This window comes from Stenotrophomonas sp. Steno-Z10-HUANG, from assembly GCF_056393075.1.
The window spans coordinates 57,672-170,306 of the sequence record NZ_JBWJPA010000003.1; the positions used below are offsets into that span (position 1 = coordinate 57,672).

A 112,635-nucleotide genomic window follows, 5' to 3' on the forward strand; every position below is an offset into this window, starting at 1 on the left:
AACGGCGAGACCATCCGCCTGGATGGCGCCGTGCGCCTGGCACCCAAGTGATCCACCCCGCGGGCGCCCACAAGGCGCCCGCTTCGATTTCCCCCTTACCCCAACCGACTTTCCAAGCATGAAAGCCAGCGATATCAAGAAAGGCAACGTCGTCGAATACAACAACGGCGTCTACCAGATCCGCGACATCGAGCGCAGCTCGCCGCAGGGCCGCGGCGGCAATGTCCGCTTCCGTTTCATCATGTACAGCGTGCCGGGCGGCAACAAGCTCGACGCCAGCTTCGACGCCGACGACAACCTGCCGGAAGTCGAACTGCTGCGCCGCCAGTCGACCTTCTCCTACATGGACGGCGACGCCTTCGTGTTCCTCGACGACGAGGACTACACCCCGTACACGCTGGACGCGGACGTGATCGGCGACGACGCCGGTTACATCACCGAGGGCCTGGCCGGCATCTACGTGCAGGTGATCGACGAGCAGCCGGTGGCGATCCAGCTGCCGCAGCACGTGACCCTGGAAGTGGTCGAGACCCCACCGGAACTCAAGGGCGGCACCGCCACCAAGCGCCCGAAGCCGGCCAAGCTCAACACCGGCATCGAGATCATGGTCCCGGAGTACATCGCCAACGGCGAGCGCATCCTGGTCAACACCAGCACAGGCGAGTTCGGCGGCCGCGCCGACTGATCCACCGCTGGCCACCCCATGCGACGGCGCCCGCGGGCGCCGTCGTCGTTCATGGTCATCGGCGGCGGTACGTGGCCCGGCGCTGTCAGCGGGCGCGACCGATGCCGGTGCCGGAAGCCGCGGCACGCCGGTGGCGGCCGCGCTCCCTGCTGCAGATCACCCTTCGGGCAGGCTCCGGACGCCGAAATCGATCACCACCGCATCCGGTCCGCGCTGCAGGCAGCTGATCGACAGGTGCGCGCCGAAGCGCTGGCCGAGCTGGTCCAGCAGCGGGATCGGGTCGTGGTCGTTGATGAAACGCATGGTCTCGCCGTTGCGCAACGCGCCCGGCGCGCCGAAGATCGCCGCGTGGCGGAACCGCCGCGCCACGCCGCGCGCATCGAAGACGTGCACGTGCGGGGCCGGATCGAGGGAAACAGGCATTGCGGGAACTCCATCGTGGGAAACCCGGCCCATGCCAGGCCGCGCCACCGGCACCGCCCTGACCGGGGTCAAGGCCCGCGCCGATGCCCCGCTTCAGTCCGGCACGGCGGCCAACGCGCGCATGCGCTCGGCCAGCCAGCGCACCCGCTCCCTGCTGCGCCCGAGTTCCTCGCGCTGCGCCGGCGGCAACGCCTGCTCGGCGCTTTCGTGCAGCGCCTGCCAGCGTGCCTGCCCGTCCTCGCCGAGCCGTGCCAGTGCCTGCACCAGCGCGTCCAGTTCATCGGGCTGGGCGATGCCGTAGCCAGCGGCTGGCAGCAGTAATGCCGGCGCATCCAGCAGGCTGCTGAACCGCTGCCAGTCGGCCACCCGCGCCTGCAGTTGCGGCGTGGTGCCCTCCAGGTGCCGCTTGAGCTGGGCAAGCGCGCGCAGTTCGGCGCGGCGCAGCGCCGCCGTTTCCAGCACCCACCAGGCCGCGGTGGCCTGCAGTGGCAAGTCCGGAGTGGGCTCGCCGCGCTGCCGTGCCGGGCTGTCCAGCCAGCGTTCGAGCGGCAGCGGCGGCACCCGGCCCGCCTGCTGCAGGCCATGCAGCAAGTGCGCGTAATCGGCGCGGGCCGAGGCGAAGTACAGGCCGTCGTCCGCGCCTGGCGGCGGCGCCTGCCGCGCGGCCAGGCCGGCATCCTGCAGCCGCCGCAGCACGCCGCGCGGCGTGGTGGCCTGCAGCCGCCGGCGCGGCGGGGTCAACGCCAGGTCGAGCAGGCGCCCGCTCTCCACCGCGCAGTTGTTGCCGATGAAGCGATAGCGCCCGTCGTAGCTCCAGTGCGCGCGGGCGGCCAGCTGCAGCAGCGCGTCGATCTGCGCCGGCGACAGCGCCAGCGGCCAGGCCTGCAGGTCGCGCAGCTCGACGCGGGTGTATTCGTCGATCACCTGGTCCAGCGGCAGCACGAACAGCCGTGCCGGGTAGGCACCGGTCAGCCCGCGCCAATTGGAGATCTGCACGTCGTTGACGAAAGCGCGGAAGGACAGCACCCGGTGGTAGGCCAGGTCCATCCGGCAGCGCGGGCCCGGTTCGCGGCCGGGCGCGCAGACCACCAGGCGCAGCATGGAGTGGCCGAACCGGCTCATCGCCGCGTCGCCGGCGCCGGCCAGCAGGTAGTCCACCGCGTAGATCCGGGCCGGGTCCAGTGTTTCCAGCTCCAGCTGCGCCGGCGCGGCGCCGGCCACCAGCAGCGGCAGCGCGGCGGCGCAGGCCACCGGCGCAAGCGGCGCCGGCCCCAGCTGCTGCCGGAACCACGCCGCCAGCGCCGGCCGCCGGCACGGATACCGCGGGTCGAGCAGGTACCACTCCAGGTTGACCGCGAATGCCTCGGCCGGGCTGTGCCGCTCATAGCCGTCGGGGCTGCGCAGCGTGTACGGGTTGGCACCGCGCCGGTCCCATCCGGCGAGCCGACGGAACGCCGGTTGTCGCGACCAGCCGCCGCCTTCGCCCCGGTCGAAGGCGTGGGCGATCTCGTGCAACACGGTGGCCCGGGCCAGGTCGTGTGCGGTGGCGGTGGCCGTCGCCGCCGCCTCCAGCAGTTCCGGCGACAACCGCAGTTGGCCACGCCGGTGGCGGCCGGCAATGTCGGCGGGCAGGCCAGGGTCGAAGCGCAGCGTCAGCCGCCGCGGGTCGGCCTGCCAGCGTCCGGGCAGGCGTTCGTGGGCACGGGCAAGCAGGTCGCGGGCGCGCTGCTGCGCCGGCGGGTCCAGCCCGGCCGGATCCAGTGCCAGTTCCAGCGCCGGGGCGCCGCCGCTGGCCAGCAGCAGCGCGGCGGCCAGCACAGCCGCCAGGCGCATCAGCGGGCGAGGATGGTCCGCGCCAGTTGCATGTCGCTGGCCTGGGCGGCGCCGGCGTCGTGCTGGCGCAGGTACAGCAGCGCGGCCTGCAGCCGCGCGCCGCGCAGGCGGCCGTCGCTGGCGACGAAGCCGGCGGCCTCCTCGCGCGCGGCCTGGATCACCTTGTCATCGCCGGACGAGCTGCTCGACCCCTTGGACGAGGCGCCGGCGGAAGTACCGGCGGTGCTGCCGGCAAAGCTGGAGGCCAGCAGCGGCGCGGAGGCGAGGAGCAGGACGCAGGTCAGGAACGGACGGATCATCGGCGGAGACAACGCTGGGGACAGGCGTCGAGCGTAACCGGCCGCCGCCTACAGGTCGAACACCTTGCCCGGATTCATCAAACCCAATGGGTCGAATGCCTGCTTCACCCCGCGCATCAGCGCGATTTCCGCCGCATCGCGGGTGCTGGACAGGTAGGGCTTCTTGACCAGGCCGATGCCATGCTCGGCCGAGATGCTGCCGTGGAAACGGTGCAGCACCTGCGCCAGCAGCTTGGTCACGTGCTCGCACTGGCCCAGGAACTCGGCGTCGCTGGTGTCGTCGGGCTTGAGCACGTTGATGTGCAGGTTGCCGTCGCCGATATGGCCGAACCAGACCACGTCGAAATGCGGGTAGGCGCCGCCGATCAGCGACTGCGCCTCGGCCAGGAAGTCCGGCATCGCCGAGATCCGCACCGACACGTCGTTCTTGTACGGCCGGTAGCGCGCCAGCGCCTCGGTGATGCCCTCGCGCAGGCGCCACAGCTGCTGCGCCTGCGCCTCGCTGGCGCTGATCACCCCGTCCAGCACCCAGCCCTGCTCCATGCAGTGCTCGAACGCGGCCAGTGCCGCGGCCTCGCCCGCTTCGTCGGCCGCGGCGTACTCGGTGACCACGTAGTACGGGTAGGTTTCGGCGAACGGGTACGGTGCGCCATGCGCGGTGACGTGCTGCACCGCGCGGTCGGTGAAGAACTCGAACGCCTCCAGCTGCAGGCGTTCGCGGAACGCGGAGAACACCCGCATCAGCACCTCGAACGAGGGCAGCGCCAGCAGCATGACGTTGGTCGCCAGCGGCGGATCGACCAGCTTCAGCGTCGCCTCGACCACGATGCCGAGGGTGCCCTCCGAGCCGATCATCAGCTGGCGGAAGTCGTAGCCGCTGGAGTTCTTGATCAGGCCCTTGTTGAACTCGAGCAGCTCACCGTTGCCGGCCACCACCTTGAGGCCGGCCACCCACTCGCGGGTATTGCCATAGCGGATCACGCGGATGCCGCCGGCGTTGGTGGCGATGTTGCCGCCGATCGAGCAGGACCCGCGCGCGGCGAAGTCCACCGGGTACTGCAGGCCGTGCTCGCGGGCGGCGTTGTGCACGGCCTCCAGCGGCATGCCGGCCTGCACGGTGAGGGTGCGGTCCACCGCGTTGAAATCCAGCGCCTTGTTCAGCCGCTCCAGGCTAAGCACCAGCTCACCGTTGGCCGCCACCGCACCGCCGGACAGGCCGGTCCTGCCGCCGGAGGGCACCACCGCCACGGTGTTCTGGTTGGCCCAGCGCACCACCGCCTGCACTTCCTCGACGCTGCCCGGCAGCGCGATGGCCAGCGGTGCCGGCGCCCAGCGCCGGGTCCAGTCGCGCCCGTAGTGCTCCAGGTCGGCCGGATCGGTCTTCAGGCGCAGCCCCGGGCAGGCAAGCAGCAGGGTGTCCAGGCGCGGGTCGGTCATGGCGTTGTTTCGAAGGCGTGAAAGCCGGCAAGCGTGCCAGCCCCGCCGCGGCGCGTCCAGTCACCCGCGCAGCGCCGAAGACGGCCGCGGTAAATTCAGATGAAACCTTTTGTGTTCAAGGTGTTGCCGCATGGCGCAGCGCACCAAAAGCCGGGCCGGTTCTGGCATAGTGAACGGCCCATCCCCTCCACCCGCCGTGGCCGCCATGTCGCCCAAGAAGACCTCGTTCCCGAAGCAGGACATCCGCGTTTTGTTGCTGGAGGGGGTCAGCCAGACCGCCGTGGATACCTTCAAGGCGGCCGGCTATTCGCAGATCGAGTACCACACCAAATCGCTGCCCGACGACGAGCTGAAGGCGCGCATCGCCGAGGCCCACATCATCGGCATCCGCTCGCGCACGCAGCTGGACGCCGAGGTGCTGGCGCATGCCAAGCGCCTGATCGCGGTGGGCTGCTTCTGCATCGGCACCAACCAGGTGGACCTGGAGGCGGCCGAACTGGCCGGCATCCCGGTGTTCAACGCGCCCTACTCCAACACCCGCTCGGTGGCCGAACTGGTGATCGCCGAGGCGATCATGCTGACCCGCGGAGTGCCGCAGAAGAACGCCGAGTGCCACCGCGGCGGCTGGTCCAAGTCGGCCGACGGCAGCCACGAGGTGCGCGGCAAGACCCTGGGCATCATCGGCTACGGCCACATCGGCACCCAGGTCGGGGTGCTGGCCGAAGCGCTGGGCATGCAGGTGATCTTCCACGACATCGAGACCAAGCTGTCGCTGGGCAACGCACAGCCGGCCGCCAGCCTGGACGACCTGCTCGCCCGCGCCGACGTCGTCACCCTGCACGTGCCGGAAACCGCCGCCACGCAGTGGATGATCGGTTCACCGCAGCTGGCGAAGATGAAGCGTGGCGCGCACCTGATCAACGCCGCGCGCGGCACCGTGGTGGTGATCGAGGCGCTCGACGCGGCCCTGCGCTCGGGGCACATCGGCGGCGCCGCGGTGGACGTGTTCCCGGTCGAGCCCAAGGGCAACGGCGACCGTTTCGAGTCGCCGCTGGCCGCGCACGACAACGTGATCCTGACCCCGCACGTGGGCGGCAGCACGCTGGAGGCGCAGGACAACATCGGCGTCGAGGTGGCGGCCAAGCTGGTGCGCTACAGCGACAACGGCAGCACCCTGTCGGCGGTCAACTTCCCCGAAGTGACCCTGCCCGAGCACGAACAGAGCCTGCGCCTGCTGCACATCCACCGCAACGTGCCCGGCGTGCTGTCGCGGCTCAACGAGGTGTTCTCGCGCCACAACCTCAACATCGACGGCCAGTTCCTGCGCACCAACCCGAAACTGGGCTACGTGGTGGTGGACATCAGCGCCACCGTGGAACAGGCCAACGCGATCCGCGACGAACTGGCCGCGATCGACGGCACGCTGCGTACCCGCATCCTGTACTGAGCGCGGCGCCGACCCGCGGGCGCGATCCCGCCGCGCGCCCCGGCAAGCACCGCCGGGACCGCGGCGCGCGGCCTCAGTGCGCGTGCGCCAGCCAGCGCAGCGCCATGCGCCGCAGCGAGGCGTCGGCCTGCGCATCGGCGGCGATGGCATCGATCGCGCGCCATGCCAGGTCCAGCGACTCCGCGCTGACCAGGAAGCGCTCGTCGGTGCCGGCGCGCACCACGTAGCGCACGTCGTAGTGCCAGTGGCCGGGCACGTCGCCGCGCCCGGGAATCCAGTGCCGGTCAAGATCGAACGGCACCGGCGCCTGCAGCGACAACCCGGGCAGGCCCGATTCCTCCTGCGCCTCGCGCAGCGCCACCGCGGCCAGGTCGCGGTCGCCGTCGGCATGCCCGCCCAGCTGCAGCCAGCGCCCCAGCTTGCGGTGATGGGTCAGCAGCACCCGCTGGCCATCGGCGCTGACCAGCCAGGCGCTGCCGGTGAAGTGGCCGGCAAGGCGCGAGCGCTGGAACGGGTCGGCGCCCTGCGCGTCGAGCAGGTCCAGGAATTCCGCCGCCACCTGCGCATGCTCCGGCACCCGCCGCGCGTAGTCCTGCAACGTGTCGCGCAGGCGTCCCTCGTGTTCGTACATGACTGCAGGCACATCCCATCGATCCGACCAGGCGGCCATTATCACCGGCCATGCTGCACCTGCGCTTGTCGGTTTGGCCGGGCTTTGGCAAGGTAGGCCGTTGCCGGCGGTTCAGCTTGCCACACCCCATGCGCATTGCCGGTGGATGCGCGGAAACACCACCAGGTCTGGAAAAACAGCGAATGCTCAAAACACTGTTGAGGGTCAAACCGGTCGAGCCGGCCGCACACGTGGACGCCGGCGAACCGGTCGAAGGCAGCCTGCAGGGCGAAGCCACGCTCAAGCGCACCCTCACAGCCAGGCACCTGATTCTGTTGGGCATGGGCGCGGTGATCGGCGCCGGCATCTTCGTCATCACCGGCCAGGCCGCGGCCCACCACGCCGGCCCCGCGATCATGCTGTCGTTCGTGCTCGCCGGCCTGGCCTGCGCCTTCGCCGGCCTGTGCTACGCCGAGTTCGCGGCGATGATGCCGGTTTCCGGCAGCGCCTATTCGTATTCCTACGCCACCCTGGGCGAAGGCATGGCCTGGTTCATCGGCTGGTGCCTGGTACTGGAGTACCTGTTCGCCTCCTCCTCGGTGGCGGTGGGCTGGTCGGCCTACCTGCTCAGTTTCCTCACCAGCACCCTGCACCTGCCCTTCCCCGACGCGCTGACCGCCGCGCCGATCGCCTGGGAGAACGGCCAGTTCGTCGCCTCCGGCAAACTGCTCAACCTGCCGGCGGTGCTGATCATCGCGGTGATCTCCGGGCTGCTGTATGTCGGCGTCACCCAGTCCACCTTCGTCAACGCGGTGATCGTCGCGATCAAGGTCGCGGTGATCTGCCTGTTCGTCGGCTTCGGCGCGATGTACGTCAACCCGGAGAACTGGACGCCCTTCATCCCGGACAACACCACCGGCGTGTTCGGCGAGTTCGGCTGGAGCGGCGTGTTCCGCGCCGCGTCCATTGTGTTCTTCGCCTACATCGGTTTCGACGCGGTCTCCACCGCCGCCGGCGAAACCAAGGACCCGCAGCGGAACATGCCGATCGGCCTGCTCGGCTCGCTGGCCGTGTGCACCATCATCTACATCGTGGTCTGCGCGGTGATGACCGGCCTCATGCACTACACCCAGCTCGGCACCGACAAGCCGGTGGCCACCGCGCTGGAGGCCTATGCCAACCTGGCGTGGCTCAAGACCTGGGTGGAGATCGGCGCCATCGCCGGCCTGTCCTCGGTGGTGCTGGTGATGATGATGGGCCAGACCCGCATCGCCTACACCATTTCCCGCGACGGCCTGCTGCCGCAGGTGTTCGGCCGGGTGCACCCGAAGTTCCGCACGCCGCACCTGAGCACCGTGATCGTCGGCGCGCTGGCCGCCACCCTGGCCGGACTGGTGCCGCTCAACGTGCTGGGCGAACTGGTAGCCATGGGCACCCTGCTGGCATTCGCCACGGTCTGCATTGGCGTGCTGATCCTGCGCCGCACCCGCCCGGAGATGCCGCGCGCGTTCCGGGTGCCGGCGGTATGGCTGGTCGCGCCGCTGGGCGCGCTGATCTGCCTGGGCCTGTTCGCGATGGCCTTCGCCGCCCATTGGCTGGTGTTCGTGCTGTGGAACGTATTGGGCGTGGCCATCTACCTGGGCTACGGCATGCGCCACAGCAAACTGAACCGGAACGCCTGATTCCCTTCCTTCCGGCCGGCCACGCGCCGGCCGTTCCCGTACGCACGACGAGCGAACACGCACCATGTTCAAGCAACTGTGGGCCACCAAACATCCGCACGCCGCCCATGAAGAGGCCAACGGCCTGAGCCTGCGCCGCACCCTGGGCCCCTGGGGGCTGACCGCGCTGGGCATCGGCGCGGTCATCGGCGGCGGCATCTTCGTCATCACCGGCCAGGCCGCGGCCAATCACGCCGGCCCGGCAATCATGCTGTCGTTCGTGCTGGCGGCGGTGTGCTGCGCGTTCTGCGCGATGGCCTACGCCGAGTTCGCCTCGATGGTGCCGGTGTCCGGCAGCGCCTACACCTACACCTACGCCACTTTCGGCGAACTGTCGGCGTGGTTCATCGGCTGGATGCTGGTACTCGAGTACGGCGTCTCCGCCTCGGCGGTGGCGGTGAGCTGGACCGGTTACTTCCTCAGCCTGCTCAGCCATTTCGACATCTACCTGCCGGCGGCGCTGGTCAATGCGCCGCTGGACGCCCAGCTGCGCCCGACCGGGGCCATCGCCAACATTCCGGCCGCGGTGCTGGTGCTGCTGCTGACCTGGCTGTGTTACGTGGGCATCAGCAAGTCCTCGGCGATGAACATGGCCATGGTGATCCTCAAGACCGGCCTGATCCTGCTGGTCATCGTCGCCGGCTGGAAGTACGTGGACCCGGCCAACTGGACCCCGTTCATCCCGGCCAACGAAGGCCCGGGCAAGTACGGCTTCGACGGCGTGCTGCGCGGCGCGGCGATGGTGTTCTTCGCCTACATCGGCTTCGAGGCGGTCTCGGTGGCCGCGCAGGAATCGCACCGCCCGCAGCGCGACCTGCCGATCGGCATGCTGCTGTCGCTGGTGATCTGCACCGTGCTGTACATCGCCATGGCCGCGGTGATGACCGGCCTGGTCCCGTACAAGCTGCTCGGCACCGCCGAACCGGTGGTGACCGCGGTGGCCGCGCATCCGCAGCTGGACTGGCTGCGCATCATCGTCGAGGTCGGGGCCCTGATCGGCCTGTCCTCGGTGGTGCTGGTGATGGTGATCGGCCAGCCGCGCATCTTCATGATCATGGGCCGCGACGGCCTGCTGCCGCCGGTGTTCACCAAGATCCACCCCAAGTACCGCACCCCGCACATCAACACGGTGATCACCGGCATCGGCATCGCCCTGCTCGCCGCGCTGTTCCCGCTGGACATCCTCGGCGAACTGACCTCGATGGGCACCCTGATCGCCTTCGCCGCGGTCTGCGCCGGCGTGCTGGTCCTGCGCCGCACCCAGCCGGACCTGCCGCGCCCGTTCCGCATCCCGATGGCCTGGCTGATCTGCAGCGCCGGCGTGCTCAGCTGCATCGCCCTGCTGACCGCGATGACCCTGCACAACTGGATGCTGATGGGGCTGTGGACCGCCACCGGCTTCATCGTCTACTTCGCCTACGGCATGCGCCACAGCAAGCTGCGCGACCGCCGCGGCTGACCGCGCGGCCATGCGCCAGCCTTCCGGGCCCGGGTGGAAACACCCGGGCCTTTTTTCCGCCGCTCGGCACGCGCCGTGCGCAATGGCGCCCGCGATGTGGCCGATCCGGCACGGATGACGCCGCCCGGCCACGGGCCGGGTATCCGGCGGCCCCTACGCGTGCCGCCGGCTGAGTAGAATGCGGGCCATGAACGCCCCCACTGTCCCCTACGACGCCCAGCGGCTGAGCGAACTGGCGCAGCTGCTGATCGACAACATCCGCGAACTGGCCCGGGCCGGCTGGACACCCGCCACCAGCAGCAACTTCTCGCACCGGCTGGACGACCGCCATGCAGCCATCACCGTGTCCGGCAAGGACAAGGGACGGCTGGTCGAAGCCGACATCATGGTCGTGGACTTCGACGGCAAGGCCGTGGGCCGGCCGCTGCGCCCGTCGGCCGAAACCCTGCTGCATACCCAGCTCTACGCGCGCTTCCCGGAAGTGAACTGCGTGCTGCACACGCATTCGCCGGTGCAGACCATCGCCTCGCGCCTGTACGGCGGCGACGGCCACGTGCGCCTGGAAGGCTACGAGCTGCTCAAGGCGCTGCACGGCAATTCCACCCACGAGACCGCGGTGGACCTGAAGGTGTTCGCCAACACCCAGGACATGGACGTGCTCGCCGCGCAGGTGGAGGCCGAACTCGACAAGGGCCCGATGTGGGGCTACCTGATCGACGGCCACGGCCTGTATGCCTGGGGCCGCGACATGGCCGAAGCGCGCCGCCACCTGGAAGCGTTCGAGTTCCTGCTCCACTGCGAACTGGAACTGCGCCGGCTGCGCGCCGGCGGCTGAATCCACGCACCGCGGGCCACGCGGGCGCCGATGGCGCCGGGTGCCCTGCTACCCTTCCCGTCCCCCACGCCTCGAGCCGCCGCCATGAGCCGACTGCGCATCTTCAACGACACCGATCCCGCCACCGTGCTGCTGGACAGCCGCGACGGCGGGGTCATCCGCGCCGAACTGGAGAAGATCGGCGTCACCTTCGAGCGCTGGCAGGCGAAACACCCGGTCGCGCCGGGCGCCAGCCAGGAAGAAGTGTTCGCCGCCTACCGCGAGGACATCGACCGCCTGGTCGCCACCCACGGCTTCAAGAGCGTGGACGTGGCCTCGATCGCGCCGGACAACCCGGACCGCGAGCAGATCCGGCTCAAGTTCCTCGACGAGCACTACCACAAGGAGGACGAAGTGCGTTTCTTCGTCGCCGGCTCGGGCCTGTTCACCCTGCACGTGGGCGACAAGGTCTACGAAGTGGAATGCGTCAAGGACGACCTGATCTCGGTGCCCGACGGCACCACCCACTGGTTCGACATGGGGCCCGAGCCGAGCTTCGTGGCGATCCGCTTCTTCACCGCGCCCGATGGCTGGGTCGGCCACTTCACCGGCACCGACATCGCCCGGCAGTTCCCGCGCTACCAGCCCGACGCGGGGTGATGCTTAGAGCCCCGCTCCCTTCGGGGTGGCAGGGGCCGTGGCACATGCAGCAAACCCGTGCGCCGTTCCCGCGGCGCCTGCCTGCCAGCCCCACTGCGCCGTACCCCTCCCGCCCTTCGGGCACCTGCACCCGGCACCTCCCCGTGCCCCACCCACCCGGCGGCTTCAGCGCACAGCGTGGCGGTCCTGCCAAACTGTCGCCCGCAAGCAAAGGAACTGGACTCCCCGCATGACCACCCGCGCCATCCTCACCGACATCGAAGGCACCACCTCGAGCATCTCCTTCGTCAAGGACGTGCTGTTCCCCTATGCCCGTGCCGCCCTGCCCGGCTTCGTCCGCGCGCACGGGCAGCAACCCGAGGTTCGCCGCTGGCTCGACGCGGTCGCCACCGAGATCGCCGCCAGCGCCTGCCAGGACGAGGTCATCGTCGAGGCCCTGCAGGGCTGGATCGACCAGGACCGCAAACACACCGCGCTCAAGGCGCTGCAGGGCATGATCTGGGAGGCCGGCTACCGCAACGGCGACTACACCGCGCACCTGTACCCGGAGGTGGCCGCGGTGCTGCGCGGCTGGCATGCCGCCGGCATCCCGCTGTACGTGTACTCCTCCGGTTCGGTGCCGGCGCAGAAGCTGTTCTTCGGTTACAGCGACGCCGGCGACCTCAGCGGCCTGTTCTCGGGCCACTTCGACACCCAGACCGGTGGCAAGCGCGAGGCCGGCAGCTATGCGCGCATCGCCGCGGCCATCGGCGTGGCGGCGCATGACATCCTGTTCCTGTCGGACATCGTCGAGGAACTGGACGCGGCACGCGAGGCCGGGCTGCGCACGGTGCTGCTGGACCGCCGCGACGACTACCCGATGCCACGCACCGGCGACGCCACGCACGGCCATGCCCGGGTGGAGACGTTCGAACAGATCGTGCCCTGAGCGCCCCGCGCATCCGGCATGCATGACCCCGGCGGCCCCCTGCGGGCCGTCTTCATTGGCGCGCCGCGGCGACCGGCTGGCCCGGCCCGCCCGCATCGACGCGGCCATCACCCCGGCTGCATTGGCGCGATGCTAGCGTGCGCCGGCATCGCGTGCATCGACACGCACCCCCCCGTGCCGGAACCCTACGATGAGCATCACCACACAGGTCGGCCAGGCGCTGGCCGCCGAATTCGCCATACCCGACGTCGCTACCCTGACCGTCGTCGCCACCCGCCTGCTCACCGCCATCGTGCTCGGCGGGGCGCTGGGACTGGAGCGCGAAAGCAAGGGCCGTGCGGCCGGGCTGAAGACCCACATCCTGGTGTCGGTGGGCTCGGCGCTGTTCGTGCTGGCGCCGCTGCAGATGGGCATCAGCGGCGCCGACGTCACCCGGGTCATGCAGGGCATCGTCTCGGGCATCGGCTTCCTGGGTGCCGGCGCCATCCTCAAGCAGGACCGCGAGGAACGGGTGCAGGGCCTGACCACCGCGGCTGGCATCTGGATGACGGCCGCGATCGGCATGGCCGCGGGCATGGGCATGCAGATGGTGGCGCTGGCCACCACCGTGGCCGCGCTGGCGGTGGTCAGCGCGCTGCCGCGGCTGATGCCCGAACGGCGGAGCATGGCCGCCGACGACTGAGCCTGCGGACGCCCTCAACGGGCGCGGGCGGGCGCAGCCTTCAGTACCAGCAGGTCGATGCTGGAGGGAACGCCCAGGCGCACGCCGAAGCCGTCCCATTGCCCGGCACCACTGCTGACGAACAGGGTCATCGGCCCGACCCGGTAGTCGCCGCGGACGAAGCCGTGGTTGGCCGGCGCCACCACCCAGCGGTCGAACCCCAGCATGTGGCCGCCGTGGGTATGGCCGGATACCTGCAGGTCGAACGCGCCGGTGGCCGCGGCCGCACGCGCCTGCTTCGGCTGGTGGGCGAGCAGGATGTGCGCGTCGGCCCCCTTGCCGGCGGCGATCACCGCCGGCAGGTCGGGCGCGAGCCCGCCACGCATGTAGGCACTGGGACGCAGCGCGGCCAGGTCGCCCACGCCGGACACCGCCAGCGTGCGGCCGTGGATGTAGAGCCGCGCGGTCTGGTTCTCCAGCACGCCCAGGCCCATGCCGCGGAAGTGCGCCATCCAGCGCCGGTAGCCGTGGTAGTACTCGTGGTTGCCCGGCGCCACCCATACGCCGTATGGCGCGGCCAGTCCGGCCAGCGGGGCGACGAACGCCGCCGTGTCCCCGACCTCGCCGTCGACCATGTCGCCGGGCAGCACGATCAGGTCGGGGCGCGCGGCCATTACCGCATCGACCACCTTCCGCGTGCGCCAGGCGCGCTTGACCGGGCTGGCGTGCAGGTCGGCGATCACCGCCATGCGCAGGCCATCGAGTTCCTGTGGCAGGCCCGGCACAACCAGCGCACGCTCATGCACCGCTGGTGGCTTCAGGCCATTGACGATGCCGAGCGTGGCCAGCAGCACGATCACCGCGGCGGCCAGCTGGTTGCCGCGCACGCCGTGCCATGCGGTGGCCAGCGTCGAAGTGCGCGGCGCCCGTCGCGACAGCAGCCAGCCCAGCTCGCGCAACGGCAGGAACACCAGCAGCATCACGAACATCGCCAGCACCCAGCCGAACACCAGCTGGATCCAGGCTTCGGCCGCGTACGCCAGGACATCCATGCGCCACAGCGCGGCCAGGGCCACGCCCAGCAGGGCAAGCGCCACGCTGGTGCCAAGGTGCCAGCGGCGCTGCCGCCGGTCCGGGAACGGCACGGGCCACCACAACCACAGGGCAAGCAGCGGCAGGAGCAACGATACGATCAGGGTCATCGGCGGGGGAGCAGCCGGGCCGGCGCGGACGCGGCCGTCCGGCAGCCGGAAAGACGTTCAAGGGAGGGGAGGAATGATGCGGCAGGCGCCCGCCGTGCGGCGAGTGCGCCGGTTGCACCAGTGCGTTCCCGCGGCGCAGCGGCAGCGGGGTGGCGCCGGCCGGTGCCGGCACGGCAGCAAGCTCCGGTACCGGGCGACGACGGCGGCCACGTGGCCGCCGCGTCGGTGCCCGGCGCCGCTCAGCCGCCCTGGGCGGCGATCCAGCCGTCGACCTTCTCTTCCAGCACGTCCAGCGGCACCGAACCGTCCTTCAGCACCTCGGCATGGAACTGGCGGATGTCGAACTTGCCGCCGAGCTTCTGTTCGGCACGCCGCCGCAGCTCCTGGATCTTCAGCTCGCCGGTCTTGTAGGCCAGCGCCTGGCCCGGCCATGCGATGTAGCGCTCGGCCTCGGCCACCGCATCGGGCTCGCTCACCGAGGAATTGGCGAACATGTAATCCAGCACCTGCTGGCGGCTCCAGCCCTTGGCGTGCAGGCCGGTGTCCACCACCAGCCGCACCGCGCGCCACAGCTCGCCCTGCAGGCGGCCGAAATAGCTGTACGGGTCGGTGTACACGCCCAGGTCCTTGCCCAGGCTCTCGGCGTACAGGCCCCAGCCTTCGATGAAGGCGGTTTCGCCGCCGAAGCGGCGGAACGCCGGCACGCCCTGCAGTTCCTGCTGCAGCGCCAGCTGGAAGTGGTGGCCCGGAATCGCCTCGTGCAGGAACAGGTCCTCCGCGTCCCAGGTCTTGCGGGTCGGCAGGTCGTAGGTGTTGACGTAGAAGATGCCCGGGCGGCTGCCGTCCTCGCTGGGCTGCATATACTCGCCGCCGGCCGCCGACTTGGCGCGGAACGCCTCGATCGGGCGGATCTCGAAACCGGCCTTCGGCGTCAGCGAGAACAGCTTGGGCACGTTGCCGTTGATCTTGGCTTCCAGCCCGCGGTAATGCTCCAGCAGCGCCGCTTCGGAGCCGAACTCGAACTGCTTGTCGTGCTGCATGAACTTGAAGAAGTCCTGCAGCGAGCCCTTGAAGCCGACCTGCTGCATCACCGTGCGGATCTCGCCGTGGATGCGCTCCACTTCCTTCAGGCCGATCTCGTGGATCTGCTCCGGGGTCTGCGTGGTGGTGGTGCTCTCCCTGGCGTTGAAGGCATACCACGCCTTGCCGTCGGGCAGCGCGTCCAGGCCCACCGTGTCGCGGGTCGCCGGCAGGTACTCGTTGGCGATGAAGTCACGCTGCTTCCTGATCGCCGGCAGCAGCTGCTGCTCGATCAGCGTGCGGTAGGCCGCGGTCAGGCGCTCCTTGTCGGCCTGCGCGAAATCGGCCGGCATCGCCTTGATCGGCCCCCAGAACTGGCTGTCCTCGGCGCCCTTGGCCGCCAGGATCTCGTCGAACTGCGGCACCACCTTTTCCATCAGCACGCGCGGCTGCACCACCCCGGCCTTCATGCCTTCGCGCATGTTGGCGATCTCGGTGTCCAGCAGCACCGGGATGCGCGCGGCGCGCGCCAGCCAGTTGTCGTAGTCCTTCACCGTCTTGAACGGCTGCGCGACCTGGCCCGAACCCAGCATCACCGCGTAGCTCACGGTCGAGCCCATCTGGTTGACCGGCATCATCCAGCCGGGGAACTTCTCCCCTTCCAGCGACTGCTTCTGCTCCTGGACGAAGATGCGGTAGCTGAGCAGGTCCTGCCCGGCCAGCCCGGCATCGCCGATCTTCTCCGCCTTGGCCAGCCATTCGGCGGTGAAGTCGTGGCTCTGCCTGCGGAACTGCGCCGAGCCGAAATCCGGCAGCTGGTCGTTGTAGCGGTTGTCGCCCTGGAAGGTGGCCTGCAGCGGGTTCAGCTTGAGCACGCCCTCCCAGTAATCGGCATAGAGCTGGTTGAGCCGGGCGGCCTTGTCGGCCTGCGCCGCCTCGCCGGCGGCGTCGCCCGCGGCCGGTTGCGTGGAGGGGGAACAGGCAGCCAGCACGGTGGCCAGGGACAGCGAAACGGACAGGGCCAGGGGACGCAGCTTCATGCGGGAATCCATCGGATGCAGGAAGCCACCAGCGTCCACGCAGCACTCCCGCCGGGGAAAGGGCCAAAGGTCATTGCCGCGGCGACCATCGCCGCCGCGCCGGCAACGCGTCATAATCCGCGCCCGTTCCCGCGCCCGTTGCCGCAGGCGCCTCCCCCTTCCGCCCGACCCGGTGCCCCGGTACCCGTGGCCGCGCCCCGTTCCCTGGCTCCTGATGACTACCCCCCACCGCCCGCTGGGCTTCTGGTCCGCCACCGCCTTGGTCGTGGGCAGCATGATCGGCTCCGGCACCTTCCTGCTGCCGGCCACGCTGGCCCCCTACGGCGCCGCCACCCTGGTCGGCTGGGCCATCACCCTGTGCGGTGCGCTGCTGTTGGCGGTCACTTTCGCCCGCCTGGCGCGGCGCTGGCCGCAGACCGGTGGGCCGTATGTGTTCGCGCGCAACGCCTTCGGCGAACTGCCCGGTTTCGTGGTGGCATGGAGCTACTGGATCTCGATGTGGTGTGCCATCGCCGCCATCGCGGTGGCCTTCGCCGGCAGCATCGGTGCCATCTTCCCGTCCCTGACCGCCACCCCGGTGCGCGCGGCCGGCTGCGGCCTGGCCGCGTTGTGGCTGTGCGCCGGCGTCAACCTGGCGGGGCTGCGCGAGGCCGGCCGCCTGCAACTGCTGACCACCGTACTGAAAGTGGTGCCGCTGCTGCTGTTCGGGCTGGTGGCGCTGTGGTTCGTCGATGCGCGCCACTACGTGCCGTTCAATCCCAGCGGTGAATCGCTGGGCAGCGTGGCCGCCGCCACCGTGGCGCTGACGCTGTGGGCGATGATCGGGCTGGAAGCGGCCACCGTGCCGGCCGGATCGGTCGACGATGCGCCGCGGACCGTGGCCCGCGCCACCGTGGCCGGCACCGCGATCGCCGGCATCGCCACGGTGCTGGCCTGCACCACCGTGCTCGGCCTGCTGCCGGCCGACGTGCTGGCCCGCTCCAGCGCACCGATGGCCGACGCCGCGGCGGCATTGTGGGGGCCGGCGGCCGGCGTGCTGCTGGCGGTGGTCATGGCGGTGTCCTGCGTCGGCGCGCTCAACGGCTGGACCCTGCTGGCGGCGCAGTTGCCGTTGGCCGCGGCCCGCGATGGCGTGCTGCCGCGCGCCTTCGCCCGCGAGAACGCGCGCGGCGCCCCGGCGTTCGGCGTCATCGTCAGCTGCGTGCTGGCCAGCGTGCTGGTGATCAGCAACTACAACCGCTCGCTGGTGGACCTGTTCAAATTCTCGGTGCTGCTGTCCACCGCCGCCACCCTGCTGCCCTACCTCGCCGGTGCCGCCGCGTGGCTGTGGCGCGGCGACGGCAGGGGCTCGCGGCTGGCCGCCGCCGGCGCGCTGGCCTTCAGCCTCTACGCGCTTGGCGGCATCGGCACCGAAGCCCTGTTGTGGGGCGCGGGCCTGGTCGTGGCCGGGCTGCCGATCTATTTCGGGTTGCGCCACCGACGCTGAGCCATCGCCGCCGCATCCGCAGCGGCGGCCCTGGCGGCGCTCCTGCTTGCGTCCGGCGCGGCCCCCTGCAACGCTGCCGGCGTCCCACCAGAGCCGATTGCCGATGCCGGAAACACCGCGACCGCCGCGTTCCCGTTCCCTTGCGCTGCGCCGGCTGTGGCTGGCCGGGGTGATGCTGGCCGGCAGCTGGCCGGTGCTGGCGGGTAGCGCCGACCAGCCGCCGTGGGTGCCGACCACGCCGGCACTGGATGCCCCGCAACGCGCCCTGCTCGACGGCCTGCTCGCGCGGCTGCCGCCGCAACGGCCCGGCGTGACTGACCTGTATGTGCTGGGGGTGGCCGGCGACGCCGACGAGGACGTGTTCCGCAACGAAGTGCTTTACCTGCGACAGCTGTCGGCGCGGCGCTGGGACGCCGACGGCCGCATGGTCGCGCTGGTCAACCAGCCGGACACGCTGCCCGGCGAGGCGCCACTGCCGCCGGCGACCTACGAGAGCATCGGCCGCGCACTGGACGGGCTGGGGCAGGTGCTGGACCCACGCGAGGACATGTTGTTCGTGTACCTGAGCAGCCATGGCCTGGACGACAGCAGCTTCTACCTGCACACCGGCCCGGACCAGGAGGACTACCTGACGCCGGAGGACCTGGCGCAGCTGCTGGAAGACGCGGGCATCGGCAATGCGGTGATCGTGGTCTCGGCCTGCTATTCGGGGGGCTTCGTGCCGGTGCTGAAGGCTGCCAACCGCATGCTCGTCACCGCCGCGCGCAGCGACCGCCCGTCCTTCGGCTGCGGCAACACCGACAGCGCCACCTGGTTCGGTCGCGCGTTCCTGGTCGAGGCGCTGAACGCCACCGACGACTTCGCCGCCGCCTTCGGCATGGCCCGCGACAGCGTTCGCCGGCGCGAGAAGCAGGAAGGCGAGCTGCCATCGCATCCCCAGTTCGCCGCCGGCAGGGCGATCGCGCCGGTGCTCGCGCGCTGGCGCGCCGGGCTGCCGGCAAGTGCGCCGGTACCCTACCCGTTCGTGCACGCGCCGTCGGCCGGCGGTGATACGGCGTCGGCCGGCAACAGGTCGCGCTAGACAGCCGGCAAGTGACGCCGGATCAGTGCGGCTGCGCCGGGCCCGGCGCCTGTAGGCGCATGCCCTCCACCGCTTCCTCTTGCGCCCGCGCGGGGGCTACGGCTTCCGGCGCGATGGCGCGCGCGCGATCGCGCGGCTCCAGCAGGGTGATGGCGTGGGCCAGGACGGCGGTCATGCTGCCGGCGGGGTCGCCACGCGCCACGCGGTGGCCGCTGCTGCGCGGCTGCTCGGCGGCGGTTTGCAGGGGCAGCTCCGCCACCGTGCCGCGCACCGTGACGCGGTCGCCGGTGCGCACCAGCGAACCGAGCCGCAGCGTGTATTCGGCTTCCGCCGGCAGGTTGATGCTGGTGTCGTAGCCCTGGTCCATCACGAACAGCGCGTCGGAGGTCGTCGGATCGCCGTCGCCTTCGTCCTGCACGAACCAGCCCACCACCCGGCCGCGGTTGCCCTCGCCCAGCGTCTCGCCCATGGCCTGGGCGACGTCGTCGCCGTCGCCCATCAGGCTGCGCACGACCACGGCCTCGATGACCACATCCTGCCCGGAAAGCGGGCTGGCGGGCCCTCCCCCCTGCACCCGGCCGATCAGCACGCGGTCGGCATCCATCGGTTCGGCCGTTCCCTGCGCGCCTTCCAGCGCGGGCAGGCGGCAGGCACCGAGCGCCAGGACAAGCAGGACGGGCGCGAGGGTACGGAGCGTGGGCATGCAAGGGATCGCCGTTCGGGGGAGCCGCAGTGTAGCGGCCGCCCTGCGCTACGATGCCGGCACATGCTCCCGGGGAAAACGCCATGACCGTCCTGCGCGCCGGCCTGCTCGCCGCCCTGCTTCTGTCCGCCCTGCCGATGGCCGCGCACGCGGTGGAGCCGCCGGCGTACGACGCGGCGCTGGCAGCCCGATTCGGCGCCGACGAGCGCGGCATGCGCGCCTACGTGCTGGTCATCCTCAAGACCGGGCCGAAACGCATGCCGGCCGGACCGGAGCGCGATGCGATGTTCCGTGGCCACTTCGCCAACATGCAGCGGCTGTCCGACGAGGGCAAGCTGGTGCTGGCCGGCCCGCTGGACGGCGTGGACGGCTGGCGCGGACTGTTCGTCTTCGCCGTGGCCGACATCGAGGAAGCGCGCCGGCTCGCCGCGACCGACCCGGTGCTGGTCAACGGCGAGATGGTGGCCGAATACCACGCCTATTACGGCAGCGCCGCGTTGATCGGCCTGCCCGACGTACACAGGCGGCTGCAGCGCCCGCAGCCCTGAGCCCCGCGCTCAGGGGCTCGCATCCTGCAGATGGTAGGTCGTGCGGCTGCGGTACTCGCGGCCGTTGAGCGTGGTGCGTACCTCGACCGTGTGTTCGCCCACCTCCAGCCGGGTCGGCAACGCCGCGCGCCACAGGTGCGTGGACGGCGTGGCTTCGGGCGAGCGGTCATAGCCGCGCAGGCTGTCGGACTGGTCGTCGGCCACGTTCTCGGCCAGCAGCCGTGGGTCGGGCTGCTCGACGCGTTTCATCGGCTGCCAGTCACCAGCGTCGACGCGGAATTCCACCGGCAGGCCGTCATGGCCCATGTAGACGTTGGCGTACACGCCCCACGCCGGATACGCGCCGCGGCGCAGCACCTTGGGCGCATGCAGCGCGATCTGCTCGTCCTCGGGCGCGCGCGCGACCCGGTACTCCACGCTGTAGCGGCCCTGCGGCTGCACGTTGAGCAGACCGTAGCCATTGGGCGTGCCATCGGACATGGTGGTGTCGGGGATGCCCTGCGCGTCCTTCACTCCCGACCAGAACGCACCGCAGGCGGCGCCCACGTTGTACTCGTGCAGCGGGCGCGTACCCTTCCAGCCCTGCGCCGCGCTCCAGAACACCTGGCGCTGGTTGTGGGTGTGGCCGCTGAGCACCAGCGGGTGCGGCACCTGCTCCAGCAACGCGAACAGGCGCGCGCGGTCCGCGGCGCGGAACGCGTGGTCGAACAGCGGAATATGCAGCCCCAGCACCACCAGCCGGTCCTTGGGCACGGTCGGCAGGTAGCGCTCGAGGAAAGCGAACTGGTCCTCGCGCAGGCCGCCGACATATGCCGGCTTCTGCCCCGGCTGGGCGACCACGTCGTCCAGGCCGATGAACACCATCGACGGCTCTTCCCAGGCATGGGTATCCGGGCCGAGCTGGCGGTGGAAGCTGTCCAGCGACGCGGCATCGCTGCGCGCGCCCAGGTCCATGTCGTGGTTGCCCGGCACGTGCAGCCACGGCACCCCGAGCGACGTAACCGCCTTGACCAGCAACGGGTACAGCGCCGGATCGTCGTTGCTGATGTCGCCCAGGGTCATGCCCAGCCGCGCTGAGTGACGGCCGCGCAGCGGCGCGACGATGTCGCGCTCGAAGTAGTCCACGTCCAGCGCGCTGGAAGTCTGGCTGTCGGCCATCACCAGCGCCTGGAAGCTGGCCGGCGCATCCGGCTGCGGCACCAGCGCGAACGGCCGGCACTGCCCGCCTTCGGTCTCGCCCGCGCGCGGGCGCCAGATGTCCGGCAGCCCGTCGGCGCGCGCCGCGGCGCGGCGGCCGGCAGGTTTGATGACGAACACCGTGGGCTGCGCCGAATCCGGCAGGCGGTAGCGGCCGTCGCGGGCGGTGAGCGCGATGTGCTCGCCGTCGGAAACACGGATGCCCGGCAGCGGCTGTTCGCCGGGGTCGCGCACGCCATTGCCGTTGGCATCGTCGAACACCGCCCCCTCCACGCAGGACGCGGCCGCGGTCAGCGGCGCACAGGCCAGCAGCAGGCCGGCGAACAGGTAATGGCGCATGCAAGCCTCGTCAGGCGAACGGACAGGCCGGCATTATCGCGCCGTCATGCGCCGCGCGCATGGCGGCAGGCCGCCCGGGCGCTCCGCCGCGGCGGCCGCATCACTCAGCGCGCCGCCTTCTCCGCCGCCTTGGCGTGGCGCTGCGCCAGCACCGCCACCGCATCGTCCAGCGACAGCCCACGCGCGCGCAGCAGCACGATCAGGTGGAACAGCAGGTCGGCCGACTCGCCCAACAGCTCGTCGTCGTGCTGGACCACCCCGGCAAGCGCCGTCTCCACGCCTTCCTCGCCCACCTTCTGCGCGATGTGGCGGGTGCCCTTCTCGAACAGCTTGGTGGTATAGCTGTTGAGCGGGCGGTCGTGTTCGCGCTGCCGCACCAGCGCGTCCAGCGCGCCCAGGAACTGCCCCGGCGCATCGCCGAAGCAACTGCTGCTGCCGGTGTGGCAGGTGGGCCCGTGCGGGTGCGCCGTGACCAGCAGGGTATCGCCGTCGCAGTCGGTACGGATGGTCACCAGTTCCAGGTGGTGGCCCGAGGTCTCGCCCTTGGTCCACAGGCGCTGCCTGCTGCGGCTGAAAAAGGTGACCTTGCCGTCGCGCAGGGTCCGGTCCAGCGCGGCGCGGTCCATGTAGCCGAGCATCAGTACGCGCAGTGTGGCCGCGTCCTGCACGATGACCGGCAGCAGCCCGCCGACCTTGTCCCAGTCCAGCGCGGCCGGGTCGAACGGTTTCTCAATAGACATCGCGCACCTCGATCTGTTGTTCGCGCAGGAAGCGCTTGAGTTCCGGGATGCCGATGGCGCCGGAGTGGAACACGCTGGCGGCCAGGGCGCCATCGACGTCGGCCTGCTCGAACACGTCGGCGAAATGGCGCGGTGTCCCGGCGCCGCCGGAGGCGATCAACGGCACGCTGCACAGGGCGCGGGCCTGGCGCAGCTGGGCGATGTCGTAGCCCTTGCGCACACCGTCGCTGTCCATGCAGTTGAGTACGATCTCGCCGGCACCGCGCTGCTGCGCCTCGCGCAGCCAGTCCAGGGTCAGCCGCGCCTCGTCGCGGGTCCGCGCCGGGTCGCCGGTGTACGAGCGCACGCGCCACTGCCCATCGGCTTCGCGGATGGAATCGATGCCGACCACCACGCACTGCTGGCCGAACGCCCCGGCCAGTTCGCCGATCAGCGCCGGCCGCTCCAGCGCCGGGGTATTGATCGATATCTTGTCGGCACCGGCGTTGAGGATGCCGCGCGCGGTTTCCACGTCGCGGATGCCGCCGGCCACGCAGAACGGAATGTCGATCAGGCGCGCGACGCGCTCGATCCAGGCGCGGTCCACCGAGCGTCCCTCGGGGCTGGCGGAGATGTCGTAGAACACCAGTTCATCGGCGCCCTGGTCGCGGTAGCGCAGCGCCAGCTCGGCGATGTCGCCCATGTCGACGTGGTCGCGGAAACGCACGCCCTTGACCACCCGGCCATCGCGCACGTCCAGGCAGGGAATGATGCGGCGGCTCAGCATGCCAGCGCCTCCTGCAGCCGCATCCGGCCCTCGAGCAGCGCCTTGCCCAGCACCGCGCCGGCACAGCCGGCGGCGCGGACGGCGGCGACGTCATCGACATCGCGCACGCCGCCGGATGCCTGCACCGCCACCCCGGGCAACAACCGCGACAGGTGGGCGTACAACGCGAGGTTGGGGCCGGACAGCATGCCGTCGCGGGCGATGTCGGTGCACAGCAGGTGCCGCATGCCGGCCTGCGCATAGCGCACGGCCAGTTCGTCCAGGGTCACGTCGGCGGTCTCGGTCCAGCCATGCACCGGCAGGCGCCAGACGCCGTCATCGCCCTGCCGCGTGTCCAGCGCGATCGTCAGCCGCTCGGCGCCGAATTCCTGCAGCCAGGCCAGTACCCGCGCCGGCTCGCGTACCGCCAGCGAGCCGATCACCACGCGGCTGGCGCCCGCGTCGAGAATCCGCGCCACGTCGTCACGGTCGCGCACGCCACCGCCGGTCTGCACGTGCAAAGCGGTGCTCGTGGCGATGCGTGACAGCAGTGGTGCCAGGGTGTAGCCACCGGCGCGGGCGGCATCCAGGTCGACCAGGTGCATCCATTGCGCGCCGGCGGCGGCGAAGGCCTGCGCGCGCGGCAACGGGTCGTCGCCATAGGTCGTCTGCTGCGCGTAGTCGCCCTGCAGCAGGCGCACCACCTGGCCGTCGCGGATGTCGAGTGCGGGATAGACGGTAAAGCTCATGGAAAATCGGTCTCGATGAAATTGCGCAGGATGCGCGCGCCCGGCCCGGCCGAACGCTCGGGATGGAACTGCGCGCCGCACAGGCGGCCGCGCTGCACCACCGCGGTGAACAGGCCACCGTGGTGGCACGCGGCCACGGTATCGGAGGTGACCGGTGCGGCGTAGCTGTGCACGAAATAGGCGCTGGCGCCGGGTGCCACGCCGTCCAGCAGCGGCGACTCGCGCAGCGCAAGCAGCTTGTTCCAGCCCATGTGCGGTACCCGCACGCCCACCGCCGGGTGCAGGCGCCGCACCACCCCGGGCAACAGCCCCAGGCAGTCCACCCCGCCCTCCTCGGACCCCTCGAACAGCAGCTGCATGCCCAGGCAGATGCCCAGCAGCGGCACCTGCAGGTCGCGCAGCGGCTGCACCAGCCCCTGCGCGTGCAGCCGGCGCATGCCCTCGGCCGCGGCACCGACGCCCGGCAGGATCACCCGCGAGGTGCCTGCAAGGTCGGAAGGCTCGCGCACCATGCGCACCGCCATGCCCAGCCGTTCCAGCGCATAACGCACCGAGCCGAGGTTGGCGCCGCCGGCGTCGATCAGCCCGACCGTGCTCACAACGCCCCCTTGGTCGAGGGCAGCTCGGTGCCTTCGCGGCGGATCGCCTGGCGCAGCGCGCGCGCCAGCGCCTTGAAGCAGGCTTCGACCTTGTGGTGGTCGTTGTCGCCTTCGACCTTGAGGTTGAGGTTCAGGCCGGCCGCATCGCACAGCGAGCGGAAGAAATGCGGCACTAGTTCGGTGGGCATGTCGCCCACCCGTTCGCGCCTGAACGCGCCGTCGAACACGAAGTACGGGCGGCCGCTGAAATCCAGCGCGGCGCTGGCCAGGGTTTCGTCCATCGGCAGGGTGAAGCCGTAACGGCCGATGCCACGCTTGTCGCCCAGCGCCTCGCGCAGCGCCTGGCCCAGGGCCAGGCCGGTGTCCTCGATGGTGTGGTGCTCATCGATATGCAGGTCGCCGCGTGCCTGCACCTCCAGCGCGAAGCCGCCGTGGCGACCGATCTGGTCGAGCATGTGGTCGAAGAACGGCAGGCCGGTGTCGATCTTCGACGCCGCCACCCTGTCCAGATCGACGGCCACGCGGATCCGGGTTTCCTTGGTGTCGCGCTGCACGACGGCGCGGCGCGGCGCATCGGCCAGTTCGTGGGCGATGCCGTCCCAGTCCCAGTCGCCGCCGAACTGCGGGGTGCGCAGCTGGAAACCCCGGATCTTCATGTTGTCCGCGAACTGGATGTCGGTGGGCCGGTCGCCGACCATCGCCGAGCGCGCCCAGTCGATCGAGCGGTCCTGCAGGTACGGCAGCATCATGCCGATGCCCGGCTTGCGGTTGGGGCTGTTGTCGGCCGGCCAGCTCGGGTCCACCAGCACGTCGCGGAATACGATGCCCTGGCTGGCGAAGATCTGCAGCATCAGGTCGTTGGGGCCGTCGAAGCTGGCCTGCGGGTAGCTGTCGCTGCCCAACCCGTCCTGGTTGGAGACGATCACGAACTGGTAGCCGGCATCGCGCAGGCGCAGCATCGCCGGGATCACGTTCCTGACGAAACGGATCTTCTCGTAGGCGTCGATCTGGAAATCGGCCGGCTCCTCGATCAGGGTGCCGTCGCGGTCGACGAACAGGATGGGGGTCATGGTGCGGACTCCAGCGTGGCGAGCACGCCCAGCACGCGCGCGTTCTGTTCAGGGGTACCCAGGGTGATGCGCAGCGCGTCGTGCAGCTGCGGCGCGCCACGCTGGTCGCGCACCACCACCCCGGCGACCAGCAACCGCTGGAACGCGGCTTCGGCATCGACCAGCCGCACCAGCAGGAAATTGGCGTCGGACGGGTACACCCGGCGCACGCCGGGCAGGCGTGCCAGCGCGGCGCCCAGGCGCTCGCGCTCGGCGCGTACCACGGCGATGCGTTCGCGCGTGCGCGCCAGCGCCGCGTCGGACAGCCCATCCAAGGCCAGCGCCGTGCACGGCGCCGGTATCGGATAGGGCGCTTGGCAGCGGCGCAGCACCGCGATCAGGCTGGCGTCGGCGATCACGCAGCCGATCCGTGTCGCCGCCAGCGCATGCGCCTTGGACAGCGTGCGCAGCACGGCGATGTTGTCGTGGCGCGGCAGCAGGCTCACCACCGAGGCTTCGTCGGCGAACTCGGCATAGGCCTCGTCCACCACCACCAGCGCCTGCCCGCGCAGCGCCACGGCCACCTGTTCGACCTGCGCCAGCGCGATGCTCCGCCCGCCCGGGTTGGACGGCGAACACAGGAACACCAGGCGTGCGTTGCCCTGTTTGGCGGTAGCGATGATGGCCTCGATGTCCGCCACCAGCCCGGCCTCGTCGTCGCGCAGCGGTACCTCCAGCGCCGGCGCGTTCTGCAGCCGCGCACTGACCGCGTACATGCCGAACACCGGTGGCGTGTACAGCACGCCATCGCGGCCGGGCACGCACAGCGCCCGCACCAGCAGGTCGATGGCCTCGTCGCTGCCGCGCCCGACCAGCAACTGCTCGGAGGTACAGCCATAGAGCGTGGCCAGGCGCTCGCGCAGCGCCTGCGGCTGCGGCTCCGGATAACGCCGGCACAGCCCACCGGCATCGCCGGGGTTGGGCCACGCCGATTCGTTGGCATTGAGCCAGATCTCGCCCTCCAGCCGGGTGCTGCGCGCGGACGCATACCCGGCGAAGCCGCGCAGGTCCTCGCGCACCAGGTCAAGCACGCCACTCATGGCGCCACCTCCAGCCGCAGCGCGACCGCGTTGGCGTGCGCGTCCAGCCCTTCGGCGCGGGCCATGACCAGCGCACACGGGCCGATGCCGGCAATGCCCTGCGCGCTGGCGGCCTGCACGCTGATCTGGTTCTGGAAGCTGGCCACGCTGACCCCGCTGTAGGCGCGCGCGGCGCCGGCGGTGGGCAGCACGTGGTTGGTACCCGAGCAGTAGTCGCCCAGCGCTTCGGGCGTGTAGTCGCCCAGGAACACCGAACCGGCCGCCTCCACCCGCTCCAGCCAGTCGCGCGGCTGGCGCAGCGCCAGGATCAGGTGCTCGGGCGCGTAGCGGTTGGAAATGGAGAACGCCTGTTCGATCGATGCGACCTGCAGCAGCAGCGAGGCCGCCAGCGCCTGGCGGGCGATGGCCTCGCGCGGCAGCCGCGCCACCTGCCGTTCCACTTCCCCGCGCACCGCGGCGATCAGCGCGGCGTCGTCACTGAGCAGCAGCACCTGCGAATCGGGGCCGTGTTCGGCCTGCGACAGCAGGTCGGCGGCGACGAACGCCGGGTTGGCGCCGGCATCGGCGATCACCAGCACTTCCGAAGGCCCCGCCGGCATGTCGATGGCGGCGGCGCCAGCCTGCGCCACCTGCTGCTTGGCCTCGGTGACGTAGGCGTTGCCGGGGCCGAACAGCTTGTCGCAGGACGGCACGGTCGCGGTACCCCAGGCCATCGCCGCGATCGCCTGCGCGCCGCCGATCTTGTAGACCCGGTGCACGCCGGTCAGGCGCGCGGCCACCAGCACGGCCGGGTCGGCGGAGCCATCCCGGCGCGGCGGCGTGCACAGCACCACCTCGCGGCAGCCGGCCAGTTTCGCCGGCACCCCCAGCATCAGCGCGGTCGATGGCAACGGCGCGCTGCCGGCCGGCACGTACAGGCCGACGCGGGCGATCGGCCGGATGACCTTGCCGCAGACCACGCCCGGTGCGGTTTCCACCGAGTACGGCTGGGCCAGGCCGGCGCGGTGGTAGGTGTCGATGCGCGTGGCCGCCTGCTGCATGGCGATGCGCAATTCCGCCGGCACCGCCAGCTCGGCGGCGGCGAACTCGGCCTCGCTCACCTCGAAGCGCTCCAGCGTCACCCCGTCCAGGCGCGCGGTGATGTCGCGCAGCGCGGCATCGCCGCGCTCGCGGACCTGCTCGATCAAGGCCGCGACGGCGGCGCGGGTCCGGGTGGCCACGGCCTGCGCCGGCCGGGTCAGCGCGCGCGCCTGGGCGTCGGCATCCAGTGCATTCCAGTCGAGGATGTTCATGCCAGCGACTTCTCCACCGCCAGCACCATCAGCCCCTGCGCACCGGCGCGCTCCAGCTCCTCCAGCCGCTGCCAGCTCAGCGCGCCGTTGCACATGGTCTGCAGGCGCACCGCGCCGCCATCGCCGGGCAGCCGCAGCAGCGGTTCGGCATCAGGCAGCAGCCGCGCCAGCGCGTCCACGCGCTCCTCGGCCGCCGAGAACATCAGCAGTTTGCGGTCCTGCACCCTGCTCAGGCCGTCCAGGCGGCGCAGCAGCATCGCCATCAGCCCGGCGCGGGCGTCGTCCAGCTCACGCACCGGGCCGGCCAGCACCGCCTCGCTGTCCAGCAGCGTCTCCACCGGCTTGAGCTGGTTGGCCGCGAGCGTGGCGCCGCTGGACACCAGGTCGCAGATCAGGTCGGCGGTGCCCAGCCTGGGCGCGATCTCCACCGAGCCGGACAGCTCCACCACCTGTGCGTCCACGCCCTTGTCCCGCAACCAGGCGGCCAGGATGGCCGGGTAACTGGTGGCGATGCGCTTGCCGGACAACTGCGCCACGCCCTGCCACTCCCAGTCCTCGGGCACGGCGATCATCAACCGGCACTGGCCGAAGCCCAGGCCGCGCAATGGCTGGTAGGCATCGGCCAGGCCCAGCTGGCGGCGCGCCTTGGCCTGCTCGTCCAGTTCATTCAGGCCGACCACGCCCAGGTCGCAGACGCCATCGGCGATCAGCCCGGGGATATCGTCGTCGCGCACCAGCAGCAGGTCCACCGGCAGCGATTCGCCAAAGCAGAACAGCTTGTCGCGGCTCTGCCGCCAGCTCAGCCCGCAGGCGGCCAGCAGGCTGCGTGCCGGGTCGGCCAGGCGCCCGCTCTTCTGGATGGCGATGCGCAGCCGGTCGCGGGCCGGCGCGGAGGAGGAAGCACTCATGGGTCTTGTCTCAGTTGGATTCGGCTTTGCGCGCGGACAGGCGCTCGATGGCGACGGCATACCCGCCCGCGCCATGCTCGAGCGAGCGCGCGACCCGGCCGATGGTGGTCACGCTCACCCCGGTCAGGTCGTAGATCTCGCGATACGGCACGCCCTTGCGCAGCAACGGCACCACCCGCCAGCGGTCGGCCATCGCCTCCAGCTCGGCTGGCGTGCACAGGTCGCGCAGGAACGCCTGCACGTCCTGCGGCCGCTCCAATGCGGCAAACGCGCGCGCCAGCGCCCTGAGGGAAGCGTCGGAAGCCTTTTCGCGGTCGGGGTCGGGGCGCGGTTTCATACGTACCAATGTAATAGCGTGCTAGTACATTAGTCCAAGACGGGGCGCCGGGTCAAACGTCGGCGCCCCCCGGAAAGCAGAAGGCCCCGCGATGCGGGGCCTTCGGTTCAGCTTGCGCGGCGCTCAGCGCGCCATCGCCCGGGTCTGCTCCAGCTCCACCTGCAGGGTGGACGCCAGCTCGTCGCGGGCGACTTCGAACTGCTGTTCGCGCAACAAATCCTTGACCGCGACCACGCCGCGCGCCAGCTCGTCGTCGCCGGCCAGCACCACGAAGCGGATGCCGGCCTTGGCCGCGTACTGGAACTGCTTGCCGATCTTCTTCGGCTCCATCTGCACTTCGGTATTGATGCCGCCGGCGCGCAGGCGGCGGGCGATGTCCAGCGACTGCGGCATCGCCGCCTCGTCCATCAGCGCCACCATGGCCTGCACGCTGCTCTCGGCGATGCCTTCGATCAAACCGGCCTCGCGCAGCTGCCAGAACAGCCGGGTCAGGCCGATGGAAATGCCCACGCCCGGCAGCCGGCTCTTGGTGTAGTGGCTGGCCAGGTCCTCGTAGCGGCCGCCCGAGCAGATCGAGCCGATCTGCGGGTGCTCCAGCAGCGTGGTCTCGTAGACGGTACCGGTGTAGTAATCCAGCCCGCGGGCGATGGAGAAATTCAGGCAGTAGGCGTCCTCCGGCACGCCCAGCGCCCGCACCAGTTCCAGCACCTCGCGCAGCTCGGCGGCGCCGCTGCGCAGCGATTCGCTGGCGGCGGCACCGGCCTCGGCCAGCACCGCGTGGATCCGGGCCAACGCGTCGGCATGCGACTGCGAGCGCACCTCGACGAAGGCGAGGATGCGTTCCACCGCGGCCGTCGGCAGGCCGAAATCCGGGCCGACCAGGGTGTCGCGCACGTAATCGGCGCCACGCTTGTCGAGCTTGTCGACCTCGCGCAGCACCAGTGCCTGCTGCTGCGGGTCGGACACGCCCTGGGCCTCGAAGAAGCCACGCATCAGCTTGCGGTTGTTCAGCTGTACCGCGAAGCGGCCGATGCGCAGCTCGGAGAACACCGCATGGATCACCGCCAGCACCTCGGCGTCGTAGCGGATGCTCAGCGCGTCCTTGCCGATCACGTCCACGTCGCACTGGTAGAACTCGCGGAACCGGCCGCGCTGGGCGCGCTCGCCGCGATAGACCCGCTGCATCTGGTAGCGGCGGAACGGGAAGGTCAACTCGTGCTCATGCTCGGCCACGTAGCGCGCCAGCGGCACGGTCAGGTCGAAGCGCAGCGCCATCTCCGGCAGGCCCTTGTCGGCCGACCCGGCGGCGTTGGCCAGGGCCCCGGTGGACTGCACGAAATAGACCTGGCGCTCGGTCTCGCCGCCGGACTTGGTCAGCAGCACGTCGGACAGCTCGAACACCGGGGTCTCCACCGGCAGGAACCCGAAGCGCTCGTAGTTGCGGCGGATGACGTCCAGCATGCGCTGGAACGCAATCTGCTCGCGCGGCAGCAATTCCATGATGCCGGGCGGGGTACGGGGCTTGATCACGGGCGAAACTCCTGCAAACAGTGGGGGTGAGCGGACGCCAATTCTAGCGCCACGCCGCCCGCGCCGACCGCATGAAGTATCATGCGCCCACCTCCCCCGCTGCGACGCCATGACCCGGTCCGTCCCCGGTTCCGAGCCAAACTCCGTACCGCCCCCCGTTTCCGATGGAAGCGGCGCGCGCGAGTGCCTGCACTGCTCGGTGCGGCACCTGTCGGTGTGCTCGGCACTGTCCTGCGACGAGGTGCGGGCACTGGAGCAGATCACCACCTCCATGCCGGTGCCGATGGGGGCCACCCTGGCCCGCAGTGGCGAGCCGCGCGCGCATGTGTTCACGGTGACCGAGGGCGCGCTGCGGCTGGTGCGCACGCTGGCCGATGGCCGCCGCCAGGTCAACGGCTTCGTGCTTCCCGGCGACTACGTCGGCCTGAGCGGCAGCGACCACCACCGCTACGACATCGAGGCCATCGCCGACAGCCGGGTATGCCGGGTGCCGACCACGCAGATGCGCGACCTGCGCCAGCGCTACCCGCACCTGGAGCGCAAGCTGCTGCAACGCGCCTGCCAGGAACTGGATGCCGCGCAGGACAATGCCTTGGCGCTGGCGCGGCTGCAGCCGCCGGAACGGCTGGCCGACTTCCTGCTGCGGCTGGCCGCGCGCGAGGCCGCGCTGGGCCAGGTCGGCAACCGCGTGGCGCTGCCGATGGGCCGCGGCGACATCGCCGACCACCTGGGCCTGACCATGGAAACGGTCAGCCGCACCTTCACCAAGCTGCGCCAGCAGGGGCTGATCGCCCTGCCGCAGCTGAACGTGGTCGAGATCCTCGATTTCACCGGCCTGCAGACGCTGGCCAACGACGACCTGGGCTGAGCCCGGACGGCGTTTGACGTCCCCCGCCCCGGCCCTGCAAGCTGGGCGCGACCGCCGCGCCACCGCCGGCGGCTGACCCGGGAGGCCTCATGTCGCGCCCTATCGCCACACTGCTCTCGATCGCCATCGGCATTGGTTTCATGCTGCTGGTCCTCAACGCCTGGCCGGCCATCGCCGCCCATAACACGCTCCCCACCCGGCTGGCACAGGCCGGGCTGTCCGGCAACGCGTGGTACGCCGCATTGACCGTGCAGGACTTCGTGCTCAACGTACTGCTCGCGCTGCCCGCGGCGTGGCTGCTGCGGCGACTGGGCCGCGAGCGGCCGCGCTTTCATTCCGCGCTGGCGACGCTGACGTTCGCCACCGCATTCACGGCGGCGGCCGGGCTGCCGGTGTTCGCGGCCGGGGGCTTCGTCATCGCCGGCTGGCTGCTGATGCTGGCTGCGCTGCCGGTGGCGACCTGGCTGCTGGGCCTGTCGGGGCGCAACCGGCACCGTCCGGCCGGCCGCCTGCCGCGTCCGCGCGCCGCCTGAGGCCACGGGCCAGCCTGGCGCCATTTTCGCCACGCCGGGGCCAACGCCCGCCGCCGCTGGCGCGGCGGGCACTTGTCCACAGGCTTTCCTCGCCACGCTCCACATCCGCTGTGGACAACGCGGCGACCGCACGCATCAGCGCAGCAGCGCGTCGCGCAGCGCGGCGTACTCCGGCGCACAGGGCTCGGCCTGGGCCGGGCGCCGCAGCAGTTCGGCCAGCGCCGGCGGCACCGGCACCTCGCGGCCGATCAGCGGCTCGACCACGGCCTCGAACTTGGCCGGATGCGCCGTCGCCACCACCGCCCAGTGCTCGTGCGCGGCAGCCTCGCCGCTGGCGCGCAGCTGCTCGAGCACCCGCACCGCGGTGGCGGTGTGCGGGCACAGCACCTCGCCATGCCGCTGGTGGCGCGTGGCGATGGTGTCGGCGATGGCGTCGTCATCGACCGCGCGCGCGACGAACTGGGCGCGCAGCACGTTGTCGTCGCCGGCATGCAGCCAGCGCAGCCGCTCGAAGTTGCTGGGCGCGCCGACATCCATGGCGTTGGCCAGCGTGGCCACGCTGGTACGGGCCTGGTAAGCGGCCCCGGCGAAGTAGTCCGGCAGCACGCGGTTGGCGTTGGTGGCCAGCACGATGCGGCCCAACGGCACGCCCAGCGCACGCGCCATGACCGCGGCCATGGCGTTGCCGAGGTTGCCGGTGGGGACGACGACGTTCAGCAGCGTGTCCTGTGCGGCCTGGTGGGCCAGCGCCGCGTGGGCGTAGTACGCCATCTGCGGCAGCAGGCGGCCGAGGCTGATGCTGTTGGCCGAGCTCAATGGCACCCGCGCCTGCAGCTCCGCGTCGTTCAACGCCTGCTTGACCATGGCCTGGCAATCGTCGAACGCGCCGGCCACGCGCAGCGCGCGGATGTTGCCGCCCAGGCAGCCCAACTGGTGCGCCTGGCGCGGCGACACCCGTCCGTCCGGGTACAGCACCACCACCTCCAGCCCGGGCTGCCCATGGAACGCGGCGGCGACGGCCGCGCCGGTGTCGCCGGAGGTCGCGACCACGACGGTCAACGGGCGCTCGTGGCCGGCCCGCAGCCGCGCCAGGCTGGCGGCCAGGAAGCGCGCGCCGAAGTCCTTGAACGCGGCCGTGGGCCCGTGGAACAGCTCGAGCACGTGATCGTTGCGGGTGGCCAGGCGGCGCAATGGCGCGGGGAAATCGAAGGCCTCGGCGCAGATCCGCGGCAGCTCCGCTTCCAGCACATCGCCGGCGAAGAACGGCTGCAGCAGCGTCGATGCGGTATCGGCCAGCGAAGCGCCCGCCTGCAGGGAGCGCGCCGCCGGCATCTGCTGCGGCACGTAAAGCCCGCCATCGGGCGCCAGGCCGGCGGCAATGGCCTGGCTGAGCGTGGCGGCGGGCGCGTTGTTGCGGGTGGAGATGAAGTGCATGGGAAAAGGTTTCCATGAAGGCGCCCCCACGCGGGAGGGCGGGAGTTCAAAGCAGGCGCGCGCCGGGGCTGTGCAGCGGCGTCACCCAACTCTGGCTGTCGAAGCCGGCAGCGGCGAAAGCGGCCTGCACCGCCGGTGCGGCCGCCTGCGCGGCATCGGCGCTCTCGAACCACGCGAATACGCTGGGGCCGGCGCCGGAGATGCTGGCGCCCATGGCGCCGGCCGCCAGTGCCGCCTGCTGGGCGGCGCCGAAGCCGGCGATCAGCGGGGCACGGCGCGGCTCCACCAGCACGTCGCGCAGGCCGGCGCGTACCAGCCCGGCGTCGCCGGCATGGCAACCGGCGAGCACCAGCGCCAGGTTGGTGCTCTGCGCGACGAATTCGCCGAGCGCATAGCTTCCCTGCAGCGCCGCGCGCGCGCGCCGGGTTTCCAGCTGCGCGTCCGGATGCACCAGCAGGCTGTGCCAGTGCGCCGGCACCGGCACCGGCACCAGCCGCTCCAGGGTGGACAGCACCAGTCCGCCGAGGAACATCGGCCCGAGGTTGTCGCCATGGCGGCTGCCACTGGCCACGGCCTCGCCGTCGAGCGCATGCAGGTACAGCTGGTCCCGGCCCAGCGGCGCATCCAGCAGCGCATTGGCCGCGACCAGCGCGGCCACGCACGAGGCCGCCGAGCCGCCCATGCCGGAACTGAGCGGGATGCCCTTGTCGATCTCGATCTCGAACCCGAACGGCAGCGCCAGTACCTGCCGCAGCGCGATCAGCGCCGCGCCGGCGGTGTTGGCCGCCGCCTGTCTGGGCAGGTCCACGGCGGTGCCGCGGATCGCCGCGATGCGGACCTCCGGGGCGTCGATGCGGCGCACCGTCACCGTGTCGCCGACACCGGCCACGGCATAGCCGAGCAGGTCGAACCCGACCGCCACGTTCGCCACCGAGGCCGGGGCGAAGGCGCGCGCCTCGTCCCGGCCGGCGGCGGACTGCATTGCCTGCCTGCTCACAGTCGCGCCCCCTCCCCCGCAGCCACCCGCAGCACGTCGGCGAACACCCCGGCGGCCGTCACTTCCGGGCCAGCGCCCGGCCCCTGCACCACCAGCGGATTGTCGCAGTAGCGGCGGGTGCGGAACTGCACCACGTTGTCGGTCAGGCGCAGATTGGCGAAGGCATGATCGCCGGGCAGCTCGACCAGGCCGACCGTGGGCCGCTGCCCGGGCTCGAAACGCGCGACATAGCGCAGCACATTGCCGCGCCCGCGGGCGTCGGCCAGGCGCTGGTCGAAGCCGGCATCGACCTCGTGCAGGCGCGCCATGAAGGCTTCCACGCCGCCCTGCTGCAGGTCCGCGGGCACCAGGCCCTCCACCACCACGTCCTCCAGGCTGAGCGCATGCCCGGCCTCGCGCGCCAGGATCACCAGCTTGCGCGCCACGTCCACCCCGGACAGGTCGTCGCGCGGGTCCGGCTCGGTGTAGCCCATCGCCCGCGCCTGCGCGACCAGTTGCGAGAACGGCACGCTGCCGTCGTATTTATTGAACAGCCAGGCCAGGGTGCCGGAGAAGATGCCGGCGATCGCCGTCACCTCGTCGCCGGTATCGACCAGGTCGCGCAGGGTGGTGATGACCGGCAACCCGGCCCCCACGGTCGCCTCGTAACGGAAACGCGCGCCGGTGGCGGTGGCCGCCTCGCGGATCGCCTGGTAGCGCGCCAGCGGGCCGGAACCGGCCTGCTTGTTGGGCGTGACCACGTGGATGCCGGCGGCCAGCCAGCCGGCATAGCGGTCGGCCACGTCCGCGCTGCCGCTGCAGTCGATGACCAGGGTGTGCGGCAGGCGCGCGGACAGCAGGTGCTCGGTGAAGCGGTCCAGGTCGGCCGGCTCGGCGCCGGCCTCGAACGCGGCCTTCCAGTCGCCCTGCACGCCGCGTGCGTCCAGCAGCATGCGGTTGCGCGACAGCACCGCGCGCAGGCGCAGGTCCAGCTTCGCCCGCGCCAGCAACTGCGGCTGCGCCAGGTGCAGCTGCTCCAGCAGCGCGGCGCCGACGTTGCCCGGGCCGATCACCCCGACCGAGAAGGTCTGCGGCGACAGCCAGAACCCTGCATGCGCGGCGCGCAGCGCCTTGGTCGCGTCGCCGGCATCGATGGCCACGGAGATATTGCGCTCCGACGAGCCCTGGGCGATGGCCAGGATATTGACCTGCGCCCGTCCCAGCGCCTCGAACAGGCGCGCGGCCACGCCCGGCTGGCCGGCCATGCCGTCGCCCACCGCGGCCAGCACGCTCACGCCCTCGGTCAGCTGCACCCGCTGCACCTGGCCGGCGGCCAGTTCGTGCGAGAACGCCTGCACCAGCGCATCGCGGGCGCGCGCCGCCTCGGCCTGGCGTACCACGCAGCAGATCGAATGCTCGGACGAGCCCTGCGAGATCATCACCACCGACACATGCGCGTTGCGCAGGGCCGCGAACACGCGCTCGGCGGTGCCCGGCACGCCGATCAGGCCGGTGCCCTCGACGTTCAGCACCGCCAGTTCGGGGCTGAGCGTCAGCCCCTTGATCGGTCCCCTGCCGGCGCTGACCGCGGTGATGCGGGTACCCGGATGCTCGGGGTGGAAAGTGTTGCGGATGATGATCGGCAGGCCGCGTTCGATCGCCGGGGACATGGTCTGCGGGTGCACCACCTTGGCGCCGAAATAGGCCAGCTCGCAGGCCTCGTCGTAGCTCAGCGCCTCCAGCTGCACGGCCTCAGGCACCACCCGCGGGTCGGCCGACAGGACACCGTCCACGTCGGTCCAGATGTGCAGCTCGTCGGCGGCGAACAGCGCGGCGAAGATCGCCCCGGAAAAATCGCTGCCGTTGCGGCCGAGCGTGGTGATGTTGCCCCGGCGGTCGCGGGCGACGAAGCCGGTGACCACCAGCCGCCGCGCCGGGTGCGCGTCGCGCCACAGCGCCAGCTTGGCGGCACTGGCCTTCCAGTCCACGTCGACCCCGAGCTCGCCGTGGTCGACCACCAGCACCTCGCGCGCGTCCAGCACGTCGGCGTCTTCGCCCAGCGCCTGCAGGTGATGGCCGAGCAGGTGCGCCGAGAACACCTCGCCCAGGCCCTGCACGCGGTCCAGCACTTCCCGGGGCAGCTCCCCGATCACCGCCAACGCGGCCAGGATCTCGCGCAGGCGGTTGAAGCGCGCATCCAGCCACTCGATGGTCGGCCCGGCGTTCTCGGCCAGCAGCGACACCGCCGCGGCACGGTGGCGGGCGCGCAGCTCATGCCAGCGCTCGTCCCAGCCGGCGTCGGCGGCCGCTGCCGACCGCGCCAGGTCGATCAGTGCGTCGGTCACTCCCTTCATCGCCGACACCACGGCGACCTGCAGGTCCTCGTCGCGCGCCAGCAGCAGCCGCGCGACATGGCGGTAGCGGTCGGCGTCGGCCACCGAGGTGCCGCCGAATTTATGGACCACGCTGCGGGCGACGGCGTCCGTGGCGGGAGCGGGAGCGGGGAGCGGAGCGGCAACTGGCGACATCGGATGGACCTCGGCTGGAGGCCCCGACACGCATCAGGATGGGAGCCCCCGCATCCTGATCCGGGTGCGGGGCCGTGGTTTTCGGAAATTACGCGAAGACGACGGGCCGCACCGGGCGAGTGGTGACGGTAATGGTGGTGGTGGTGATGGACAGGCCGCCGCGATCGCCCGGCAGCGCGCCTGCGGGCGGCGGGTCGATGGCAACGAAGGGCGACGGCATGTGCATGCGACCAAGAGGACACCAGCGATGAATGCGCTGTCAAGTGCTGCGATGCAAAACATCACTTGCAAGGATCGTCGGCGAACACGCATGCATCGGTTGCAAATGTCATCAACGCCGATCATCGGCCATCAGGCCTGCAAGCACCGGCAAAAGCCGGGCCCGGACACCGGAGTGGCCGCAGCGGCCCTGCCCTGCGACGGGTGCACCGCTGCGCCCGGGTGGCGCCCCCGCCGGCACGGCGCCCGCCGGATCTGCGCGGAACGCGCGCCTGCGCCCGGGTCGTGGCGCCGTCAGTGCGGTGCCAGCGCCTCGGCCGCGGGCCGGTGCGCGGCCGCGGCCAGCACCACGCCGGCCAGGAGGCAGCCGGCCGCCAGCAGCTCCAGCGGCAACGGCCAGCGCTGCTGCCAGAGAAAGCCGTAAAGCAGGCCGAACAGCGTCTCGAACACGATCATCTGCCCGCCCAGGCTGAGCGGCAGCGCACGACTGGCGCGGTTCCAGCAGGCATTGCCGAGGATCGAGGCCAGCACCGCCACCGCCGCGGCGACCAGCCAGAACAGGCCCCACTCGGCGGCCGGACGGCCCTGCCCGCCCCCGGCGAATGCCAGCGGCGCCACCAGCAGGGCCAACGCGCCGGTGGCCACCCCGGTCAACAACGACCAGTCATGCCCGGACACCTCCGGGCAGCGTGCCAGCCAGCGCGCATTGCCGACCGAATACACCGTCCACGACAGCAGCGCGCCCACCGCGCACAGCAGGCCGACCAGGCGCCGCCCGGTACTGGCATGCACGTGCGAGGACGCCATCGCCGCCCAGCCCATCAGCACCACCCCGGCCACGCACAGCGCCAGCGCCGGGGCCAGCTTCGACAGCGGCACCGCGCCCGGTTCGCGCACGGCGGTAACCGCCACCAGCACCGGCACCATGCCCACGATCAGCGATGCCGCCGCGCCACCGCTCCACTGCACCGAAACCGACAGCAGCACGTAATACAGCAGGTTGCCCAGCAGGCTGAGCCAGGCCAGCGCGGTCCATTCGGTACGCCCGATGCGCGAACGCAGGGCCGGCCAGCGCGGCACCAGCAACAGCAGCGCCAGGGCGCCGTAGACCAGGTAGCGGGCGGCCGCGAGCTGCAGCGGCGCGAACCCGGACAGCACCGCCGGGGCCAGGAACACCACGCCCCACAGCGCCCCGGAAGCCACGCCGTTGGCGATCCCGACACTCATCGAACGATTCACGCCTGCCGCACCCTTGCCCTGGAGAACGGCGCGCAGTGTAGGCACCGCGGCGGGCGGCGTCTTGACCCGGACTACTGCCGGGCCCGCCATTGCCGTGGCGTGCACCCGCTCTCGCGACGCAGCGCACGGGTGAACGCACTGTGCTCCGAGTAACCGGCACACTGGGCGATGTCGCTGACGCTGGCGTCGCTGCACAGCAGTTGCCGCCTGGCCCAGCGCAGCCGCGCGGCGCTGACCCAGGCCAGTGGCGGCAGCCCGAACTCGCGCACGAACAGCGCGTGCAGGCGACTGCAACCGACCCCGGCCAGGGCCGCCATGCGCGCCACCGACCAGTCCAGCCCCGGCGCGGCCACCACCGCGCCGCACACGCCCTGCAGCCGCGCGCCACTGCCGGCCGGGGCGAAATGCCGCAGCAGGTGCGGCAGCGGGTCGCCCAGGGCGCGGCTGCCAGGCAACCCCTGCAGGCGCTGGCGCATGGCCGCCGGCAGCGCCAGCCAGGGGCGGCGGTACAGGTGTTCGAGCGTGTCGTCGTCGAGCACCCCGGGCGCACAATCGACGACCAGGCAGCAGTTGTCGCCGAGCACGTCCAGGTCGTGGGCCTGCCCGGGCGCGACGAAGGCGCCCAGCAAACGGTCCAGGTGACCACCGGCGCCACCTACTTCAAACGGCAGCTCGCCGCGCACCGGCAACACCCACTGCGCATGGTCGTGGCATTCCAGCCCGGTGGGCCGGAGGTAGCGACGCAGGTGGGGGGGTGCTGGCGCTGGCGGACATGCGGGCGGTCTGCGCAGGGAGCGCCGCGGGCATCGCGCGGCAGGCGGATCAATGGCGGCCCCGACACGATTCGAACGTGCGACCTGTCCCTTAGGAGGGGACCGCTCTATCCAGCTGAGCTACGGGGCCTGCGGACGCGTATTGTGGCATGCCGCCCCCGCATCCGGCATCCACCCGGGCCAAGAAGCGTGCGCGGCTCTGCTAAAATCGCCGTTCTGCACGCCGCACCCCACCGTTGCCAGCGGCTGCGCCCCCCAACGCAAAGCAATCAGGAGATTTCATGTCCTTCGAAATGCTCAAGGCGCTCGGCCTCGAGGCTTCCAACGCTGGCACCTACCTGGGCAATGGCCAGTGGTCAGCGGCCACCGGCGCGGGCGTGCTCTCGCCGCGCAACCCGACCACCGGTGAAGTCATCGCCCAGGTGCAGGCCACCACCGAAGCCGATTACGAGACCGTGATCGCCCGCGCGCAGGAAGCCTTCAAGGCGTGGCGCACCACCCCGGCCCCGCGCCGTGGCGAGGCCGTGCGCCTGTGCGGCGAGGCACTGCGCAGGCACAAGGACGCGCTGGGTTCGCTGGTCGCCCTGGAAATGGGCAAGTCTAAGCCGGAGGGCGACGGCGAAGTGCAGGAGATGATCGACATCGCCGACTTCGCGCTGGGCCAGAGCCGCATGCTGTACGGCTACACCATGCACTCCGAGCGCCCGGGCCACCGCATGTACGAGCAGTACCACCCGCTGGGCCTGGTCGGCATCATCTCGGCGTTCAATTTCCCGGTCGCGGTGTGGGCCTGGAACGCGTTCCTGGCCGCGATCTGCGGCGACGTCTGCATCTGGAAGCCGTCCAACAAGACCCCGCTGACCGCCATCGCCACGATGAGGATCTGCAACGAGGCGCTCAAGGAAGGCGGCTTCCCGGACATCTTCTTCCTGATCAACGATGCCGGCACCGCGCTGTCGGAGAAGCTGGTGGACGACAAGCGCGTGCCGCTGATCTCCTTCACCGGTTCCACCCAGATCGGGCGCATCGTCAACGAGCGCGTCGCCCATCGCCTGGGCCGCTGCCTGCTGGAACTGGGCGGCAACAACGCCATCATCCTGGACGAGACCGCCGACCTGAAGCTGGCCGTGCCGGGCATCGTGTTCGGCGCCGTCGGCACCGCCGGCCAGCGCTGCACCACCACCCGCCGCCTGATCGTGCACGAATCGATCTACGACAACGTGCTGGCCACCCTGGTCAAGGCGTACAAGCAGGTGGAAGGCAAGATCGGCGACCCGACCGACCCGGCCAACCTGATGGGCCCGCTGAACAGCCCCGAGGCCGTGCAGCAGTTCCTGGCCTCGATCGAGAAGGCCAAGGCCGCCGGCGGCACCGTGGAGACCGGCGGCACCGCCATCGACCGCCCGGGCAACTTCGTGCTGCCGGCGATCGTCACCGGCCTGAAGAACAGCGACCAGATCGTCCAGCACGAGACCTTCGCGCCGATCCTGTACGTGATGAAGTACACGACCCTGGACGAAGCCATCGACATGCAGAACGGCGTGCCGCAGGGCCTGTCCTCGTCGATCTTCACCACCAACCTGAAGTCGGCCGAGAAGTTCCTGTCCGCGGCCGGTAGCGACTGCGGCATCGCCAACGTCAACATCGGCACCTCCGGCGCCGAGATCGGTGGCGCGTTCGGTGGCGAGAAGGAAACCGGTGGTGGCCGCGAGTCCGGTTCGGACGCGTGGAAGGTCTACATGCGCCGCCAGACCAACACCATCAACTACTCCGACTCGCTGCCGCTGGCCCAGGGCATCAAGTTCGACCTGTGATGGCGTCGGCCTTCGGCTGCTGACGACGGCGCCGCGGCGGCATGGCCGCGGCGCCTGGTACTGCCGGTAGCCGAACCAGGCTAGTGCCGCGCCGGATCGGGGCGGCAGACGGCAGCACAAAGGCAACGGCGGGCCACCCGCAGCCGCCTCCCTCTCCCACCGGGAGAGCGACCCCACCCCCAGCAACGGAGTCCAACCATGAGCATTCCCGCACCACGACAGACCAGCAGCTATGCCGTGATCGCCCTGGTCGCCGGCATCCTCGGCTGGACCCTGCTGCCGCTCCTGGGCAGCCTCGGCGGCATCATCTTCGGCCACATGGCGCGCGGCGAGATCCGCCGCAGCAACGGCCAGCTCGACGGTGACGGCCTGGCCATCACCGGGCTGGTGCTGGGCTGGGCGTCGGTGGCGCTGTGGGTGATCGCCATCCTCGCCTTCATCCTGTTCTTCGGCGGTCTGGCCTGGCTGGCCACGCTGAACGCCTGAGGCAGGCGTGCAGCCGAACGATCCAACCGCGCGTTTCAGCAGCCGGGTGGCCGACTACGTCTGCTACCGCCCCGGCTACCCGCCGGCGCTGCTGGACTGGTTGCATCGCGACATCGGCGTCCCGGCCACCACGCCGGTCGCCGACATCGGTGCCGGCACCGGCATCTGCACCCGCCTGCTGCTCGACGCCGGCCACCCGGTAGTCGCGGTCGAACCCAATGCCGCGATGCGCGCGGCCGCCGAGCACTGGCTGGCCGCCGATCATCCGCAGCTGACCTTCGTGGCCGGCACCGCCGAAGCAACCACGCTGGCCGACGCCAGCGTCGGCCTGGTCAGCGCCGCCCAGGCGTTCCACTGGTTCGACACCGACGCGCTGCGGCCGGAATGGCGCCGCATCCTGCGCCCGGGCGGCATGGCGCTGGTGTACTGGAACTCGCGCCTGCTCGACGCCTCTCCCTTCCTGTCCGGTTATGAGCAGTTGCTGCTCGACTACGGTACCGACTACGACGCGGTGGCCGAACGCTACCCGGACGACGACGCCATGCGCGCGTGGTTCGGCCGCGGCCTGCGCGGCCAGCTGCAGCTGCCCAACACGCAGCACCTGGACTTCGACGGCCTGCGCGGCCGCCTGCTGTCCTCCTCCTATGCACCGCAGGCCGGCCATCCACGCCACGAGCCGATGCTGCACGCCCTGCGCGCCCTGTTCGACACCCATGCGGTGGACGGACGGGTCGCCTTCGAATACCGAACCCGTGCCTTCGTCGGCACGCTGGACTGAACCCCATGTATCCGCTCGTACGCCCCTTTCTGTTCGCCTTCGACGCCGAGCGCGCCCATGGCCTGGCGCTGTCCGCGCTGGAGCTGGCGTGGCGCACCGGCACCACGCCGCTGCTCGCGGCGCGGCCGGCGCCGATGCCGACCACGGTGTTCGGCCTGGACTTCCCCAACCCGGTGGGGCTGGCCGCCGGCCTGGACAAGAACGGCGAGCATATCGACGCGCTGTTCGGCCTGGGCTTCGGCTTCGTCGAGATCGGCACCGTCACCCCGCGGCCGCAGGCAGGCAACCCCAAGCCGCGGCTGTTCCGGCTGCCGCAGCACGCGGCCATCATCAACCGCATGGGCTTCAACAATGCCGGCGTCGACGCGCTGGTGCGCAACGTCGAGCGCAGCAGCCAGCGCACCGGGCCGCTGGGCATCAACATCGGCAAGAACAAGGACACCCCCAACGAGGACGCGCTGTCCGACTACCTGGTGTGCCTGGAGAAGGTGTACCCGCTGGCCGACTACGTCACCGTCAACATCTCCTCGCCCAACACCGCCGGCCTGCGCGAGCTGCAGGAAGAGCAGGCGCTGCGACGGCTGGTCGGCGGCCTGCGCGACGCGCAGGAACGTCTGGCGTCCCAGCACGGCCGGCGCGTGCCGATGCTGGTCAAGGTGGCGCCGGACCTGAGCGACCGCGACATCGAAGCCGCCGCCCGGGTGCTGAGCGAGCTGGAGGTGGACGGCGTGATCGCCACCAACACCACCATCGGCCGCGAAGGCGTGGAGCATGACCGGCGCGCGGCCGAGACCGGCGGCCTGTCCGGCGCGCCGCTGCTGGGGCAGTCCACCCTGGTGCTGCGCCGGCTGCGCGCGCGCCTGCCCGAGCGCATCCCGCTGATCGGCGTGGGCGGCATCCAGTCCGGCGCCGACGCGGTGGCCAAGATGTCCGCCGGCGCGACCCTGGTGCAGTGCTACAGCGGCCTGATTTTCCGCGGCCCGGCACTGATCGGCGAGTGCGTCGATGCCATCCGCCGCCGCCGCGAGGCACCTTCCCGAGGCGCCGTCGCCCCGCTATGACAACCGCTGCACCCTGGTCGCTGACCACAGACGCCCCGCTGCGATCCCTCAATACCTTCCATGTCGCTGCCCGCGCGCCACGGCTGCTGCGCGTGCACGATACGGCCGCGCTGCCCGAGGCCCTGGCCGCGGTGGCGCCATCGCCGCTGCTGGTGCTGGGCAGCGGCAGCAATGTGCTGCTCGCCGCCGACCCGCAAGGCACCGTGCTGTGCTTCGACAACCGCGACATCGCGATCCTCGAGCACCGCGCCGACCATGCCGTGGTCCGCGCCGGGGCCGGCGTGGTCTGGCACGAACTGGTGATGTGGTCGCTGGCCGAAGGCCTGTCCGGGCTGGAGAACCTGGCGCTGATTCCCGGCACCGTCGGCGCCGCGCCGATCCAGAACATCGGCGCCTACGGCGCCCAGGTCGGGGAGTTCATCCAGTTGGTCGAGGCCTGGGACACCATGCGGCACGAATGGGTGCAGCTGGACCAGGCGGCCTGCCGCTTCGGTTACCGCGACAGCCTGTTCAAGCACGAGGCCGACCGTTACCTGATCACCGCGGTGCAGTTCCGGCTGCCGCTGCTGCACGAACTGCGCCTGGACTACGCTGGCATCCGCGAAGAACTGCGGGCCATGGCCGTGGAACTGCCGGTGGCCGCCGACGTCGCCAACGCGGTCATCGCCATCCGCCGCCGCAAGCTGCCCGACCCGGACGTGCTCGGCAATGCCGGCAGCTTCTTCAAGAACCCGATCCTGCCGCGCGAGCAGGCCGAACTGCTCTCACACCAGCACCCGGCGCTGCCGGTGTTCCCGGGGGAGGACGAAGGCCACCGCAAGCTGTCGGCGGCGTGGATGATCCAGGCCTGCGGCTGGAAGGGACGGCGCGAGGGCGATGCCGGCGTTTCGCCCGACCACGCACTGGTGCTGGTCAACCATGGCAACGCCAGTGGCGCCGAACTGCTGGCCTTCGCCCGCCGCATCTCCGCTTCGGTACTGGAGACTTTCGGCGTGCCGATCGAGCCCGAACCGCGGCTGGTCGGCGCGCGCTGGTGAACGCCGTCGCGGCCGCTCCCGGCCCTGCCCCGCTGCGCGCGGCGCTGCTGATGTTCGGCAGCGCCATGGCCTTCGGCCTGATGGCCATCGCCATCCGCCTGGCGACGGCCCACGTGCCCACCCAGGAAGTGGCGTTCTTCCGCAACGCCTTCGGCCTGCTCGCGCTGCTGCCGGTGCTGCTGCGCCCTGGCCACGCGCCGCTGCGCACCCGGCAACTGCCGCGCTACCTGCTGCGCAGCGCGATCGGCCTGGCGTCGATGCTGTGCGGCTTCTGGGCACTGGGCCACCTGCCGCTGTCGCAGGCGGTCTCGCTGTCCTATTCGACGCCGTTGTTCGTGACCATCGCCGCGGTACTGTGGCTGGGTGAAACCGTGCGCGTGCGCCGCTGGGCGGCGGTGATCGCCGGCTTCATCGGCGTGCTGGTGATCGTGCGGCCCGGCGCGCATGGCTTCCAGGCCGGCAGCCTGGTCGCGGTGTCGGCGGCCATGCTCAGCGCGCTGGTATCGATCCAGATCAAGCAGCTCACCCGCATCGACGGCCCGGATACGGTGGTGTTCTACACCTATGTGTTCTGGGTGCCGCTGTCGCTGCTGCCGGCGCTGTTCGTGTGGACCTGGCCGACCGGCATCGCCTGGCTGTGGCTGCTCGCCACCGGCATCCTCGGCACCATCGGGCAGTTGCTGTGGACGCGCGCGCTGCGGCTGGGCGAAGTCTCGGCACTGACCCCGATCAGCTTCACCCAGCTGCCGCTGGTGGTGCTGCTGGGCTGGCTGCTGTTCGGCGAAACCCTCGACCACTGGACCCTGCTCGGCGCGGCGATCATCCTCGCCGCCAACGCCTACATCGCCCACCGCGAAGCGGTGCTGGCGCGCCAACGGCGCAAGCTGGCGCCCTGAGCGGCCGCCCCGGAGGCGGCCCTGCGCACCAGGTTGGTACGCACTGCCATACAGGGCGGAGGCCAGGGCCTGCCGTTGGCCCCGGCTCACCCGTCCCGCGCACTACCCGGGACAGGCCCTCAACCGCGGATCACTCCCACTCGATCGTCGCCGGTGGCTTGCCGGAGATGTCGTAGACCACGCGCGAGACGCCGCGCAGTTCGTTGATGATGCGGTTGGACACGCGGCCGAGGAAGTCGTACGGCAGGTGCGCCCAGTGCGCGGTCATGAAGTCGATGGTTTCCACCGCGCGCAGCGCAATCACCCATTCGTAGGCGCGTGCATCGCCGACCACGCCGACCGACTTCACCGGCAGGAACACCGCGAACGCCTGCGAGGTCCTGTCGTACAGGTCGGCCGCACGCAGTTCCTCGATGAAGATCGCATCGGCCCTGGCCAGCAGCTCGGCATATTCGCGCTTCACCTCGCCGAGGATGCGCACGCCCAGGCCCGGGCCCGGGAACGGGTGGCGGTAGACCATGGCGCGCGGCAGGCCGAGCTCGACGCCGAGGCGGCGCACTTCGTCCTTGAACAGCTCGCGCAGCGGCTCGACCAGCTTGAGCTTCATGTCTTCCGGCAGGCCGCCCACGTTGTGGTGGCTCTTGATCACGTGCGCCTTGCCGGTCTTGCTGCCGGCCGACTCGATCACGTCGGGGTAGATCGTGCCCTGCGCCAGCCACTTGGCGTTCTTCAGCTTGGCCGACTCCTCGTCGAAGATCTCGACGAACAGGTTGCCGATGATCTTGCGCTTGGCTTCCGGGTCGCTGACCCCTTCGAGCGCCTTGAAATAGCGGTCGGCGGCGTTCACCCGCACCACCTTCACGCCCATGTTCTCGGCCATCATGCGCATGACCTGGTCGCCTTCCTGGAAGCGCAGCAGGCCGGTGTCGACGAACACGCAGGTCAGCTGCGCGCCGATGGCCTTGTGCAGCAGCGCGGCGACCACCGACGAATCGACGCCGCCGGACAGGCCGAGGATCACCTCGTCGCTGCCGACCTGCTCGCGCACGCGGGCGATCTGGTCGTCGATGATGTTGGCCGCGGTCCACAGCGTGGCGCAGCCGCAGATGTCGGTGACGAAACGCTTGAGCAGCGCCGAACCCTGCCTGGTGTGGGTCACTTCCGGGTGGAACTGCACGCCGTACCAGCGCTTTTCCTCGTTGGCCATCGCCGCCACCGGGATGCGGTCGGTCACCGCGGTGATGACGAAGCCCGGCGGCACGTGGGTGACGTGGTCGCCATGGCTCATCCACACGTCCAGGCGCGGTTCGCCGTTATGGTCGGACAGCCCGCCGAGCAGGCCGTCGTGGCCCAGCAGCTTCACTTCGGCATGGCCGAACTCGCGCTGGTCGGCGGCCTCGGTGCCACCGCCCAGCTGCTTGGCCATGGTCTGCAGGCCGTAGCAGATGCCCAGCAGCGGCAGGCCGCTGTCGAACACTTCCCGCGGCGCGGCTGGCGCGCCGTCCTGCGTGGTCGATTCCGGGCCACCGGACAGGATGATGCCCTTGGCGCCGAACGCGGCGATCTCGGCCGGATCGTGGTCCCAGGCCCAGATTTCGCAATACACGCCGAACTCGCGGATGCGACGCGCGATCAGCTGGGTGTACTGCGCGCCGAAATCGAGGATGAGGATCTTGTCGTTGTGGATGTTGGTCATGGGGCCTGGAACGATGAGTCGGAAAACGGGGGCGATGCGGATGCCGGCGGCGTATAGAGAAAGAGGAACGGGACAGCGGTCCTCGTTCCTCTTCGCTCGTTCCGCGTCAGGCGCGGTAGTTCGGCGGTTCCTTGGTGATCTGCACGTCGTGGACGTGGCTCTCGCGCTGGCCGGCGCCGCTGATCTTCACGAACTTCGGCTTGCTGCGCATCTCCTCGATGGTGCCGCAGCCCACGTAGCCCATGGTCGCGCGCAGGCCGCCGACCAGCTGGTGGATGATGCCGCCGACCGGGCCGCGGTACGGCACGCGGCCCTCGATGCCTTCCGGCACCAGCTTGTCGGCGGTGGCCGCATCCTGGAAATAACGGTCCTTGGAGCCTTTTTCCATCGCCGCCAGCGAACCCATGCCGCGGTAGCTCTTGTAGGAGCGGCCCTGGAACAGCTCGGTCTCGCCCGGCGATTCCTCGGTGCCGGCCAGCAGGCCGCCGATCATCACCGTCGACGCGCCGGCGGCCAGCGCCTTGCCGATGTCGCCGGAATAGCGGATGCCGCCGTCGGCGATCAGCGGGATGCGGTCCTGCAGTGCTTCGGCGACCAGATCGATCGCGGTGACCTGCGGCACGCCGACGCCGGCGACCACGCGCGTGGTGCAGATCGAGCCCGGGCCGATGCCGACCTTGACCGCGTCCGCACCGCAGTCCAGCAGCGCCAGCGCCGCCTCGCCGGTGCAGATGTTGCCGCCGACGACCTGTACCTGCGGGAAGTGCTTCTTGACCCAGCGCACGCGGTCCAGCACGCCCTGCGAGTGGCCGTGGGCGGTATCCACCACCAGCACGTCCACCCCGGCGGCGACCAGCGCCTCGACCCGGCGGTCGGTATCGCCACCGACGCCGACCGCGGCACCGACCAGCAGGCGCGTGGCCGCGTCCTTGGCCGCGTTGGGGTTGTCGGTCTTCTTCTGGATGTCCTTGACCGTGATCAGGCCGCGCAGTTCGAACGCGTCATTGACCACCAGCACCTTCTCGATGCGGTTCTTGTGCAGCAGCGACAGCACCTCGTCCGAGGCCGCGCCCTCCTTCACCGTGACCAGCCGGTCCTTCTTGGTCATGATGTGGCGGACCGGATCGTCCAGTTCGGTCTCGAAGCGCATGTCGCGGTGGGTGACGATGCCGGCCAGCAGGCCGTCGCTGCCCACCACCGGCACGCCGGAGATGTTGTGCGCGCGGGTCAGCGCCAGCACTTCGCGGATGCTGGTCTCCGGGCCGACCGTGATCGGGTCGCGGATCACCCCGGATTCGAATTTCTTGACCTTGGCCACTTCGGCCGCCTGCTGCTCCAGCGGCAGGTTCTTGTGGATGATGCCGATGCCGCCGAGCTGGGCCATGGCGATGGCCAGGCGCGCCTCGGTGACCGTATCCATGGCCGCCGAGACGATCGGCAGCCGCAGCCGAAGGTCGCGGGTCAGGCGCGTGCCGAGGTCGACATCCTTGGGCAGGATCGTGGAGTGGGCGGGGACGAGCGAGACGTCGTCGTAGGTCAGTGCTTCAGCCTGGATGCGCAGCATCGGCATACCCGAGATGTGGGGAAGCGCGTCATTTTACCCTTGTTCGGGCGCCGATGGCAGGGGGCCGGTGCGACGCAGTGTCGCGCCGGCACCGATGGTTCAGGGCCGCGGCCACGGCCGGCCTGCGCCCGCGCGGCAGGCACCGGTAAGAACCGGCAGGGCGGTGGCCGCCGCCGGTGGCCGTTCAGCCGGCCGCGTCGGCCGCCTCGATGGTGTTCTGCATGAGCGTGGCCACCGTCATCGGGCCGACGCCGCCCGGCACCGGGGTGATCCAGCTGGCGCGGCGCGACGCCGCTTCGAACCCGACGTCGCCGACCAGGCGGCCATCGTCCATGCGGTTGATGCCGACGTCGATCACCACCGCCCCGGGCTTGACCCACTCGCCCGGCACCAGTTGCGGGATGCCCACCGCCACCACCAGGATGTCGGCGTTGCGCACCGCCCGCTCCAGCTCCTCGCGCGGGGTGAACTTGTGGCAGCTGGTGACGGTGCAGCCGGCAATCAGCAGTTCCAGCCCCATCGGCCGGCCGACGTGGTTGCTGACCCCGACGATGGTGGCGTTGCGTCCGCGCACCGGCTGGTCGGTATGCGCCAGCAGGGTGATGATGCCGCGCGGCGTGCACGGGCGCAGGCCGAACTCGCGCAGCGCCAGGTGCCCCACGTTCTGCGGATGGAAGCCGTCCACGTCCTTGCGCGGGTCGATGCGCTGGATCAGCCGGTTGGCGTCGGCGATGCCCGGCAGCGGCAGCTGGATCAGGATGCCGTGGATCTTGGGGTCGGCGTTGAGCCGGTCGATCAGCTCCAGCAGCTGCGCCTCGGTCGTGCCCTCGGGCAGGTCATGGTCGAATGCCTCGATGCCGACCTTCTGCGCGGCACGACGCTTGTTGCGCACGTACACCGCCGAAGCCGGGTCGCCGCCGACCAGCACCACCGCCAGCCCCGGCCGCGAGCGCCCGGCCGCGATCCGCGCGTCCACGCGCAGCTTCAGGTCGTCGAGCAGTTCTTCGGCGATGCGGCGGCCATCGAGGATGCGGGCAGTGGCCGTGGAGGCGTCGGCAGGCAGGGTCATGGGCGTGGAGGCGGGAACGGGCCGGCTATTGTCCCCGATTCGGCGCGGCGCGACATCCCGCCGCGCGCCCGGCAGCCGCGATCAGCCGCGATGGGCGCAGAACGCGGCGTAGTCGATATAGCCGGGAAACGCGCGGCCCGGCGCGCAGACCGGGCAATCGGGATCCGGATGCACGCGGGTCTCGCGGAAGCGCATGCCCAGCGCATCGAAACGCAGCAGGCGCCCGGCCAGGGGCTGGCCGATCTCCAGCAGCAGCTTGAGCACTTCGGTGGCCTGGATCACCCCGGCCAGCCCCGGCAGCACGCCGAGCACCCCGGCCTGGGCGCAGTTGGGCGCGAATTCGGGCGGCGGCGGCTCCGGAAACAGGCAGCGGTAGCACGGCGCCTGCCCGCGCCGGCGGCCGGCATCGAACACCCCGACCTGGCCGTCGAACCGCTCGATCGCGGCGTACACCAGCGGCCGCGCGTGCTTGATGCAGGCGTCGTTGAGCAGGTAGCGCAGCGGGAAGTTGTCCGAACCGTCCAGCACCACGTCCACGCCCTCCATCAACGCGTCGACATTGGCCGACGTCACCCGCTGCGCGATCGCCTCCACCTCGATGTAAGGATTCAGCGCCAGCAGCCGCGCGCGCGCCGACTCCACCTTGGGGCTGCCGATGGCGGCATCGGCGTGGATGATCTGGCGCTGCAGGTTGCTGCGCTCGACCACGTCGTCGTCGACGATGCGCAGCCGCCCCACCCCGGCCGCGGCCACGTAGAACGCGGCCGGCGCGCCCAGCCCACCGGCACCGACCACCAGCACGCGGGCGCGCTGCAGGCGCCGCTGCCCGGCCTCGCCCACCTGCGGCAGCAGCAGGTGCCGCGAATAGCGGTCGTAGAAGTCGCGTTCGCCCGCGTCGAGCAGCGGCTGCACCAGCGGCAGGCCCGCCGCCCGCCACGCGAGCGTTCCGCCGGCAACCGACGCCAGGTGCGTGTAGCCGGCCGTCTGCAAGGCCACCGCCGCATCCAGCGAACGCCTGCCACTCTGGCAGATCAGGATGATCTCCTGTTGCGGCGACGGCAGGGCGCTGGCGGGCGCGGCCAGCAGGTCGCCAGCGGCAACCCCGCGCGCGCCTTCGGCCATGCCGCCGGCGCGTTCGTGCGCTTCGCGCACGTCGATCATCACCGCGCCGGCCAGCTGCCGGGCACGGGCCTGTTGCGGGGTCAGCTCGCGGATGCTCATGGCGGGATTATCGGCCATGGCTCCGGCGCGCGCCGGGATTCATCCCGCCATCGGCAGGGCACAAACGAAAAGGGCGGTCCTGCGGCCGCCCCTGCGTGATCACTTCCTGCCTTTGACGTGCTTCATCAGCCGCCGCTTGGCCTTGACCTGGCGCTCGGTCAGCACGTTCTTCTTGCCCTCGTAAGGGTTGGCGCCCTCGCGGAACAGGAACGTCACCGGCGTGCCCACCAGCTTGAAACGCTTGCGGAAGAAGTTCTCCAGGTAGCGTTTGTACGAGTCCGGCAGCTCCTTCAGGCGCGTGCCGTGCACGATGAAGGTCGGCGGGTTGGTGCCGCCCGGGTGCACGTAGCGCAGCTTGGAGACATGGCCGCGGATGCTCGGCGGCGGGTTGCTCTCGTAGGCGATTTCCAGCGCCTTGTTCACTTCGCTGGTGCTGAATTCGTGGGTGGCCGAGGCGTGCGCGCGGTGCACCGCGCGGAACAGCTCGCGCAGGCCCGAACCGTGCTTGGCGGAGATCCGCACCACCTCGGCCCAGGGCACGAAGCCGAGCTTGAGCGAGAGCAGGGTTTCGGCCTGTTCGCGCTGGTAGTCGGTCAGCCCGTCCCACTTGTTGATCGCGATCACCAGCGCGCGCCCGGCATCGAGCACCGCGCCCAGCACGCTGGCGTCCTGGTCGGTGACGCCTTCGCTGGCATCGAGCATCAGCACCGCGACCTGGCACTCCTCGATCGAGCGCAGGGTCTTGACCACCGAGAACTTCTCGACCACTTCGTCCACGCGCGATTTGCGGCGCAGGCCGGCGGTATCGATCAGCCGGTACAGGCGGCCGTCGCGCTCGAGATCCACGGAAATCGAATCGCGGGTGGTGCCGGGCACGTCGGAGGCGATCATGCGCTCCTCGCCCAGCAGGCGGTTCACCAACGTCGATTTGCCGACATTGGGACGGCCGACGAAGGCGATGCGGACCCGTGCCGGGTCGTCGTCCAGGGTCTCGGTCGTGCCCTCTTCGGGCAGGCGCCCGACGATCTCCTCGAGCAGGTCGTCCAGGCCCTGGCGGTGCGCGGCCGAGACCGTGAGCATCTCGCCGAAGCCATAGCGGGCGAATTCCGAGCGCACGTCCTGCTCGTCGGTGCCGTCGATCTTGTTGATCAGCAGCAGCGTGGGCCGCGACAGCTTGCGCAGCCACGCCAGGATCTCGTCATCCAGCGCCGAGGTGCCATCGCGGGCATCGACCACGAACAGGATCAGGTCCGCCTCGGCGGCGGCGGCGCGCGCCTGCCGCGCGGTGGCGCCGGCCAGGCCCTCCTCTTCCTCGGCGATGCCGCCGGTGTCGACGATCAGGAACGGGTTGTCTTCGTCGAGCCGGCACACGCCGTAGTTGCGGTCGCGGGTGACGCCGGGCTGGTCGTGGACCAAGGCGTCACGCGTGCGCGTCAGGGCATTGAAGATGGTCGACTTGCCGACATTCGGCCGTCCAACCAGGGCGACCAAAGGCAGCATCGCTTGGACTCCTTAGTTCGCCAACCGCCAGGCGGTCAGCTTGCCGTCCACGTTCTGCACCAGCAGCACGCCTTCGGCGACGATGGGTTGCGCGACCACGGGGTCGCCCCCGCTCTTTTCACGGGCCGCCAGGGCGCCATCGCCCATCTGCAGCCAGTGCAGGTATCCCTTGTAATCGGCGACCACGACGTAATCGCCCTGGATCGCCGGGCCGGTCACCGAGCGCCGCGCCAGCGCCTGCTGCGACCACATCGCCGCGCCCGAGGTCTTGTCCAGGCCGTAGACCGTACCCTTGCCGTCGGTGACCACCACGTGGCCGGAGGAGACGGCCAGGCCGCCACCGCCGCCATGGTCGCGCGACCACAGCGGACGCCCGCTCGGGCCTTCGATCGCCAGGGTCTGGTTCTTGAAGCTGGTCACGTACAGGTTGTTGCCTTCCAGCACCGGGGCGCCATCGACGTCGGCCATGCGCTCCAGTTCGGTACGCCCTTCCGGGGTGCCGATGGTCTGCTCCCACAGCGGGCGACCGTCCTGCATGGCCAGCGCCGCCAGGGTGCCATCGTCGTTGCCGATGAACAGCACGCCCGGGCCCGCCACTACCGGCGCGTTGCCGCGCACGGTCAGCGAGGGCAGCTCCTGCGCATTGAACCAGCGCCGTTCGCCGCTGCCGGCATCCAGCGCGGTGGTGCGGCCGTCGTTGCTGCGCACGAACACCAGCCCCTGCGCGACCGCCGGGGCGGCGATGATCTCGCCGGGGACGCGCGCGCGCCACTTTTCGCTGCCGTCGGCCGCGTCCAGCGCGATCACCTGGCCGTCCAGCGTGCCGATGACCACCAGCCCCTCGCCCACGCCCGGGCCACCGGACAGGCGCAGCTTGGCCTTCTTCTTTTCCTTGGCGGGCGTGTATTCCCACACCTGCTTGCCGGTCTGCAGGTCGAGCGCATGCACGCCGCCTTCGACCGCCGCGGCATAGACACGGCCATCGGCCACGGCCGGTGCCTGGCGCACGCCGATGCGGCCTTCACCCTTGCCGACGTTGGCCGACCAGATGCGGTTGACCTTGAGCGTGGGCTCGAACTTGACCAGTTCGGCCGGCTCCAGCGCCTTCTTGGCCTCGGCATCCTTGCCCGCGAACCAGCCCTTGACCGTCGAGCAACCGCTCAGCGCCACCGCGACCAGCGCGATGCCCGCCACATGCTTGAGTTTCATCAGTTCTTCTCCGCCGCAGGGTCGGCGACGGTACCGCCGGCGTCCATCAGCTTGATTTCGAGCAGGCGACGCTGCGGCGCGGCGACGTCGAGCTTGGCCAGCGACTGCGCGTACAGCTCGCGCGCCTGCTCGCGCTTGTCCTGCGCCACCAGCGCGTCACCGCGGATCTCCAGGCTGGCGCTGTCATCGGCCTTGCCAAGCAGGGCCTGTGCTTCGGCCGCCTTGCCGGTTTCGATCAGCAGGCGGGCAATGCGCTGGTCGATCAGCAGCTTGAACTCGCCTTCGACCTTCAACCCGCGCAGGGTCTTGATCGCATCGTCGTTCTTGCCCGCCTCGACCTGCGCCTTGGCCAGCTCCAGCGCGGCGAGGTCGGCATAGATGCCGGCCTTGCTGCCTTCCAGCGCCGCCACTTCCTTGGCGGCCTCGTCCAGGTTCTTGGACTGCAGGCTGCGGCTGACCGCGTCATAGCGGCTGTTGGCCTGCGCCAGCTTGCCCACCTGGTCGTTCTGCCACCACTTCCAGCCCATGATCAAGGCCAGCGCAAGCACCACCCCGCCAATGATCCCAGCGCCGTTCTGGCGCAGCCAGGTGCGGACACGTTCGCCTTGTTCATGCTCGTCGAGCAGGTCGTCAATCGCCATGCGTAACTCTCGCTCCACTCCTGCCGGGGGAGCCTTGATGTTTTGATCTGCGCTTGTTTCAGTGCGAAACCGGCGCCACGGAGCCGTCAGAGGATACCGTAAAGCGGGCCACATTATTACCGCTTGTAAACGGCGCCAGGTCGACATTGCCACCGCTCTGGCGGAAGTCCACTTCCGAAGCGTTGCCTACTTTCATGCGGCCGACCTGACCGGGACTGTAACTGCGCTTCTCGCCGGCGCGGATCAGCGCCTTCTCGACGATGGAACCATCCGGCGCGGAGACCTCGACCCAGCTGTCGCCGCGGAACTCCAGGCTCATGCCCGCCGACGCCAGCGCCTGCGGCTCCGCCGCCTGCCGCGCGAGGGGCGCCATCGATGCGATGTAGGGCGCCCGCTCCTGCTGCGGGCGTGCCGCCGCTTCGTCGCTGCCGGCGCTACCGGCAGCGGCCACCGACGCCGGGTCCGGTACCACGTCCAGCGACGCGGTACTGGGCGGCGCATCGCCGAACTTGCTCTGGAAGGCGTACCAGACCGGCACCGCCAGCACCGCGGTGATCACCACGTACACCGCCCGGCGACCGAGACTCTCGACAACCCGGCGCACGCGCGGGGTATGCGTATGGCTGACCAGCTTGGGCGGCTCGACCGGCGCGATCCGCGCCTGCTGCAGCAGCCCGTCCAGGTTGACGCCCAGCAGCCGCGCATAGCTGCGCAGCTGGCCACGCACGAACACCGGCGCGCCCAGGCGCTCCCAATGCTCCTGCTCCAGCGCGGCAACCACCTGCACCGGCATGTGCAGCCGCCCCGCCACTTCCTCCAGCGACAGGCCAGCCGCCTGGCGCGCCTGGCGAAGCTGCTCCCCGCAGCCCACCGCCCCCTCAAAAGCGTTCATACCCGGATCATTGCTCACAATGCATCAGCCCTGGGAATTCGGGGTTGCGCCGGCAGGAAATTCCTCACGCAACCGCTGCTGGTATCGGCTGACGGCACTGCTGTCGCCCAGCCGTTCTTCAATCTGAATGGCAAGTTGTAACACGGAAACCGTGGCCGGCGCAGCCGCCAGGCGCCGCTGGTAGAACGCGCGCGCCTCGAAATAGCGCCCCAGCCGGAACTCGTTGCGCGCCATCGCCTCCAGCGCATATGCGTTGTCCGGGTCAAGTTCCAGCGCCTGGCGCAGGTCCTGCCCGGCGCGCTCACCCTGTCCCGCTTCCAGCGCGCAGCCGCCCGCGTTTGCCAGCGCGTCGGCACGTTCCTGGTAGCCGGGATCGGCCACGGCGCGGTCGAACCAGACCAGCGCCTCGGCCGGATGGCCGTTGGCGCACAGCCAGGCGCCATAGTTGTTGAGCACGTCGCCCTGGCGTGGCGCAAGCTCGGCGGCGCGCCGGTACAGCCGGCCGGCCTCCTCCATGTTGCCCCGCCGCCCTTCGATCACCGCCTGCAGGGTGTAGGCCGCCGGATCGTCCGGCGCCAGCCTCTGCGCCGAGCGGGCGTGTTTGAAGGCGCCATCCAGGTCGCCCCGGCCCAGCCGGTCCCCAACCAGCCGCAGCAGTTCCTGGTAGCGCAGGCGCGCGCGCACCTGGCGGTCGTCATGCACCTCTACGGGCTGCGCCATCTCCTGGCCCCAGCGGACCCTGGTCGCCTTGGTGCCATGCCCGCAGCCGGCAAGCAGCAGCAGGACCAGCACCGACGCGAGCAGGCGCTCAACCAAGCGCGTCCCGCTGCGCCGGGGGCGCGTCCTGGGCCTGCAGCAGCCGGTTGAACTCGGCCTGGCGACGGGTGCGATCCATCACCTGGCCCTTGAGCTGGCCGCAGGCGGCATCGATGTCGTCGCCGCGGGTGCGCCGCACCATCGTCAGTACCTGCGCGTCGAGCAGGATCTTCTGGAAGGCGCGGATCTGCTCCTCGTCCGAACGCTCGTAGCGGGTGCCCGGGAACGGGTTGAACGGAATCAGGTTGACCTTGCCCGAGTCCTTGGCCTGCACCGCGTTGTCGAACTGGCGCATCAGCCGCGCCAGCTGGCGGGCGTGCTCGGGCTGGTCGTTGATGCCCTTCATCAGGGTGTATTCGAAGGTCACCGAATCGCGCTTCTTGTTGCCGCGCAGGTAGCGCGCGCAGGACGCCATCAATTCGGCGATGGGGTACTTTTTGTTGAGCGGCACCAGGGTTTCGCGCAGCGCGTCGTTGGGCGCATGCAACGACACCGCCAGCGACACGTCGCTTTCGACCGACAGGCGGTCGATCTGCGGCACCAGCCCGGACGTGGACAGGGTCACGCGCTTGTTGGCCAGGCCGTAGCCCAGGTCGTCGCGCATGATGCTCATGGCACGCACGACATTGTCGAAATTCATCAGCGGCTCGCCCATGCCCATCATCACCACGTTGGTGAGGCGGCGCATCTGGTGCGGCACGTTGCCCAGGTGGCGCGCGGCGACCCACACCTGGCCGATGATCTCGGCGGTGGTCAGGTTGCGGTTGAAGCCCTGGGTGGCGGTCGAACAGAAGGTGCAGTTCAGGCCGCAGCCGACCTGCGAGGACACGCACAGCGTGCCGCGGGTCTTGTCCGGGATGTACACGGTCTCGATGGCATTCCTGCCATCCACGCCCATCGCCAGCAGCCACTTGTGGGTGCCGTCGGCGGACGGCTTGTCGAACACGACATTGGGGACGACGACCTCGGCATGCTGCTGCAGCTTGGCGCGCAGCGACTTGCCGAGGTCGGTCATCTGGTCGAAATCGGTGACGTAGCGGTGGTGGATCCACTTCATCACCTGGTGGGCGCGGAACTTCTGTTCGCCGAGCGTCTCGACGAAGAACGTCTCCAGGCCCGCGCGATCGAGGTCGAGCAGGTTCTGCTTGCCAGCCGCCGGCGTGGTTTTCGGCAGCGGCTGGATGGCGGGGGACTGTACGACCTCGTTCACGGCTTCAACCTTCTACGTACTGCTCAGCGCGAGACCACTTCGGTGGCGGCGAAGAAGTAGGCGATCTCGATCGCGGCGTTCTCGACCGAGTCCGAGCCGTGGGCGGCGTTGGCGTCGATGGATTCGGCGAAGTCGGCGCGGATGGTGCCCGGCGCGGCTTCCTTCGGATTGGTGGCGCCCAGCAGTTCGCGGTGGGCCAGCACGGCATTCTCGCCTTCCAGCGCCTGGATCATCACCGGGCCGGAGATCATGAATTCGACCAGCGCGTTGAAGAACGGACGCTCGCGGTGCACAGCGTAGAAGCCTTCGGCCTCGCGGCGCGACAGCTGCTTGTACTTGGCAGCCACGATCTTCAGGCCGGCCTTTTCGAAGCGGGCGTAAATCTCGCCGATCACGTTCTTGGCGACGGCATCGGGCTTGATGATGGAAAGGGTGCGCTCCAGCGCCATGGGAATTCTCCGGATTTGGGGCCGGTCGGCCCGAGGGTACATGAAAAAAACCCGCGTGCGGACGCGGGCTTAGCCTGAATTGCGGTTGCCAATTCTAACGGGTGCCCGGGGGCTTTGCACAGCGTCAGATAAATGATGCTGCAAAGCAGCATGACCCTGCGCCCCACCGGGCGTAGCATCCAAACAATCGTTTGATTGACTGCATCGGCATGGGCAAACCCGCCAGCTTCTCCACCAAGGACCGCATCCTCTGCGCCGCCGAGGAACTGTTCGCGCAGTACGGCTTCGCCGGCACCTCGCTGCGGCAGGTGACCAGCCACGCCGACGTCAACATCGCCGCGGTCAACTACCACTTCGGCTCCAAGGAAAACCTGGTCAACGAGGTGTTCCGCCGGCGCATGGACGAAATGACCGCCGCCCGCCTGGCCCAGCTGGAGCAGGCCCGCGCCATCCGCCCCGGTGACCTGCGCGCGGTGCTGGCCGCCTTCGTCGAGCCGGCGCTGGCGATGGCGCAGGACCGGCAGAGCGGGGGCGCGTTCGTGCGGGTGATCGCCCGCGCCTATGCCGAGAAGAACGACAACCTGCGCAAGTTCCTGTCCGACCACTACGGCCACGTGCTGCGTGAGTTCGGCAAGGCCATCGGCGCCTGCGTGCCCGGCCTGAGCAAGGAAGAGCTGTACTGGCGGCTGGACTTCCTCGCCGGCGCACTGACCTACGCGATGGCCGATTTCGGCCTGATCAAGCGCCCGCACGGCATCAGCGAGGCCGCCCACCGCAGCAAGGCCGCCAATGAACTGATCCATTTCGCCGAGGCCGGGTTCCGCGCCAGCGCACACGGCGCCGCCACGCCCACCTCCCCCTGATTCCACCCGGTACCAACAAAGGCCCTACACCATGTCCAATTCCCTGCTGATCCGCCGCGCCGCCGTGCTGGGTGCCGGCGTCATGGGTGCCCAGATCGCCGCCCACCTCACCAACGCTGGCGTCGACACCGTGCTGTTCGACCTGCCGGCGAAGGAAGGCCCGGCCGACGGCATCGTGCTCAAGGCGATCGCCAACCTTGGCAAGCTGAGCCCGGCGCCGCTGGCCAGCAAGTCGCTGGCCGAAGCCATCACCCCGGCCAACTACGACTCCGGCCTGGAGCAACTGAAGGACTGCGACCTGATCATCGAGGCCATCGCCGAGCGCATGGACTGGAAGCAGGACCTTTACAGGAAGATCGCCCCGTTCGTGGCCGACCACGCGGTGCTGGCCTCCAACACCTCGGGCCTGGGCATCAACAAGCTGGCCGACGTGCTGCCCGAACAGCTGCGCCACCGCTTCTGCGGCGTGCACTTCTTCAACCCGCCGCGCTACATGCACCTGGCCGAGCTGATCCCGGCCACCACCACCGATGCCGCCGTGCTGGAAGGCCTGGAAGCATTCCTGGTCACCACCCTGGGCAAGGGCGTGGTGTATGCGAAGGACACCCCGAACTTCATCGGCAACCGCATCGGCGTGTTCTCGATCCTGTCCACCATCCACCACACCCAGCAGTTCGGCCTGGGCTTCGATGAAGTGGACGGCCTGACCGGCCCGCTGGTCGGCCGCCCGAAGTCGGCGACCTACCGCACCTCCGACGTGGTCGGCCTGGACACCATGGCCCACGTGATCAAGACCATGGGCGACACCCTGCCGAACGACCCCTGGCATGAGTTCTTCAAGTCGCCGAAGTGGCTGGATGCGCTGATCGCCAAGGGCGCGCTGGGCCAGAAGACCGGTGCCGGCATCTTCCGCAAGGTCGGCAAGGACATCGTGGTACTGGATCTGGAGAAGCAGGACTACCGTCCGGCCGACCGCGCCGCCGCGCCGGAAGTGGTCGAGATCCTGAAGATCAGGAACCCGGCCGAGAAGTTCGCCAGGCTGCGCGAGAGCCAGCACCCGCAGGCGCAGTTCCTGTGGGCGACCTTCCGCGACCTGTTCCACTACAGCGCCTACCACCTGGCCGACATCGCCGAGACCGCGCGGGACGTCGATCTTGCGATCCGCTGGGGCTACGGCTGGTCGCTGGGCCCGTTCGAAACCTGGCAGGCCGCCGGCTGGAAGCAGGTCGCGCAGTGGATCGCCGATGACATCGTCGCCGGCAAGAGCATGAGCAACGCCCCGCTGCCGGACTGGGTGTTCGATGGCCGCGATGGCGTGCACGCCGCCGAGGGCAGCTACAGCCCGTCGCGCAACGCCAAGCTGCCGCGCTCGTCGCTGCCGGTGTACCAGCGCCAGCGCTTCCCGGATCCGCTGCTGGGCGAAACGTTCGCGCCGGGCGAGACCGTGTTCGAGAACGACGGCCTGCGCATGTGGCACGACGGCGATGGCATCGCCGTGGTCAGCTTCAAGACCAAGATGAACACCGTGTCCGACCAGGTGCTGGACGGCCTGCAGGAATGCGTCAGCCGCGCCGAGAAGGATTTCCAGGGCCTGGTGATCTGGCAGCAGAAGGAACCGTTCTCCGCCGGTGCCGACCTGGCCGGTGCCCTCGGCCTGCTGCAGGCCGGCAAGGTCGACCAGTTCGAGGAAATGGTCGCCAACTTCCAGCGCACCAGCCAGCGCATCAAGTACTCGCTGGTGCCGGTGGTGGCCGCGGTGCGTGGCCTGGCGCTGGGTGGCGGCTGCGAGTTCCAGATGCACAGCGCCAAGACCGTGGCGTTCCTGGAAAGCTACATCGGCCTGGTCGAGGCCGGCGTCGGCCTGCTGCCGGCCGGTGGCGGCCTGAAGGAACTGGCCGTGCGCGCCTCGCAGGCCGCGGGCCCGGGTGGCGACGTGTTCGCCGAACTGAAGAAGACCTTCGAGACCGTGGCGATGGCCAAGGTCTCCAACTCGGCGGTCAACGCCAAGGAACTGGGCCTGCTGCGCAGCACCGACAAGGTGGTGTTCAACAGCTACGAGGCGCTGTACATCGCCAAGGCCGAAGCGCGTGCGCTGGCCGAGGCGGGTTACCGCCCGCCGCTGCCGGCACGCCGCATCCAGGTGGCCGGTGACGTCGGCATCGCCACCTTCAAGATGATGCTGGTCAACATGCTGGAGGGCCGCTTCATCAGCGCGTACGACTACGAGATCGCCGAGCGCATCGCCACCGTGCTGTGCGGCGGCAAGGTCGACCGCGGCACCGTGGTGGACGAAGAGTGGCTGCTGACCCTGGAGCGCAAGCACTTCGTCGAACTGGCCCAGCAGGAAAAGACCCAGGCCCGCATCGCGCACATGCTCAAGACCGGCAAGCCGCTGCGCAATTGATCGCCCTTCCCTGCTTTCGGTGGGTGCCGGCCATGGGTCGGCACCCCGGCTAAAAAATTCGAGAGATCACCACAATGACCAAGCAAATCCAGGACGCCTACATCGTCGCCGCCACCCGCACCCCGGTGGGCAAGGCGCCCAAGGGCATGTTCCGCAACACCCGCCCCGACGACATGCTTGCGCACGTGCTGCGCAGCGTCGTCGCCCAGGCCCCGGGCGTGGACGTCAACCGCATCGATGACGCGATCATCGGCTGCGCCATGCCGGAAGCCGAGCAGGGCATGAACGTGGCGCGCATCGGCGTGCTGCTGGCTGGCCTGCCCAACACCATCGCCGCGCAGACCGTGAACCGCTTCTGCTCCTCCGGCCTGCAGGCCGTGGCCCAGGCCGCCGACGCTATCCGCCTGGGCAACGCCGACCTGATGCTGGCCGGCGGCACCGAATCGATGTCGATGGTGCCGATGATGGGCAACAAGATCGCGATGGCGCCGAGCGTGTTCGACAACGATCACGTGGCCATCGCCTACGGCATGGGCATCACCGCCGAGAAGGTCGCCGAAGAGTGGAAGGTCTCGCGCGAAGACCAGGACGCCTTCGCCCTGGCCTCGCACCAGAAGGCCATGGCCGCGATCCAGAACGGCGAATTCAAGGACGAGATCAGCCCGTACGAGATCGTCTCGCACCTGCCGGACCTGGCCGATGGCCAGCGCATCATCACCCGCAACAGGGTCGCTGACACCGACGAAGGCCCGCGCCCGGATTCCTCGGCTGAAGGCCTGGCCAAGCTGCGTCCGGTGTTCCGCAACGGCCAGTTCGGCGGCACCGTCACCGCCGGTAACTCCTCGCAGATGAGCGATGGCGCCGGTGCCGTGCTGCTGGCCTCGGAGCAGGCGATCAAGGATTACTGCCTGACCCCGCTCGCGCGTTTCGTCAGCTTCTCGGTGGCCGGCGTGCGTCCGGAAGTGATGGGCATCGGCCCGATCGCCGCGATCCCGAAGGCCCTGAAGCAGGCCGGTCTGACCCAGGACCAGCTGGACTGGATCGAGCTCAACGAAGCCTTCGCCGCGCAGTCGCTGGCGGTGATCCGCGATTGCGGCCTGGACCCGAGCAAGGTGAACCCGCTGGGCGGCGCGATCGCCCTGGGCCACCCGCTGGGTGCGACCGGCGCGATCCGCACCGCCACCCTGCTGCACGGCCTGCGTCGTCGCCAGCAGAAGTACGGCATGGTGACCATGTGTATCGGCACCGGCATGGGCGCGGCGGGTATTTTCGAGGCGCTGTAAGGTTCAACGCGTTGCCGACTGATTGTTGGCGGTGGGGCGCGGGTGGGTGAGACTGCCCGGGACACGCCGTAACCCCAGCTCCGCGGTCCGGCCCAGCCGCTGGCGGCTGGGCGTTCGGGCGCTTGCGAAGCAGCGCTTCGCAAGCCAAGCGCCCTCACCCTTGGGGGCCCGATGGCGCCTTGCTCGTGTGTTCTGTCCTGCGCACACGGCAAGACCGGGATTGGGCGTTCTGCCCACCCCGCCCGAGGCATGCCTCGGGCCCATGGCGCCAACGGTCCCAGGCAGCTCTGCCAACCCGGCCCTCCCAGCCTCCTCGCGGCGGAGGGATGAGCAAAGGCAAGGTCAGAGTTGGGGTCAGAGCCCTTTGCTACGCAAAGGGGGGCTGACCCCAACAAGCAGAAAAGGCAGCCATGGGCTGCCTTGTTTGCTTTTGCTCTTGCCGTCCGCGCCCGCGGGAAACCTGACAGGCGGGACGGGTGGGCCTTTGCAGGACCGTTCGCCGCATGGATGCGGCGAACGAGCCCCCATGGACGGGTTTACGGCGTGTCCTGCAAAGGCCCACCCGTCCCGCCCATCACGTATCAATCAAAGCGCGAACGGAGCGCTTGATAAAACCCTTATTCCGCCAACATCGCCGCCAGCTTCTCCCGCGCCGGCCCGGCCAGCTTCGGGTTGTCCAGCGCGAAACGGATCGTCGCCTCCACCAGGCCCAGGTGCGTGCCGCAGTCGAAACGGGTGCCCTCGAAACGGTAGGCATCGACCTCTTCAGTCTTCAGCAGCTCGGCGATCGCATCCGTCAGCTGGATCTCGCCGCCGGCACCCGTCCGGGTCTGTTCCAGCAGCTCGAAGATCTTCGGGCTCAGCACGTAGCGGCCGACCACGGCCAGGTCGCTGGGCGCGTCCTCCGGCTTCGGCTTCTCGACGATCTGCGAAATGCGGCCCTTGCGGCCATCGAATGCGTCGGTGGCGACGATGCCGTAGCTGGCGGTCTTGTCATGCGGCACGTCTTCGACCGCGATCACGCTGGCGCCACTGGCTTCGTTCAGATCGGCCATCTGCTTCAGCGCGCCGTCGCCCCGGTTCCAGATCAGGTCATCCGGCAGCAGCACCGCGAACGGCTCGTCGCCGATCACCGCCTTCGCGCACAACACGGCATGCCCCAGGCCTAGGGCTTCGGCCTGGGTCACGAAGATCGCGCGGACGCCTTCGGGCAGCACGTGGCGGATCATCTCCAGTTGTTCCTGCTTGCCGGCGCGCTCGAGCTTCTGTTCCAGTTCGTAGGCCTTGTCGAAATAGTCCGCGACCGCATGCTTGTAGCGGTTGGTGATGAACACCAGCGTGTCGCAACCGGCTTCGATCGCCTCATCGACGGCGTACTGGATCAGCGGACGATCGATGATCGGCAGCATCTCCTTGGGAACGGTCTTGGTGGCGGGCAGGAAGCGCGTGCCCAGACCTGCGACAGGAAAAACCGCCTTGCGAATGCGTCGGGACATCAGTTCCTACCAGCCTCTTTGGGAAACGGGACAATATTGGTCCTGGCGCTTTGCTCCACCGTTTCGCGCAGGGGCGAATACTCGGGGATGACGGCAGACAGGATGGCCTGCATGGCCTCGGTATCATAGCTGGCTACCGCCTCGCGCAGCCGCGGCAGGCTGCCCAGCACGCGCTCGGTGGAGAACTCGCGCACGCCCGCCTCCAGCACCTTGGGATGGGCGGTGGGGCGGCTGTTCTCATCCGAGTAGAACAGGCTTTCGTGCAGCTTCTCGCCCGCACGCAAGCCGGTGTAGACGATGGCGATATCGGCACCCGGCTGCTGTCCTGCAAGGCGGATCATCTGCTCGGCGAGCACCCGGATCAGCACCGGTTCGCCCATGTCCAGCATGTAGATCGCGCCACGCGAGGACGAAGCCGCCGCCTGCAGGATCAGCAGGCAGGCTTCGGGAATCGTCATGAAGTAGCGGCTGACCTCGGGATGGGTCACGGTGACCGGGCCGCCCTTGCGGATCTGTTCGCGGAACAGCGGAACCACGCTGCCCACCGAGCCCAGCACGTTGCCGAAGCGCACGGTGACGAAGCGCGTGCCCTTCTTCTCGTTGAGGCTCTGGCAGATCATCTCGGCGTAGCGCTTGGTCGCGCCGAGCGCATTCGCCGGGTCGACCGCCTTGTCGGTGGAGATGAACACGAAATTGTCCACGCCCTGCTCCTGGCAGGCACGCGCCATGCATTCCGTCGCCAGCGTGTTGTTGCGGACGGCTTCGCGCATCTGCCCTTCCAGCAACGGGACCTGCTTGTAGGCCGCGGCATGGAACACGGTGTCCGGGCGATACAGGCCAAGCGCATGGCGGGCGACCGCAGGGTCGCCACAGTCGCCCAGCACGCACTCGATCTCCAGGTGCGGGAAGTTGCGGCACAGCTCGCTCTGGATGTTCAGCATGAGGATCTCGCTGATTTCCAGCAGCACGATTCTGCGCGCGCCATGACGCGCGCATTGCCGGCAAAGCTCCGAGCCGATCGATCCGCCGGCGCCGGTAACCATCACCGTGCGCCCGCGCAACCACCCCCGGATCAGCGCCCAGTCCGGTTGGATGGGCTTGCGGCCGAGCAGGTCCTCGATCGCCACCTCCTTCAACTGCCCGGGCAGCGAGTTTCCTTCCAGCACATCGCTCAGCTTCGGTACGGTCCGGAACGGCAGCCCGGTGCTCTCGCACAGCGCCACGATCCGCTGCATGCCGGCCGCATCCAGGGTGGGAATGGCGATCACCAGCAGTTTCGCCGCCGTTTCCCTGGCCACCGATGCCACGTCGGAGATGGTTCCCAGGATCGGAATGCCCTGCAGCTTGGCGCCCTTCAGGTGCGGGGAGTCGTCAAGCAGGCCCACGGGCTCGTAATCGCCCGATCGGCGCAGGTCCTTGACCAGGGCTTCGGCAGCGTGACCGGCGCCCAGCACCAGCACCCGGCGCGCGCGTGCATCGGAATGGATCGACTGATGATCCTTCCACGCGCGGTACAGCAGGCGCGGCCCGCCGAGCAGCGCCGCGAGCGCGAACGGATAGATCGCCAGCACCGACATCGGGATGCCGTTCAGGCGCCGGTAGCTGAATACCAGGACGATCGCACCGACGCCGAGGAAGCAGGCCTTGAAGATGTTGACCAGGTCGGTGACGCTGGCAAAGCGCCACAGCCCGCGGTACAGGCCCACGTAATGGAACGCCATGGCCTGCAGCAGCATCACGATGGCGACATCGAAACTGAACAGGGGAATGGCCGGCGCGCCCGCCAGCATCGCATAGCGGGCCACGTGCAGCAGCTGCCAACACGCCCAGACCATGACCAGGTCATGCAGCATCACCGCGATGCGTGGAAAATTTCCTGCCAGCCGTCGCCAGACCGCCATGGTCATCCTTCCCTATTGATCGACTTGTTGCGCAGAACGAACCAGAGACCCGCTGCCGCCGCCGCCCACGCAATGGCCGCCCACTGGCTCCATGGCGAAGGCAGCCGCACGGAAACAACGGTCAGCACGACTCCGGCAGCCCCGAACAATGCGTAGCCCAGTGTGACTGTGACGTGACTGTGGCCGGCTTTCACCCAGCGCTGGTAAAGGTGCTGGGTGTGCGCCTCCATCCAGCGCTCGCCCCTCAAAATGCGGCCCGCCAAGGTGAGCCCGGCATCGACCAGAAATGCGGCAAGCGGGATCAGCAGCACCGCCGGCGGGGCGCTGTGGCTGACCAGCCCGAGGGCCACCAGCGCGGCGAGCAGGTACCCCAGGGCGCCACTGCCGACATCGCCCATGAAAATCCGCGCCCGGGGAAAATTGAATGGGATAAAGCCCCCCACGCCCGCCGCCAGGACCAGCGCCAACGCGGCGACCGGCGCCGGCAGCACCAGGGCGTAGGCCAGCGCCGCCAGCAGCGCCTGCGTGGCGGCCAGGCCATCGATGCCGTCCATGAAGTTCCACACGTTGACCAGCCCGATGGCCAGCAGCGCGCTGAAACCGCCCAGCAGGAGGTCACCGGTCCCGTGCCAGACCAGCCCCCCCAGCAACATGCCGGCCAGCGCATGCACCGCCAGGCGCGGGAGCGCCGGCAGTGGCCGGTGATCGTCCCACCAGCCGATACCCGCCACCAGCAACAGTCCCGCGGAAAACACCGCGAGCGGCGGCGCGGCCGCCGGGGACAGGACGCCGATGCACAGGCAGGCCAGCAGTTGCGAGGCGACGATGGCGATGCCACCGCCACGCGGTGTCGCGACTGCATGGCTCCTGCGCTCCCCGGGCTGGTCCAGCAACTGTCGGCGCAGCGCATAGCCACGCGCCAGCGCCGTCAGCAGCGCCGCAACCACGAAGACCGATAAGAGGCCCGGTATCATCCACACCGGCTGCATGGATCAGAGCACCGCGTAATTCAGCAGCGGCTTGACCGTCCCCCATTCCTTGCAGCTCGGGCACTGCCAATGATGGGTGCGCGCGCCGAAACCGCAGCGGGTGCAGCGATAGGCCGGGTTGCGCACCAGCAACTGGTCGGTGATGTGCTTCAGGTCCTGCAGCGTCGCCACCGGGTCCGCGCCCTCGGCCAGGGTCAGGTCGATGAGCGCCGACTCGCCACGCACGGAGGGGCGGTCCTTCAACTGGCGGCCCAGGTAGGCCCGCGCGGGGCCGGCGCCTTCCTGCTCCTCCATCAACCGCGACAGCGCCAGCACCGGGGCGATGCCGCGGTAGTGCTCGGTCATTTCCGCCAGGAACGCGCGCGCGCCGGCCAGATCACCTACGTTGCGGTAGTTCTTGAGCAGCTGCGGCAGGATCTCGGGCAGGTAATCGGGATCGTTGCGCGCCGCACGTTCGAACGCGCGCACGGCCGCCTCATCGTTGCCGAAGTCGCTTTCCAGGCGGCCCTCGATGATGCCGGCCCGCACGCTCATCGCGTCGGCGGCATTGGCACGCCCGATCGCCGCGCGCGCCTCGTCCAGCCGCCCGGCGGCGCGATGGCGTTCTGCCAGCTCGCACTCGAACTGGCCGATCAGCTTGCCCATCGGCTCGTCGGTGACCTGCTCGTAGCGGGTCGCGTTCTCGATCGCCTTTTCCCAGTCGCGCTCGGCCTGGTAGATGCCGATCAGGTGCTTCAACGCCTGCGGTGCGCGCTGGTCGATGCGCGCCAGGTCGGTGAACACGGTCTCGGCACGGTCCAGCAGGCCCGACTTCATGTAGTCCTCGCCCAGCGCGAGCAGGGCCTGGACCCGCTGCTGGTCGGACAGGTCCTGGCGGTTGGCCAGCCCCTGGTGCAGGCGGATGGCGCGATCCACCTCCCCCCTGCGCCGGAACAGGTGGCCGAGCGCAAGCTGGGTCTCGAAGGTCTCCCGGTCCAGCTCGGCGATATGCAGGAACAGCTCGATCGCCTTGTCCGGCTGCTCGTTGAGCAGGTAGTTCAGGCCGCGGAAATAGGTGCTCGACAGGCGGCTGACCTGGTTCTCGCTGTGGCGCTGGCCGCCACGCCGGCCCACGACCCAGCCGCCCAGCGCGGCGATCGGCAGGAACAGGAAAAACCAGAACCACTCACTGATGAAAGCCATCGTCGATCAGCGTCCGTCGAAGGGGGAAGGCGCCTGCGGCGCCACGGCGCCGGCCGCGCCTGCTGCGGCCTTGTTGGCACGCCGGAGCCGGGCATACAGCGGGATGACCACGCCTGCCAGCACCAGCCCGCCGCCCACCAGCGCGCCCAACAGCAACGACACGATGATCGCGATCCCGGAGGTGGTGCTGAGCGCCCAGAACGCCAGCCGGATATCGACGGGCTGCGAATTGAGCGAGCCTATCACCAGGCCACCGACCAGCACGGCCAGCAGAATCAACAGACGGACAGCCTTCATGCGGCAGCCTGCTCCATGTCCACAGAGCCACTAGCTTAACGGCCGTGGCGACGATCCGCAGCAGGCGGATCAAAAAACCACCCCGAACGGTTGCCGGGGCCACTTGGCGATGGATCCGGGGAAATGCCGCCACGGATCGCGGCGACCAGGAACTCAGGCCGGGTCGCTTTCCAGCGGCACGACGTCGCTCACGCGCTCGCGCAGCTCCTTGCCGGGCTTGAAGTGCGGGACATGCTTGCCCGGCAGGGCGACCGATTCGCCGGTCTTCGGGTTGCGCCCCATGCGCGGCGGCCGGTAATGCAGCGAAAAGCTGCCGAAGCCACGGATCTCGATGCGGTCGCCGGAAGCCAGCGCGCCGCCCATCATCTCCAGCAACGACTTCACGGCCAGATCGACATCATCGGCCTTCAAGTGCGCCTGGTGGCGCGCAAGGATTTCGATCAGCTCGGATTTGGTCATTGCGGACTCGTCACGAAGGTAAAACCCCGAAGCGGCCCGGATTTTCGTCCGGGCCGCCCAGGTTGCATCTACGACAAGCTCAAGGCCGATTACTCGGACTTGTTGCCACCCAGCTGCGCGCGCAGCAGCGCACCCAGGCTGGTGGTGCCGGCAGCGGCTTCGGTCGAGGACTTGTTGTACTCGGCCAGCGCTTCGGCGGTCTCGGCTTCGTCCTTGGCCTTGATCGACAGCTGCATGGTACGGCCCTTGCGGTCCATGCCCACGAACTTGGCTTCGACCTTGTCGCCCACCTTCAGGTGCTGCGAGGCGTCGTCGACGCGGTCGTGGCTGATGTCGCGGGCCGAGACGTAGCCTTCGATGCCGTCGGCCAGCTCGATCACGGCGCCCTTGGCGTCGACTTCCTTCACCACGCCTTCGACCTTGGAGCCCTTCGGATTGGCCGCCATGTACTGGCCGAACGGATCCTGCTCCAGCTGCTTCACGCCCAGCGAGATGCGCTCGCGCTCCGGATCGACGGCCAGGACGACGGCGTCCAAGGTATCGCCCTTCTTGAAGTTGCGGACGACGTCTTCGCCGGTGGTGTTCCAGCTGATGTCGGACAGGTGGACCAGGCCGTCGATGCCGCCGTCCAGGCCGATGAAGATGCCGAAGTCGGTGATCGACTTGATCTGGCCGGACACCTTGTCACCCTTCTTGTGGGTGGCGGCGAAGGTTTCCCACGGATTGGCGGCAACCTGCTTCATGCCCAGCGAGATGCGGCGACGCTCTTCGTCGACGTCCAGCACCATCACTTCGACTTCGTCACCGACCTGCACGACCTTGGACGGGTTGACGTTCTTGTTGGTCCAGTCCATCTCGGACACGTGCACCAGGCCCTCGACGCCCGGCTCGATCTCGACGAACGCGCCGTAATCGGTGACGTTGGAGACCTTGCCGAACACGCGGCTGTTGGCCGGGTAACGACGCGAGATGTTGTCCCACGGATCCTCGCCCAGCTGCTTCAGGCCCAGCGACACGCGGTTGCGCTCGCGGTCGAACTTCAGCACGCGCACGTCCAGCTCGTCGCCGACGTTCACGACTTCGGACGGATGGCGCACGCGCTTCCATGCCATGTCGGTGATGTGCAGCAGGCCGTCGATGCCGCCCAGGTCCACGAACGCGCCGTAGTCGGTCAGGTTCTTGACGACACCCTTCAGGATCGCGCCTTCCTGCAGCTTGTCCATCAGCTGCTCGCGCTCTTCCGAGTGCTCGCTCTCGACGACAGCGCGGCGGGAAACGACCACGTTGTTACGCTTGCGGTCCAGCTTGATGAGCTTGAACTCCAGCTCCTTGCCTTCCAGGTAGGCCGGGTCGCGCACCGGGCGCACATCGACCAGCGAACCCGGCAGGAACGCGCGGACATCCTTGATGTCGACGGTGAAACCACCCTTGACCTTGCCGCTGATGCGGCCGGTGATGGTCTCGTTCTTCTCCAACGCTTCTTCCAGCTCGTCCCACACCATGGCGCGCTTGGCCTTCTCGCGCGACAGGACGGTTTCGCCGAAGCCGTTCTCGATCGAGTCGAGCGCGACCTTCACTTGGTCGCCCACGCCCACGTCGATTTCGCCAGCGTCGTTACGGAACTGTTCGATCGGCACGATGCCTTCGGACTTCAGACCGGCGTTGATCACCACCACGTCGCCGCGGACGTCGACGACGGTGCCGACGACGATGGCGCCCGGCTTCAGCTTGGCCAGATTGGCCTGGCTGGCTTCAAACAGTTCTGCAAATGATTCGGTCATTGGATTTACTCAGTTGAACACATGGGCAGGCCGCTCCCTTCGGGGAATGCGTGCCGCCCGCCTGTTGGTCGACCCCGTGCCGGCGGCCGTGTGTGGAGTGGAAAAACCGCCGTGCACCCTGCACGACGGAGCCTTGTACAACTTCGATTTGCGCGACGGCGGCCGTCACCGGCCGCTCTCACGGAACCGCGGGTCACGCTTCCGGCGAAGGAAGCAGGCCCAGCACCCTGGCAACGACGTCGTCGATGCCGATACCGCTGGTGTCGATGAGAACGGCGTCATCGGCCGGCCTCAGGGGCGCCACTGCGCGTTGTGCATCACGGGCGTCGCGGGCCATGATCTCGCGCAGGAGGTCATCAAAGTTAACCGAAACCCCTTTTTCTTTCAACTGTTTATGCCGCCTGTGCGCCCGCTCCTCGGCGCTGGCGGTCAGGAATACCTTGAACGGGGCGTCCGGGAAGATCACCGTCCCCATGTCGCGGCCGTCGGCGACCAGCCCCGGCGGCATCCTGAATGCGCGCTGGCGCTCCTTCAGCGCCGCCCGCACCTCCGGGATGGCGGCGATCGCCGAGGCCAGCGCCCCGGTGGTCTCCAGGCGCAGCTCGTCGGTGGCATCGGTATCGTTGACCAGCACCCGCAGGCTCTCGCCGCGCTCGACGAAGCGGATCCGGGTGTCGAAGGTGCAGCGCACCAGCGCCGAGGCGTCGGAGGTATCGATGTCGGCCCAGCTGGCAGCCACCCCCACCGCCCGGTACAGCGCCCCCGAATCCAGGTAATGCCAGCCCAGCCGGTGCGCGACAATGCGGCTGACGGTACCCTTGCCGGCCCCGGACGGGCCGTCGATGGTAAGAACGGGGGGAAGTGGACTCATCTGCGGCCTGCGCTGGAACGGGAATCCGCCCATTCTAGCCCCGCGCCCGGCCCGCCTGCCGCCGATTGCACGCAACCACTTGAACCCACATGGAATTGCCCGGTAGAATGGCGGGCTTGAACGAGCGTCAACCTGCATATCCGCGGCTACGCTCCCTGTAGAACTCCAACGTATCCGCCGAGGTATGCCATGAAAGTCCTGTCCTCCCTGAAGTCGGCGAAGGCCCGTCACCGTGACTGCAAGGTGGTTCGCCGTCGCGGCAAGATCTTCGTGATCTGCAAGTCGAACCCGCGCTTCAAGGCTCGCCAGCGCTGAGTCGACTGGCGTTCGCCGCCAGCGGAATCCGCGAGGATTCCGGATCTTCGCAGAAAGCCGCCCCCGGGCGGCTTTCTGCATCTTCGTGCCCCGCTCACGACCGGCCGCGTATCCTGCACCCGCCATGTCCGCCGCGCGCATGCCGCGCCCGGCAGCGCGGAACAGGGCCGCCTGCCGCTTTATCGACGCTGTTTTTTTGCTGTAATCGCCACTTGTCCTCCGGGGAGAAGCGACCATGAAGCAGACCATCCGGGCCCTGGCCCTGACCGCCGCGATCATCGCGGCACCCACCACGGCGCTGGCCGACACCCTGCTGATCGAGCGGGCCCAGGAAAAGCCGGCGGGCGCACTGCCGGCGCGCGGCGAGTCGATGGGCCAGGTGCAGGCGCGCTTCGGCGCCCCGCAGGAACGGCTGGAACCGCGCGGCGGCCAGAAGCGCCAGTGGCCCACGATCAACCGCTGGGTCTACCCGGCCTTCACCGTCTACTTCGAGAAGCAGCGGGTGATCGACGTGGTCGCCAACCAGGCAGGCCCCGACGAGATCGGCCCCAAACCGCCGATCCGCTGATCTCCGCCACTCCGGGGCTGCAATGGCGGCCCCGGGCGGCGCCCTCCCCCGCGCCTCCCGGCACCGGCAGGCGCGCCAACGCACCGGACTTTCGCGCCGGGCATGATCCGAGCACCTACCCGCAATGACCGATGCACTTCGTTTTCCCGCCGAATGGGAAGCCCAGTCCGGCGTCCTGATCGCCTGGCCGCATGCCGATACCGACTGGGCCGAACGCCTGGCCGAGGTCGAGGAGACCTATATCGCGCTGGTCGCCGCCATCACCCGCTTCCAGCCGGTGCTGATCTGCGTGGCCGACGACGATATCGAGACCTACGCGGAGATGCGCCTGCGCTCCAACCGCATCGACATGGCGCGCGTGCGCTTCATCACCGCAGCGTACGACGACACCTGGCTGCGCGACTCCGGCCCGATCACGCTCAGGCGTGCCGACGGCGGCTTCCAGCTGCTGGATTTCCGCTTCACCGGCTGGGGCGGCAAGTTCGAGGCGAGCCTGGACGACCAGCTGGTCGGGGTGCTGCATGACGCCGGCGTGTTCAACAACGCCCAGGTGCGCAGCATCGCCTTCGCGCTGGAGGGCGGCGCCATCGACACCGATGGCGACGGCACCCTGCTGACCACCTGGAAGTGCCTGCACGAACGCCACCCGGAGCGCGACCGCGCATCACTGGCCGCCGACATGGCGCAGTGGATGCACCAGGAACACGTGCTGTGGCTGGACCACGGCTATCTGGAAGGCGACGACACCGATGCCCATGTCGACACCCTGGCCCGCTTCGCCTCGGCCGACAGCATCGTCTACCAGGACTGCGACGACCCGCAGGACTCGCACCATGCCGAACTCAAGGCGATGGGGGCCGAACTGGCCGCGCTGCGCACCCGCGATGGCCAGCCCTACCGCCTGTTCCCGCTGCCGTGGGCGCAACCGGTGATCGACGAGGGGCGCCGCCTGGCCGCGTCCTACGCGAACTTCCTGATCATCAACGGCGCCGTGCTGATGCCGGCCTACGGCGACCCTGCCGACGACGCCGCGCGCGACGTGCTCGCCCGCGCGTTCCCGGACCGCGAGATCGTGCCGGTGCCGTGCCGGCCGCTGATCTGGCAGAACGGCAGCCTGCACTGCATCACCATGCAGCTGCCCGCCGGCCTGCTGGGCTGAAGCCCGGCGCCCGCTGCCCCGTCCCTGCCTGGCAGGCACGGGGCCCGGCGCCCTCCTCTTTCCCATGCCCGGCGCGAAGCGCCCTTGTGCAGGGGCCATTGCTCCCCCAAGTTTACAATGCCCGCATGAATACACATTCCCTGACTGTCGCCCTGATCCAGGAACGCAACCATGGCGATGCCGCCGCCAACCTGGCCGTGATCGAGGCCCGCGTCGCCGAAGCCGCGGCGCAGGGCGCCAAGCTGGTGCTGCTGCAGGAACTGCACAACGGCCCGTATTTCTGCCAGCACGAATCGGTGGACGAGTTCGACCTGGCCGAGCCGATCCCCGGCCCGAGCACCGCGCGCCTGGGCGCACTGGCCAGGCAGCACGGCGTGGTCATCGTCGGCTCGCTGTTCGAGCGCCGCGCCGCCGGCCTGTACCACAACACCGCGGTGGTGTTCGAGAAGGACGGCACCCTGCTGGGCAAGTACCGCAAGATGCACATTCCCGACGACCCGGGCTTCTACGAGAAGTTCTACTTCACCCCGGGCGACATCGGCTTCAAGCCGATCGACACCTCGGTCGGCCGCCTGGGCGTGCTGGTGTGCTGGGACCAGTGGTATCCGGAAGCCGCACGCCTGATGGCGCTGGCCGGCGCCGAGCTGCTGCTCTACCCCACCGCCATCGGCTGGGATCCGGACGACATGCAGGACGAGAAGAACCGCCAGCGCGACGCCTGGGTGCTGAGCCACCGTGGCCATGCCGTGGCCAACGGCGTGCCGGTGCTGTCGTGCAACCGCGTCGGCCACGAGCCGTCGCCGCTGGGCGCGTCGGGCATCCAGTTCTGGGGCAACAGCCACGTGCTCGGCCCGCAGGGCGAGTTCCTGGCCGAGGCCGGCACCGAGCCGACCGTACTGGTCTGCGAGGTGGACCTGCAGCGCAGCGAGCACGTGCGCCGCATCTGGCCGTTCCTGCGCGACCGCCGCATCGATGCGTACGGCGACCTGCTCAAGCGCTACATCGACTGACCGGGAACCCTGCGCATGGCCGTGCACATCCGTGATGCCGGCGCGGCCGACATCGCCGCCATCACCGCGATCTACGCAATCGAGGTGACCGACTTCGTCAACACCTACGAATACGAGGTGCCGGACGAAGCCGAGATGCTGCGGCGCATGCAGGACATCCTCGCCCGTGGCTTTCCCTACCTGGTCGCCGAGATCGACGGCCAGGTCGCCGGCTATGCCTACGCCAACACCTATCGCAGCCGCATCGCCTACCAGTGGACGGTGGAGAATTCGGTCTACGTCGATGCCCGCTTCCAGGGCCGCGGCGTGGGCAGCACGCTGCTGCAGGCGTTGATCGACGCCTGCACCGCGCGTGGCTACCGGCAGATGGTCGCGGTGATCGGCGAGCCCGCCAATAGCGCCTCCATCAGGCTGCACGAGCGTTTCGGGTTCCAGCTCGTGGGCGTGTTCCGCGGCCTGGGCCGCAAGCACGGCCGCTGGCTGGACACGGTGCAGATGCAACGCGCACTCGGCGATGGCGCCGGCAGCGCCCCCTCCAATGAATGACGCAATGACCGACACCCACTCCGAAAACGGCAGCGAACTGCTCGCCGGCCAGCCGCTGCGCATCGTCGAACGCGATGGCGTGCGCTACACCCTGCTGGGCACCGCCCATGTGTCCGCCGCCAGCGTGCAGGCGGTGGAACAGGCCATCGGCAGCGGCCAGTACGACGCCGTCGCGGTCGAGCTCGATCCGCAGCGGCTGCAGGCCCTGACCAACCCGGACGCGCTGGCGCAGCTGGACCTGATCGAGGTGATCCGCAAGAACCGGGTCGCGCTGTTCGCCGCCAACCTGGCCCTGGCCGCCTACCAGCGCCGGCTCGCCGAACAGCTGGGCATCGAACCGGGCGCAGAGCTCAAGCGCGCGGTGACGCTGGCGCAGGAACGTGGCCTGCCGGTGCACCTGATCGACCGCGATGTCGGCCTGACCTTCCGCCGCGCCTCGCAGCGCCTGGGCTTCATCGGCAAGCTCAAGCTCGTCGCCGGGCTCGGCGCCGGCCTGTTCTCGTCCGAGGACGTGGGCGAGGACGAGATCGAGAAGCTGAAGCAGGGCGACATGCTCGAATCGAGCTTCGGCGAATTCGCCAGCGAAAGCCCGGCGCTGTACGAGAGCATCATCGGCGAGCGCGACCGCTACATGGCCACACGCCTGCGCGAAGAGCGCAGCGACAGCCAGCGCAACGTACTGGCGGTGGTCGGCGCCGGCCACCTCGCCGGGCTCGCGCGTTACCTGGAAACCGACACCGAAGCGCCCGGCCCACTGCGCCAGGCGCTGGAGGCGGTACCGAAGAAGCGCAACATCCCGTGGATCACCCTGACCATCCTGGCCGTGGTCCTGGCCGGCATCGGCGTCGGCTTCTGGAAGGGCGGCATGGGCATGGGCGCGGACATGCTCGCGACCTGGGCGCTCTACACCGGCGGCCTGGCCGGCCTTGGCGCGCTGCTGGCCGGCAGCCACCCGTTGAGCATCCTGACCGCGGTGCTGGTGGCGCCGTTCAAGCCATTCCGCCTGAGCATCCCCACCGGCGCGTTCGCGGCGCTGGTGGAAACGCGCCTGCGGCGGCCGGCCTACGCCGATTTCCTGCGGCTGCGCGACGACGCGCAATCGCTCAAGGGCTGGTACCGCAACCGTGTCACCCGCATCGTGCTGACCTTCATGCTCACCAACCTCGGCAGCATGCTCGGACTGTGGCTGACCGGTTTCACCGTGTACGGGAAGCTGGTGTGATGCGCCGGCGCTGGCGCGGCCCTCAGGTCTGCGGCCAGCGCCAGGACAGCCCCACGATCAACAGGCACAGCACGATCTCGATACTGCTGTAGGCCAGGTAGAACCACCATGCCCCCGGCATGGTGAGCGCGACGAAGGCGGCGTAGAACAGGGCCAGGCCGATGCCCAGCCAACGCACCACGCGCGCCGGCAGCGCCAGCGACAGGAACACCATGAGCCCGGGCACCGCCAGCAGCAGCGCGACGAACAGCAGCGAGCCCTGGCTGCTCGGCCCCATCGGACCGCCGCCGTCGAGCATGTACTTCAGCTTGCCGGGCCGGTAGAGGCCGAAGTAATCACCGTAGAGGTAGCAGAAGGTCAGGCTGGCCCACAGCGCCGAGAGCTTGATGCGCGGCGACAGCGGCGGATCGGACAGCAGGGAACGGCTTTGCATGGGACATCTCCTCAATGGACAGTGGATGGCACGACATCGCGGCCCCGCGTGCGCAGGCCGAACAGCAGCAGCCACAGGCAGGTGCCGATCTCGCCGACAGAGGCCGGCAGGGTCAGGTGGGCGGAAATCCACCAGTCCGCGTAGCCCGGCACCAGCAGTTCCGCCAGCACATCCAGCACATAGCCCAGCCCGCCCAGCACCAGCAGCGCGCCGAGCAGGCGCGGCAGGCGGCGCGAACGCATTACCAGCCAGCCCAGCGGCAGCAGCCACAGGCCCCAGAACACGCGCACCAGCTGCATGCCGCCGCGGTACGCCTTCAACGCCGCGTGCGCGAGCTGCTGGCGTTGTTCCAGCGACAGCAGCTGCGCGCTGTCGGCATCGGTCAGCAGCGCCAGCGCCTGCAGCCGGTGCGACAACGCCGCCAGCGCCAGTGGCACGCCCATCGCCACGAACGCCAGCATCAACGTCGCCGCGCCGCGGCTGACATCCTGGAAGGCGCGGTACAGCACCAGTGCCAGCAGCAGGTAGGCCACCTGTTCGACGACGAACGCCGCCACGCCCTGTTTGAACAACCCCTGCCTGGCGACCACGTTGTCCAGCAGTGCGCCGGCGTCGGCGCCGGCCAGCTGCGCCGGTACGTAGGCCAGGCAGAAGATGCCGGTGACGACGACGATCAGGTACAGGACACCGGCAAGCCGGCCACCCGGGTGAAGTACGTGTGGCATCTGTGGTTCCCCTGGAAAGGGCCCCCGCCGGCATGGCGGGAGCACGATGGCGTTACTCCTGCACCGGCGCCGGCCCCACCTCCGGCAGCGGCGACAGCCCGCGCGCGCGCCGCACCAGGCGCGCCGTGCCGGTGCGCAGGTCATCGAGGATCGCGTAGATGGTCGGCAGGAACAGCAGGCTGACCACGGTCGAGAACGCCAGCCCGCCGGCGATGGCGCGTGCCATCGGGTAGTACGGCGGCATGCCGTCGGCGGTCTTGGTGTTCAGCGCGATCGGAATCATCGCCAGGATCGCCGTGCCCATGGTCATCATGATCGGGCGCAGGCGTTCGCGGCTGCCTTCCACCAGCGCATCGGTGCGCGCCATGCCGCGCCGGCGCAGGTTGTTGATGTGCTCGATCATCACGATGCCGTTGTTCACCACCACGCCCATCAGCACCAGGATGCCGATCACCGCCATGATGTTCATCTCGGTGCCGGTGATCCAGAACAGCCAGTACACGCCGAAGATCGAGAACAGCACGCAGGACATGATCGCCGCCGGGAACAGCAGGGATTCGAACACCGCGGCCATGATCACCACCATCAGGATCAGCGCGATGAAGATGCTGTTCACCATCTGCTGCATGCCGTCGAAGTTGATGTTGAAGCCGGCGCCGGCGAAGGTGTAGCCATAGCCGGGCGGGAACTGCACGCCGTCCAGCGTGGTCTCGACCGCCTTGCGCGCCTGGTCCATCGGCACGTCCTTGGCCAGCCCCGCCTCGACCCGCAGCATGGTCTGCCGGTTCAGCCGCTGGATCGAACTGGCCGCCGGGGTGACGTTCACGTCCACCATCGCCAGCAGCGGCACTTCCTTGCCGCCGGCGGTGCGCACCATGAACGAGGACAGGTCCTCGATGCCATAGTTCTCCGAGCCGGCGAAGCGCACGTTGACCGGGATCTCGACGTCGTCGCGATGGAAATCGCGCAGCGACGAACCGCGCAGCGCCATGCCGACGAACTGCGCCACCTGCTGTGCGCTGAAGCCATAGGCGGCGGCACGCTCGCGGTCCACCCGCACCGCCAGTTCGGTGTTGGCGTCGCCGGTGTCCACGCGCACGTCGCGCAGCTTCGGGTCGCGGGCCAGTATCGGCACGATGTCATCGGCCAGCTCCTTCAGGGTCTGGGTCGAATCGCCCACCAGGCTGAAGCGGATGCCCTGGCCGTCGCTGCCCATGCCACCCGGCCAGCCGATGCCGATCTTGGCGCGCGCCGACTGCGGCAGCCCCTTGCGCACCTCCTCCTTGATCTTCTCGCTCAGCGCCGGGTCCTCGGTGTCCAGGAACAGGCGGGTCTGCGCCCAGCCCTGTTCGCTGTAGCGGCTGAACACGCGGTCGATGTGGAACTGCTTGCGGTTCGCATTGACGAACGCCTCCACCCGCGCCACTTCGCGACCCATCTCCTCCTTGGAGTAGGCGCCACGCCACTGGTAGAAGATGTTGATCTCGCTCGGATTGTCGTCGTCGCCGCCACCGCTGGTATGCGTCATCGGATACACGCTGGCCAGGGAAATGGCGAGGATGCCGCCCACCGCCCAGCCGCGGTGCTGCAGCGTCCAGCGCAGCGCACGCGCATAGCGTTCCTGCATCCGGTTGATCAGCGGCGACTTCAGCGCCGGCGGGGTCTTCATCCGCGCCGACAGCATCGGGATCAGGCTCACCGCCACCAGCCACGAGGCCAGCAGCGAGACCGAGATCGTCACCGCCAGCTGCGACAGGTAGATGGTGATGATGTTCTTCTCGCCGAACATCATCGGCAGGAACACCACGCAGTGGCACAGGGTGCCGGCGGACAGCGCGATGGCCACGTGGCGGGTGCCGATGATGGACGCCAGCGAAGGCTGGTCGGGGTATTTCTCGCGCTCCTGGTAGATGCTCTCCACCACCACCACCGCGTTGTCCACCAGCATGCCCACCGCCAGCAGCAGGCCCATCATCGAAATGATGTTCAGGGTGATGCCGGCGAAGTACATGAACCCCAGGGTCATGATGAAGCAGATCGGGATGGCCAGCGACACCATCAGCGTCGACGGCCAATGGCGCAGGAAGGCGTACAGCACGATCACCGACAGCAGCAGGCCGATCGCGCCGGCCTCGGCCAGCGCCAGCAGCGAACTGGTCACCGCCTGTCCCTGGTCGTCGGTGACCTCGATGCCGACGCCGCGCATCGCCGGGTCTTCCTGCAGCCGCTCGATCTCGGCGCGCACCGCGCGCGACAGGTCCACCAGGTTGGCCGAGCGCTCCTTGTACACGTCGACGCCGACGCTGGGCCTGCCCTCCATCTGCCGCACGTAGTTCATGCGCTGCGGCTGCAGGCTGACGTCGGCGATGTCCGACAACCGGGTGCCGCGCTTGTCGACCGGCAGGTTGCGCAGCGCCTGCAGTTCCAGCAGCTCGCCGCGCGGCTGCACGCGCAGGCGCCGGCCGGCCTCGGTGATCTGCCCGGCCGACACCGAGAAGTTGGCCGCCTGCAGCTTCTGCACCAGCTCATTGAGCGCCACCCCGTGCGCGCTCAGCCGGTCCTTGTCCAGCGCCACCAGCACTTCCTGCTTGGCCACGCCCTCGACCTCGACCCGCGCCACCCCGGGCAGGCGCTCCAGGCGCTGCTTGATGCTGCGTTCGATCAGATCCGCGCGCGCGGTCAGGTCCTCGTCGCTGGTCAGGCGCAGGCTCATCGCCTCGCGGTCGCTGGTACTCCAGCGCTGCACGTAGTAGCGGCGGAAATCGTCCGGCAACTGGTCGCGCACCGCGTCGATGCGCTCGCGCGCTTCGGACGCGGCCATGGCGATATCGCGGTTCCAGTCGCTGAACTCGACCTGGATCTGCCCGCCCTCGGCATTGGCGCGGGCGTTCATCGACTTGATGCCGGGCATCGTGGCGATGGCCTCCTCGACCGGCCGCAGCAGGTTGCGCTCCACTTCCTCCGGCGTCGACCCCGGGTACGGCAGCGACACGAAGAAGAAGGGAATGGTGGCTTCCGGCTCGGCTTCCAGCGGCAGCCGGAAGGCGGCGATCAGGCCGATCGCCACCATCGACACGAACAGCATGATGGTGGTGACGGGACGGCGGATGGACAGCTCGGTGATGTTCATCCGTGTCAGCCCTTCAGCCCGTCGCCGCCGGTGGCGCCATCGCCCAGCGCGTCATGCTCGTGCGCCAGCACCTGCTCGACCTGCTGCGCCTGCTGCCGCGCGCGGCGGCCACGCTCGGCATAGAACGCGTCGGCCTTGCGGTCCAGCAGGTCGTACACCACCGGGATCACCAGCAGCGTCAACAGGGTCGAAACCAGCAGGCCGCCGATCACGGTGATCGCCATCGGCGAGCGCACTTCCGCACCTTCGCCGAAGGCCAGCGCCAGCGGCAGGAAACCGAACACCGCGCACAGCGTGGTCATCATGATCGGGCGCAGGCGCGAGCGCGCGCCCTCCACCAGCGCCTGGCGCTTGGGCACGCCTTCCTCGCGCAGCTGGTTGACCTTGTCGATCAGGATGATGGCGTTCTTCACCACCAGCCCGACCAGCAGGATCAGGCCGATGAACACCACCACCGACACCGGCGAGCGCGACAGCAGCAGCGCCGCGACCGCGCCGACCAGCGCCAGCGGGATGGTGAACAGGATCACGAACGGGTGCAGCAGCGATTCGAACTGCGACGCCATCACCAGGTACACCAGGAACACCGCCAGGGCGAAGGCGAACAGCAGCGAACGGATCGATTCGCCCAGCTCCTGGCCCTGCCCGCCGATGTGCATGCCGACATCGGTGCCGAGCGGGTTGTCGGCCACCATCTTCTGCACTTCGGTGATCGCCGTGCCCAGGTCGATGCCGCGCAGGTTGGCCGAGACGATCGCCACCCGGCGCAGGTCGGCGCGGTGGATCTCGCTGGGGCCGGTGGTTGCCACCACCTCGGCCACGGACGACAGTTCCACCGGCTTGCCGCCGGTCGGGTGCACGATCAGGCGGCGGATGTCCTCGACCGAGGAACGCTCGGACTCCTGCACGCGCACCAGCACGTCGATCTTGCGGTCGCGGAAGCTGTAGCGGGTGGCGACGTTGCCGCGCACCTTGTTGACCACCGCATCGGCGATCTGGCGCGTGGTCAGGCCCAGCGCCGCGGCGCGGTCCTGGTCGAACACCACCTGGATTTCCGGGAAGCCCTGCTCGACCGTCGACTTGACGTCGGCGTAGTGCGGGTTCTGCCGCAGCATGCCGGCCAGGCGGTTGCCGGCCACCCGGATCGCGTCGAGCGTGTTGCCCTCGATCTCGATCTCCAGCGGCGGCGACAGTGCGAACAGTTCCGGGCGCGCGAAATCCACCTGCGCCGCCGGCCATGCCTTCATGGTCTGGCGCAGTTTCTCGGTCAGCTCCGGTTCGCGCGAGGTGTCGCTCATCACCACCGACAGCTTGCCGATGTTCTCGCCGCTCTCGGTCGGGCTGGCGTCCAGCCGCGTGCCGGTGCCGGAAACGCCGTACAGCAGGCGTATGCCATCCTCGCCGGCATGCTTGCGCTGCACTTCGCGCACCAGTGCATCGGTCTGCGCCAGCGGCGTGCCGGGCGGCAGCTTGGCGGTCATCTCGAAGCGGTCCTGCGCCAGCTGCGGGATCAGGTCCACGCCCAGCATCGGCAACGCCGCCAGGGTCAGCGCGAACGCCAGCGCCGCGCCGCCGAGTACCGGCCACGGCCGTGCCAGCGCGGCGGGCAACAGCCGCAGGTAGGTGCGTTCGGCACGGCCGTACGGCGCCATGGCGATGTCGCTGGCTTTGCGCATGACCGGCCCGACCACCGCGGCGATGCCACGGAAGATGCGCACCACCAGCCACGCCGCGGCATAGAAGCCGTAGCGGAACATGGCGCCGATGCCGCGACCGGCGAACGCGGCCGGCTTCTGCCAGCGGCGTTCCGGGCGCCACGGCTGGCGCGGATCCTCGGCCGGGAACTCAAGCGGCGGCCGGCCCTTGAGTGCGCTCAGCATCGGGATCAGGGTCATCGACACCACCAGCGACACCGCGATGGCGATCGACACGGTCAGCGCCTGGTCGCGGAACAGCTGCCCGGCGATGCCTTCGACGAACACCAGCGGCAGGAACACCGCGATGGTGGTCAGGGTCGAGGCGACCACCGCCATGAACACCTCGCGGGTGCCCTTGATCGCGGCCTCGAGGATGCCCATGCCGCGTTCGCGCGCCTTGGCGATGGATTCGAGCACCACGATCGAATCATCCACCACCAGGCCGGTGGCCAGCGCCAGGCCGCCCAGCGACATCACGTTCAGGCTCAGCCCGAGCTGGCCCATGAAGAAGAACGTGGCGATGATCGAGATCGGCAGCGACAGCGAAATGACGAACGTGCTCCAGCCATCGCGCAGGAACAGGAAGATGATCAGCACCGACAGCAGGCCGCCGATCACCGCGTCGATCTTGACGTCCTTGATCGCGTGGCGGATGAAGACCGACTGGTCCTCCACCGTAGTCATCTCGATGTCCTTGGGCATCTGCTTGCGGATCGCCTCGAGCTTCTTCTCCAGCGCATCGGCGGTGGAGACGGTGTTGGCGTCGCCTTCCTTGTAGATCGCCAGTTCGACCGCTTCGTGGCCGCCGGCGCGGATCACCGCCTCGCGCTCCTTGTAGCCCTGGCGCACGTCGGCCACGTCCTTCAGGCGTACCGGCGAGGTGCCGCCGCCACTGCCATCGCTGCGCAGCGCGGCGATCACGTTCGGATCGCGGCTGCCGAGGATCGCGGTCATCAGCTGGCGGTTCTCGCCGGCCGAGGAGGCACCCGAGCCGGCGGCGGTGTTGAGCAGCATCTCGCGCATCTGCTCGACCGTGGCGAACTGGTTGACGGTACGCACCAGGTAACGCTGCGAGCCCTCTTCCAGGCGGCCGCCGGACAGGTTCACGTTCTCCTGCTGCAGGCGCTGGATCACGCTGTCCAGCGACAGCCCCAGCTGCGCCAGCTTGCGCTGGTCGATATCCACCTGGATCTCGTCTTCCAGGCCACCGCCGACCTTGACCGCGGCCACGCCGCTGACCGGCTCGAGCTTGCGCTTGAGGTCGTCGTCGGCATAGCGGCGCAGTTCCATCAGCCGGCGCACCGCGTCGGCCTCGCTGCCACCGTCCTGCCTGGAGGACAGCGCCAGGCGCATGATCGGCTGGGTCGACGGATTGAAGCGCAGCAGCACCGGCGGCTTGGCCTCCAGCGGCAGCTGCAGCGTCTCCATCTTGTCGCGCACGTCCAGCCCGGCCTGCTGCATGTCCGTGCCCCAGGCGAACTCCAGGACCACGTCGCTCTGCCCGGTGCGCGAGATCGACTTGAGCTTGCGCAGGCCCTTGACGGTGCCCAGCGCTTCCTCGGCCGGCTGCGAGATCAGCGTCTCCACCTCGGCCGGCGCCGCGCCTTCATAGTCGGTGCGCACGGTGAGCGTGGGGTAGCTCAGGTCGGGCAGCAGTTCGACCTTCAGGCTCGACAGCGAGATCAGGCCGAACAGCACCAGGGTCAGCGTCATCATCGCGATGGTGACGCGACGGCGCGTGGCGAACTCGATCAGATCGAAGCCGCCACCGCCGGGAACCGACGGATCGCGCGCACTCATTGCTTGGCTGCCTGTGCGGCCGGTGCCTTGGCGGGCGCCGCGGCGGCGACCGCCTTCTCCTTGCCGATCACCTGCACCGCGCTGCCCTCGCGCAGCGCCGCCTTGCCGGCGATCACCACTTCCTCGCCCGGCTGCAGGCCTTCGCGCACCTCGATCCAACCGGCATCGTCATAGCCGAGCTTGAGCCGGGTACGGGTCGCCTTGCCGTCGCGCACCACGTACACGGCGGGCTCGCCACCGTCCTCGAGCAGCGCGGTACGCGGCACCACCAGCGCGTCGGCGCGCTGGTCGTAGTTGATGCTCAGGCGGCTGAACATGCCCGCCTGCAGGTCGCCCTCGCCCGAGAACGAGGCCACCACGCGGAACGTGCCGGTGCCGGTGTCCACCACCGGCGACACGCGGTCCACGACGCCGTCGAACGTGCGCCCCGGCAATGCGTCGGCGACCAGCGTCACCGCCTGCCCCGGCTTGAGCTTGGCGATCTCGCGCTCGGGCACGTTGAGCGTGGCCTCCAGCTTGCCGGCGTCGACGATGCGGATGATCGGCGAATTGATCTGCACGAAATTGCCTGGCTTGATGTCGCGCGAGGCAATCACCCCGGAGATCGGCGCCACCACCGTGGTGTAGGACAGCTCCAGCGCCGTCATCCGGTATTGCGCGCGCGCGTTCTCCAGGTCGAAGCGCAGCTGGTCCACGTCGGCGGCGCTAACCAGCTGCTGCTGGACCAGCTTCTGCGCACGCTGGTAGCTGTTTTCCAGTTTGCGCATCTGCGCTTCGCTCTGCGCCACGGCCAGCCGCGCGCGGTCCGGGTCCAGCCGTACCAGCGGCTGCCCGGCGCTGACCTGCTGGCCTTCCTCGACCATCACCGCCAGCGCCACGCCCGAGGTCTTGGCGACCACCTGCGACTCGGCGCGCGGCTCAAGCGAGGCGGTACCGGTGTAGCTGGCGGCGATGGCGCGGCGTGCCGCCTTGGCCACTTCGACCGGGACCGCGTCGCTTGCCTTCTGCTCTTCCTTGGGCTTGTCCTTGGCATCCTCGCCACCGGCCTTGCAGCCCCCGAGCAACAACACCGAAGTGACGAGGAGAGCGGCGGCGCAGCGTCCGGTGCGGCCGTACGGGGTAAGGATTGGCGACATCGTGGAGTCCCTAGAGATGCAGTGGCTGGTGTTGTAGCAAAGTATTGCACCACCCCACGACGACACCATGCCCCAAAGGTCATGCCCGCATGCCGCGTCGCAGCATTCATGAATGGTTCCGAACCGGTGAATACGCGGGCTATACTCGGGCCGTTCCGTGTCCCCACGGCGGAACGAACAGACCCGCATACCGGACAAGGAAACCATGCGCTCGCAGCCGTTTGCCGTATGTCTCGCCCTGGCTCTGGCCCTGCCCTTCGGGGCGGCCGCACAAGCCGACCCGCAGCAGTCTGAACCTTCCGCCCCCGCACCCGCCGCCACGCCCGCCCCCGCGGCGGCGCCGGCCACCGGCAATGCCGAGGCCGGGCGCACCCTGGCCTACACCTGCCAGGGGTGCCATGGCATCACCGGCTACAAGAACGCCTATCCGAGTTACCGCGTGCCGAAGATCGGCGGGCAGTCGGCGCAGTACCTGGGCCAGGCATTGACCGAATACCGCGAAGGCAAGCGCAAGCATCCGACCATGCAGGCGCAATCGATGAGCTTCAGCACGCAGGAAATCGCTGATCTCGCCGCCTACCTGTCCACTCTCAAGTAAGCACCGCTCATGTCGAAAGCCAAGCACGCCTCGCGTCTCGCCATCGCCCTGTTCGCTGCCTGCACGGTGGCCGCCTGCACCCAGTCGGAAGTGGAGTCCAGCGCCAAATCCGCCGCCGACCCCGGCCATGCCAGCGGTGAACATGGTTCCAGTTCGTCGGCCGGCCTGCCGCAGGGGCGCATCGCCGCCGGCGAGCAGCTGGCCAACAGCAAGGGCAAGGCCACCGGCCAGAGCTGCATCGACTGCCATGGTGCCGACGGCAACGCGCCGATCGATCCGGGCTATCCACGGCTCGGTGGCCAGTATGGCGACTACCTCGCCCATGCCCTGCAGGCGTATCGCAGCGGCGATCGCGAGCACATGCTGATGTCGCCGCAGGCGGCCGGCCTGAGCGACCAGGACATCGCCGACCTGGCGGCCTACTTCGGCTCGCGCCCCAGCCAGCTGCGGGACCTGCACGGCCTCAAGTAACGGCACCGCGCCGGCACCTGCGCGTGCCGGCCCCGCGCGCCGGGCCTGGCCGGGCCGGGCGTGAGCGCCGCGCGACAGCACGCACCCGGAAAACGCTTGGTCGCCGCGCGGGTTGCGCGGCCCGCAGCCACGGCCGGATTCCCCGGTATCCGCGCGTAACCGGAGCCGCTCATCACCTATCCCGCCCGGATCGGCCCCGGGGCGGCATCTGGAACCCTCGCGTCTCGCGTCTGCGGCATGCCGCTGTTCCCGCCGTGGCGCGCGCCATGCGGCACCACAGGAGCCGCTATCGCCCCGGCGGCGGGCGGCAGGACGACGGCAAACGCACCTTCGCCCACTCAACGGCTGCCGTTGTCGTCCTGCAGTTCCTGCTTGAACGGAATGTCCGGCGGCGGCCGCGCCGTGGCCGGCTGCTCCTGCATGTTCGGGTTGCGCAGGCCACAGCCGCCGCCGAACTGCAGGACCGACACCACGCAGGAGATGCGGGTACCGGTGCCGGGGATGGGGATTTCGATGCTCTTGATGCCCTTGCGCACCCATTCGGCCAGCAACGATTCGTTGGGTACCCAGTACTTGTCGAACGAAGTTGGCGCATGCTCGTAGGGCGGACGCTTGAGCCAGGTGCCGGCGCGATCGAGCTGCTCCCTGCTCCAGTTGTCGGATTCGCCACCCGGCGCGCCGCGATCAGGCGACGCCGTGTCCTTCCCGGCATCGCCCGCCAGGCGCACGCTGCCATCACGGTTGTACAGGCCACGCCCGGCGTCGGAGGCAGCCCGTCCCTCGCCCGCCGCCTGCCGCTGCGAGGCTCCCCAGTCGTCCGAGCGGACCGGTGCCGCCCAACCGCCGCTGCGATCCCGCGGCTGTGGACCGGCGCCGGCACTGGCGCCCGCCTGCGACGCACTGTTGGCCGCACGCCCGTCCGCGGCCGCAGCCGCCGGCGATGGCCGTGATCCCTGCGCCGTGGCGCCAGTGGTGGTCGCGGTCGCCACATCGGCGCCGGCCGCCGGCGCCGGAGCGGCATCGGCCACGCCCGGCACCTGCCGCTCACGCACCACCACGTCCGCGGCCTTCACCTGCACGCCGCTTTCGCGTACCGGCACCGTGGACAGCGCCAGCGGCTGCCGCGGCGCGGTCTCGATCTGCCGCTCGCGTACGGCCGGCGCGACACTCTCCACGCGCACCTGGGGTTCGCGTGGACGCACCTGCGCCATCGCCACCGGCTGCACCGGCGCAGTCTCTACCGGGCGCTCGCGCACCTGCACCTGCGGCATCGCCGGGGCGCGCATGGCGACATCGGGTAGCGGCGGCGCGCGCACGTTCGCCGGCCGCTCCACCACGCTCTCGACGGTACGCTCGCGCACCTGCGGCACCTGCACGCGCAGCGCCGGCTCGGCCAGCGTGGGCGCGGGCAGAACGAAATCGGTGGTGGGCCGCGCCACCTCGGTGACCTGCAGCGGTTGCTGCGCCACCGCGTCGGGTGCCGGCTGCGGGGTGTCCGCCGGTGTTGCCTCCGGTGTGGGATCGACACTGCCGTCCTGCACCGCCGGTGGCGGCTGCGACTGCGGCGGTGCCTGTGGCGACGAAGCGTCGGCCAGCGCGCCGGCCGCCGCTGCCTGCGCCTCATCCGCCGACGCGCCCGCATCCCGCGGTGCACCGCCACCTTCTTGTTCCGGGGTGCCCCGGCCCAGGTACTCGACCCGGACCCGCTCCCCCTCGTCCGCACCCGGCTCGGGCACGGTGCTGCGTACCAGCGCCACCCACACCAGCAGTACCGCGAACAGCAGATGCAGGGCCACGCTGCACAGCGCGGAAAACCAGCGGATGCGGCGCTGGTCGTCTGCCGGCGGGTCATCCCCGGCCCAGCGCAACAACTGCAGCAAGGCACGCTGGAACGAAACCGGACGGCCGCTTCCGCGGGAACGCGGGCCACGCCACGGCGGCGCTGCGGCAGCGGCATCGGCGCCAGCGAAGGCCAGCCCTTTTGCCTGGCCGCCCCCTCGCAGCCAGGCACTCCAGCTGTAGGGGAAGCCGGTGCGGCGGTCATGCAGGAGGCTGCCCTTGCGGCGGGCAGCCAGCAGGTCGATCAGGTCGGCAACCGTCGTCACCGGCACGTGGCGGGTCGCTCAGCCCGCGCTGCCGCGCGGAATGTAGGGTGCCTGGCCACTGGCGTGGTCGGTCGCGTCGCGCACCGCGGTAACGCCGGGGACACGGGCCATCAGGGTCTTCTCGATACCCTGCTTCAGGGTCACGTCGGCCATGCCGCAGCCATGGCAGCCACCACCGAAACGCAGCAGAACCACGCCATCGGCGGACACTTCCTGCACCGCCACGCGCCCGCCGTGCGAGGCCAGCTGCGGGTTGACCTCGTTCTCGATGACCCAGTGCACGCGCTCGACCATCGACGCCGCCTCGCCGGGCGCTTCGCCCTTGATCCTGGGCGCCTTGATGGTCAGCTGCTGGGTGCCCGCCGCCTGGGTGACGTAGTCGATCTCGGCGCCATCCAGCCAGGCCACGCTGGTGGCCGCCACGTAGAGCGTGAAACCGTCGCAGTCCACCGCCCACTCGTCACCCAGCAGATCGGCCGGCTCGGCGAACTCCAGGCGCGCATCGGCGCGCGGCGTCCCCGGTTCGACCGCACTCAGGCGCACGCCCATGCCGGGCACGGCCTCGCGTTCGATCAGCTTGCGGAAATGGCGCTGGGCAGTATCTGAAATCTGGATCATGCGGGGTATTCTAGCCGTGTCTTGGTGGCTGCTGATGGGACAGTGATTCCACGCGCGGCACCGTTCAGCCCCTTCGATGGAGATTCCCATGGCCGATCTGATTCCACTCGCGCAGGCGCACTGCATTCCACGCAGGGGCAGCGAGCACCGGCTCGGCGCGGCGCGGCTGGCCGAACTGCTGCCGCAGGTCCCGGGCTGGGAACTGGCCGAGGACGGCCACGCCCTGGTGCGCACGTTCAGCTTCGACAACTACCACGGCACCATGGCGTTCGTGAATGCCCTGGCCTGGGTCGCGCACCGCGAGGACCACCACCCCGACCTGGGGGTGCACTACGACCGCGCCATCGTCCGCTTCTCCACCCACGACGTGGGCGGCCTGAGCGAGAACGATTTCATCTGTGCCGCCAAGGCATCCGCACTTGTGGAGCAATGACATGAAAGCGCATCTCCTGCCGGGTTCCCTCGTCACCGCCCTCCTGCTCAGTGCCTGCGGCCCTTCCGGACCGGCCGCGCCGGTGGTCGCCCCCACCGAAGTGGCCGCGGTGCAGACACCGCCACCGGACTACCCGGTCGAACTGGCCTGCAGCGGGGTCGGCGGCCAGAGCGTGCTCAAGGTCGTGGTCGGGCCGCAGGGCACCCCGACCGAAGTCGCGCTGCTCACCAGCAGCGGCAACAGCCAGCTCGACGATGCGGCGATCCAGCGCGTGCGCGAATGGAAGTTCAAGGCCGCCACCCGCAATGGCCAGGCGGTGCCGACCACCATCCAGGTGCCGGTGAGCTTCAACCCGCCGCAGCCGAAGCCGGACAGCTGCTTCGCGATCGAGGAACGGATGCGGCGCGGCGGCTGAGCCCCGCTCGCATCCCCGGGGCGCCCCCTGCCGGCCGCCGCCCACGGGTCGGCGCAGGCATCGGGCCGGGCGCCATCCACCCGCTGCAACCGCGCGCGGTCAGCGCAACCGGTCCAGCGCCTCCACCAGCTCCGGCGCCAGCGGCGCATTGAGCACATAGGGCGTCTTGCCGGCATCGAGGGCGAACTCCAGCGAGGCTGCATGGAGGAACAGCCGCTTGAGGCCGATCTGCTCGCGCAGCCGCTTGTTGACCGCAGGATCGCCGTACTTGTCGTCACCTGCCACCGGATGGCCGATGTGCTGGGCATGCACGCGGATCTGGTGGGTGCGCCCGGTGTCGATCTTCACCTCGCAGTAGGAATGGCCACCGCGCCGCTCCAGCACCCTGAAGTGGCTCAGCGACGGCTTGCCCGCCGCGTTCACCTGCACATGGCGCTCCCCGCCCTGGCGCAGGCCCACGTGCAGCGGCGCGTCCACGCTCATCACCCCGTCAGGCATGCGCCCGACCAGCAGGGTCAGGTAGCGCTTGCGGATGCCCCCCGGGCCGGCACCGTCATGGTCTTCGCGCAGCAGCGCCTGCAGTTCGGACAGCGCCGAGCGCTTCTTGGCCATGACCAGCAGCCCCGAGGTGTCGCGATCCAGCCGGTGGACCAGCTCCAGCCCCTGGTTCGGGCGCAGCGCGCGCATGGTCTCGATCGCGCCATGGCTGATGCCGCTGCCGCCATGGCTGGCCACGCCGGACGGCTTGTTGATCACCAGCAGCCGCGCATCCTCGAACACGATGGCCTGCTCCATGCGCTGCAGGAAGCCGGCCGGCGGTGGCGCCTTGTCTCCAACCTCGGCGAGATTGACCGGCGGCACCCGTACCTCCTCGCCGGCCTCCAGCTTGCGCTCGGCCTTGGCCCGGCCGCCATTGACCCGTACCTGGCCGCTGCGCACCAGCTTGTAGACCAGGCTGCGCGGCGCCCCCTTGAGCTGGCCCAGCAGGAAGTTGTCCAGGCGCTGCCCGGCCCGGTCTTCCGGAACCTTGATCATGCGCACGCTGGATTTGCCCGCGGAGGGTGCGCGGCGGTCTTCGGAGTCAGTCATCTGCCTGTTTATTCTGCTACACTCGGGGAGCGATATAAGGGTTTGATTTCGTTGGAAGTTGACCAGGGCCAGAAGCCCGGCTTCCGACGGATCCGGCACAGTGCGCGGCCACCGCCCCCGGGGCGGCCATGTTAGCGGCTCGTCGGCGCTCCCGGCCATCGCCGGATGCCAAAAGCATCCGTGCTGGACGAAACAACATGTCCCGTGCGACGCCCCGGCCACGGCCGGAGCGGCCGCCGGCCCCGAAACACCTGAAACCAAGAACACAAGCGCTCCCGCGGCCTGCCGTGGTGTCGTAGCGCTGGAAACCCAAGCCGCCCTACCCGCGCCTGCGCGAGGGGCGGCGACCCGTGTCCAGAGGCGAAACGCCATGGCGTTCCGCGCGGTAGCAGCGCGCGAGGAACGCACAATGAAGCGAATGCTGATCAATGCCACGCAGGCCGAAGAGCTGCGCGTGGCCATCGTGGACGGCCAGACCCTGTACGACATCGACATCGAACAGCCGTCCAAGGAACAGAAGAAGTCCAACATCTACAAGGGCCGCATCACCCGGCTCGAACCTTCCCTCGAAGCGGCTTTCGTCGAATACGGCGGTGACAAGCACGGCTTCCTGCCGCTGAAGGAAATCTCCCGCGATTACTTCCAGGCCGGTGTCGACCACAACAAGGCCGGCATCCGCGAGCTGCTGCGCGAGGGCCAGGAAGTGGTGGTCCAGGTGGACAAGGAGGAGCGCGGCAACAAGGGCGCCGCGCTGACCACGTTCATCTCGCTGGCCGGCCGCTACATGGTGCTGATGCCGAACTCGCCGTCGGCCGGCGGCGTCTCGCGCCGCATCGAGGGCGAGGACCGCGCCGCGCTCAAGGACGCGCTGGACAAGCTGAACATCCCCGACGACATGGGCGTGATCATCCGCACCGCCGGCGTCGGCCGCGATGCCGAGGAGCTGCAGTGGGACCTGGACTACCTGCTCCAGGTCTGGCGCTCGATCGCCGAGGCCGCGCTGGCCAAGCCGGCGCCGTTCCTGATCTACCAGGAGTCGCGCCTGATCGTGCGCGCCCTGCGTGACTACCTGCGCGCCGACATCGGCGAGATCCTGGTGGACACCGAGGAGCTGTACGAGACCGCGCGCGAGTTCATGCAGCAGGTGATGCCGCAGACCCTGCGCAAGCTCAAGCACTACAAGGACGACATCCCGCTGTTCAACCGCTTCCAGATCGAATCGCAGATCGAGGCGATCTACGAGCGCAACGTGCGCCTGCCGTCCGGCGGCTCGATCGTGGTCGACCAGACCGAGGCACTGACCGCCATCGACGTCAACTCGGCCCGCGCCACCAAGGGCAGCGACATCGAGGACACCGCGTTCCAGACCAACCTGGAGGCCGCCGAGGAAGTGGCCCGCCAGCTGCGCCTGCGCGACCTGGGCGGCCTGGTGGTCATCGATTTCATCGACATGTCCTCCAACAAGCACCAGCGCGAGGTCGAGAACCGCCTGCAGAACGCGCTGAAGTACGACCGCGCGCGCGTGCAGCTGGGCCGCATCTCGCGCTTCGGGCTGATGGAAATGAGCCGCCAGCGGCTGCGCCCGAGCCTGGGCGAGTCCAGCCAGATCGTGTGCCCGCGCTGTGACGGCCAGGGCCGCATGCGCAGCGTCGAGTCGCTGTCGCTGTCGATCATCCGCGTCGCCGAAGAGCATGCGATGAAGGAAAACACCGGGCAGGTGCTGGTCCAGGCCCCGGTCGAGATCGCCAACTTCCTGCTCAACGAGAAGCGCAGTGCGCTGCGCGAGATCGAGCGCCGCCACGACGCACCGATCATCATCGTCGCCGACGAGCAGCTGCACACCCCGCACTATGAAGTCACCCGCCTGCGCGAGAACGAGCTGGGCGAGGAATCGGGCAGGCCGAGCTACCAGCGCGGCACCCCGCGCAAGCTGCCGGTGCACGCCCTGACCAAGGCGCAGCTGAACATCCCGCCGGCACCGGCGGTGACCCACGTCAAGCACAGCCAGCCGGCCCCGGTGCGCGAGATCCCGGAACCGGCGCCGGCACCGGCCCCGGTCGCCGCGCCCGCCCCCGCGGCACCGGCCGGCGGCGGCGTGATGGGCTGGCTCAAGCGGGTCTTTGGCGGCGAGACCGCCCCCGCCGCGGCACCGGCCCAACCGCAGCCGCGCCAGGACGGCGGCCGCGGCAACCGCAATGACCGCAACACCCAGCGCCGCGATGGCCGCAATAACAACGGCGGCAACAACGGCCAGCAGGCGCGTGCCGGCGGCAATGGCAACGGCAACCGCCGTGACGAACAGCGCCGCGAGGAGCGTCGCGACGAACGCCGCCAGGGCGCGGGCAACCCGCAGCCGCAGAGCGCCGGCCAGCAGCCGCCCAAGCAGCGCGGCGAACAGCAGGCGCAGCAGGGCAAGCAGCCGCGCAACAACGAGCAGCAGCAGCCCAAGCCGCCGAAGCAGCCCAAGCAGCCGAAGCCGCAGCAGGAAGTGGACAAGGCGGTGCAGCCGGCCAGCGAAAAGCCGGCACGGCAGCCGCAGGCCGACGCGCCGCGCCCGGTCGTGGCTGACGCCCCGGCCATGGCCGCCGCCGCCGTGGTCGCCAGCGTGGACACCAACGCCACCGAGGCCCCTGCCAAGGTGCAGCTGCCGCTCGCGGACGACACCGCAGCGGTGGCCGCGGCCACCGTGCAGGTCGGCGTGACCGACGAGTCCGCCACCGTGGCCAACGATGACGGCAATGGGGATGGCGCCAGCCGTCGCCGCCGCGGCCGTCGTGGCGGTCGCCGCCGCCGTCGCGGCAATGCCGAAGGCACCGGCAACGCCGAGGCCGACGTGCTGGGCAACGATGACGACCTCGCCGACGAGGCCGAGGACGCCAGCAACGAGCTCGGCGCGATTGCCACCGCGCCGACCGCGGCGCAGCCGGAGTTCGATTTCGAGGACGAGCCGGCAATCGTTCGTGCGCCCGCACGCGCGCCGCGTCCCGCACGCACCGAAGCACCGGTGGCGCAGCAGGCCGCGCCGGCGGCAACGCCGGCCGCACCGGACCGGGAGGGCACTGCCACCGGTCCGGAGACGACGGTCGCCGCGCAGCCCGAGGCCGCGGCACAGGCCGTGGTGACGCCGGCACCGGAACCCACGCCCGCCGTGGCCCCGGCCGCGGAAAGCGTGCAGCCGGCCGTTGTGGCCGCGCCGCAGGCGGCCGATCCGGAACCGCTGGTGGACGCCACGCCCGCCGCGCCGGTCACCGCCGTGGTCGCGCCCGCACAGCCGGTTGCGGTTGCAGCTGCGGCCGAAGCCGAGCCGCTGCCGGTTGCCGAAGCCGCTCCGGCGCCGGCATTGCCGGAGAACGGCCAGCTGTTCGCCGAGGCCACGGCAGCGGCGCCGGCAACCGAGGTACGGCACGCCTCCACCGAACCGATGCCGCAGGTTGCGGTGGTGGCGTCCGAGGCGGTGGTGGTTGCTGCCGCTGAAGCCGAAGCTGAAGCTGAAGCCGAAGTCGGGGCCGACGCCGCCACGACGCATGCGGAAGAGCCGCGTCGCGACGCCTGAAGGCAGCGCGTCATGCAATGAAAAAAGCGGCCCCCGGGCCGCTTTTTTCATGCGCCGACCTCACTGCCAGGCGGGTCAGATCACCTTGGACGGATCGCCCACGCCGTATTGGGCCGCCAGCCGCGCCAGCGCGATGTTGTCCTGCACCCCGGTCTTCTGGAACAGGCGCGACTTGTGGGTATTGACCGTCTTGGCACTCAGGCTGAGGCGACGCGCAATCTCTTCCTGGCGATGCCCCTGGACCAGCAGCAGGGCCACTTCCAGTTCCCGTGGCGAAAGCTCGTCGAAGGGCGAAACGTCGCCGTCGATGTTGGACAACGCCAGGTTCTGGGCGATGTTGTTGGCCAGGTAGCGCCGCCCCTGCGCCACATCGTGGATCGCGCGCACCAGCTCGCGGGCGTCGCCGCCCTTGCCGACATACCCCGACGCCCCGGCCTCCAGCAGCCGCTTGGGCATCGGGCCGTCTTCCAGCACCGACACGATGATGACGCGGGTGCCATGGTCACCCTTGACGATGCGCTCGGTGATCTCCAGCCCGCTCAACCCCGGCAGGTTCAGGTCGCAGAGCACCACGTCGGGCTTCAGCCGGCGGATCTGCGGCAGTGCCACCTCGCCACTGTCCGCGGCACCCACCACCTCGATGCCCGTTTCACCGGCAAGGATCATCTGCAGACCGGTGCGCACCAGCGCGTGGTCGTCAATCAGAAATACCGTTATCGTCACTACCCGCTTCCTCCCCCGACACCCAGTGACAGTCGCAGCTGGCTGCGGCTCCGTGGTCTGGAGCCAGGGCGCGGATTTTCCACCACGCGCCGTCACGCAAGCTGCCCTCATTATCAATCAAGTGGCCGGTCCCGCCCCCAGGGGACGACGCACGTGGACGACTCCCCTGTCCACGCATGACCCGATCATGACAAGCCCCGGGTGAGCGACCATGACATGCTGCATGCCACAGCGGCGCGCGGCCATCAGTGCATCCCTCTCAGCCAGTTAGGGATTCACCGCAACCGGTGGTGACCAGCGGCGGCGGAACAACAATACGTGCACGCCGGTCACCCATGCCAGCGCGGCGCACCAGCCGCCCAGGATATCGGAGGGGTAATGCACGCCCAAGTGGACCCGCGACAGCCCGACGCACGGCACGAAGACCAGGCCGGCAACCGCCACCGGCCAGCGCCAGCGCGTATTCCAGGCCAGGAACAGCGCGGTGGCGGCCAGCGTCATCGACCCCATCGCGTGCCCGCTGGGAAAACTGAAGGTGCTTTCCGGCGCGATCGATTCCCACAGGCTCGGCCGCTCGCGCTGGAACAGCTGCTTGCTGCCGATGTTCAACAGCGCCGAGCCCGCGAACGCGGTGGCGGCGAACAGCGTGTCGCGCCAGCGCCGCCGGAATGCGAGCACCGCCACCACCAGCAGGTCGAGCGGAATCACGCCCCACTGGTAGCCCAGCCGCGACATCAGCAGGAAGAACGCATCCAGCGCGGGCGACGCCAGCCCGTGCATGCGCCACAGCAGCGCGTGGTCGAGGTATAGCGCCTCGGCCTCGTGGATCTCCTCGGCCAGCGCCACGAACCCGGCCAGCGGCAGCAGCAGGCAGAGGAACAGCACGACCACGCGCCAGGCGTTGTGCGCGAGCCAGTCGCGCACGCCGGCGGCTTCGCGGCGTGATTCAGCCGGCGTGGCGCGCATAGCGGCTCTCGACGTACTCGTCGATCAGCGCCACGAACTCCTGCGCGATGTTCTCGCCCCGCAGCGTCACCTTCTTCTCGCCATCGACGAATACCGGCGCGGCCGGCGCTTCACCGGTGCCCGGCAGCGAGATGCCGATGTTGGCATGCCGCGATTCGCCCGGGCCGTTGACGATGCAGCCCATCACCGCCAGGGTCATGTTTTCCGCGCCCGGGTGGCTCACACGCCACACCGGCATCTTCTCGCGGACATGGTTCTGCACCACCTTGGCCAACTCCTGGAAGAACTCGGAGGTGGTGCGCCCGCAGCCCGGGCAGGCCGTGACCATCGGCGTGAACGCCCGCTGCCCGGTGGTCTGCAGCAGTTCCTGGGCGACGATGACCTCCTGGGTGCGTGGCTGCCCCGGCTCGGGCGTGAGCGAGATGCGGATGGTGTCGCCGATGCCTTCCTGCAGCAGCACCGCCAGCGCCGCCGACGAAGCGACGATGCCCTTGCTGCCGATGCCGGCCTCGGTCAGGCCCAGGTGCAGGGCGAAATCGGAGCGGTTGGCCAGGTCACGATAGACCGCGATCAGTTCCTGCACGCCGCTGACCTTGGCCGACAGCACGATGCGCTCGCGCGGCAGGCCCAGTTCGACCGCGGTCTGCGCCGAATCCAGCGCCGAGCGGATCAGCGCCTCGCGCAGCACCCGGCCGGCGTCCCAGGGCTGCGCGCGCTGGCTGTTCTCGTCCATCAGCCTGGCCGCCAGGGTCTGGTCCAGCGAGCCCCAGTTGGCGCCGATGCGCACCGGCTTGTCGTAGCGGATGGCGAACTCGATCAGCTGCGCGAACTGGGTGTCCTTCTTCTTGCCGAAGCCGACGTTGCCCGGGTTGATGCGGTACTTGGCCAGCGCCTCGGCGCAGGCCGGCTCCTGCGCCAGCAGCTGGTGGCCGTTGTAGTGGAAGTCGCCGATCAGCGGCACCTCCACGCCCATCATCCGCAGCTTGTCGACGATCCGCGGAATGGCCGCGGCGGACTCGGCGTTGTTGACGGTCAGCCGCACCATTTCCGAACCGGCGCGCCACAGTTCGGCCACCTGGCGGACGCTGGCGGCGACATCGGCGGTGTCGGTATTGGTCATCGACTGGACGACCACCGGATGCCCGCCGCCGACCTTCACCCCGCCGATATCGACGGCATGGGTGATGCGGCGGGGCCAGGCGGTGGCGTCGGCGGGAGGTGTCGGGCGGGTGACGGCGTCGTGCATGGCGCGCATTTTAGCGCGCCGCCCCGCGCCACCGCATGAACCACCATGAGCACCGCCCACCTGGACCCATTACGATGCGCGCATGGATTCCGCCGACGCCTCGTTCCTTCGCACCCTGTGCAGCCTGCGCTGGCTGGCCACCGCCGGCCAGGCCAGCGCGATCCTGGTCGCCACCGGGCTGCTGGGACTCGACCTGCCGCAGCTGCCGCTGTGGAGCGGCGTGTGCGTGCTGGCGCTGTTCAACCTGTACGTGCAGTTGCGGGTACACGACAGCGACCCTGCCCCGGTCACCGCCTTCGGCCACATCCTGGTGGACGTCACCGTGCTGACCTGGATGGTCGGCTGGAGCGGTGGCATCACCAATCCGTTCGGTTCGCTGTTCCTGGTCCTGATCGCGCTGGCCGCGCTGGCCCTGCCGTTGCGCTGGACCCATGCGGTGGCCGCGGCGTGCGTTGCCGGCTATGCGGTGAGCGCGATCTTCGGGCTGCCGCTGCACGGCGGTTACTTTGATTCGATGAGCCTGCAGCTGTGGGGCGCGGCGGCCAATTTCCTGCTCTCCAGCGTGGTCGTGCTGGTGTTCTCGACGCGGCTGGCCGCGGCGCTGCGCGAGCGCGAGAACCAGCTGGCGCTGCTGCGCGAACGCTTCGTGCGCAACGAGGGCATCGTCGCACTGGCCACCCATGCGGCATCGGTGGCGCATGAACTGAACACCCCGCTGGCGACCATGACCCTGCTGGCCGACGACATCGCCGAACAGTACGCCGGCGACCCGCTGATGCAGGAAGACATGGACACCCTGCGCGGGCTGCTGGTGCAATGCCGCGAGCGGGTGCTGGCGCTGGCGGCGCCGGCGGAAGGCGCGCGCCGCCGCGCGCGCGTGTCGATCGGCGACGTGCTCGAGCAATGGCGCCTGGTGCGCCCGACCGTGCACCTGCGGCGCAACGCCGACGCGCCGCTGCAGCTGGCGCTGGACCCGGGGGTCGGCCACCTGCTGCAGGTACTGCTGAACAACGCCGCCGACGCCGGCGAACAGACCGGGCAGGGCCAGGTCGACCTGGACATCCGCATCGACGGCGACCACCTGTACGGCGAAGTCCGCGACTACGGCCCCGGCTTCAAGGCCAACGACGCCGCCCACGCGGCGCTGCCCGGCACCCTGTTCAACAGCGGCAAGACCGGCGGCATGGGCGTGGGCCTGGCGCTGTCGCATGCCACCATCGAACGGCTGCACGGGGAACTGTGGATGCGCCCGGCCGAAGGCCGCGGTACCCGCGTCGGTTTCCGGCTGCCCCTTGTCAATATGGAAGCCAATCCATGAGCCCTTCTGCCCACGGCCTGCTGGTCGACGACGATCCGCTGTACCTGCGCACCCTGCAACGCAGCCTCGCCCGGCGCGAGATCGAGACCGTCACCGCCCATGACATCGCAGGTGCGCTGGAGCAGGCCACGCGCGCGCCGCCGGCATTCGCGCTGATCGACCTCAAGCTTGGCGGCGAATCCGGCCTGGCGCTGATCCAGCCGCTGCGCGCGCTGCGCGCGGACATGCGCATCCTGCTGGTCACCGGCTACGCGTCGATCGCCACCGCGGTGGAGGCGATCAAGCTGGGCGCCGACGATTACCTGCCCAAGCCGGCGACGGTGCCGATGATCCTGCGCGCGCTGGGCGAGGCCGACGAGGGCGGCGAGGAACACGAGGACGTCGAGCCGCCCGATGCGATGACCCCGATCAGCCGCCTGCAGTGGGAACACATCCAGCAGGCGCTGCACGAAACCGGCGGCAACGTCTCGGCCGCCGCGCGCCTGCTTGGCATGCACCGCCGCTCGCTGCAGCGCAAGCTGCTCAAGCGGCCGAGCCCGGAGCGCGATCCGCACCGTTGACGCCGCGCACCGCCGCTCCGGAAGCGGGGTGTCTTACCCGCGCTGGATGGACACCCCGCCATCGACCCGCATCGCGGTGCCGGTGACGAACGAGGATGCCGGCGACACCAGGAACAGCGCTGCGGCCGCGATCTCCTCGGGCTGCGCCAGGCGGCGCAGCGCATGCAGGCGCGCCACCGCGCCCAGCGCCGCCTCGTCGGGGTTCATCTCGCGGGCCATCGGCGTGTCGGTGCCGCCGGGCAACAGCGCATTGACGCGCACCCCGGACGGCCCGAGCTCGGCCGCCAGCGACTGCACCAGGCCGATGACACCGGCCTTGCTGGCCGCATACGCGGCCGTACACGGAAAGCCGGCGGTGTGGCCAACGAAGGTCGAGGTGAACACCAGGCTGGCGCCGCTGCCGGTGCGCAGCAGCGACGGAATCTGGTACTTGGCGCCAAGGAAGGCCGCGGTCAGGTTGACCGCCAGCGCATGCTGCCAGTCGCCCAGCGCGACCTCGGGCGTGGGCTGCAGCGGCCCCAGCACGCCGGCGTTGTTGAAGGCTGCATGCAGCGGGCCGAAGGTGTCCTCGGCATGGCGCACCAGCGCCTGTGCGTAGGCTTCCTCGCACACGTCGCCGGCCAGCCAGGTGGCAGCGCCGCCGGCGGCCTGGATCTGCGTGGCCAGCGCCTCCAGTTCGGCGCCGCGGCGCGCGCCCAGCACCACCCGCGCGCCTTCGGCGGCGAACAGCAGCGCAGCGGCGCGGCCGATGCCGGAGCTGGCGCCGGTGATCAGTATGGTCTTGTCGTGCAATGCCTTCATATGCGGCTCCCGATGGATGGAGCGCGCAGGATGAAGGCCCGCGGCGCGCGGCGCTCGCCGCTATCGGACGTGGCATTGGCGCAGCGCATGGAAACGAAAAGCCCGGCATGCGCCGGGCTTTTCGGGTAGTGCGTGCCGCCGTGGCTTACGCCGCGACGGTGTCGGCCACGTCCTTGTAGTCCGCGATCTGGTCGAAGTTCATGTAGCGGTAGATCTCCGCGCCATTGGCGTTGATCACGCCGATGTCGGCCATGTACTCCTCCTTGGTCGGGATCCGGCCCAGGCGCGAGCAGATCGCCGCCAGTTCCGCCGAGCCCAGGTACACATTGGTGTTGCGGCCCAGGCGGTTGGGGAAGTTGCGGGTCGAGGTCGACATCGCGGTGGAGCCTTCGCGGATCTGCGCCTGGTTGCCCATGCACAGCGAGCAGCCCGGCATTTCCATGCGCGCGCCGGCGCTGCCGAAGGTGCCGTACACGCCTTCCTTGGTCAGCTCGGAGGCATCCATCTTGGTCGGCGGGGCCACCCACAGGCGGGTCGGGATGTCGCGCTTGCCTTCCAGCAGCTTGGCGGCGGCACGGAAGTGGCCGATGTTGGTCATGCACGAACCGATGAACACCTCGTCGATCCTGGCGCCGGCCACTTCGGACAGGGTCTTGACGTCGTCCGGATCGTTCGGGCACGCCACGATCGGCTCGTGGATGTCGGCCAGGTCGATCTCGATGACCGCGGCGTACTCGGCGTCGGCATCCGGCTCCAGCAGCTGCGGGTCGGCCAGCCACGCTTCCATCTTCTCGATCCGGCGCGCCAGCGAGCGGGCGTCCTGGTAGCCTTCGGCGATCATCCACTTCAGCAGCGTGATGTTGCTGTTGAGGTACTCGATGATCGGCTCCTTGTTCAGGCGCACGGTGCAGCCGGCGGCCGAGCGTTCGGCCGAGGCGTCGGACAGCTCGAACGCCTGCTCCACCTTCAGCTCCGGCAGGCCTTCGATCTCCAGGATGCGGCCGGAGAAGATGTTCTTCTTGCCGGCCTTGGCCACGGTCAGCAGGCCCTGCTTGATGGCATACAGCGGGATCGCGTTGACCAGGTCACGCAGGGTCACGCCCGGCTGCATCTGGCCCTTGAAGCGCACCAGCACCGACTCCGGCATGTCCAGCGGCATGACCCCGGTGGCCGCGGCGAAGGCGACCAGGCCCGAACCGGCCGGGAACGAGATGCCCACCGGGAAACGGGTGTGCGAGTCGCCGCCGGTGCCGACGGTGTCGGGCAGCAGCATGCGGTTGAGCCAGCTGTGGATCACGCCGTCGCCCGGGCGCAGCGACACGCCGCCGCGGGTGGAGATGAACTCCGGCAGGGTGTGGTGGGTCTTGACGTCCACCGGCTTCGGATAGGCGGCGGTATGGCAGAACGACTGCATCACCAGGTCGGCCGAGAAGCCCAGGCAGGCCAGGTCCTTGAGCTCGTCGCGGGTCATCGGGCCGGTGGTGTCCTGCGACCCCACCGAGGTCATCTTCGGTTCGCAGTAGGTGCCCGGGCGCATGCCCTTGCCTTCCGGCAGGCCACAGGCGCGGCCGACCATCTTCTGCGCCAGCGAGTAGCCCTTGCCGGTATCGGCCGGCTGCACCGGCAGGCGGAACAGGGTGGTGGCCGGCAGGCCCAGCGCCTCGCGCGCCTTGGCGGTCAGGCCGCGGCCGATGATCAGCGGAATGCGGCCGCCGGCGCGCACTTCGTCGAACAGCACTTCGGACTTCACCTCGAACTCGGCGATCACCTCACCGTTCTTCAGCGCCTTGCCTTCGTACGGACGCAGCTCGACGACGTCGCCGTGCTCCATCTTCGACACATCCAGCTCGATCGGCAGCGCGCCGGCGTCTTCCATGGTGTTGTAGAAGATCGGTGCGATCTTGCCGCCCAGGCACACGCCGCCTGCGCGCTTGTTGGGGATGTACGGGATGTCGTCGCCGGTCCACCACAGCACGCTGTTGGTGGCCGACTTGCGCGAGGAGCCGGTGCCGACCACGTCGCCGACGTAGGCGACCAGGTGGCCCTTTTCCTTCAGCGACAGGATCTGCTGGATCGGGCCGCGCTTGCCGTCTTCTTCCGGGGTGAACGGCGCGTCGTCGCGCTTGTTCTTCAGCATCGCCAGGGCGTGCATGGGGATGTCCGGGCGGGTGGTGGCATCCGGCGCCGGCGACAGGTCGTCGGTGTTGGTCTCGCCCGGCACCTTGAACACGGTGATGGTCAGGCTCTGCGGCACTTCCGGCTTGCTGGTGAACCATTCGGCATCGGCCCAGCTCTGCAGCACGGCCTGCGCGTTGGCGTTGCCGGCCTTGGCCTTTTCCTGCACGTCATGGAACGCATCGAACACCAGCAGGGTGTTCTTCAGCGCGTCGGCGGCGATGGCGCCGACTTGGGCGTCGTCCAGCAGCTGGATCAGCGGCGCGACGTTGTAGCCGCCGAGCATGGTGCCCAGCAGTTCGGTGGCGCGCTCGCGGCTGATCAGCGCGTTCTTCTCGGTACCGAAGGCGACCGCCGCCAGGTACGACGCCTTGACCTTGGCGGCATCGTCCACGCCGGCCGGCACGCGGTGGGTGATCAGGTCGAGCAGGAACTCGGCCTCGCCCGCCGGCGGGTTCTTCAACAGCTCGATGACGTCGGCCGTCTGCTGGGCGCTCAGCGGCAGCGGCGGGATGCCGAGCGCGGCGCGCTCGGCTACGTGGTGGCGGTAGGCTTCCAACATGACAACTCCCGGGTGGTACGGATGAGGAATGGGGTATGGGCTCAGGCTTGCGGCACGATCAGCTTCAGGCCCTTGAAGTAGTCGCGGTAAAACGTGTCGTTCCAGGTGATCAGGCCGTCGCACTGCAGCAGGGCGTGGGCGCCGACCATGAAATCGTCGATGCGGCGGCTGTCGCCGGCGTTGCGCTGGCGGTGGCGGCGGTGCATCTCGCCGGCGCGCAGCGCCGACTTGGCCTCCAGCGGGCTGAAATGGATGCCCATTTCCTCCAGCGCCTCCTGTACCTGCGCGCCGCCACGCAGCGAGGCGCAGATCTCGGCCAGGGTCGTGCCGCAGACCACCACCCGGCCACCGACCAGCGCCTGCCGCAGGCAGGCCTCCACCGCGTCGGCGCGGGGGCCGTCGCTGAGCAGTTCGATCAGCACCGGGGAATCGACCGCGATCATGCGCCGCCGGCCTCGCCGGCCTCGTCGCGCACGGTACGCACGGCCTGCTCGGCGGACGGGAAGCCGTCCAGCGCGAACTTGCCACGGGCGCGGGAAATGGCATCGTCCACGCTCTTGCGCAGGATGATGCGGCTGCCTTCCAGCTCGACCTTCAACAGCGTGCCCTTGGTCAGGCCCAGCGCGTCGCGCACGGCCTTGGGCAGGGTGATCTGTCCGCGTTCAGCAACGGTGGCTTCCATCGGGCGCCCTCCAAAGTATGCACGAATTATACATACCTTGACCCGCATACCCAAGCGCACGGGGCGCCCCTAGCAGCGCCGCAAGGCTTGTGCCGCAAGGGTCTGCGCCCCTCCCGTGACATGGCTGCAACAAACCGGTGCGTATGCTCGGGGGCCTGCACCGGCCCCGCCCCCGGAAAGATCGTCCATACTCGGGCGACCGCTTCACTGAACGGGGCGCACCGCGCCAGCCAGCGCGCGCTTGGGCGCCGCCGCACGCCATCCGCAACAGGAGTCAGCCATGAGCGATTCGTTCTCCACCCGCAGCCAACTCACCGTCGGCGACCAGACCTACACCTATTGCAGCCTGCCCAGGCTGGGCGAGCGCTTCGACCTCTCGCACCTGCCGTACTCGATGAAGATCCTGCTGGAGAACCTGCTCCGCCACGAGGACGGCGGCCAGACCGTGGGCCCCGAGCACATCGAGGCGGTGGCCAGGTGGAATCCGCAGGCCGAACCGGACACCGAGATCGCCTTCATGCCGGCGCGGGTGGTGCTGCAGGACTTCACCGGGGTGCCGTGCGTGGTCGACCTGGCGGCGATGCGCGATGCGGTCACCCGGCTGGGCGGCCGCGCCGAGCAGATCAACCCGCTGATTCCCTCGGAACTGGTGATCGACCACTCGGTGCAGGTGGATGTGTTCGGCCGCGCCGACGCGCTGGACCTCAATGGCCGCATCGAGTTCGAGCGCAACCGCGAGCGCTACGGTTTCCTGCGCTGGGGCCAGAAGGCGTTCGAGAACTTCAAGGTGGTGCCACCGAACACCGGCATCGTGCACCAGGTGAACCTGGAGAACCTGGCCCGGGTGGTGATGGAGCGCGACGTGGACGGCACCCGCTGGGCGTTCCCGGACACCGTGTTCGGCACCGACTCGCACACCACCATGATCAACGGCATCGGCGTGCTCGGCTGGGGCGTGGGCGGCATCGAGGCCGAGGCCGCCATGCTCGGCCAGCCTTCGTCGATGCTGATTCCGCAGGTGGTCGGCTTCAAGCTCAGCGGGCGCCTGCCCGAAGGCGCCACCGCCACCGACCTGGTGCTGACCGTCACCCAGATGCTGCGCGCGCTGGGCGTGGTCGGCAAGTTCGTCGAGTTCTACGGCGATGGCCTGCAGCACCTGCCGCTGGCCGACCGCGCCACCATCGCCAACATGGCGCCGGAGTACGGGGCCACCTGCGGCATCTTCCCGATCGATGCCGAGTCGCTGAACTACCTGCGCCTGTCCGGGCGCAGCGACGCGCAGATCGCGCTGGTCGAAGCCTATGCCAAGGCCCAGGGCCTGTGGCATGCGCCGGACAGCCCGCATGCGCGCTACAGCGCCACGCTGGAACTGGACATGGGCACGGTGCAGCCGTCGCTGGCCGGCCCCAAGCGCCCGCAGGACCGGGTGCTGCTGCAGGACGTGCGCCGGAACTTCGCCGATGCGCTGGTCGGGCTCACGGCCAACCGCGACCACCGCAACGGCGAGGTCGCCGAGTTCATCAACGAGGGCGGCGGCGCGGCGGTGGGCAACGAGCAGCTGGCCAAGGGCCATGCCGACATCGAGATCGACGGCCGCAAGGTGCGGCTGAAGGACGGCGCGGTGGTGATCGCCGCCATCACGTCGTGCACCAACACCTCCAACCCGGCGGTGATGATCGGCGCCGGCCTGCTGGCGCGCAACGCCGCCGCACGCGGCCTGACCCGCCAGCCCTGGGTCAAGACCTCGCTCGGGCCGGGCTCGCGGGTGGTCACCGACTACCTGGAAAAGGCCGGCGTACTGAAGGAACTGGAGAAGCTGGGCTTCTACGTGGTCGGCTACGGCTGCACCACCTGCATCGGCAACTCCGGCCCGCTGCCCACCGAGGTCAGCGCCGGCATCGCCGCCGGCGACCTGGTGGTCGCCTCGGTGTTGTCGGGCAACCGCAACTTCGAGGGCCGCGTGCATCCCGAGGTCAAGGCCAACTACCTGGCCTCGCCGCCGCTGGTGGTGGCCTACGCCATCGCCGGTACGGTCAACATCGACCTGACCCGCGAACCGCTGGGCACGGACCGCGACGGCAACGACGTCTACCTGCGCGACATCTGGCCCAGCAACAAGGAAATCGGCGACGTCATCGCCGCCACCGTCGGCCCGGAGATGTTCAAGCAGAACTACGCCGACGTGTTCAAGGGCGACAGCCGCTGGGCGCGGATCGAGTCGCCGGAGGGCCAGGCCTACCAGTGGGACGCGGCGTCCACCTACATCAAGAACCCGCCGTACTTCGACGGCATGACCATGGCCGTGGGCAGCATCGCCGACATCCATGGCGCGCGCGTGCTCGGCCTGTTCGGCGACTCGATCACCACCGACCACATCTCCCCGGCCGGCAACATCAAGAAGGACTCGCCCGCGGGCCGCTTCCTGCAGTCGCGCGGCGTGCAGCCGGCCGACTTCAACAGCTACGGCAGCCGCCGCGGCAACGACGACGTGATGGTGCGCGGCACTTTCGCCAACATCCGCATCAAGAACCTGATGTTCGGCGGCGAGGAAGGCGGCAACACCCTGTACTTCGGCGTGCAGCCGCCGGAAAAGATGTCCATCTACGACGCGGCGATGAAGTACAAGGCCACCGGCACGCCGCTGGTGGTGGTGGCCGGCAAGGAATACGGCACCGGCTCCTCGCGCGACTGGGCCGCCAAGGGCACCAACCTGCTCGGGATCAAGGCGGTGATCGCCGAGAGCTTCGAGCGCATCCACCGCTCCAACCTGGTCGGCATGGGCGTGCTGCCGCTGCAGTTCCTGCCGGGCGAGAACGCGCAGACGCTCGGGCTGGACGGCTCGGAGGTGTTCGACATCACCGGACTGGAGGACGGCCAGTCCAAGCGCGCCAGCGTCACCGCGACCCGCCCCGACGGCCGTGTGACCCGCTTCCAGGCGCATGTGCTGCTGCTGACGCCGAAGGAAGTCGAGTATTTCCGCAATGGTGGCCTGCTGCAGTATGTCCTCCGCCAGCTGGCGGCGAAGAAGGTGGCGTAGGCACCTGCGGCAACACCCAAGCCCCGCCCCGCGCAGCGCGCGGGGCGTTCGTCAACACCGCGTGGCAGTACCACGCACGGTTGGTCCACCCTCATCCGCGAGTGGGCCTGTCGCCACACGTACTTCGCCCACCGGCAGCGAAGAAGGTGACGTAGGCGTCTGCTGCAGCCTGAAGGCCCTGCCCCGCTCCGCGCAACGCGCGGTGTAGTCGTCCGTACCGCGCGGCAATACGACGCGCGGGTGGTCCGCCCTCATCCGCGAGTGGGCCTGTCGCCACACGTACTTCGCCCACCGGCAGCGAAGAAGGTGACGTAAGCGCCTGCTGCAACCTGAAGGCCCTGCCCCGCTCCGCGCAACGCGCGGTGTAGTCGTCCGTACCGCGCGGCAGTGCCCAGCACAGGCCTCCCGCACTCGCCAGCAGGGGCAGCCTGCTGCAACCCGGAAGACCGGCGGCAACGACGGCGAGACTGGCATCGCGTGGAGCGCACAGGCGTCCCGGCCGGTGCCACGCGCGGACCCCGGGTTTGTGCCGGGCGTATCCATTGGGCCATGATCGCCGTCTGTCATCGCCACGAAGGGAGTTCGATGGGTATCGATGCATCGCGTCGTCGCGTGCTGGGCTGGGGCGGCGGTCTGCTGGCGGGGCTGGCCATGCCGGCCGCCGCGACGAACGGGACAGCGCCCGCCGCCATTGCCTCGGCCGACAGCAGCGCGCTGTATGCCCGCGCCCTGGTCCTGGATGCCAATGTGCTGGCGTCGATCGGCGCGCTGCTGGATGACGATGCGCAGGCGCTGCACCTGCGTCAGATACGCGACTCGGGCATCAGCGCGATCAAGACCACGCTCGGCGGCGCGGCCGGGTCATTCGAGGAAACCGTCGCCGACATCGCCCGCGCGCAGCAACTGGTCGAATCGGTGCCGGAGATGTTCCTCAAGGTCGTCCACCACGCCGACCTGGCGCGCGCCAAGCGCGAAGGCCGGGTGGCGCTGATCTTCTCGTTCGAGGCCGCCACCATGCTCGAGGACAGGCTCGAGCGCATCGACCTGTTCCGCGGGCTCGGGGTACGGGTCATGCAGTTGTCCTACAACCACGCCTCGCCGTTCGGCGGCGGTTGCCTGGACGCCGCGCCCAGTGGCCTGAGCCCGCTCGGGCGCGAAGCCGTGGCCCGCATGAACGACTGCGGCGTGGCGTTGGACCTCAGCCACTCCAGCGCCCTGGCCACGCGCGAAGGCATCGAGGCCAGCCGCACGCCACCGCTGATCACCCACGCCGGCTGCAGCGCGGTGTTCGAGCATCCGCGCAACAAGCGCGATACCGAGTTGCGGGCGATGGCCGACAAGGGCGGCGTGGTCGGCATCTACATGCTGCCGTTCCTCACCGAAGACAGCCGCCAGCCGCTGCTGGCCGACTACATCGCGCACCTCGAGCACGCGCTGCGCGTGTGTGGCGAGGATCACGTCGGGATCGGCAGCGACGCGCTGTTCTTCCCGGTGGACGCGCAGGACATCCGCGACATGGACCGGCAGATGCGCGAACGCCGGCTGGCCGGCACCGGTGCGCCGGGCGAGAACCGCACGCCCTACCTGCCCGACGCCAACAGCCCGCGCCGGCTGGCGCAGGTGGCCGATGCGCTGCTGCGCCGCGGGCACCCGCCGCGCGTGGTGGACAAAGTCCTGGGCGCCAACTTCGCCCGCGCCTTCGGCGATATCTGGGGCAACGGATGAGATCGCCGGCGCGTTACTCGAACGCGCCGACGCTGTCGTGGCTGAGGTTGTCGAAGCGGGTGTATTCGCCGAAGAACTTCAGCTTGCACGATCCGGTGGGGCCACCACGGTGCTTGCCGATGATGATCTCGGCCAGGCCCTTGTCCGGCGAGTTTTCCTTGTTGTAGTACTCGTCGCGGTAGATGAACACGATCATGTCCGCGTCCTGCTCGATGGCGCCCGATTCGCGCAGGTCGGCCATCACCGGGCGCTTGTCGGTACGCGTTTCCAGCGATCGGTTGAGCTGGGACAGCGCGATCACCGGCACGTTCAGTTCCTTGGCCAGACCCTTGAGCGAACGCGAGATCTCCGAGATCTCGGTGGCGCGGTTCTCGCTGTTGCCGGGCACGCTCATCAGCTGCAGGTAGTCGATCACCACCAGCCCCAGGTCGTGCTCGCGCTTGAGCCGGCGGCACTTGGAGCGCAGCACTTCCGGCGACACGCCCGGGGTGTCGTCGATGAAGATCTTGGTTTCCTTGAGCATGCGGATGGCGCTGGTGACGCGGCTCCAGTCCTCGTCCTCGAGCTGGCCGGTGCGCAGTCGCGTGGCGTTGATGCGGCCGTTGGAGGAAATCAGGCGCATGGCCAGCTGCGAGGCCGACATTTCCATGGAGAACACCGCCACGCCCTTCTTCGACTTGATCGCCGCGTACTCGGCGATGTTCAGCGCGAAGGTGGTCTTGCCCATCGCCGGGCGCGCGGCCAGGATGATCAGGTCGGTCGGCTGCAGGCCGGCGGTCATCGCATCGAATTCGTTGTAACCGGTTGGCAGGCCGGTGATGTTGCCGCCGTTCTCGAAGCGGTTGCGCAGTTCCTCGAACGCATCCTTCAACGCGCCGGGCATGGCCACGAAGTCGGTGCGACCGCGTGCGCCCTGCTCGGCAATGGCGAACACCGATTTTTCCGCCGACGCCAGCAGTTCGGTGCTGTCGCGGCCCTCGGGCTGGAAGCCGTCGTTGACGATGTCGGTGCCGACCTGGATCAGCTGCCGCAGCACCGCCTTGTCGCGCACGATCTCGGCGTAGGCGCCGATGTTGGCGGCCGACGGCGTGGTGCTGGCCAGTTCGATCAGGTAGGCGCCGTCGCCGACCTGCTCCAGCTTGCCCTGCGATTCGAACCACTCGCCCAGCGTCACCGCATCGAACGGCCGGTCGCGCTCGGACAGCTCGCGGATGGCGCGGTAGATCAGCTGGTGGTCGCGGCGGTAGAAGTCCTTTTCGGTCAATGCCTCGTTGACCCGGTCGAAGGCCTCCGGCGCCAGCATCAGGCCGCCGAGCACCGCCTGTTCGGCCTCGACCGAATGCGGGGGCACGCGCAGGGTGTCGATGCGCTGTTCGCCGCGCTCTGCGCGGTCGTTGCGGTCGGAACGGAAGCCAGGACGGGCAGACATGAAAAACCTTCGTGCAGCGGGAAAACGACCCGGCCATGGTAGGCCGATGCAGGCCGGCAATGTGGGGATAAGTCCGTGGACAAGCTGTCGGCAGCCCGTGGATGTGGCCACCGGCCCCGCTTCACAAGGGCCTGCGACGCCACCGGCACGCAAACCCCGGCAGCGTCGCCGGTGCCGGGGTCAGCATTATCGCCCGATCGGGCCGCGCCGGCGCGTTCAGTGCCGGGCGTGGATCCGGATCCAGTCCAGGAAGCGGTCGACATACGCCTGCAGGAAGCGGCGGGTGCCGTCGTTGGTCACGCTGCCATCGGCCTCGATCAGCCCTTCCTTGTACTGCAGGAAGGCCTCGGGCTGGGCCATCACCGACAGGTTGACGAACACCAGCACGTTGCGCAGGTGCTGCTGGGCCATCGCGGTGCCGGCCGCGCCGGGCGAGGTTCCGATCACCGCCGCCGGCTTGCCGTCGAAGGCGCTGTCGCCGTACGGCCGCGAGGCGGTATCGATGGCGTTCTTGAGCACCCCGGGAATGGAGCGGTTGTACTCGGCGGTGACGAACAGCAGCGCATCGGCCTGGCGGATCGCGGCTTTCAGGCGCGTGCCCTGCGCCGGGAAGTCGCCGTCATGGTCCTGGTTGTAGAGCGGGATGTCGTCGATGCGCAGGTAGTCGAACCGCGCGCGATCGCCGGCCAGCTTCTCCAGGGCCAGCGCCAGGCGGCGGTTGTGGGACTCCTTGCGCAGGCTGCCGACAAGTACGGCGATGCGGTACGGTTGCATGGCGACCTCGCTGCGGTAAGGGAAGGCCAGCCTAGCCGGCCGCACCTTGTTGGCCGGTGAAGGCCGGCCGCGGTCAGCCCGCCCGCGCCTGCGCCCGCTGCGCCTGCCAGTGCGCCTGCCAGGCCTGGAACATCAGCACGTTCCACAGGTGGGTGTGCCACTTGCGCTCGCCCTGGCGGAAGCGCTGCCACAGCGTGGAGATGACGGCTTCCTCGAACACCCCGTCCTGGCGCAGCCGTCGCGGATCGAGCAGGTCGCCGGCCCAGCCCTGCAGCTCGCCGCGCAGCCACTGCGTCACCGGCGCGCCGAAGCCGCGCTTGCCGCGGAACACCATCGCGTCGGGCAGGTAGCGCCGCAGCACCTGCTTGGGCAGGTACTTGCTGGTGCCGTCGCGCAGCTTCATGGCCAGCGGCAGCGACCAGGCGAATTCGGCCACCTGCCAGTCCAGCAGCGGCGCGCGTGCCTCCAGGCTGGCCGCCATGCTGGTGCGGTCCACCTTGCACAGCAGGTCGTCGGCCAGATAGGTGGTGAAATCGGCCAGCATCATCGCGTCGGCCGCCGTGCCCTGCCCCTGCAGCGGGTCGGGCAGGCTGTAGAACGTGGCCGGCTCGCGTGCGCCACGCACCACCGCGGCGGGGTCGCGCCAGCGCGAGATGCGGTTGCGGTAGACATCGCCGATGCCGCTGGCGCCGGCCTCGGCCAGCAGCGCGGGCAGCCCGCCGGCGCGCGAATCCTCGCCCTGTGCCCGGGCACGACGGCCCAGCCAGCGGCGCAGCGGCGCCGGCACGCGCTGCAGCGCGCGCCAGTTGCGCAGCGCGCGCTGGTAGCGGGTGTAGCCGAAGAACAGTTCGTCGCCGCCATCGCCGGACAGCGCCACGGTGACCCCGCGCCGCGCCAGCCGCGCCACCAGCGCGGTCGGCACCTGCGAAGCATCGGCGAACGGCTCGTCGAACATCACCGGCAGCTCCGGCACCACCGCCAGCGCATCGGCACCGCTGACGTACAGCTCGGTGTGGTCGCAGCCCAGGTGGGCGGCGACCTCCCTGGCCAGCGGCGCCTCGTCGTGGTCGGAGTCCTCGAAGCCGATGCTGAAACTGTGCACCGGGGCCATGCTCTGCGCCTGCATCAGCGCCGTGACCAGGGCCGAATCGGTGCCGCCGGACAGGAACACGCCCACCGGCACGTCGGCCACCATGCGCAGCGCCACGGCCTGGCGCAGCCGCGCGTCGAGCGCGTCGGTGGCCTCGGCCGCGCTGCCGGCGAACGGCGTGGCCAGGCAGGCGGCCATGCGCGAGGGCGCGTCCCAGTACGCCACCTGCGCCTGCGCCGGCCGGTGCGCGGCGGCACCGGCGGCCACCGCGGCCGCGTCCAGGTGCAGCACCCGGCCCGGCATCAGCTTGAACGCACGCTCGTGGATGCAGTGCGGCGCCGGGATGTAGTCCAGCCGCAGCAGCAGGGTCAGCGCGTCGCGGTCGATGCCGTTGTCGAACGCCGGGTGCCGCCACAGCGCCTTCAGTTCGGAACCGAACACCAGCGTGTCGCCGGCCCAGCCGTAGTACAGCGGCTTCTTGCCGACCCGGTCGCGGGCCAGCGACAGGCGTTGTTCGCGCCGGTCCCACAGCGCGATCGCGAACATGCCGTTGCAGCGCCGCAGCGTCGCCTCCAGCCCCCACTGCACGACCGCGGCCAGCAGCACCTCGGTATCGGAATGACCGTGGAAAGCATGGCCGAGCGGTTCCAGCTCGGCACGCAGCGTGGCGAAGTTGTAGATCTCGCCGTTGTAGGCCAGCCAGTAGCGGCCGTCGCTGGACGCCATCGGCTGGTGGCCCAGCGGCGACAGGTCGAGGATGCTCAGCCGCCGGTGCGCCAGCGCCACGCCGGCGCCGGCATCGGCCCAGACGCCGCGGTCATCGGGACCGCGATGGGCCAGCGCATCGCCCATCGCGCCGGCCAGCGCCGCCAACTCCGCTTCCTGCAACCGCGCCTGCGATTGCAGTATTCCCGCCAGTCCACACATATAGATCGTTATCCACGCGCCAGCTCGGCTGCGGCGCTCACCACGTCATTGTCGCCCGGAAGCACCAGCAGTGCGGCGCCGGCCAGCGGCGTGTAGGTGTCGGCGCCGGTCACCCGGCGCAGCGGCACGCCGCCGAAGCCGGCCTCGACCAGCGCGGTGATCACCCCCTCACCCACGCCGGCGCTGTGCCGGCCCTCGTCCAGCACGATGATCCGCCGGGCGCCGCTGGCCTGCTCGGCGATGTAGGCGGCGTTGAGCGGCACCAGCCAGCGCAGGTCCACCACCCGCACCTTCCAGCCCTGCGCCGCCTCGATGGCACGCGCCGCGCGCAGCGCCATCGGCACGCCGTTGCCGTAGGTGAACACCACCAGGTCGTCGTTGCCCTCGCCGTAGACACGGCCCTGGCCCAGCTCCAGCGCCTGCTCCGGCGCCGGGTACGGGAACAGCCACTGGCCGTCGCCGGCCTCGTACAGGTCCTTGGTCATGTACAGCGCGATCGGCTCGAGGAACACGCACACCC

The 112,635-nt window shown here is 69.7% G+C and carries 101 protein-coding genes and 1 tRNA gene (2 of these 102 running past the window's edge); 38 read left to right on the forward strand and 64 right to left on the reverse strand.

Annotation, left to right across the window (positions count from 1 at the left end; translation table 11 throughout):
- Together AC06E6_RS05340 and yeiP are read left to right on the forward strand one after the other, a co-directional pair.
- On the forward strand, window positions 1–51 hold the 3' end of the coding sequence (locus tag AC06E6_RS05340; protein WP_054666018.1) for an SDR family NAD(P)-dependent oxidoreductase. The gene continues 720 nt to the left of window position 1, outside the view; only the last 51 of its 771 coding nucleotides appear in the window; its start codon lies beyond the left edge, outside the window; the stop codon is at window positions 49–51.
- A gap of 67 nt (window positions 52–118) precedes the next feature.
- Complete coding sequence (gene yeiP / locus AC06E6_RS05345) at window positions 119–685, forward strand: elongation factor P-like protein YeiP (protein WP_104938919.1); 567 nt, start codon at window positions 119–121, stop codon at window positions 683–685.
- 156 nt (window positions 686–841) lie between these two features.
- Here the strand turns inward: yeiP and AC06E6_RS05350 are convergent, their stop codons facing one another.
- The 4 genes from AC06E6_RS05350 to AC06E6_RS05365 form a co-directional block, all read right to left on the reverse strand.
- On the reverse strand, window positions 842–1,108 hold the full coding sequence (locus tag AC06E6_RS05350; RefSeq protein WP_478060522.1) for a DUF2249 domain-containing protein: 267 nt from the start codon (window positions 1,106–1,108) through the stop codon (window positions 842–844).
- A gap of 93 nt (window positions 1,109–1,201) precedes the next feature.
- Window positions 1,202–2,941, reverse strand: a complete 1,740-nt coding sequence (locus AC06E6_RS05355) for a DUF7844 domain-containing protein (RefSeq protein WP_478060524.1) — start codon at window positions 2,939–2,941, stop codon at window positions 1,202–1,204.
- The gene (locus tag AC06E6_RS05360) at window positions 2,941–3,240 is read right to left on the reverse strand and encodes a DUF2388 domain-containing protein (RefSeq protein WP_104938922.1); all 300 of its coding nucleotides are present in this window, start codon (window positions 3,238–3,240) and stop codon (window positions 2,941–2,943) included. The genes AC06E6_RS05355 and AC06E6_RS05360 overlap by 1 nt, the downstream gene beginning before the upstream one ends.
- A gap of 48 nt (window positions 3,241–3,288) precedes the next feature.
- Window positions 3,289–4,677 (reverse strand): FAD-binding oxidoreductase, encoded by a 1,389-nt coding sequence (locus tag AC06E6_RS05365; RefSeq protein ID WP_478060526.1) that lies wholly within the window; start codon window positions 4,675–4,677, stop codon window positions 3,289–3,291.
- Between the two features lie 205 nt (window positions 4,678–4,882).
- On the opposite strand from AC06E6_RS05365, the gene serA reads away from it, so the two are divergent.
- The gene (gene serA / locus AC06E6_RS05370) at window positions 4,883–6,124 is read left to right on the forward strand and encodes a phosphoglycerate dehydrogenase (protein ID WP_478060528.1); all 1,242 of its coding nucleotides are present in this window, start codon (window positions 4,883–4,885) and stop codon (window positions 6,122–6,124) included.
- A gap of 73 nt (window positions 6,125–6,197) precedes the next feature.
- Here serA and AC06E6_RS05375 read toward each other — a convergent pair whose 3' ends face one another.
- Window positions 6,198–6,794, reverse strand: a complete 597-nt coding sequence (locus tag AC06E6_RS05375) for an NUDIX hydrolase (protein ID WP_409475456.1) — start codon at window positions 6,792–6,794, stop codon at window positions 6,198–6,200.
- Window positions 6,795–6,937: 143 nt separating this feature from the next.
- On the opposite strand from AC06E6_RS05375, the gene AC06E6_RS05380 reads away from it, so the two are divergent.
- From AC06E6_RS05380 to AC06E6_RS05405, 6 genes are all read left to right on the forward strand, one after another.
- Complete coding sequence (locus tag AC06E6_RS05380) at window positions 6,938–8,416, forward strand: amino acid permease (RefSeq protein ID WP_240212040.1); 1,479 nt, start codon at window positions 6,938–6,940, stop codon at window positions 8,414–8,416.
- 64 nt (window positions 8,417–8,480) lie between these two features.
- Window positions 8,481–9,914 carry an amino acid permease gene (locus AC06E6_RS05385; protein ID WP_104938927.1) on the forward strand — a complete coding sequence of 478 codons (1,434 nt, stop codon included), beginning with the start codon at window positions 8,481–8,483 and terminating at the stop codon, window positions 9,912–9,914.
- Between the two features lie 187 nt (window positions 9,915–10,101).
- The gene (locus AC06E6_RS05390) at window positions 10,102–10,749 is read left to right on the forward strand and encodes a methylthioribulose 1-phosphate dehydratase (RefSeq protein WP_104938928.1); all 648 of its coding nucleotides are present in this window, start codon (window positions 10,102–10,104) and stop codon (window positions 10,747–10,749) included.
- Window positions 10,750–10,833: 84 nt separating this feature from the next.
- Entirely contained in the window at window positions 10,834–11,388 is a 555-nt protein-coding gene (locus tag AC06E6_RS05395) for a 1,2-dihydroxy-3-keto-5-methylthiopentene dioxygenase (protein WP_161613748.1), read from the forward strand.
- 229 nt (window positions 11,389–11,617) lie between these two features.
- Entirely contained in the window at window positions 11,618–12,316 is a 699-nt protein-coding gene (gene mtnC / locus AC06E6_RS05400; protein WP_313248548.1) for an acireductone synthase, read from the forward strand.
- Window positions 12,317–12,506: 190 nt separating this feature from the next.
- Window positions 12,507–12,998: an MgtC/SapB family protein gene (locus AC06E6_RS05405; protein WP_104938931.1), complete on the forward strand. Its 492-nt coding sequence runs from the start codon at window positions 12,507–12,509 to the stop codon at window positions 12,996–12,998.
- A gap of 14 nt (window positions 12,999–13,012) precedes the next feature.
- Here AC06E6_RS05405 and AC06E6_RS05410 read toward each other — a convergent pair whose 3' ends face one another.
- Complete coding sequence (locus tag AC06E6_RS05410; protein ID WP_478060532.1) at window positions 13,013–14,179, reverse strand: metallophosphoesterase; 1,167 nt, start codon at window positions 14,177–14,179, stop codon at window positions 13,013–13,015.
- Window positions 14,180–14,418: 239 nt separating this feature from the next.
- Entirely contained in the window at window positions 14,419–16,251 is a 1,833-nt protein-coding gene (locus AC06E6_RS05415) for a DUF885 domain-containing protein (protein WP_478060534.1), read from the reverse strand.
- Window positions 16,252–16,453: 202 nt separating this feature from the next.
- Between AC06E6_RS05415 and AC06E6_RS05420 the strand changes: the two genes are divergently transcribed.
- A complete protein-coding gene (locus tag AC06E6_RS05420; protein ID WP_313231002.1) occupies window positions 16,454–17,725 on the forward strand; it encodes an amino acid permease in 1,272 nt (423 codons plus the stop codon).
- 103 nt (window positions 17,726–17,828) lie between these two features.
- A complete protein-coding gene (locus tag AC06E6_RS05425) occupies window positions 17,829–18,806 on the forward strand; it encodes a C13 family peptidase (RefSeq protein ID WP_478060536.1) in 978 nt (325 codons plus the stop codon).
- Between the two features lie 22 nt (window positions 18,807–18,828).
- Here AC06E6_RS05425 and AC06E6_RS05430 read toward each other — a convergent pair whose 3' ends face one another.
- Complete coding sequence (locus AC06E6_RS05430; RefSeq protein WP_409475462.1) at window positions 18,829–19,509, reverse strand: single stranded DNA-binding domain-containing protein; 681 nt, start codon at window positions 19,507–19,509, stop codon at window positions 18,829–18,831.
- A gap of 83 nt (window positions 19,510–19,592) precedes the next feature.
- Between AC06E6_RS05430 and AC06E6_RS05435 the strand changes: the two genes are divergently transcribed.
- Window positions 19,593–20,057: a YciI family protein gene (locus tag AC06E6_RS05435; protein ID WP_240212033.1), complete on the forward strand. Its 465-nt coding sequence runs from the start codon at window positions 19,593–19,595 to the stop codon at window positions 20,055–20,057.
- A gap of 9 nt (window positions 20,058–20,066) precedes the next feature.
- On the opposite strand, the gene AC06E6_RS05440 is transcribed toward AC06E6_RS05435, so the two are convergent.
- From AC06E6_RS05440 to hisS, 11 genes are all read right to left on the reverse strand, one after another.
- On the reverse strand, window positions 20,067–21,593 hold the full coding sequence (locus AC06E6_RS05440) for a calcineurin-like phosphoesterase C-terminal domain-containing protein (RefSeq protein ID WP_478060539.1): 1,527 nt from the start codon (window positions 21,591–21,593) through the stop codon (window positions 20,067–20,069).
- A gap of 104 nt (window positions 21,594–21,697) precedes the next feature.
- Complete coding sequence (gene hisIE / locus AC06E6_RS05445) at window positions 21,698–22,333, reverse strand: bifunctional phosphoribosyl-AMP cyclohydrolase/phosphoribosyl-ATP diphosphatase HisIE (RefSeq protein WP_312347446.1); 636 nt, start codon at window positions 22,331–22,333, stop codon at window positions 21,698–21,700.
- The gene (gene hisF, locus AC06E6_RS05450; protein WP_312347443.1) at window positions 22,323–23,099 is read right to left on the reverse strand and encodes an imidazole glycerol phosphate synthase subunit HisF; all 777 of its coding nucleotides are present in this window, start codon (window positions 23,097–23,099) and stop codon (window positions 22,323–22,325) included. Before hisF ends, hisIE begins: the two co-directional genes overlap by 11 nt.
- Entirely contained in the window at window positions 23,093–23,827 is a 735-nt protein-coding gene (gene hisA, locus AC06E6_RS05455) for a 1-(5-phosphoribosyl)-5-[(5-phosphoribosylamino)methylideneamino]imidazole-4-carboxamide isomerase (protein ID WP_312347440.1), read from the reverse strand. Before hisA ends, hisF begins: the two co-directional genes overlap by 7 nt.
- Window positions 23,824–24,426, reverse strand: coding sequence for an imidazole glycerol phosphate synthase subunit HisH (hisH, locus tag AC06E6_RS05460; protein ID WP_478060541.1), 603 nt, complete (start codon window positions 24,424–24,426; stop codon window positions 23,824–23,826). The genes hisA and hisH overlap by 4 nt, the downstream gene beginning before the upstream one ends.
- The gene (gene hisB / locus AC06E6_RS05465; protein ID WP_313248536.1) at window positions 24,423–25,496 is read right to left on the reverse strand and encodes a bifunctional histidinol-phosphatase/imidazoleglycerol-phosphate dehydratase HisB; all 1,074 of its coding nucleotides are present in this window, start codon (window positions 25,494–25,496) and stop codon (window positions 24,423–24,425) included. Before hisB ends, hisH begins: the two co-directional genes overlap by 4 nt.
- Window positions 25,493–26,575: a histidinol-phosphate transaminase gene (gene hisC, locus AC06E6_RS05470; protein WP_478060542.1), complete on the reverse strand. Its 1,083-nt coding sequence runs from the start codon at window positions 26,573–26,575 to the stop codon at window positions 25,493–25,495. The genes hisB and hisC overlap by 4 nt, the downstream gene beginning before the upstream one ends.
- Window positions 26,572–27,867 carry a histidinol dehydrogenase gene (gene hisD, locus AC06E6_RS05475; RefSeq protein WP_478060543.1) on the reverse strand — a complete coding sequence of 432 codons (1,296 nt, stop codon included), beginning with the start codon at window positions 27,865–27,867 and terminating at the stop codon, window positions 26,572–26,574. The genes hisC and hisD overlap by 4 nt, the downstream gene beginning before the upstream one ends.
- Complete coding sequence (gene hisG, locus AC06E6_RS05480; RefSeq protein ID WP_104938942.1) at window positions 27,864–28,775, reverse strand: ATP phosphoribosyltransferase; 912 nt, start codon at window positions 28,773–28,775, stop codon at window positions 27,864–27,866. The genes hisD and hisG overlap by 4 nt, the downstream gene beginning before the upstream one ends.
- A gap of 10 nt (window positions 28,776–28,785) precedes the next feature.
- The gene (locus AC06E6_RS05485) at window positions 28,786–29,112 is read right to left on the reverse strand and encodes a YerC/YecD family TrpR-related protein (protein WP_056932785.1); all 327 of its coding nucleotides are present in this window, start codon (window positions 29,110–29,112) and stop codon (window positions 28,786–28,788) included.
- Between the two features lie 123 nt (window positions 29,113–29,235).
- Entirely contained in the window at window positions 29,236–30,642 is a 1,407-nt protein-coding gene (gene hisS, locus AC06E6_RS05490; RefSeq protein WP_478060544.1) for a histidine--tRNA ligase, read from the reverse strand.
- Window positions 30,643–30,751: 109 nt separating this feature from the next.
- Between hisS and AC06E6_RS05495 the strand changes: the two genes are divergently transcribed.
- Window positions 30,752–31,510 carry a Crp/Fnr family transcriptional regulator gene (locus AC06E6_RS05495; RefSeq protein ID WP_161613729.1) on the forward strand — a complete coding sequence of 253 codons (759 nt, stop codon included), beginning with the start codon at window positions 30,752–30,754 and terminating at the stop codon, window positions 31,508–31,510.
- Between the two features lie 89 nt (window positions 31,511–31,599).
- Window positions 31,600–32,043 carry a hypothetical protein gene (locus AC06E6_RS05500; RefSeq protein ID WP_478060546.1) on the forward strand — a complete coding sequence of 148 codons (444 nt, stop codon included), beginning with the start codon at window positions 31,600–31,602 and terminating at the stop codon, window positions 32,041–32,043.
- Window positions 32,044–32,178: 135 nt separating this feature from the next.
- Here AC06E6_RS05500 and thrC read toward each other — a convergent pair whose 3' ends face one another.
- The 7 genes from thrC to AC06E6_RS05535 form a co-directional block, all read right to left on the reverse strand.
- Window positions 32,179–33,477, reverse strand: coding sequence for a threonine synthase (gene thrC, locus AC06E6_RS05505; protein WP_313231021.1), 1,299 nt, complete (start codon window positions 33,475–33,477; stop codon window positions 32,179–32,181).
- 46 nt (window positions 33,478–33,523) lie between these two features.
- A complete protein-coding gene (locus tag AC06E6_RS05510) occupies window positions 33,524–34,459 on the reverse strand; it encodes a homoserine kinase (RefSeq protein WP_478060549.1) in 936 nt (311 codons plus the stop codon).
- Window positions 34,460–34,470: 11 nt separating this feature from the next.
- A complete protein-coding gene (gene thrA, locus AC06E6_RS05515; protein WP_478060550.1) occupies window positions 34,471–36,981 on the reverse strand; it encodes a bifunctional aspartate kinase/homoserine dehydrogenase I in 2,511 nt (836 codons plus the stop codon).
- A gap of 88 nt (window positions 36,982–37,069) precedes the next feature.
- Window positions 37,070–37,201 carry a hypothetical protein gene (locus AC06E6_RS05520; protein WP_275692472.1) on the reverse strand — a complete coding sequence of 44 codons (132 nt, stop codon included), beginning with the start codon at window positions 37,199–37,201 and terminating at the stop codon, window positions 37,070–37,072.
- A gap of 293 nt (window positions 37,202–37,494) precedes the next feature.
- On the reverse strand, window positions 37,495–38,427 hold the full coding sequence (locus AC06E6_RS05525) for a DMT family transporter (protein ID WP_478060552.1): 933 nt from the start codon (window positions 38,425–38,427) through the stop codon (window positions 37,495–37,497).
- Between the two features lie 83 nt (window positions 38,428–38,510).
- Complete coding sequence (locus AC06E6_RS05530; RefSeq protein WP_478060715.1) at window positions 38,511–39,128, reverse strand: helix-turn-helix transcriptional regulator; 618 nt, start codon at window positions 39,126–39,128, stop codon at window positions 38,511–38,513.
- A 137-nt stretch (window positions 39,129–39,265) separates the two neighbouring features.
- Window positions 39,266–39,342 (reverse strand) — tRNA-Arg (locus AC06E6_RS05535).
- Window positions 39,343–39,493: 151 nt separating this feature from the next.
- On the opposite strand from AC06E6_RS05535, the gene amaB reads away from it, so the two are divergent.
- From amaB to AC06E6_RS05565, 6 genes are all read left to right on the forward strand, one after another.
- Window positions 39,494–41,026, forward strand: coding sequence for an L-piperidine-6-carboxylate dehydrogenase (gene amaB, locus AC06E6_RS05540; protein WP_104938949.1), 1,533 nt, complete (start codon window positions 39,494–39,496; stop codon window positions 41,024–41,026).
- A 198-nt stretch (window positions 41,027–41,224) separates the two neighbouring features.
- Window positions 41,225–41,512, forward strand: coding sequence for a DUF4190 domain-containing protein (locus AC06E6_RS05545; protein ID WP_104938950.1), 288 nt, complete (start codon window positions 41,225–41,227; stop codon window positions 41,510–41,512).
- Window positions 41,513–41,519: 7 nt separating this feature from the next.
- On the forward strand, window positions 41,520–42,290 hold the full coding sequence (locus AC06E6_RS05550) for a class I SAM-dependent methyltransferase (protein ID WP_478060555.1): 771 nt from the start codon (window positions 41,520–41,522) through the stop codon (window positions 42,288–42,290).
- A gap of 5 nt (window positions 42,291–42,295) precedes the next feature.
- Window positions 42,296–43,351, forward strand: a complete 1,056-nt coding sequence (locus AC06E6_RS05555) for a quinone-dependent dihydroorotate dehydrogenase (protein ID WP_104938952.1) — start codon at window positions 42,296–42,298, stop codon at window positions 43,349–43,351.
- Entirely contained in the window at window positions 43,348–44,388 is a 1,041-nt protein-coding gene (murB, locus tag AC06E6_RS05560; protein ID WP_478060557.1) for a UDP-N-acetylmuramate dehydrogenase, read from the forward strand. The genes AC06E6_RS05555 and murB overlap by 4 nt, the downstream gene beginning before the upstream one ends.
- Window positions 44,389–44,420: 32 nt before the next feature.
- The gene (locus tag AC06E6_RS05565) at window positions 44,421–45,284 is read left to right on the forward strand and encodes a DMT family transporter (RefSeq protein WP_275692492.1); all 864 of its coding nucleotides are present in this window, start codon (window positions 44,421–44,423) and stop codon (window positions 45,282–45,284) included.
- A gap of 130 nt (window positions 45,285–45,414) precedes the next feature.
- Here AC06E6_RS05565 and guaA read toward each other — a convergent pair whose 3' ends face one another.
- The 11 genes from guaA to ndk all read right to left on the reverse strand — a co-directional run bounded on the left by guaA (window position 45,415) and on the right by ndk (window position 57,551).
- The gene (gene guaA / locus AC06E6_RS05570; protein ID WP_240212017.1) at window positions 45,415–46,980 is read right to left on the reverse strand and encodes a glutamine-hydrolyzing GMP synthase; all 1,566 of its coding nucleotides are present in this window, start codon (window positions 46,978–46,980) and stop codon (window positions 45,415–45,417) included.
- 106 nt (window positions 46,981–47,086) lie between these two features.
- The gene (guaB, locus tag AC06E6_RS05575; RefSeq protein ID WP_104940209.1) at window positions 47,087–48,544 is read right to left on the reverse strand and encodes an IMP dehydrogenase; all 1,458 of its coding nucleotides are present in this window, start codon (window positions 48,542–48,544) and stop codon (window positions 47,087–47,089) included.
- Between the two features lie 184 nt (window positions 48,545–48,728).
- On the reverse strand, window positions 48,729–49,613 hold the full coding sequence (gene folD, locus AC06E6_RS05580) for a bifunctional methylenetetrahydrofolate dehydrogenase/methenyltetrahydrofolate cyclohydrolase FolD (RefSeq protein WP_240212016.1): 885 nt from the start codon (window positions 49,611–49,613) through the stop codon (window positions 48,729–48,731).
- Between the two features lie 81 nt (window positions 49,614–49,694).
- A complete protein-coding gene (moeB, locus tag AC06E6_RS05585; RefSeq protein WP_478060717.1) occupies window positions 49,695–50,834 on the reverse strand; it encodes a molybdopterin-synthase adenylyltransferase MoeB in 1,140 nt (379 codons plus the stop codon).
- Window positions 50,835–50,933: 99 nt separating this feature from the next.
- On the reverse strand, window positions 50,934–52,334 hold the full coding sequence (der, locus tag AC06E6_RS05590) for a ribosome biogenesis GTPase Der (protein WP_161613707.1): 1,401 nt from the start codon (window positions 52,332–52,334) through the stop codon (window positions 50,934–50,936).
- Window positions 52,335–52,346: 12 nt separating this feature from the next.
- A complete protein-coding gene (gene bamB / locus AC06E6_RS05595; protein WP_240212014.1) occupies window positions 52,347–53,543 on the reverse strand; it encodes an outer membrane protein assembly factor BamB in 1,197 nt (398 codons plus the stop codon).
- On the reverse strand, window positions 53,543–54,184 hold the full coding sequence (locus AC06E6_RS05600) for a YfgM family protein (RefSeq protein ID WP_104938967.1): 642 nt from the start codon (window positions 54,182–54,184) through the stop codon (window positions 53,543–53,545). Before AC06E6_RS05600 ends, bamB begins: the two co-directional genes overlap by 1 nt.
- 58 nt (window positions 54,185–54,242) lie before the next feature.
- On the reverse strand, window positions 54,243–55,094 hold the full coding sequence (locus tag AC06E6_RS05605; protein ID WP_478060560.1) for a RodZ domain-containing protein: 852 nt from the start codon (window positions 55,092–55,094) through the stop codon (window positions 54,243–54,245).
- A 6-nt stretch (window positions 55,095–55,100) separates the two neighbouring features.
- Entirely contained in the window at window positions 55,101–55,892 is a 792-nt protein-coding gene (gene pilW / locus AC06E6_RS05610) for a type IV pilus biogenesis/stability protein PilW (RefSeq protein ID WP_237723439.1), read from the reverse strand.
- Window positions 55,885–57,102, reverse strand: coding sequence for a dual-specificity RNA methyltransferase RlmN (rlmN, locus tag AC06E6_RS05615; protein WP_104938968.1), 1,218 nt, complete (start codon window positions 57,100–57,102; stop codon window positions 55,885–55,887). Before rlmN ends, pilW begins: the two co-directional genes overlap by 8 nt.
- A gap of 23 nt (window positions 57,103–57,125) precedes the next feature.
- Entirely contained in the window at window positions 57,126–57,551 is a 426-nt protein-coding gene (gene ndk, locus AC06E6_RS05620; RefSeq protein ID WP_104938969.1) for a nucleoside-diphosphate kinase, read from the reverse strand.
- Window positions 57,552–57,760: 209 nt separating this feature from the next.
- On the opposite strand from ndk, the gene AC06E6_RS05625 reads away from it, so the two are divergent.
- From AC06E6_RS05625 to AC06E6_RS05635, 3 genes are all read left to right on the forward strand, one after another.
- Window positions 57,761–58,414 (forward strand): TetR/AcrR family transcriptional regulator, encoded by a 654-nt coding sequence (locus AC06E6_RS05625; protein ID WP_240212012.1) that lies wholly within the window; start codon window positions 57,761–57,763, stop codon window positions 58,412–58,414.
- Window positions 58,415–58,445: 31 nt separating this feature from the next.
- Window positions 58,446–60,818: a 3-hydroxyacyl-CoA dehydrogenase/enoyl-CoA hydratase family protein gene (locus AC06E6_RS05630; protein ID WP_240212011.1), complete on the forward strand. Its 2,373-nt coding sequence runs from the start codon at window positions 58,446–58,448 to the stop codon at window positions 60,816–60,818.
- Window positions 60,819–60,892: 74 nt separating this feature from the next.
- Complete coding sequence (locus tag AC06E6_RS05635) at window positions 60,893–62,101, forward strand: acetyl-CoA C-acyltransferase (protein WP_240212010.1); 1,209 nt, start codon at window positions 60,893–60,895, stop codon at window positions 62,099–62,101.
- A gap of 617 nt (window positions 62,102–62,718) precedes the next feature.
- Here AC06E6_RS05635 and galU read toward each other — a convergent pair.
- The 8 genes from galU to cmk form a co-directional block, all read right to left on the reverse strand.
- A complete protein-coding gene (gene galU / locus AC06E6_RS05640; protein WP_240212009.1) occupies window positions 62,719–63,597 on the reverse strand; it encodes a UTP--glucose-1-phosphate uridylyltransferase GalU in 879 nt (292 codons plus the stop codon).
- Window positions 63,597–65,498: a polysaccharide biosynthesis protein gene (locus AC06E6_RS05645; protein ID WP_240212008.1), complete on the reverse strand. Its 1,902-nt coding sequence runs from the start codon at window positions 65,496–65,498 to the stop codon at window positions 63,597–63,599. The genes galU and AC06E6_RS05645 overlap by 1 nt, the downstream gene beginning before the upstream one ends.
- Before the next feature lie 2 nt (window positions 65,499–65,500).
- Window positions 65,501–66,487, reverse strand: coding sequence for an MraY family glycosyltransferase (locus AC06E6_RS05650; RefSeq protein ID WP_240212007.1), 987 nt, complete (start codon window positions 66,485–66,487; stop codon window positions 65,501–65,503).
- 3 nt (window positions 66,488–66,490) lie between these two features.
- The gene (lapB, locus tag AC06E6_RS05655; protein WP_240212006.1) at window positions 66,491–67,669 is read right to left on the reverse strand and encodes a lipopolysaccharide assembly protein LapB; all 1,179 of its coding nucleotides are present in this window, start codon (window positions 67,667–67,669) and stop codon (window positions 66,491–66,493) included.
- A 6-nt stretch (window positions 67,670–67,675) separates the two neighbouring features.
- On the reverse strand, window positions 67,676–67,966 hold the full coding sequence (locus AC06E6_RS05660; RefSeq protein ID WP_161613696.1) for a lipopolysaccharide assembly protein LapA domain-containing protein: 291 nt from the start codon (window positions 67,964–67,966) through the stop codon (window positions 67,676–67,678).
- A gap of 153 nt (window positions 67,967–68,119) precedes the next feature.
- Entirely contained in the window at window positions 68,120–68,425 is a 306-nt protein-coding gene (locus AC06E6_RS05665; RefSeq protein ID WP_054666286.1) for an integration host factor subunit beta, read from the reverse strand.
- An 89-nt stretch (window positions 68,426–68,514) separates the two neighbouring features.
- On the reverse strand, window positions 68,515–70,206 hold the full coding sequence (gene rpsA / locus AC06E6_RS05670; protein ID WP_054666289.1) for a 30S ribosomal protein S1: 1,692 nt from the start codon (window positions 70,204–70,206) through the stop codon (window positions 68,515–68,517).
- 193 nt (window positions 70,207–70,399) lie between these two features.
- Complete coding sequence (gene cmk / locus AC06E6_RS05675; RefSeq protein ID WP_161613695.1) at window positions 70,400–71,077, reverse strand: (d)CMP kinase; 678 nt, start codon at window positions 71,075–71,077, stop codon at window positions 70,400–70,402.
- A gap of 189 nt (window positions 71,078–71,266) precedes the next feature.
- On the opposite strand from cmk, the gene ykgO reads away from it, so the two are divergent.
- The 6 genes from ykgO (at window position 71,267) to AC06E6_RS05705 (ending at window position 75,897) form a co-directional block, all read left to right on the forward strand.
- A complete protein-coding gene (ykgO, locus tag AC06E6_RS05680) occupies window positions 71,267–71,392 on the forward strand; it encodes a type B 50S ribosomal protein L36 (RefSeq protein WP_005409283.1) in 126 nt (41 codons plus the stop codon).
- A gap of 235 nt (window positions 71,393–71,627) precedes the next feature.
- The gene (locus AC06E6_RS05685) at window positions 71,628–71,960 is read left to right on the forward strand and encodes a hypothetical protein (protein WP_478060564.1); all 333 of its coding nucleotides are present in this window, start codon (window positions 71,628–71,630) and stop codon (window positions 71,958–71,960) included.
- 124 nt (window positions 71,961–72,084) lie between these two features.
- On the forward strand, window positions 72,085–73,119 hold the full coding sequence (locus AC06E6_RS05690) for an agmatine deiminase family protein (RefSeq protein WP_478060566.1): 1,035 nt from the start codon (window positions 72,085–72,087) through the stop codon (window positions 73,117–73,119).
- Between the two features lie 125 nt (window positions 73,120–73,244).
- Window positions 73,245–74,129 (forward strand): carbon-nitrogen hydrolase, encoded by an 885-nt coding sequence (locus AC06E6_RS05695; protein WP_161613692.1) that lies wholly within the window; start codon window positions 73,245–73,247, stop codon window positions 74,127–74,129.
- 15 nt (window positions 74,130–74,144) lie between these two features.
- The gene (locus AC06E6_RS05700; protein ID WP_313231047.1) at window positions 74,145–74,675 is read left to right on the forward strand and encodes a GNAT family N-acetyltransferase; all 531 of its coding nucleotides are present in this window, start codon (window positions 74,145–74,147) and stop codon (window positions 74,673–74,675) included.
- On the forward strand, window positions 74,668–75,897 hold the full coding sequence (locus AC06E6_RS05705) for a TraB/GumN family protein (protein ID WP_427851812.1): 1,230 nt from the start codon (window positions 74,668–74,670) through the stop codon (window positions 75,895–75,897). The genes AC06E6_RS05700 and AC06E6_RS05705 overlap by 8 nt, the downstream gene beginning before the upstream one ends.
- A 22-nt stretch (window positions 75,898–75,919) precedes the next feature.
- Here AC06E6_RS05705 and AC06E6_RS05710 read toward each other — a convergent pair whose 3' ends face one another.
- Genes AC06E6_RS05710 through AC06E6_RS05730 form a run of 5 tightly spaced genes read right to left on the reverse strand, consistent with a single transcriptional unit; the run spans window position 75,920 to window position 84,818 of the window.
- The gene (locus AC06E6_RS05710) at window positions 75,920–76,330 is read right to left on the reverse strand and encodes a DUF6326 family protein (protein ID WP_478060568.1); all 411 of its coding nucleotides are present in this window, start codon (window positions 76,328–76,330) and stop codon (window positions 75,920–75,922) included.
- Between the two features lie 11 nt (window positions 76,331–76,341).
- Window positions 76,342–77,055, reverse strand: coding sequence for a DUF4386 domain-containing protein (locus AC06E6_RS05715; RefSeq protein ID WP_478060570.1), 714 nt, complete (start codon window positions 77,053–77,055; stop codon window positions 76,342–76,344).
- A 52-nt stretch (window positions 77,056–77,107) separates the two neighbouring features.
- Entirely contained in the window at window positions 77,108–80,185 is a 3,078-nt protein-coding gene (locus tag AC06E6_RS05720) for an efflux RND transporter permease subunit (RefSeq protein WP_104938982.1), read from the reverse strand.
- Window positions 80,186–80,190: 5 nt separating this feature from the next.
- The gene (locus AC06E6_RS05725; RefSeq protein WP_478060571.1) at window positions 80,191–83,682 is read right to left on the reverse strand and encodes an efflux RND transporter permease subunit; all 3,492 of its coding nucleotides are present in this window, start codon (window positions 83,680–83,682) and stop codon (window positions 80,191–80,193) included.
- Window positions 83,679–84,818 (reverse strand): efflux RND transporter periplasmic adaptor subunit, encoded by a 1,140-nt coding sequence (locus tag AC06E6_RS05730; RefSeq protein ID WP_104938984.1) that lies wholly within the window; start codon window positions 84,816–84,818, stop codon window positions 83,679–83,681. The genes AC06E6_RS05725 and AC06E6_RS05730 overlap by 4 nt, the downstream gene beginning before the upstream one ends.
- A 205-nt stretch (window positions 84,819–85,023) precedes the next feature.
- On the opposite strand from AC06E6_RS05730, the gene AC06E6_RS05735 reads away from it, so the two are divergent.
- Together AC06E6_RS05735 and AC06E6_RS05740 are read left to right on the forward strand one after the other, a co-directional pair.
- Entirely contained in the window at window positions 85,024–85,416 is a 393-nt protein-coding gene (locus AC06E6_RS05735) for a c-type cytochrome (protein ID WP_161613685.1), read from the forward strand.
- Between the two features lie 9 nt (window positions 85,417–85,425).
- Window positions 85,426–85,887, forward strand: a complete 462-nt coding sequence (locus tag AC06E6_RS05740) for a c-type cytochrome (protein WP_104938986.1) — start codon at window positions 85,426–85,428, stop codon at window positions 85,885–85,887.
- Between the two features lie 338 nt (window positions 85,888–86,225).
- Here AC06E6_RS05740 and AC06E6_RS05745 read toward each other — a convergent pair whose 3' ends face one another.
- Together AC06E6_RS05745 and AC06E6_RS05750 are read right to left on the reverse strand one after the other, a co-directional pair.
- Window positions 86,226–87,992, reverse strand: coding sequence for a hypothetical protein (locus AC06E6_RS05745; RefSeq protein WP_478060574.1), 1,767 nt, complete (start codon window positions 87,990–87,992; stop codon window positions 86,226–86,228).
- An 18-nt stretch (window positions 87,993–88,010) separates the two neighbouring features.
- Complete coding sequence (locus AC06E6_RS05750) at window positions 88,011–88,610, reverse strand: NfuA family Fe-S biogenesis protein (protein ID WP_161613682.1); 600 nt, start codon at window positions 88,608–88,610, stop codon at window positions 88,011–88,013.
- Window positions 88,611–88,698: 88 nt separating this feature from the next.
- Here AC06E6_RS05750 and AC06E6_RS05755 point away from each other — a divergent pair, with 88 nt between their 5' ends.
- Window positions 88,699–89,043 (forward strand): 4a-hydroxytetrahydrobiopterin dehydratase, encoded by a 345-nt coding sequence (locus AC06E6_RS05755; protein ID WP_054668699.1) that lies wholly within the window; start codon window positions 88,699–88,701, stop codon window positions 89,041–89,043.
- Window position 89,044: 1 nt separating this feature from the next.
- A complete protein-coding gene (locus AC06E6_RS05760) occupies window positions 89,045–89,458 on the forward strand; it encodes an energy transducer TonB (RefSeq protein WP_104938989.1) in 414 nt (137 codons plus the stop codon).
- A 99-nt stretch (window positions 89,459–89,557) separates the two neighbouring features.
- Here AC06E6_RS05760 and AC06E6_RS05765 read toward each other — a convergent pair whose 3' ends face one another.
- Window positions 89,558–90,547 (reverse strand): RluA family pseudouridine synthase, encoded by a 990-nt coding sequence (locus AC06E6_RS05765; protein WP_104938990.1) that lies wholly within the window; start codon window positions 90,545–90,547, stop codon window positions 89,558–89,560.
- Window positions 90,548–90,956: 409 nt separating this feature from the next.
- On the opposite strand from AC06E6_RS05765, the gene rne reads away from it, so the two are divergent.
- Window positions 90,957–94,100 (forward strand): ribonuclease E, encoded by a 3,144-nt coding sequence (gene rne, locus AC06E6_RS05770; protein WP_240211997.1) that lies wholly within the window; start codon window positions 90,957–90,959, stop codon window positions 94,098–94,100.
- A gap of 75 nt (window positions 94,101–94,175) precedes the next feature.
- Here the strand turns inward: rne and AC06E6_RS05775 are convergent, their stop codons facing one another.
- From AC06E6_RS05775 to ispG, 3 genes are all read right to left on the reverse strand, one after another.
- On the reverse strand, window positions 94,176–94,823 hold the full coding sequence (locus tag AC06E6_RS05775; RefSeq protein ID WP_104938992.1) for a response regulator: 648 nt from the start codon (window positions 94,821–94,823) through the stop codon (window positions 94,176–94,178).
- Window positions 94,824–95,090: 267 nt separating this feature from the next.
- Window positions 95,091–95,789, reverse strand: a complete 699-nt coding sequence (locus AC06E6_RS05780) for a phosphatase PAP2 family protein (RefSeq protein ID WP_104938993.1) — start codon at window positions 95,787–95,789, stop codon at window positions 95,091–95,093.
- Window positions 95,770–97,035 carry a flavodoxin-dependent (E)-4-hydroxy-3-methylbut-2-enyl-diphosphate synthase gene (gene ispG, locus AC06E6_RS05785; RefSeq protein WP_104938994.1) on the reverse strand — a complete coding sequence of 422 codons (1,266 nt, stop codon included), beginning with the start codon at window positions 97,033–97,035 and terminating at the stop codon, window positions 95,770–95,772. The genes AC06E6_RS05780 and ispG overlap by 20 nt, the downstream gene beginning before the upstream one ends.
- Window positions 97,036–97,117: 82 nt before the next feature.
- On the opposite strand from ispG, the gene AC06E6_RS05790 reads away from it, so the two are divergent.
- Together AC06E6_RS05790 and AC06E6_RS05795 are read left to right on the forward strand one after the other, a co-directional pair.
- On the forward strand, window positions 97,118–98,353 hold the full coding sequence (locus AC06E6_RS05790; protein WP_104938995.1) for an ATP-binding protein: 1,236 nt from the start codon (window positions 97,118–97,120) through the stop codon (window positions 98,351–98,353).
- On the forward strand, window positions 98,350–98,913 hold the full coding sequence (locus tag AC06E6_RS05795) for a response regulator transcription factor (RefSeq protein ID WP_104938996.1): 564 nt from the start codon (window positions 98,350–98,352) through the stop codon (window positions 98,911–98,913). Before AC06E6_RS05790 ends, AC06E6_RS05795 begins: the two co-directional genes overlap by 4 nt.
- 33 nt (window positions 98,914–98,946) lie before the next feature.
- Here the strand turns inward: AC06E6_RS05795 and AC06E6_RS05800 are convergent, their stop codons facing one another.
- The 4 genes from AC06E6_RS05800 to AC06E6_RS05815 form a co-directional block, all read right to left on the reverse strand.
- Window positions 98,947–99,714: an SDR family oxidoreductase gene (locus AC06E6_RS05800; RefSeq protein ID WP_240211996.1), complete on the reverse strand. Its 768-nt coding sequence runs from the start codon at window positions 99,712–99,714 to the stop codon at window positions 98,947–98,949.
- 145 nt (window positions 99,715–99,859) lie between these two features.
- A complete protein-coding gene (gene acnB, locus AC06E6_RS05805; protein ID WP_104938998.1) occupies window positions 99,860–102,451 on the reverse strand; it encodes a bifunctional aconitate hydratase 2/2-methylisocitrate dehydratase in 2,592 nt (863 codons plus the stop codon).
- 41 nt (window positions 102,452–102,492) lie between these two features.
- Entirely contained in the window at window positions 102,493–102,894 is a 402-nt protein-coding gene (locus tag AC06E6_RS05810; RefSeq protein WP_161613677.1) for a type II toxin-antitoxin system VapC family toxin, read from the reverse strand.
- Window positions 102,891–103,133 (reverse strand): AbrB/MazE/SpoVT family DNA-binding domain-containing protein, encoded by a 243-nt coding sequence (locus tag AC06E6_RS05815; RefSeq protein WP_104938999.1) that lies wholly within the window; start codon window positions 103,131–103,133, stop codon window positions 102,891–102,893. The genes AC06E6_RS05810 and AC06E6_RS05815 overlap by 4 nt, the downstream gene beginning before the upstream one ends.
- Before the next feature lie 280 nt (window positions 103,134–103,413).
- Here AC06E6_RS05815 and acnA point away from each other — a divergent pair, with 280 nt between their 5' ends.
- On the forward strand, window positions 103,414–106,170 hold the full coding sequence (acnA, locus tag AC06E6_RS05820) for an aconitate hydratase AcnA (RefSeq protein WP_240211995.1): 2,757 nt from the start codon (window positions 103,414–103,416) through the stop codon (window positions 106,168–106,170).
- A 585-nt stretch (window positions 106,171–106,755) separates the two neighbouring features.
- A complete protein-coding gene (locus tag AC06E6_RS05825) occupies window positions 106,756–107,895 on the forward strand; it encodes a dipeptidase (protein ID WP_240211994.1) in 1,140 nt (379 codons plus the stop codon).
- 13 nt (window positions 107,896–107,908) lie between these two features.
- Here the strand turns inward: AC06E6_RS05825 and AC06E6_RS05830 are convergent, their stop codons facing one another.
- From AC06E6_RS05830 to AC06E6_RS05845, 4 genes are all read right to left on the reverse strand, one after another.
- Window positions 107,909–109,324, reverse strand: coding sequence for a replicative DNA helicase (locus AC06E6_RS05830; protein WP_054666361.1), 1,416 nt, complete (start codon window positions 109,322–109,324; stop codon window positions 107,909–107,911).
- A gap of 216 nt (window positions 109,325–109,540) precedes the next feature.
- Window positions 109,541–110,098: an NADPH-dependent FMN reductase gene (locus tag AC06E6_RS05835; RefSeq protein WP_104939002.1), complete on the reverse strand. Its 558-nt coding sequence runs from the start codon at window positions 110,096–110,098 to the stop codon at window positions 109,541–109,543.
- Between the two features lie 73 nt (window positions 110,099–110,171).
- Window positions 110,172–112,115, reverse strand: a complete 1,944-nt coding sequence (gene asnB, locus AC06E6_RS05840; RefSeq protein WP_240211992.1) for an asparagine synthase (glutamine-hydrolyzing) — start codon at window positions 112,113–112,115, stop codon at window positions 110,172–110,174.
- 8 nt (window positions 112,116–112,123) lie between these two features.
- Window positions 112,124–112,635, reverse strand: the 3' end of a protein-coding gene (locus tag AC06E6_RS05845; protein ID WP_240211991.1) for a thiamine pyrophosphate-dependent enzyme. The gene runs 1,765 nt beyond the window's last position; the window shows 512 of its 2,277 coding nt (coding positions 1,766–2,277); the start codon falls outside the window, past its right edge; the stop codon is at window positions 112,124–112,126.

Excerpts from the sequence above, each read along its gene's own strand:
- AC06E6_RS05395 (WP_161613748.1), top strand. The coding sequence starts at position 10,834 with ATGAGCCGACTGCGCATCTTCAACGACACCGATCCCGCCACCGTGCTG.
- AC06E6_RS05500 (WP_478060546.1), top strand. The coding sequence starts at position 31,600 with ATGTCGCGCCCTATCGCCACACTGCTCTCGATCGCCATCGGCATTGGT.
- guaA (WP_240212017.1), bottom strand. The coding sequence starts at position 46,980 with ATGACCAACATCCACAACGACAAGATCCTCATCCTCGATTTCGGCGCG.
- AC06E6_RS05545 (WP_104938950.1), top strand. The coding sequence starts at position 41,225 with ATGAGCATTCCCGCACCACGACAGACCAGCAGCTATGCCGTGATCGCC.
- AC06E6_RS05755 (WP_054668699.1), top strand. The coding sequence starts at position 88,699 with ATGGCCGATCTGATTCCACTCGCGCAGGCGCACTGCATTCCACGCAGG.
- AC06E6_RS05760 (WP_104938989.1), top strand. The coding sequence starts at position 89,045 with ATGAAAGCGCATCTCCTGCCGGGTTCCCTCGTCACCGCCCTCCTGCTC.
- asnB (WP_240211992.1), bottom strand. The coding sequence starts at position 112,115 with ATGTGTGGACTGGCGGGAATACTGCAATCGCAGGCGCGGTTGCAGGAA.
- AC06E6_RS05350 (WP_478060522.1), bottom strand. The coding sequence starts at position 1,108 with ATGCCTGTTTCCCTCGATCCGGCCCCGCACGTGCACGTCTTCGATGCG.
- AC06E6_RS05645 (WP_240212008.1), bottom strand. The coding sequence starts at position 65,498 with ATGGCGGTCTGGCGACGGCTGGCAGGAAATTTTCCACGCATCGCGGTG.
- AC06E6_RS05695 (WP_161613692.1), top strand. The coding sequence starts at position 73,245 with ATGAATACACATTCCCTGACTGTCGCCCTGATCCAGGAACGCAACCAT.
- hisC (WP_478060542.1), bottom strand. The coding sequence starts at position 26,575 with ATGAGTGGCGTGCTTGACCTGGTGCGCGAGGACCTGCGCGGCTTCGCC.
- AC06E6_RS05825 (WP_240211994.1), top strand. The coding sequence starts at position 106,756 with ATGGGTATCGATGCATCGCGTCGTCGCGTGCTGGGCTGGGGCGGCGGT.
- AC06E6_RS05555 (WP_104938952.1), top strand. The coding sequence starts at position 42,296 with ATGTATCCGCTCGTACGCCCCTTTCTGTTCGCCTTCGACGCCGAGCGC.
- AC06E6_RS05665 (WP_054666286.1), bottom strand. The coding sequence starts at position 68,425 with ATGACCAAATCCGAGCTGATCGAAATCCTTGCGCGCCACCAGGCGCAC.
- galU (WP_240212009.1), bottom strand. The coding sequence starts at position 63,597 with ATGTCCCGACGCATTCGCAAGGCGGTTTTTCCTGTCGCAGGTCTGGGC.
- hisG (WP_104938942.1), bottom strand. The coding sequence starts at position 28,775 with ATGAGTGCTTCCTCCTCCGCGCCGGCCCGCGACCGGCTGCGCATCGCC.
- AC06E6_RS05425 (WP_478060536.1), top strand. The coding sequence starts at position 17,829 with ATGCCGGAAACACCGCGACCGCCGCGTTCCCGTTCCCTTGCGCTGCGC.
- der (WP_161613707.1), bottom strand. The coding sequence starts at position 52,334 with ATGCTGCCTTTGGTCGCCCTGGTTGGACGGCCGAATGTCGGCAAGTCG.
- AC06E6_RS05495 (WP_161613729.1), top strand. The coding sequence starts at position 30,752 with ATGACCCGGTCCGTCCCCGGTTCCGAGCCAAACTCCGTACCGCCCCCC.
- AC06E6_RS05405 (WP_104938931.1), top strand. The coding sequence starts at position 12,507 with ATGAGCATCACCACACAGGTCGGCCAGGCGCTGGCCGCCGAATTCGCC.
- moeB (WP_478060717.1), bottom strand. The coding sequence starts at position 50,834 with ATGAGCATCCGCGAGCTGACCCCGCAACAGGCCCGTGCCCGGCAGCTG.
- hisB (WP_313248536.1), bottom strand. The coding sequence starts at position 25,496 with ATGACCCCCATCCTGTTCGTCGACCGCGACGGCACCCTGATCGAGGAG.
- ndk (WP_104938969.1), bottom strand. The coding sequence starts at position 57,551 with ATGGCGCTGGAGCGCACCCTTTCCATCATCAAGCCCGATGCCGTCGCC.
- AC06E6_RS05440 (WP_478060539.1), bottom strand. The coding sequence starts at position 21,593 with ATGCGCCATTACCTGTTCGCCGGCCTGCTGCTGGCCTGTGCGCCGCTG.
- AC06E6_RS05525 (WP_478060552.1), bottom strand. The coding sequence starts at position 38,427 with ATGAGTGTCGGGATCGCCAACGGCGTGGCTTCCGGGGCGCTGTGGGGC.
- AC06E6_RS05410 (WP_478060532.1), bottom strand. The coding sequence starts at position 14,179 with ATGACCCTGATCGTATCGTTGCTCCTGCCGCTGCTTGCCCTGTGGTTG.
- AC06E6_RS05600 (WP_104938967.1), bottom strand. The coding sequence starts at position 54,184 with ATGGCGATTGACGACCTGCTCGACGAGCATGAACAAGGCGAACGTGTC.
- AC06E6_RS05815 (WP_104938999.1), bottom strand. The coding sequence starts at position 103,133 with ATGGAAGCCACCGTTGCTGAACGCGGACAGATCACCCTGCCCAAGGCC.
- AC06E6_RS05800 (WP_240211996.1), bottom strand. The coding sequence starts at position 99,714 with ATGAAGGCATTGCACGACAAGACCATACTGATCACCGGCGCCAGCTCC.
- AC06E6_RS05660 (WP_161613696.1), bottom strand. The coding sequence starts at position 67,966 with ATGAAGGCTGTCCGTCTGTTGATTCTGCTGGCCGTGCTGGTCGGTGGC.
- AC06E6_RS05485 (WP_056932785.1), bottom strand. The coding sequence starts at position 29,112 with ATGAAACCGCGCCCCGACCCCGACCGCGAAAAGGCTTCCGACGCTTCC.
- rne (WP_240211997.1), top strand. The coding sequence starts at position 90,957 with ATGAAGCGAATGCTGATCAATGCCACGCAGGCCGAAGAGCTGCGCGTG.
- ispG (WP_104938994.1), bottom strand. The coding sequence starts at position 97,035 with ATGCACGACGCCGTCACCCGCCCGACACCTCCCGCCGACGCCACCGCC.
- acnA (WP_240211995.1), top strand. The coding sequence starts at position 103,414 with ATGAGCGATTCGTTCTCCACCCGCAGCCAACTCACCGTCGGCGACCAG.
- AC06E6_RS05430 (WP_409475462.1), bottom strand. The coding sequence starts at position 19,509 with ATGCCCACGCTCCGTACCCTCGCGCCCGTCCTGCTTGTCCTGGCGCTC.
- AC06E6_RS05795 (WP_104938996.1), top strand. The coding sequence starts at position 98,350 with ATGAGCCCTTCTGCCCACGGCCTGCTGGTCGACGACGATCCGCTGTAC.
- AC06E6_RS05510 (WP_478060549.1), bottom strand. The coding sequence starts at position 34,459 with ATGCAGTCCGCCGCCGGCCGGGACGAGGCGCGCGCCTTCGCCCCGGCC.
- AC06E6_RS05630 (WP_240212011.1), top strand. The coding sequence starts at position 58,446 with ATGTCCAATTCCCTGCTGATCCGCCGCGCCGCCGTGCTGGGTGCCGGC.
- AC06E6_RS05750 (WP_161613682.1), bottom strand. The coding sequence starts at position 88,610 with ATGATCCAGATTTCAGATACTGCCCAGCGCCATTTCCGCAAGCTGATC.
- AC06E6_RS05435 (WP_240212033.1), top strand. The coding sequence starts at position 19,593 with ATGACCGTCCTGCGCGCCGGCCTGCTCGCCGCCCTGCTTCTGTCCGCC.
- AC06E6_RS05735 (WP_161613685.1), top strand. The coding sequence starts at position 85,024 with ATGCGCTCGCAGCCGTTTGCCGTATGTCTCGCCCTGGCTCTGGCCCTG.
- AC06E6_RS05690 (WP_478060566.1), top strand. The coding sequence starts at position 72,085 with ATGACCGATGCACTTCGTTTTCCCGCCGAATGGGAAGCCCAGTCCGGC.
- AC06E6_RS05810 (WP_161613677.1), bottom strand. The coding sequence starts at position 102,894 with ATGATCGCGGTCGATTCCCCGGTGCTGATCGAACTGCTCAGCGACGGC.
- AC06E6_RS05700 (WP_313231047.1), top strand. The coding sequence starts at position 74,145 with ATGGCCGTGCACATCCGTGATGCCGGCGCGGCCGACATCGCCGCCATC.
- AC06E6_RS05390 (WP_104938928.1), top strand. The coding sequence starts at position 10,102 with ATGAACGCCCCCACTGTCCCCTACGACGCCCAGCGGCTGAGCGAACTG.
- rpsA (WP_054666289.1), bottom strand. The coding sequence starts at position 70,206 with ATGACCGAATCATTTGCAGAACTGTTTGAAGCCAGCCAGGCCAATCTG.
- hisA (WP_312347440.1), bottom strand. The coding sequence starts at position 23,827 with ATGAGCTTTACCGTCTATCCCGCACTCGACATCCGCGACGGCCAGGTG.
- yeiP (WP_104938919.1), top strand. The coding sequence starts at position 119 with ATGAAAGCCAGCGATATCAAGAAAGGCAACGTCGTCGAATACAACAAC.
- AC06E6_RS05835 (WP_104939002.1), bottom strand. The coding sequence starts at position 110,098 with ATGCAACCGTACCGCATCGCCGTACTTGTCGGCAGCCTGCGCAAGGAG.
- AC06E6_RS05780 (WP_104938993.1), bottom strand. The coding sequence starts at position 95,789 with ATGCGCGCCACGCCGGCTGAATCACGCCGCGAAGCCGCCGGCGTGCGC.
- AC06E6_RS05790 (WP_104938995.1), top strand. The coding sequence starts at position 97,118 with ATGGATTCCGCCGACGCCTCGTTCCTTCGCACCCTGTGCAGCCTGCGC.
- AC06E6_RS05375 (WP_409475456.1), bottom strand. The coding sequence starts at position 6,794 with ATGGCCGCCTGGTCGGATCGATGGGATGTGCCTGCAGTCATGTACGAA.
- AC06E6_RS05830 (WP_054666361.1), bottom strand. The coding sequence starts at position 109,324 with ATGTCTGCCCGTCCTGGCTTCCGTTCCGACCGCAACGACCGCGCAGAG.
- AC06E6_RS05710 (WP_478060568.1), bottom strand. The coding sequence starts at position 76,330 with ATGCAAAGCCGTTCCCTGCTGTCCGATCCGCCGCTGTCGCCGCGCATC.
- lapB (WP_240212006.1), bottom strand. The coding sequence starts at position 67,669 with ATGGCTTTCATCAGTGAGTGGTTCTGGTTTTTCCTGTTCCTGCCGATC.
- thrC (WP_313231021.1), bottom strand. The coding sequence starts at position 33,477 with ATGCACTTCATCTCCACCCGCAACAACGCGCCCGCCGCCACGCTCAGC.
- AC06E6_RS05415 (WP_478060534.1), bottom strand. The coding sequence starts at position 16,251 with ATGGATTCCCGCATGAAGCTGCGTCCCCTGGCCCTGTCCGTTTCGCTG.
- AC06E6_RS05365 (WP_478060526.1), bottom strand. The coding sequence starts at position 4,677 with ATGACCGACCCGCGCCTGGACACCCTGCTGCTTGCCTGCCCGGGGCTG.
- AC06E6_RS05730 (WP_104938984.1), bottom strand. The coding sequence starts at position 84,818 with ATGTCGCCAATCCTTACCCCGTACGGCCGCACCGGACGCTGCGCCGCC.
- guaB (WP_104940209.1), bottom strand. The coding sequence starts at position 48,544 with ATGCTGCGCATCCAGGCTGAAGCACTGACCTACGACGACGTCTCGCTC.
- AC06E6_RS05625 (WP_240212012.1), top strand. The coding sequence starts at position 57,761 with ATGGGCAAACCCGCCAGCTTCTCCACCAAGGACCGCATCCTCTGCGCC.
- ykgO (WP_005409283.1), top strand. The coding sequence starts at position 71,267 with ATGAAAGTCCTGTCCTCCCTGAAGTCGGCGAAGGCCCGTCACCGTGAC.
- murB (WP_478060557.1), top strand. The coding sequence starts at position 43,348 with ATGACAACCGCTGCACCCTGGTCGCTGACCACAGACGCCCCGCTGCGA.
- AC06E6_RS05385 (WP_104938927.1), top strand. The coding sequence starts at position 8,481 with ATGTTCAAGCAACTGTGGGCCACCAAACATCCGCACGCCGCCCATGAA.
- AC06E6_RS05520 (WP_275692472.1), bottom strand. The coding sequence starts at position 37,201 with ATGCCGTCGCCCTTCGTTGCCATCGACCCGCCGCCCGCAGGCGCGCTG.
- AC06E6_RS05740 (WP_104938986.1), top strand. The coding sequence starts at position 85,426 with ATGTCGAAAGCCAAGCACGCCTCGCGTCTCGCCATCGCCCTGTTCGCT.
- AC06E6_RS05650 (WP_240212007.1), bottom strand. The coding sequence starts at position 66,487 with ATGCAGCCGGTGTGGATGATACCGGGCCTCTTATCGGTCTTCGTGGTT.
- acnB (WP_104938998.1), bottom strand. The coding sequence starts at position 102,451 with ATGTTGGAAGCCTACCGCCACCACGTAGCCGAGCGCGCCGCGCTCGGC.
- AC06E6_RS05355 (WP_478060524.1), bottom strand. The coding sequence starts at position 2,941 with ATGCGCCTGGCGGCTGTGCTGGCCGCCGCGCTGCTGCTGGCCAGCGGC.
- hisIE (WP_312347446.1), bottom strand. The coding sequence starts at position 22,333 with ATGTCTATTGAGAAACCGTTCGACCCGGCCGCGCTGGACTGGGACAAG.
- AC06E6_RS05705 (WP_427851812.1), top strand. The coding sequence starts at position 74,668 with ATGAATGACGCAATGACCGACACCCACTCCGAAAACGGCAGCGAACTG.
- AC06E6_RS05715 (WP_478060570.1), bottom strand. The coding sequence starts at position 77,055 with ATGCCACACGTACTTCACCCGGGTGGCCGGCTTGCCGGTGTCCTGTAC.
- hisD (WP_478060543.1), bottom strand. The coding sequence starts at position 27,867 with ATGAACATCCTCGACTGGAATGCACTGGATGCCGACGCCCAGGCGCGC.
- AC06E6_RS05725 (WP_478060571.1), bottom strand. The coding sequence starts at position 83,682 with ATGAGTGCGCGCGATCCGTCGGTTCCCGGCGGTGGCGGCTTCGATCTG.
- folD (WP_240212016.1), bottom strand. The coding sequence starts at position 49,613 with ATGACCCTGCCTGCCGACGCCTCCACGGCCACTGCCCGCATCCTCGAT.
- amaB (WP_104938949.1), top strand. The coding sequence starts at position 39,494 with ATGTCCTTCGAAATGCTCAAGGCGCTCGGCCTCGAGGCTTCCAACGCT.
- thrA (WP_478060550.1), bottom strand. The coding sequence starts at position 36,981 with ATGTCGCCAGTTGCCGCTCCGCTCCCCGCTCCCGCTCCCGCCACGGAC.
- AC06E6_RS05360 (WP_104938922.1), bottom strand. The coding sequence starts at position 3,240 with ATGATCCGTCCGTTCCTGACCTGCGTCCTGCTCCTCGCCTCCGCGCCG.
- serA (WP_478060528.1), top strand. The coding sequence starts at position 4,883 with ATGTCGCCCAAGAAGACCTCGTTCCCGAAGCAGGACATCCGCGTTTTG.
- AC06E6_RS05765 (WP_104938990.1), bottom strand. The coding sequence starts at position 90,547 with ATGACTGACTCCGAAGACCGCCGCGCACCCTCCGCGGGCAAATCCAGC.
- cmk (WP_161613695.1), bottom strand. The coding sequence starts at position 71,077 with ATGAGTCCACTTCCCCCCGTTCTTACCATCGACGGCCCGTCCGGGGCC.
- AC06E6_RS05420 (WP_313231002.1), top strand. The coding sequence starts at position 16,454 with ATGACTACCCCCCACCGCCCGCTGGGCTTCTGGTCCGCCACCGCCTTG.
- AC06E6_RS05720 (WP_104938982.1), bottom strand. The coding sequence starts at position 80,185 with ATGAACATCACCGAGCTGTCCATCCGCCGTCCCGTCACCACCATCATG.
- mtnC (WP_313248548.1), top strand. The coding sequence starts at position 11,618 with ATGACCACCCGCGCCATCCTCACCGACATCGAAGGCACCACCTCGAGC.
- AC06E6_RS05380 (WP_240212040.1), top strand. The coding sequence starts at position 6,938 with ATGCTCAAAACACTGTTGAGGGTCAAACCGGTCGAGCCGGCCGCACAC.
- AC06E6_RS05635 (WP_240212010.1), top strand. The coding sequence starts at position 60,893 with ATGACCAAGCAAATCCAGGACGCCTACATCGTCGCCGCCACCCGCACC.
- AC06E6_RS05685 (WP_478060564.1), top strand. The coding sequence starts at position 71,628 with ATGAAGCAGACCATCCGGGCCCTGGCCCTGACCGCCGCGATCATCGCG.
- hisF (WP_312347443.1), bottom strand. The coding sequence starts at position 23,099 with ATGCTGAGCCGCCGCATCATTCCCTGCCTGGACGTGCGCGATGGCCGG.
- bamB (WP_240212014.1), bottom strand. The coding sequence starts at position 53,543 with ATGAAACTCAAGCATGTGGCGGGCATCGCGCTGGTCGCGGTGGCGCTG.